The following is a 114665-nucleotide window of genomic DNA, read 5'->3' on the forward strand; positions in this document are numbered from 1 at the left end:
AAAATGGCTCGAAAATCTATCAATTGCTTCAAAAAAATTTACCAAGATGCAATTATAAACAGCCTATAAACAGCAAAGTAATGAAATTTGCTATTCGTTTTTGCGACAATAAAGACAAATTTGAACCGTATTTTAAGTGATCAAAATGGTTATTTTGAAGTATTTTATTACCTCTAAAAAACATAACAATTATTTGTTAAATTTACCGATAAAAATTGACAAAACAAACAAAACTCAAGTCACTGATTGTCTATTTTGTTCACATTGCTTTTATGTATTGGATTGCAAAAGTGTATAAAATGCTAACCTATTGAAATAGAATATTTTTATTTTCTCTCTCAACTTTTTTAAATGGGAGGGGGTAAATCAACAGACAAAACTAACAAAAGAGGCAAAACTCTTATTTCAATAGAATTGTGATCATTCGCTTTGCAGAGAGGTGAGCGAACAGAATGCCATTGAAAAGAATTTTGCAAAATTGTTTTGAAGATCTTTAAAAGCACGCGCTTTTTTATTGATGGGGATAGGGAGCATTAAAGATTGACACTCCGAACAGTTTTGGTTAAGAAGTACATGATAAAAGCGTGGGGGAGAGATTTTCACAAAATTAAAATCAGGCAAGGTTTTGGTGCCAATTGTATTGAGATGCTGATATCTCTGGATGCGAACGCATGTACTTTTTTGCTCAAAATTTTCAAATATTTATGAAGCGTTTTTAAAGAGCGCTTTACTGGATGACCAAAAGTGGGGGCGTCTTTCATTGTTTTTTGGATATTTACGTCAAACTTATCGCTTAAGGCTTTTTCTAATCGTTTTTATCTTCTTTTGCATGTTTTGTGGTGGAAGGGGAGTTTTGGCGCGCTCTTCGGCTGTTTTCCAGTCTCCAGCAGATGTTTTTTCACGTCAACAGGCTGAGCAGCAAAGATTAGAGAAGATAGAGAGTTTGCGGGCTTTAACGCCCAAAGGAATGACCTCTTCTTCTGAAAGAGAGCAAGGCGCGCTGTTGGGTGGGGGACCGTGTTTTGCCATTCATCATATTGCTGTTGAGGGTGTGCATCATCTCAAAAAGCGCAGCATCGCAACCGTGACGAATCCTTATGTTGGGCGATGTCTTGGGCTTTCTGATATTCAGGGATTGATGAAACAGCTCACCAAGCTTTATTTAGAGAAAGGCTATGTGACGGCGCGTTTTTATATTCCCGATCAGGATATCAAAAGCAGCAAAACTCTCAAATTTGTTGTTGATGAGGGGCAACTTTCAGAGATCTATTATAATGGTTTTCCGGCTTCTGCTTATAACAATATTGTGTGGAGTGCTTTTCCTGGCCTTAAAGGGCACATTCTCAATATGCGCGATATTGAACAGGGCCTTGATCAGATCAACAGGCTTCATTCAGCGCATGCTAAAAGTGAACTTTTACCTGGTCGTGAAGAGGGCAGCACCATTGTCAATATTAGCCATCATCCTGGTCACACTTTAAGTATGACTGTTAGCCATGACAATTTGGGACCAAGCCTCGACGGGCTATGCGCGTTATAGTGCGGGGATAAAGGTTGAAAATCTTTTGCAGATTAATGATGCGTGGGATTTTAACTATCAACGCAGTGCAACAGATTATTGGGGTGAGAGCAAACAAGAGGGGCATAGCAATAATTTTTCGGCAAGTGTGAGTGTCCCTTACGGTTATTGGACATTTTCTTTGCATGGTTCTGTTTATGATTACCTGAGCATTATTAAGGGCAATTTTACAGAGATTGAGACGACGGGCAATTCCAGTGAATTGCACGGCAATGTGAGCAGAGTGATTGATCGTGATGGTCTTTCGTTAACGACGTTAAATTGGGGTCTTTCTTATAAAAGAACCAACAATTATCTGCTTGGCAATAAGATTGAGGTTGGCAGCCGGCAATACAGTGTTGCCAATATTGGTGTTTCGCATTCGCGCCAGATGTTTGGTGGGACTTGGACATTTGATATCAATTATTTGCAAGGGCTTGGTTTGTTTCATTCTGTCAAGAAGCATCAAGCAGGTGCAGGGGATGGGGAGCCTCAATTTACAAAATTTACAGGCACACTGAGTACGATGACACCCTTTAAGGTGGGGGGATTGGACTTTATCCTCAACACTCTTTTGGTAGGGCAATATTCCCCGCATAATTTATTGGGTGCGGAGCAGATTTCCTTGGGGGGTGCTTCCAATGTGCGGGGTACGCGTGAGAGTTTGCTCTTTGGCAATAACGGTTTTTTCAGCCGCAATGAGTTGTCTTTGCGTGCAGTGCCTTGGAGCAATAATGCTTCTTTGCAAAAGATTTTTGGTGAACTTCGTCCTTATGTTGGTTTGGACTATGGGCGTATTTTTTCACAAGCGTGTTATGGCTTGAAGAGTGAACAGCTTGCTGGTTGGACAACAGGGGTCAAGCTTGTGGGGGGAATTGTCTCTCTTGATGCAAGCTATTCGAATATTTTGTGGAGCACCGTAAAACACAACAAGTCGGGCACGGTTTTTGTGACGATGACAGTGAGTCTTTAAACACAGCGATGGGGAGTTAAAAGATGACACACAATCAGAGAACAAAAAGAACCGCTTTCTTTGGAGTTTCAGTCACAAGGAGCATGCTGAAGAAAACTTTGCTCGCGGGGCTTGGTTCTACTTTTCTCTTACAGGCACCAATAATTCAGGCACAGATTACTGTTGATCCTCACGTAGGTAGCGTACATCGTCCTAATATTGTAGAAGCCCCCAATGGGGTTCCCTCGATTGATATTGTCACCCCCAATGGCATGGGTTTATCACACAATAAATATCACGATTTTAATATCGGTCATCCAGGTGTTATTTTCAACAATCATACCAGTGAAGTTGGACAATCGCAGTTGGGGGGCATTATGCCGGGCAATCCGCATTTACGCTCTTCTGGTTGGGCAAAGGTGATTTTAAATGAAGTGACCAGCGGTAACCGCAGTGCCCTTGAAGGTCCAGCGGAGGTTTTTGGGCATCAAGCCGATGTGATTATAGCCAATCCCAATGGGATCAGTTGTAATGGCTGCGGCTTTATTAATACGCCTCGTGCAACCTTAACCACCGGTGTTCCCGAAATTGACGTGAGCGGTTTTCTGAAAGGATTTGCGGTCAAGGGAGGGGATATTAACTTTGGAGAAAAGGGTGCGAATTTTTTCTCTGGCAAGGGTTTGGTTGATATTGTCGATATTGTTTCACGCACAGTGCATTTTGAAGGACCTGTTGCGGGTCGAGAGATAGGGGTGAGTGCTGGGACGGGTCACTTTGATTATGCTTCTCGGCAAATGAAAGATCTCATGGATATTACCGGTAAACCGGAATATGCGATAGATGGTTCTGCGTTGGGCGCCTTACAGGGGGATCGCATTAAACTTGTTGCCACGGAAAATGGTGTAGGGGTTCGCATGCGTCATGATATGGCGGCGAATGTGGGGCAGTTGCAGCTTTCTGCGGATGGGAAAATTTCCTTGAAGAATGTTTTTGGTCATGGCGGTGTTGTCCTGAAATCAAAGAGCAAGAGCATTTTGGCAAAAAGCATTGCCTCGAAAAAGGATGTTGAGATTGCCGCAGCCAAGGATGTTACGTTAGAAAAAGTTGGAGCGGATGGTCATTTGAAAGCCGATGCGCAAGGTGGGGTTTTAACCATTTCAGGAAAAGCAACCTCTGCGGGCAATATGCATTTGTCATCACGGGGTGCTCTGAAAGTTTCTCAAGTTGGCTCTGGAGCGGATTTGACCTTTGCCACAGGGGGTGATCTCACCATTGATGGGATTGTTTTAGCACAAGGGGCTCTTAAAGCACAAGCTGGTGGCAATCTTCAGGCAGGTCTTTTCGCTGGTGGTGTTGATATGGAGGCAACGGGTGCTGCGGGTATTGTTGTTCTTGGTAGCAAAGGGGATGTTGCTCTTGAAAGTGTTAGAGGAAGCATTCATGCCGCCAATATTTATGGGGCAGGAGATGTGCGATTGGTTTCGCATGATGGGCTTTTTGTTTCGCAAACGATTCTTTCGCATCACGATGTATCCATTCATGGGCAACCAAACAGCAATGCTCCTGTTCATTTTGGGCAGCTTTTAGCCTATGGCAAAGCCAACATTGAGGGTGGAGTGGTTGATTTTTCCTCTTTAATGACGGGCGATGATGCCCTTTTAACGGTTGGAAGTTTGGCTGCTGGAACCGTTATGACAGCTGTTGATTTCGCACAATCGACCGAGGATGGGAAGATTGTTTTGCATGATAAAGGCTCTTTTGCGGTGACAGCGCGCGAAGGGATAAAAGTTGGGCAGATTGTGAGTGGTGAGAATATTGACCTTTTTGCTGGCAGCGACATTTATTATGATCATGTCATGGGCTATGGCACAGCAACCCTGACATCCGTGTCTGGAGGGATCAGTGTTGAAAATGAGCTGTCTGTTATGGGGGATGTGCGATTGACAGCCAAGACCCTTGATTTAAGCAATAATCGTTCGCATATTTGCACGCCGCAAACGCTGTTTTTGCAGGGGGATCATATTAATGTTTCAGGCAGCACGTTGACTTATGGGGGATTAGATTTTAACAGCACCAATGCTCTTGATATTCATCATGCTCTTTTACGAGCCATAAGGGATGAAGTGGGGACAGGAGATATTCTCTTTGTTGCTCCAGGCGTTATGGTGGATGAGAGCACATCGGTTTTAGCGGCGCGCGATTTTGTGATCAAAGCGGGGCGATTAGACAATAGCGGTCAATTGGCAGCGGGACAGGATTTAGCCTTTATGGTGAAGGGTGATGTCACCAACAGCAAAACGGGTTTAATCTATGCAGGGGGGCGTGGTGCCCTCAAAGTTGATGGTGCTTTGTTGAATGCTTTTGGCGCCATTATAGCCGAGGGAGATTTGCTATTCAGCAATGCAGAGGGCACGGGCAAGAGCCTTTCGCTTGTCAACAAAGCAGGTTTTATTCAAGCTGGTGGAAACTTGAATATCCAAACCACTACACTTAAAAATGAAGCTGATAGCACGCCGGTCATCACGGAAACATCGGAATATGCAAACATTGCCTTCGAAAAACCAGAGGGTGCTGATCGGCTCAGTGATGGAATGTTATATCAAGATGGACCTAACCTTTGGGGAAAGGGGCATGAACATCAAAGTCATACTGGGCCTTTTAAAGGGCACGTAAAAATCTTTTTGGATGTTCCTCTTTGGACGAGCAAAGAAGAAACTTATGGTACAGTAACCTTGGAAGATGGAACAGTTTATAAGGCATTTACTTGGGAATTTAAACCTGTCTATGATCAAAAGTCCGTAAAACAGTATTCTTGGAATGGTTCTCGGCGGAAGGCAGGATGGTTATGGTCAATAAACGAAAACTGGTCGCATATGACAAAGCAAACTGTCACGCAAGGGCTTTCGCATAAACCAACCGTGCAGGGGATGATACAGTCGAGCGGTGATCTCACCATTAACGCTGATAATATTGACAATCATTATAGTCTTATGAGTGCGGGTGGAAATGCCGATATCCATGCCGATGTGCTGACCAATTTAGGGGCAACAGCCTATAAAAATACGTATATGCATTGTAATGCCAATACAGACAATTGTTATGGCTATAAAGCTGATGGAAGCCGCGATGTTTCTTTAGACATAGCCAATGGCAAGAATCGCCAAATTAGCTCAGAAGCTCTTGATACGGTTTCTGGTCTTGTCCAAGCAGCGGGCACGTTGAATTTGGTGGTTGGGACGCTTAATAACACAGCGGCACAAGGTTCCATTACGGGGGATGCGCATTTTGAAGCCAAAGCCGTTGGAGGAAATCCACTGGATGCCTTAAATGGCTTAACTGCAAATGGCTTAACTGCGGCGGATGCTTTATTTATACCAAAAATCGCCTTGAATGGGACAACGGGTGTTTCCGATGGCAGTTCTTTGCCTGTACCAAAACCGCAATCGGGTGGAGTGGGTGGCACTTTGCCAAAACAAAATTTCCTTTATGAAACGCGGGCAGAATTCCTTGATGTTGGCAAGTTTTATGGCTCAGCCTATTATTTACATAGAATTGGTTACAATCCTGATCGGGAGATTTTTTTCTTAGGGGATGCTTATTTTGAAAAGCAATTGATTGAAAAACAAATGCGTGATCTTGTTGGTCAAGGTTTGGGTAAGGGCGCGTTTATTCCAGGCAAGGATAGCATTGAACAAGTCAAAAACTTGCTGGATGTGGGGGCAGAATATGCAAAAACACACAATCTTCCCTTTGGTGAGGCTTTAACAGCAGAACAATTGGCTTCATTAGAAAGCCCGATGGTGATCTATGTACAGCAAAAGGTAAAGGGTATGGATGTTTACGTACCCGTGCTTTACATTCCAGAAAAGGACAGAGCCTCCTTTGTTTCTGCTGGTGCCTTGATCATGGGGGATGATGTCAATATCACCAGCGAGAATACCAGCAATTCAAGGATTACCAATTCAGGGCGGATTGCGGCATCGCACAATTTATCTGTCAATGTTGGGGATATTCTTGCTCAAGGGGGGCATTTTGCTGCGGGTAATGATGCTGTTATGGTTGCAGAACACAATATTGGTTTTGCAGCAGGGCGCACAACGGTTGACGGTGTGGAGACTGTTTTAAACACGAAGGCGCTTTCTGCGGGGGGCAATGCGAGGGTGATTGCCAAACAAGATCTCACCGCTTCAGGAGTGGGGATCACCACAGGGGGTGATCTTGCCATGACCACAGAGCAGGGCAATTTGACGATAGGCACAGCCAAAACCCATCACCACACGGGGCGCAGTGATGCCACCATGCATCATAAATCGGAAGTTCAGTCTGGGGGGGCAACAACGCTTCTTTCTGGCAAGAAACTTAATGTTTTAGGTTCTGATGTTCAAGCAAAGGATGCACTTCACTTACAAGGCAAAGAGACCGTTTCGATTGATGCCACGCGCAACACTATGAACAATCAGAACGGCAGTGAAACATCCCATGTTGCCTTACATAATGGTTCTCATTTGCGTTCTGGACAAGAGACCATAGTTCTCTCTGGTCAAGATATTCACATAGCTGCTTCTGATATCGATGCCAAGGGCAATGTTGCTCTTGGTGCTCAAGGGGAGATCAGTATAGGGGTGAGAGAAGATGAGATGGAGTATCATCTTCATACCAACAATGCGAAAGCGGATATGCAAGCCTCTATTTCTCAGGGTTCTTTGATAAAATCGGCAGGGGATGTTAGTGTTGTTGCAGGGCAGGATGGCAAACAGCATGATCTCACCATCACGGGTAGTGATGTTGCCGCTGAGGGCAAGGTGGGGCTGAAAGCGAGTAACGATATTGTCATCACCAATGCAGAAGACAGCCTCCATTATGAGATGGAGTACCACAAAAAGGGAGGAACATTTAGCAGCAGCAAATCAGCGCACAACAAGATTGATGCGACAACAGTGGTAGGCTCAAGTGTTACAGGGGGTGAAGGGGTTGCCCTTGACTCTGGCAGAGATACCACCATCATCGGATCAACGCTTGTAGCTGGTAAAGTAGCTGGTAAACAAGAGAAAGCAGCAGATCAGGCAAAAGCGGAGATTTCCATTCATTCGGGTGGCAATATTACCATCAAAGGTGCAAAACAACAATTTGACCAGCAACAACAATCCTCGTCCAGCAGCTTTTTTCACGAGGAATCCTCAGAGAAATCTGAAGCGCACACCACAACGGTTGCTTCTGTTCTTGGCGCGACAGGCAATATTGACCTAGAAGCCCAAGGGAAAGGCAAAATTACGGCGTCTCATCTGGTGTCAAATCAAGATATCAATATGCGTGCGCAAGATGTGACGATTGATGGCATGACAGAGCACCATAGCAGCCATTCAGAAGAGCATAAATCTGGTTTTGGTGTGGGATCAGGAAGTGGCTTTGTGTCGATATACGGGAGTGAGGGAAAAACACAAAATGGAGAGCGTTTTGAATATCAAGGCTCTTCTTTAAATGCGGACGGAAATGTCAACATCATTGCTAGGGAAAAAGATGTGAACGTGGTCGGCTCTGATTTTAATGCGCAAGAAAATATTCATGTTTCGGCAGCCCGCAATATCAATGTTTTACCTGGTCACAATAGTCATAGCGCAAGTTCAAAGGAAGAACGCACAGGTTTTGGCTTTCAGTTTACCAAGAAGACCAGTGGTGCCTCTCTTGGTATTGGGATTGCCAGCACGAAAGACACGGGCGATCAATGGGAAACAACAGCAGTTCAATCGCATCTGATGGCAAAGAATGATGTGCAGATCAGTGCCGGCAATGATGTGAATTTACAAGCGACAAATGTTTCGGCAAATCGTGATGTCAACATTGATGCTGGCAATAATATCACGCTTTCGCAAAGCTATGATACCTCTAACGCAAAAGAAAGCCATGAAAAGTCTTTTGCCGGTGTTACAGCCTCTGTTAATATTGGTATTCTTGGCACCATACAGGATGTAAAGAATGCAGCAAAACGTTTTGACCATGGGGATACCAAACATAAAATTGGCAATGCCATTCTTGGCGGTCTAAAAGGCTATGATTTCTATGATAAAAGCCAAGGTTTTTATCATGGGATAAAGAATGGCTCCCCAAAAGGGGCTCTTGCCAATATCGCTGATGTTTCAGCCAATGTCTCCGTGGGCTTTCAGACTGAGAAAGCAAGTGCCTCTTCTCAGACATCAACCGCAGAAACCACAACAATAGAAGCAGGGCGTTCTGTCACGATGCAAGCCCATCAAGGCAACATCCATGGTGTTGGAACGGATATTATTGCCGGTACCAATCCACTTTATGCAACGGGTAGCGATACACAGAGTGGAAATATCAACTTGGCAGCAGGGAAAGATATCATCCTTGAAAGTGCCAAAAACACCCAAGACACACAAAGTCGCATGCAAAGTGCTTCGGTCAATGTTGGATACAGCTATGGTACGGGTGGTACAGGTTGGATGGGCAATGCCTCTTTTGGTAAAGGCAAGGGCTCCAGTGAACAGGTTCAGCAGAAGAACAGCCATGTCATTGGCACCGGCACGGTTCACACTTCCAGTGGCGCCAACACTACATTGAAGGGTGCCGTGGTTTCTGGGAATCGTGTAGAAATGGCAATTGGTGGGGATTTGACCATTGCCAGCATCAGTGATACGGGACATGCTACCAACGAGCAGAAATCTGTTTCTGTTGGGTTTGATAGTGCGAAGAGTACGGATACAGCTTCAACCAATGTTTCCTTACAAAAGGATCAATCCTCCAGTGAGTATAGCAGCGTTATAGAGCAGTCGGGGATTAGAGCGGGGACGGGTGGTTTTGAAATCACTGTAAAGGATAAAACAACCCTGACAGGGGGTCTCATTGCCAGCAGTGCACCGGCAGAAAACAACCGTTTGACCACCGGAAGTATTATTGCCACGGATATTGATAACCATGCTGAGGCAAAAGCCAACAGCCGTGGGATTAGCATTGCTATGGGTGGTGCAATGCAAAAAGGGACATATGGTGTTGCGAAAAATGTTGCCAAAAATATTTTAGATCATGCCAAAGCGCAAGATACAAAGGAAGGCGCAACCAAATCCGCTATTAGCAATGGCACTATCGTTATTACCGATGCAACGGGGCAGCAGGCATTGACAGGGCAAGGGGTTGAACAAACCATCGCCTCCCTCAACCGCGACACTGCGACAGCCCATCAAGCTGTACAACCGCTTGATGTCGCCAAGCTAGAACAGATCGTGCATGAAAACCGTGAAATGGCAACCCAATTGCTAGAAGAAGGGTTTAAATACAGTGATGAAGCTTATAAAACCATGTTTATCAAAAAGCACCCCATCTCTGTGGTGGCCCGTGATAAAAATGGCAAAATCATCTATAAAAAAGATGAAAATGGGCAATATATAAGAGACGCTCGTGGTCAACAAATTCCCGAAACGCGTCCTTTAACGGATGAGGATAAGCAGCATTTACAGAAAGGCGCTGATGGCAAAGTGCATATCTCTCTCAATGGGATTTTTACATCGCCTGAAGAGGCTGCTGTTTATGCGGTTCAGCATGCCAATAATCAAAATGATCCGATTTATTTTGTCAACTTTCCGCAAGCAGATTCGGCCATCTCAGAGCTGCTGGTCGCAGGCTATCAAAAGTTTCTAGAAAATGACTTTTGGGGTTTGAGCAATTCAACACAAGAAGCAAAAGATTTGATGTATGGCTACGGTAACAGCGGGTTGGAACTTTATGGCCATAGCCGTGGTGGCATGACAATTTATAACACGTTGAGTTCTTTAAAACATCAAGGCGTGCATGATATAGCAGAAAACACCAATATCAATCTTTATGCGCCAGCGGCTAATGCCGCAGCTACAGCCGGTCTGTTAGCTTATGTGAGCAATGGCAAACAAACAACAGTTGGCTTTGATGGGCATAAAGATGATTTTGTGAGCAGATGGATCGGAGGTAATGGCTATACCTTTGAGACAAAGCCTGCTGGCAGTAGTACTTGGAACGAAATGTCGAAAATGTTCAAAAATCCCATAAGTGTCCATACTTGTCTTGGAGATGCAAGTCCAAAATGCCAAAAGCTGTATGGCACATCCCATTTAGAACAAGTTCCTTCAAGAAAATCGTGGAGTAAAAAATGAAACAAATTTTAAAATTATTAAGTACTATAATTCTGTTGAGTATAGTGGGATGCCAGTTTAATAAACCTCCTCTAGGAGAGATAGCTGCGTGGGAGAAACCAGGAGCAGATTTTACTGAAGTAGCAAAAGCTTTGTTAGAATGTGGCATGCCAACACCTTATGATGTCGATCCGGAAAATAGAAAGCTCAGCTACAATGCATGGGCAACTATTGATGCTTGTATGGTTCAATCAGGGTTTCGTGATAAAGTAGGGGGTGGGACTTGGTGTGAGAATCACAAATCCGAGGACCTCCCCATCTGTCGTCCAGGTGCTGTTATTCCGCAGCGCAGTGTCAAGAGGCGCTTAAACAGCCCTTTTTGTAAACAGCATCCAGAACAATATGAATGTTATCCCTAAGTCTTGCTGATGATAATGAACAATCCTGCTCTTTTGGCGGGATTGTTTCTCTGGAGGCATCCTTTAACGGATGAGGAGAAACAGCATTTACAGAAAGGTGCTGATGGTCGGGTTCAGATCTCTTTCAATGGGATTTTTACACCGTCTGAAGAGGCCGCTGTTTATGCTGTTCAACATGCTAAAAATAAAAATGATCCAATTTATCTTGTTGAGTTTCCGCAAGCAGACTCGGCCATATCAGAGCTGCTGGTCGCAGGGTATCAAAAGTTTATGGAAAATGACTTTTGGGGTTTGAGCAATTCAACACAAGAAGCAAAAGATTTGATGTATGGCTACGGTAATAGCGGGTTGGAACTTTATGGCCATAGCCGTGGTGGCATGACAATTTATAACACGTTGAATTCTTTCAAACAAGAAGGCGTGCATGGTATAGCCGACAATACGCATATCAATTTCTATGGACCAGCCTTTAATGTTTCTGTTGCAGCCGGTCTGTTAGGTTATGTGAGTGATGGCAAACAAACCACGATTGGCTTTGATGGGAATAGATATGACTTTGTAAGCAGGGTGATTGGTGGCAATGGCTATACCTATGGGACAATGCCTGCTGGCAGCAACGTTTGGATGGAATGGTGGAGAGTGGTCACAAACCCCATAAGCTCCCATACTTGTCTTGGAGATGCAGGCAAAATGTGTGAAAAGCGTTACGGCACATCTCATCTAGAACAAAAACCTTGAATGAGATCATGGAGTAAAAAATGAAACAAATTTTAAAGTTATTAAGTACTATAATTCTGTTGAGTATAGTGGGATGTCAGTTTAATAAAACTCCCACATCATCTTTGGCGGCATGGAAGAAGCCAGGAGCAGATTTTACTGAAGTTGGAAAAGCCTTGTTAGAATGTGGCATGCCAACCCCTTATGATGTTTTTCCAGAAAATCAAAAGTTAAGTAACAATGCACTAGCAACAATTCATGCTTGCATGGTTCAATCAGGATTCCGTTATGAAGAAAGGGGGGGAGGATGGTGTGTAAATCATAAAGCCGAAAACCTTCCCATCTGTCGTCCAGGTGCTGTTATTCCGCAGCGCAGTGTCAAGAGGCGTTTAAACAGCCCTTTTTGTAAACAGCATCCAGAACAATATGAATGTTATCCCTAAGTCTTGCTGATGATAATGAACAATCCTGCTCTTTTGGCGGGATTGTTTCTCTGGAGGCATCCTTTAACGGATGAGGAGAAACAGCATTTACAGAAAGGTGCTGATGGTCGGGTTCAGATCTCTTTCAATGGGATTTTTACACCGTCTGAAGAGGCCGCTGTTTATGCTGTTCAACATGCTAAAAATAAAAATGATCCAATTTATCTTGTTGAGTTTCCGCAAGCAGACTCGGCCATATCAGAGCTGCTGGTCGCAGGGTATCAAAAGTTTATGGAAAATGACTTTTGGGGTTTGAGCAATTCAACACAAGAAGCAAAAGATTTGATGTATGGCTACGGTAATAGCGGGTTGGAACTTTATGGCCATAGCCGTGGTGGCATGACAATTTATAACACGTTGAATTCTTTCAAACAAGAAGGCGTGCATGGTATAGCCGACAATACGCATATCAATTTCTATGGACCAGCCTTTAATGTTTCTGTTGCAGCCGGTCTGTTAGGTTATGTGAGTGATGGCAAACAAACCACGATTGGCTTTGATGGGAATAGATATGACTTTGTAAGCAGGGTGATTGGTGGCAATGGCTATACCTATGGGACAATGCCTGCTGGCAGCAACGTTTGGATGGAATGGTGGAGAGTGGTCACAAACCCCATAAGCTCCCATACTTGTCTTGGAGATGCAGGCAAAATGTGTGAAAAGCGTTACGGCACATCTCATCTAGAACAAAAACCTTGAATGAGATCATGGAGTAAAAGATGAAACAACTTTTAAAATTATTAGGTGCGATAATTCTATTGAGTATAGTTGGGTGTCAGTTTAACAAACCTCCTACATCATCTTTGGCGATGTGGGAGAAACCAGGAGCAGATTTTACTGAAGTTGGAAAAGCATTGTTAGAATGTGGCATGCCAACCCCTTATGATGTTTTTCCAGAAAATCAAAAGTTAAGCTTAAATAAAAAGGCGCTCATTGATTCTTGCATGGTTCAATCAGGATTTCGCTATAAAGATGAAGTAGGAACGTGGTGTGAGAATGTTCAGGGGAAGGATCTTCCGGCTTGTCGTCCAGGTGCTGTTATTCCGCAGCGCAGTGTCAAGAGGCGCTTAAACAGCCCTTTTTGTAAAAAAAGTCCAGTACAACCTGAATGCAAGCCTTAATTTTTACTGGTGATAATGAACAATCCTGCTCTTATAGCGGGATTGTTTTCTTATTTCACCATCGCAATACACAAATATCAACAGGCTTACGAGCCATCTCACCGTAAAATAGATCCCTTAAAGGAGGGACAAAATGAAGAAAACTTTAAAACTATTGAGCTGCATAGCTCTCTTAAGTACGGCTGGATGTGTTAATTCAATTCCCTCACTTTCTCCAGAATTATGGAGAAAGAAAATACTTTTAGAATGTGGAGTACCGGATTTTGATAAGGTTGTGGCGCTAGATTTGAATCAATACGCCAGTATTGAAATGTGTATGGCGCAATCAGGTTTCCGCCCTAGCTTTCCAATACAAGGTTTTTGTGAGAATCACAAAGCCGAAAATCTTCCCATTTGTCGTCCAGGTGCTGTCATGCCTCAACGAAGTGTTGAGAGACGCTTAAAGAGCCCTTACTGTAAAAAGCATTCAGAACAATATGAATGCCAACCTTAACAGCATGCAAAGCGCTTCGGTCAATGTTGGATACAGCTACGGCACCGGTGGTGCGGGGGGAACAGGCAATGCTTCCTTTAGCCAAGGGGAAAGCTCCAGTAAAGAGCTTCAGCAGAAGAACAGCCATGTCATTGGCACCGGTACTGTTCACACTTCCAGTGGCGCCAACACCACATTGGCAGGCGCTGTAGTTTCTGGAAATCAGGTCAAAGTGGATGTGGGGGAAAGTTTGACCATTACCAGCCGCAGTGATAGTGGACAAACTTCCAACAAGCAGAAGACTGCTTCTGTTGGTTTTGGTGGGAGCAAAAGTTTTGATTCTGGCTCAACAAGCCTCTCCTCACAAAAGGATCAATCCTCCAGTGATTATAGCAGTGTTATAGAGCAATCGGGGATTAGAGCGGGTGATGGCGGTTTTGATATCAACGTTAAAGATAACACAACCCTGACAGGGGGTCTCATTTCCAGTACTGCACCAGCAGAAAACAACCGTTTGACCACTGGAAGCATCACGACCACGGACATTACCAACAGTGCCCATGCAAAAGCGAGCAGCCATGGGGTTAGTGTTTCTGGTGGTGGTGTTTTACAACAGGGGACATCTGGTATCCTAAAGAATCTTGCCAAAAATGCTTTAGGGCATGACAAAGTCAAGGACGCAGCGGAAGGGGAAACCAAATCGGCTATCAGTGAGGGCATCATTATCCTGACAGATGCAACCAACCAAAGAGCGATGGGGCAAGATGCAGGACAAATCATTGATGCCCTCAACCGCAACACCGCGGCAGCCCATCAAACCGTGGCACCGATAGATGTCTCCTCGCTTGAGGGGGCAGTGCATAATCGCTTAGATATGATCAATGATTTATTGGATGAAGGGTTTGGTTATTTTGGCAAAGTGCACGAAATTGCAAATGTCAAAAAGCATCCTGTGGGTGAGGTTTTGCATGATGAAAATGGCGACGTAGTCTATGCAACCAATGAAAATGGAGAACCTATAAAAGACAGCGATGGAGAATATATTGCTCTGTATCATTATTTAACACCTGAAGAAGAGCAGAACTTAAAAGCCGGTTCTGATGGCATCAGGCGTATGTTCTACAATGGCCTTTTTAACACACCAGATGACGCAGCGTATAATGCTGTCCACTTATCTGATAATGCGCATGAGCCGCTTTATTTTACATACCACCCACAAGCTGAAGACATGATCGTAGAGGTAGGATTAGCAATTTATGAGTATTTTGGGGGATGGAGTAATTCAAGCAAGAAGTTCCAAAATTTTGTGAAGCAATATGGCAATACGAAGACACGTGTGAGTGCGCATAGCCGTGGCGCTTTGACAGTGGGCAATGGATTGCGTGACTTTGAACGGCGTGGCATCCATGGTATCGCACAAGAAACAGATATCTATCTTTATGGACCAGCTGATAACGCTCAAGAGATGGTAAATGCACTATATTATGTAAGTGATGGCAAAAAAGATCATATTTATTTACAAAACCATATATTCGATCCCATTGGTATAGTGTTTGGTCATAATCCACCTACAACTTATAAGATACCTTTAAATCTAGATGCTTCACTTTTGAAGAAAGCTACAAAAAATCCTTTATATATGACGCAGTTTGTAGCAAACAGTTTATTGACTATAGCAACCTCTCCACTGAGAGAGCAAGGGAAAGCATTAGCGGGTTTCAAACCTAGCACCCATAGGTGTTATGGTAATGCGGATAAGGCGTGTGTAAGAGGTTATGGAACTCCTCATGATACAATAATTTATGCACCACATGCAATTTTAGATAATTCAGGTTTAGGTTATTTATGGAGGAAAAAATGAAATGGACTTTAAAATTGTTACTTGGGTTAGCGTTTTTAACTATCGCTGGATGTGACATTGAAAACATCGACAAACCTCCTCCAGGGTATGTGAATATGTGGGAGAAGGCAGGTGCGGATTCTACTGAAGTAGGAAAAGCCTTATTAGAATGTGGAATGCCGAGTCTTATCGATCCTGATTCAGAAAATAGAAAGCTGAGTAATAATGAGGATGCAACAATAGATGCTTGCATGGTTCAAGCAGGTTTCCATTATAAAGGGAGCGGTGACTGGTGTTATACTTTTAGAGAGGAAAACCTTCCCATTTGTCGTCCAGGTGCTGTCATCCCAAAACGAAGTGTCGAAAAGCGCTTAAACAGCCCTTTTTGTAAAAGGTATAAAAATGCACCTGAATGCAAACCCTAAGTCTTGCTGGTGATAATGAACAATCCTGCTCTTTTTGCTTTCGCTTTAAAGAGCGGGATTGTTTCTCTGAATGCATCCTTTAACAGATGCGGAGAAACAGCATTTACAGAAAGGCGCTGATGGTCGGGTTCATATCTCTCTCAATGGAATTTTTACATCACCTGAAGAGGCTGCTGTTTATGCGGTTCAACATGCCGACAATAAAAATGATCCGATTTATTTTGTCGAGTTTCCTGAAGCCAATTCTGCTATTTCAGAGTTGATGGTTGCGGGTTATCAGAAGTTTATGGAAAATAACTTTTGGGGTTTGACCAATTCAACACAAGAAGCAAAAGATTTGATATATGGCTATGGCAACAAGGGGTTGGAACTTTATGGACATAGTCGTGCTGGCATGACATTGTATAATACGCTGAATTCTTTAAAACAACAAGGTGTACAGGATAGAGCAGAGAACACAGAGATTAATCTTTATGGACCAGCTGCTAACGCCGAAGCTACGAGAGGTCTGTTAACTTATCTGAGAGGTGGCAAACAAACCACTATTGGCTTTGATGGGCATAGATATGACTTTGTAAGCAGAGTGATCGGTGGTAATGGCTATACTTACGAGACAATACCTGCTGGTAGTAATGCCTGGAAAGAATGGTGGAATATGTTCTCAAATCCCTATAACGTCCATACGTGCCTTGGAGATGCAGGTCCAAAATGTCGAAATACATATGGACTTTCCCATCGAGTACAAGTCCCTTTAAGGAATAAAAAATGAAACAAATCTTTAAATTATTGAGTTGCATAGCTTTATTAGTTATAACTGGGTGCCAGTTTAATAAACCTCCTGCAGGATACTTCACTGTGTGGGAAAAATCAGGAGCAGATCGGCTTGAGGTAAAAAAAGCACTTTTAGAATGTGGAATGCCAGCTCCTTATGATGTATTTCCGGAAAACAGAAATTTAAGCAACAATGGATGGGCAACCATAGAAGCTTGTATGATTCAAGCTGGTTTCCATGATAAATATGATAGGGGGGGGGGATGGTGTGGAAATCATAAAGCCGAAAACCTCCCGATTTGTCGTCCAGGTGCTGTTATTCCGCAGCGAAGTGTCAAGAGGCGCTTAAACAGCCCGTTTTGTAAACAGCATCCAGAACAATATGAATGTTATCCCTAAGTCTTACTGATGATGAGGAACAATCCTGCTCTTATGGCGGGATTGTTTCTCTGAACGCATCCTCTAACAGATGAGGATAAACAGCATTTACAGAAAGGCGCTGATGGCAAAGTGCATATCTCTCTCAATGGGATTTTTACATCGCCTGAAGAGGCTGCTGTTTATGCGGTTCAACATGCCAACAATCAAAATGATCCGATTTATGTTGTTGAGTTTCCGCAAGCAGATTCGGCCATATCAGAGTTGCTAGTTGCAGGGTATCAAAAGTTTTTGGAAAATAATTTTTGGGGTTTGAGCAATTCAACACAAGAAGCAAAAGATTTGATGTATGGCTACGGTAACAGCGGGTTGCGACCCTATGGCCATAGTCGTGGCGCTATGACATTGGGGAATATGCTTTATTCTTTCAAACAAGAAGGCGTGCATGGTATAGCCGACAATACGCATATCGATTTCTATGGACCAGCCTTTAATGTTTCTGTTGCAGCCGATCTGTTAGGTTATGTGAGTGATGGCAAACAAACCACGATTGGCTTTGATGGGAATAGATATGATTTTGTAAGCAGGGTGATTGGTGGCAATGGCTATACCTATGGGACAATGCCTGCTGGCAGCAACGTTTGGTTAGAATGGTGGAGAGTGGTCACAAACCCCATAAGCTCCCATACTTGTCTTGGAGATGCAGGTGATATGTGTGAAAAGCGTTACGGCACATCTCATCTAGAACAAAGACCTTGAATGAGATCATGGAGTAAAAGATGAAACAACTTTTAAAATTATTAAGTACCATAACTTTGTTGAGTATAGCAGGGTGCCAGTTTAACAAACCTCCTTCAGGATATTTAACTGCATGGGAAAAACCAGGAGCAGATTTTACTGAAGTTGGAAAAGCCTTGTTAGAATGTGGCATGCTAACCCCTTATGATAAGGATCCAGAAAATCAAAAATTAAGCGATAATGCATGGGCAACCATTGATGCTTGTATGGTTCAAGCAGGGTTTCGCTATAAAGATACAGAGGTGGGAACGTGGTGTGATGTTTTTAAAGAGAAAAACCTTCCCATTTGTCGTCCAGGTGCTGTTATTCCGCAGCGCAGTGTCAAGAGGCGCTTAAACAGCCCTTTTTGTAAACAGTATAAAAATAGTCGTAAATGCCAACCCTAAGTCTTACTGGTGATAAGGAACAATCCTGCTCTTTTTGCTTTTGCTTTAAAGAGCGGGATTGTTTCTCCAAACGCGTCCTATAACGGATGCGGAGAAACAGCATTTACAAGCCTTCTGATGGGGAAGTTCATATGTTCTACAATGGCATTTTTAACACACCAGATGAGGCAGCGCGTAATGCGGTCCAGTTAGCTGATAATGAGCATGAGCCACTTTATTTTACATACCACCCACAAGCTGAAGACATGATCGTAGAGGTAGGAGTAGCGATTTATGAGTATTTTGGGGGATGGAGTAATTCAAGCAAGAAGTTCCAAAATTTTGTGAAGCAATATGGCAATACGAAGACACGTGTGAGTGCGCATAGCCGTGGCGCTTTGACAGTGGGCAATGGATTGCGTGACTTTGAACGGCGTGGCATCCATGGTATCGCACAAGAAACAGATATCTATCTTTATGGACCAGCAGATAACTCTCTATCGATAGCAAATGCACAATATTATGTAAGTGATGGCAAAAAAGATCATATTTATTTACAAAACCATATATTCGATCCCATTGGTATAGTGTTTGGTCATAATCCACCTACAACTTATAAGATACCTTTAAATCTAGATGCTTCACTTTTGAAGAAAGCTATAAAAAATCCTTTATATATGACGCAGTTTGTAGCAAACAGTTTATTGACTATAGCAACCTCTCCACTGAGAGAGCAAGGGAAAGCATTAGCGGGTTTCAAACCTAGCACCCATAGGTGTTATGGTAATGCGAGTGATGCGTGTCAAAATAATTATGGGATACTTCATTCTATACCAATTTATGCACCACATGCAATTTTAGATAATTTAGGTTTAGGTTATTTATGGAGGAAAAAATGAAACGAACTTTAAAATTATTACTTGGGTTAGCGTTTTTAACTATCGCTGGATGTGACATTGAAAACATCGACAAACCTCCTCCAGGGTATGTGAATATGTGGGAGAAGGCAGGTGCGGATTCTACTGAAGTAGGAAAAGCCTTATTAGAATGTGGAATGCCGAGTCTTATTGATCCTGATTCAGAAAATAGAAAGAATAGTATTAATGCTAAAGCAACAACTTATGCTTGTATGGTTCAAGCAGGTTTCCATTATAAAGGAAGCGGTGACTGGTGTTATACTTTTAGAGAGGAAAACCTTCCCATTTGTCGTCCAGGTGCTGTCATCCCAAAACGAAGTGTCGAAAAGCGCTTAAACAGCCCTTTTTGTAAACAGTATAAAAACGCAGATGAATGCCAACCTTAATTTTTTCTGGTGATAATGAACAATCCTGCTCTTTTTGCTTTTGCTTGAAAGAGCGGGATTGTTGTTTCAACTGCTAATTTCCTACACTATCTATCAAGCAATATGATTGTAGGGAGTTCTTTTGAGTATAAGTTCATATTCTCATCCTATGATATTGCATTACAGGACAGATTTTGCACCCTTAAATTTGCGATAATTTGAGAAAGTCTTGTCCGTCCTTACGTGACAGTTTTTTATGCCACATCACTGAGATGTTGACGTTGCGTTTTGGCTTTTTCAATCACATTCAGCAGATCGGATTGTAACCAGCGCGATAAAGAACCAAATTTTAAGGATTTTGGTAAAGATCCATTGGTTACATGCCGACGGAATGTTGAAACGCTATGCAATAATTTTGCACTTTCACGGTCTGTAAGAAGAACATCATTTTCAGTCATAACTGATCCTTTCAATCTAAAAAATAGTAACAAGTCATAAGCGTTTGTTAACCATATTTTCTTAAATTGGAAAGTAAGTTTAATCATAAAAAACAGCACTTTATGATGTATTTTCTCATTTGATAATTTATGAGTCTTATTGAAACGGAATGAGAGAACGAAGAGAGAAAGTTATCCACAGATAATGAAATAAAAATGGGGTACAAGACTCCATCTTTTAAGATTTGCTCGTGACATAAGCCGCCCATTTATCCATATAAACACGGCGCTGCTCTAAATAGTCAGTACGACGGTAGGCACGCTCTACTTTACCCCCAACCGTATGACCTAGAATGGTTTCTGCGACCTCAAAAGGAGCATCAGTTGTTTCTGCGAGCCAATCTCGTAGACTAGAACGAAAACCATGCGGACAGGCATCAAGTTCAGTTTTTTTCATATATTGTGACATACAAGTTTCACCAAGGGGACCACGACCAGTTGCAGAGAAAAAGAAATCATTGCGAAAAAGCAAGTGTGCTTGTTTTAAAATTTCCAATGCTTCATTTGATAAAGGCATGCGAAACTCTGTTGTAGCATCACGCCTTCCTTTCATATTTTTAGCAGGGATGGTCCATATATTCCCATCAATTTGATCTTTATGGATATGACACAAGGGATTTGTACGAACCCCTGTCAGGATAAGCAGATGCAAAGCCAGTTGTGTTAGGGTTGTTGTTTTGCAGAGTGTTTTATAAAAAGCTGGTATCTCTTTCCAATCCATTGCTGGTCTATTTTTAACTTTATGGCGTTGTTTGCCTAACAAAGCTTTTGCTTTTTCTGTTGCTTGTAAATCAACATCCAAACCCAATGCAACCGCATGTTTGAGATAGAGATTAAGGCGGTTTAGTGCTTTATAGGCAGTCCCAGCTTTTGTATGCCAAATCGGTGCGAGTGTATTGCGTATCTTTGTTTGTGTAATCTCTGAAACCGGTAAGCAACCTCATTTGGGGAGAATATGAAGTTGTAAAGATGAAAACCAATCTCCATTTTTACCATCATTTTTGAGTTCAGCTTTACGGCTTTCAAAAGCATCGAGAGCGATATCTTTTAAGTAATGCAGATTACGCATCGCTTCACGCTTTTGTTTCTCACGTTCTTTAATGGGGTTACAAGCCTCACGTAAAACAGAACGCCACCCAGTTGCCAATTCACGGGCTTGTTTTAAAGAGACATCTCTTAAAGCACCCAAGCCCATTTCACGCCGCCGCCCGTGAATGGTATAGCGATAAAGCCATTGAGCATCCCCCATCTTTACACTTATGAAGGTGCAAGCTGGCACCATCATACTATTTACCGGCCCCCAATGTTGCGACAGCCCTTGGTATTGAGACGATTCATAAGAGGCATTTTTGTTCCTTTCTAAACGGTTTTCACCCCACACACCAACCCCACTTGTGACGTGCAAAGGGATGGTTTTGATTGATTCAAGATAAGGGGATTTGAGATGAGAGAATCTTACAATATTCGGGTCTCTCATTCAATATGAATAACGCTAAATTGTCTTTATAAATCAATACGTTGAATTGGATACCCTTTGTGCACGTCAGTTCCAGAATTCGCTCGCAGAGAGCTCTTTGGAGGAAATCAAACGAGCCATTGAAGGTCATGATTTCTTAAAGGACTATTACAAGGTTGGGGAGTCTTCAATTAAGTCTCGTGATGATCGTATCGCCTTTCAGCTTTCAGGTCTTGACCGCAGTATAGCAAGCATTAAGTCGATGGGGCGTATTTTGCTTTGTTGGGTTGATGAGGCAGAACCAAGAGGCGGCTGCCCGTTTAAGGACAGAATCGGATGTTTGTCGCGATAGTTTCACTATTACATCTTCTGATCCATTGTGTCGTGAAACTGTTGGCATGTTTATTAGACTTTTAAAGGTTTTTTCACAACAGGATTTAGAATCATTCAAAGGAGTATTAGAAGTGATTAGAGAAAAGAAAAGTAAAAAAAATGTTCGTGTTGCGGAGAAATGTTAGAAAATCCTATTCCTCTGCTTTTATTTGCAAGTTCACCACTTTCAAAATATAACTTAGATCAATATGTTATTGGTAATAAAAAAGTATATGAAGCCTTCTTTTAGTATATTTGTTTCAGAGAGATTCTCATCCATTTAGTTTGGAGCAGAAGAAAAACTTCTTTCTGATCATTTTCTCAAATTTGTATTGAAGAGGATATTCGTATTTGTTTTTTTATGCAGATAGTTTTAGCGTCATAACTTTTTTGTGTGTAAAATTGTTGGATATTTTTAGAGGCATAATATTTTATCGTTCTTAAAGCGTGAGGGATAAGAGTGTATAGCTATTATTCATAATAATGATAATAGAGATCGATTAACAATTTTTTATTTTTTACTTATCATAAATACCTTTTAATGACTCCTTGTATTAAAATTTTACTAAGTTGTAACAATTAATGGTATACTTTCTTTGAAGATACATTTACAACATATTCAAATTCAAATTTTGAATGCTTTAAAGACGTAAAAATTGTGTTATATAAGATGAAAAAAAATTATTGGACTGTTTTTTTTACCTGTTTTCTAGCACCATTTGTTATTGTGGGGTGTGCTACAAATCATTTTGGTGTTGGTAAAGTAAATGAAAATAAGAAGACGAAAACAGTAATGTATCCATTGACAGAGCGTCAATGCCTTATGCGTGCAATGTATTTTGAATCAAATCGTACAAGCTTTGAAGGGATGATTGCTGTTGGAACGGTTGTTATGAATCGTGTTAATTCAAGTGCTTATCCAAAAACAATTTGTGGTGTTGTTGGTCAATACAAACAATTTGCTCCTGGTGTTTTAACGCGTCCTATGACAGAACCTGCATCTGTTGCTCTTGCTAAAAAAGCAGCTGATGCTGTTTTGCGCGGTGAACGCGATAAGAAACTTAAAAATGCTAAGTTTTTTCATACAGCAGGTTTATCTTTTCCCTATAAAAATATGCGCTATGTTCGGGTTGCGGGAGGTAATGCTTTTTATGAAAAGCGTTCACGTAACGGATTGCTACAGGTTCCTTCTAACGATCGTCCTTATGATGTTGCTTATGCTTTTGTCCAAGAACGTTCTGGTAATGTAGCGAATATAATGCATGCAAGTTTGGCAAGTAAAGAAATAAAAACAGAAGAAAAGCATAATATATCTTCTTCGATAGAAGTCGCTCAGGTAAATAAAGTGCGTGAGACGTCTTTTGTTACAGTGCAACTTAATAAAGTTCCTATTCCTACATATGCGCCGCATCGTGTAGATCAAGAAGGGGAAAACAACACAATTGTAGCTTATGCTGTACCCTCATCAGATCAGTTAAATGCAATTGTTGCAATGTTAGAAAAACGATACATAAATAGATAGTTTTTCACAGCCAAAGTAAGGATATTGGTAATGAACTTTGATATTCACGAGGCGATTTCGCCTGAAAAACTTAATCGTCTTGCAGAAGTTACAGTAAAAGTTGGGTTAAATTTACAAGAGGGGCAGGATCTTATTTTGACGGCTCCAGTTTCAGCATTACCACTTGTTCGGCGTATTGCATATCATGCTTATAAGGTTGGTGCTGGTGTGATTACACCACTTTTTAGTGATGATATATTATCACTTACACGTTTTGAAAATGCACATATTGCTAGTTTTGATTGTGCACCTTCTTGGCTGTATGAGGGAATGGCAAAAGCTTTTGAAAATGGAGCTGCGCGTTTGGCTATTGTTGGTGATAATCCTTTGCTCCTTTCTAATCAAGATTTTGATAAGGTCGCCCGTTTAAACAAGGCTACGTCAATGGCTTATCAGCCTGCTCTTAAAAAAATATCGAATTTTGCCATGAACTGGTCAATTGTTGCTTATCCAACAGCAGGATGGGCTGAGGCAGTGTTTCCTTCTTTACCACTTAATGAGGCGGTTAAGAAATTAGCGGATGCAATTTTTGCTGCTTCACGTGTTACAGAAGAGAATTCTATGCAGGCGTGGGTTTCACATAATGCAACTTTGAAGAAACGCTCATCTTGGCTCAATGAGCAGCGCTTTTCTGCTTTACATTTTATAGGGCCAGGAACTGATTTAATAGTTGGTTTAGCAGATGATCATGAATGGCATGGTGGTGCATCGGCGGCTCAAAATGGTGTTGTTTGCAATCCTAATATTCCGACAGAAGAAGTTTTTACTACTCCTCATGCGCATAAGGTTGAAGGTTTTGTTCGTTCAACGAAGCCCCTTTCTTATCAAGGAGCACTCATTGATAATATTGAGGTACGGTTTGAGGCGGGGCGCATTATTGATGCACGTGCTTCAGCGGGGCAAGAGGTTTTGCAAAATGTTTTGCAAAGTGATGAGGGTGCAAGCCGATTAGGAGAAGTTGCTCTTGTTCCACATTCTTCACCAATTTCTAAGAGTAACCTTCTTTTTTATAATACATTATTTGATGAAAATGCCGCATGTCATATTGCCTTAGGGCAGTGTTATTCCAAATGCTTTTTAGATGGAGCATCATTGACGGTGGAGGAAATTGCTGCACGTGGTGGTAATAAAAGTATGATTCATATTGACTGGATGATTGGCTCAGATGAAATCGATATAGATGGCATTGCGCAGGATGGTACAAAAGTTCCTGTATTTCGTAAAGGTGAGTGGGCTTAATATTATTTTTCAATGGTACTTTGTTAGAAAGTACATAATTTTTAGAAAGAGTGATGCCCGAGCTTCCTGAAGTAGAAACCGTTCGTCGTGGGTTGGAGCCAGTTGTAACTGGTGCAAAGATTATCTCTGTCACGCTTCAGCGAAAGGATTTACGGTTTCCTTTCCCTGAGGGATTTTCTAAACGGCTTGTGGGAAGGACAATTCTAGAACTTGGTCGGCGTGCAAAATATTTATTGTTTCATCTTTCGCAGAATGAAACGATTTTAAGCCATTTAGGAATGTCAGGATCATGGCGCCTAGAGGATGATCTTTTGGAAAAAACATCTTCTGTTGCAGGAAAATTTGTTAAGCATGACCACTTTGTCATGGATATTCAGGTAAAGGATGGCAAAGTTTATCACCTTATTTATAATGATCCACGTCGTTTTGGGTTTGTGCTTTTAGTAGAGACATGCAGGCTTTATGAGCATCCACTTTTAAAGAAGTTAGGGCTCGAGCCGATGAGCAATGCGTTTTCTGGTCGTTATTTACAAAAGGCTTTTTTTAATAAAAAAATATCCCTTAAGGGAATTTTACTTGACCAGTCTATTATTGCGGGTCTTGGAAATATTTATGTTTGCGAAGCGCTATGGCGTAGCCGTTTGTCACCGCAGCGTGGTGCATTTACATTAGCATTAAAAACTGTATGTGCACGTGAATTGGCAGATTCTTTAGCACAGAATATACGCGATGTGATTTCAGAAGCCATTTTGTCTGGTGGCTCTTCTTTACGTGATTATGTACAGGTAGATGGTTCTCTTGGTTATTTTCAACATGCTTTTTCAGTTTATGGACGCGAAGGAAAAGAATGTTTGCAATGTGGAACGCCTATTATACGCATTTTGCAGTTAGGGCGTTCAAGTTTTTATTGTTCACAGTGTCAAAAATGAAAGAGGTCTCTTGCAAAATTCTACGAGAGGCTTAAAGTCACATTGATAATAATGAAGGTTTGAGAGGTTTTTTTATGCTTAATAAAGTACTAACACATCTTGATGATAATATAGAAAAGAGCCTTGAACGCCTTTTTTCTCTTTTACGTTTTCAATCGATTTCAACAGATTCGGCTTATAAGGATGAGTGTCGTAAAGCAGCAGATTGGTTAGTAGACGATTTAAAAAGTATAGGTTTTGATGCTTCACGTCGTGATACTCCGGGGCACCCTGTAGTTGTTGGGCATCATCCGGGGCCTTCCGATGATTGTCTGCATGTTTTGTTTTACGGGCATTATGATGTTCAACCTGTTGATCCACTGAGCTTATGGGAAGACAACCCATTTACACCTTCTTTAAAAGAAAGGGATGGTGAGAAAGTTATTTGTGCTCGTGGAGCTTCAGATGACAAAGGTCAAGTTATGACATTTATTGAAGCGTGTCGTGCCTATAAGAAAGAAACAGGACAGCTTCCTGTTAAAGTTACTGTTTTATTTGAAGGTGAAGAAGAAAGTGGCTCTCCTTCTCTTGTTCCTTTTTTAAAAGCAAATAAAGATGAACTGAAAGCTGATTGTGCATTGGTTTGTGATACAACAATGTGGGATGCAGATACGCCTTCTGTTTGTATTGGTTTGCGGGGTATTTTAGGAGAAGAGGTTACGATTACGGCAGCTAATCGTGATTTGCATTCTGGTGCTTTTGGAGGAGCGGCAGCCAATCCCATTCGTATTTTAACTAAGATTCTAGCAGGACTTCATGACGAAAATGGTAGGGTAACACTTCCAGGTTTTTATGATGGCGTAGAAGAAACACCTCCACATATTTTGCAATCATGGAATGCGCTTGATTGCACTGCTGAAAACTTTCTTGGTCCTATAGGACTTTCCATTCCTTTTGGGGAAAAAGGGCGAAGCATTTTGGAACTGGTATGGGCGCGTCCTACAGCAGAGATGAATGGGATTAGTGGTGGTTATGAGGGAGAAGGGATGAAAACGGTTATTGCTTCTCAAGCGAATGCGAAAGTGTCTTTTCGTTTAGTGCATAAGCAAGATCCAGAGAAGATACGCCAGGCTTTTCGTAATTATGTATCCAGTTTTATACCTGCTGACTGTACAGCTGAGTTTAAAGAGCATGGTGGTTCTCCAGCGATTCAGATTCCCTATGATTCACCTTTTATCAAGGTAGTAAAGGATGCTTTATCGCAAGAATGGAGTAATCCTGCTGTGCTTGATGCTATGGGGGGCTCGATTCCGGTTGTAGGAGACTTTCAGTCAATTCTTAATATGGAAGTGGTTCTCGTTGGATTTGCCTTATATAATGACCGTATTCATTCACCTAATGAAAAATATAATCTAAAATCGTTTCATAAAGGGCAGCGGTCTTGGGCACGTATTCTTGCGGCTTTAGAAAATAGGAGGGTAAATGACTGAGATCCGTGTTCATCAAGGTGATTTACCAAACTTAGATAATTATCAAATTAATGCTGTTGCAATTGATACCGAAACTCTAGGATTACAGCCATACCGTGATCGTCTATGTGTTGTGCAGCTTTCTTCTGGAGATGGTACTGCTGATGTTATACAGATTGCGAAAGGGCAGAAGTTTGCTCCCAATTTGGTTAAATTACTTGAAGATAAGGCCATCACCAAGATATTTCATTTTGGGCGTTTCGATCTTGCTATTTTAGCACATACATTTGGCATTATGCCTGAGGTGGTTTTTTGCACCAAAATTGCTTCGAAACTCACACGTACTTACACGGATCGTCATGGATTGAAGGAAATTTGTAGCGAGTTGCTCAATATAAATATTTCTAAACAGCAGCAATCTTCAGATTGGGCAGCAGAAACTTTATCACGCGCGCAAATTGAATATGCTGCATCAGATGTTTTATATTTGCATCGTTTGAAAGAGATATTTGAAGAACGTTTAAAGCGTGAAGAGCGCGAGCATGTTGCAAAGGCATGTTTTGAATTTTTGCCAATGAGGGCGAAACTTGATCTTTTGGGATGGTCAGAGGTTGATATCTTTGCGCATGGTTCAGTTTAGAAATGTGCTTTTAAACGGAATAAAAAAGTTACTGATATGACAGAACAAAATGCTCATATACTATGGGCATTTTGTTCTGTTGTGTTTTTTATGACATAATTTTAATAGAGAGAGCTATTTTCTTTGAAGATTATGCAATAAAATACCATTTATGAATTCAATTTTTCTGCTTTTGTTTTGCGGTTTACAAAAATCTATGGGGGAAACGAGAGTAAAAAAATAGGGATAATAAGTATTATAGGCAATTTGCTATACAAATGCTATCGAGTTTGTATCGTGACATACACTTATCAGCAAGGGGACCACAACCGGATGCAGAAAAAGAAACCGATTGCACGATAGAGGGCGTGCTTGTTTAATCACTTTTAATGTTTTCGATGATAAAGGTGCACGAAACTCTGCTGTAGCATTACGCTTTCCTTTCAATTCTCAGCAGGGATGGTCCATATATCATCTTCAATCTGATCCTTATGGATATAACGCAAGGGATATGTACGAAAGCTTGTTAGAATAAGAAGGCGTAAAGCTAAATGTGTCGTAGTTTGTGTTTTGCAAAGTGTTTGATAAAAAGCCGATACCTTTCTCCAATCTATTGCTGGTCTATTTTGTGTTTTATGCCTTTGTTTCCCTAAGAGGGCGCGTGTTTTCGCTGTTGCTTGCAAATTAACATCTAATCCCAGTGCAAAAGCATGTTTGAAACAAATATTGAGGTGGTTAAGAGCTCCATAAGCAACATAAGCTTTTATATGCCAAATCGTTGTAAGTGTATTGAATAATCAGTTTCTGTAATTTCTGAAATGGGTAGAAAGCCTAATTTGGGGAGAATATAAGACATAAAGGTGAAAACCAATTCCCAGCTCTTCTCATCTCCTTTTAATTCAGCTTTACGACTTTTAAAAGCGTCTAGAGCAATATCTTTTAAATAATAGAGATTACGTATTGCCTCACGTTTTTGTTTTTCACATTCTTCTTGAATAAGGTCGCGCCCCTCATGCACAACAGAACACCATTGTATTGCCAATGCACGGTTTTTTTTTAAGAAACATTTTTTAAAGCTCCCAAGCCCATTTCACGACGGCGCCTGTGGATGCTATAGCGATAAAGCCATTGAGCACCACCATCTTTACGCTTATGAAGATGCAAGCCGGCCCCATCATCTATTTATCTGTCCCAATGTTGCGACAGTCCTTGGTATTTAGACGATTCATAATAGGCATTTTTACTCCTTTCTTTAGAGTTTTTTTTACCCACACGCCATCCCCGCTTGTGATGTGCAAATAAATGATTATGATTGATTCAAAATGAGAGGATTTGAGATGAGAGAATCTTACAATATTCGAGGGTCTCATTCAACATGCAAAACAATAAATTATATTTATAAACAATATGTTGTCTGAATTGTGCATACGAAATAAAATATACCTCTTTACTAGAGTCATGCTTCAATAAATATCCATTATCTATCTGTGTGGGTAGTTTAAACTAGCAATTTCTATGTTACCATAGCTTAAAAAATTCATTTTTTAAATAAAACTGTTCTAAAATACCGATATTTAGATTTTGTACTTTCTCTCTATTAGCCATATCATTTTTTTATGGAATTTTGAAACGATAGCACTAGATAGAATTCATTATGGATATTTGCTAAGGAGTTAGATTGATGAATCTGAAATATTTTATTACAGCTTTCGCTACTTTTTTTTCAATTTCTGTGGCTCAGGGGGGGCTTATGACTGTTCAAAAGCAACTACAGGAAATATCATCTGCTGTTTTTTCAAATGAACAAAGTAGCAATACCTTGTCTGAAGTTTTTCAAGCAAAGTTTTCTTGTCTTGATAATGATCAGCAGCAACGGGCTGTTGAGTTGGTACCGGTATCCTCATCAGTAAAAAAAAGAAGGAGCCCAGGATCTGGCAAAAAAAGAGGTCGGCCAAGTTTGTTTACGAGAGGGCCGATGAGTTTTTAATAAGCAAAGAAACAAAGTTAAGAGGCGCCGACCCTTTATTTTGGGTAAACGGGGGGGATTGAGGGGAAAATAGTTTAAAGAGAGGCAAGTGTTTCTTTACGCTTTTGGGTGTGATGCCATTTTGTGGTTGGAGAATATATTATTTATACAATTTGAAAAAGAAAGAGAGGTATGATTGAAAAAGAAAGAGAGGTATGATTGAAAAAGAAAGAGAGGTATGAGAGCAATAAAGAGTTGCGGAACTCGTGGTTTTTCTATTTTGAGGCTTTTTATCGTAAGGAGAAAGGGAAAAGCTTTTTTTTCAGTTGGGAGAAAAGACTAAGGCGTTAAGTGGTTACATATAGAATTTCGGTAATTACAATCGAAGACGTTTTTTATGTAATTTTTAAGAGAATATTTCATTTTGCAATCAGCGTTAGCAGATCATTTTCATAAAGAATGCTGTTCAGGCTTTAGAGAGAATGCGTAAAGAACAGTATTGAATTTGATTGAGAGGATTATTTTGACAGTGGTAAGTTTACAAGTTCGCATTCATTATAGAACAAGTGGCTAAGGGGGAGGGGAGTTAAATTTTTTGTTTTTTATATGAGTGTATCATTTTTACTACAGATATCTGTAAAGGGGGCTCTATATGGAATTGAGTGTTCAAATATTCAGCTATGGAGAGAAATTATGAATATGAAATGGTTAATAACAGCTTCAGCTTTCGCTTTTGTTTCAGCTTCAGCAGCGAAGGCAGCAGATGTTATTGTTCCCCCTAACCCTACACCTGTTGCACCGGTTGTTGTTGCGCCCACTTTTTCTTGGACAGGTGTTTATCTTGGTGGACAGATTGGTGGTTTTTCAAGTAAAACAAAGATGGATATTCTCAGTAATGGAAAAGCTATTCCTGTGGATAATGATTTTTTACCTAAACTATCAGGTTTTATGGGGGGGCTTTATGCGGGTTCCAATATTGATCTCGGCAACGGTCTTATTTTAGGTGTTGATACAGATATCATGTGGTCTGACAAAAGTGATACTAAAATGGGAAAAGAGTATCTGATTGCTCAAAATCACATAGGGTATATTAATAAGATCCTGAACAAGGCTGGAATTAAGATTGGTGACAAGGCTCTCGAACATGGTGATAAACGCTCTCACAGTTTTACTTTAAAAGAAAAGTGGTCTGGTGCTACGCGGGTACGGATTGGTTTTGCTGCTGAGCGTATTATGCCTTATATCGCTGGTGGTATTGCCTATACACAGCTCCAGGATATCGCGTCGATATCAATAACAGGAAAGGATACAAGTAAAGTAAAAGTTTCTGGTAACCTCTCTGATGAAACAAAAACGTTTGTTGGTTATACCCTTGGTGCTGGTGTTGATTTAGCGATGACCAATAATGTTATTGTTCGTGCGGAATATCGTTATTCAGATTTTGGTAAAAAGAAATATTCAAACAATAAATATGAAACTTCTTACAAAACCAATGATTTTCGTGTTGGTGTCGCTTACAAATTTTAATATATTTGTAAGCTAAATTGTGCAGAGGTTCTATCTTTTATAGAACTTCTGTTATTTTCTGTAACTGTATTGTTACATTCCTCATAGCGCATGCAAAATATCATTATGCATTGTTTTGGATAAACCTTTTATAATGACAAAAGTGAAATTTCTTACAACATCAATAAAGGCCGCATATGTAATGGATAGATTGTAATACACAACGAATTTATTAAGCTGTTTTACCTTGGGTAGAACTCTATTTTGTACGAGAGTATCATTTTTATTATAGATTTTTTGCATGGTTGTTCAATATTGATTATTTAGGAATTTAGGAGAAAAATTTATGAATACAAAATGCTTAGTGATGACCTCTGTTATTGCTTTAATTTCAGCGTCTACGGCACAGGCTGCTGATATTATCGTGTCCCATGAGGGAATGTCTCAACGTGTTCCATCCATTGTAGCTCCTTCTACATTTTCTTGGACAGGTTTTTATGTTGGTGCTCAAGTTGGGAATTTTTCAAGTAAGGTTGAGATAACGGATACAGACACAAAAAATAAACTTTTCAGTAAAGATAATGCCCCTAAACCTTCAGGTTTTATGGGGGGCATTTATGTTGGCTCTAATATGGATCTTGGAAATGGTTTTATTCTAGGGGTTGAAACCGATGCAGTTTGGGCTGATCGAGGAGATACAAAAACACTCTCTACAAAAGAGCTTGAGGAGGGAGATCTTGAGGATTTTAATGCGACATTTGCAGAGGCTGGTATTAAGTTGAGTAATGATGAAAAATTTGCAGCAGGCGATACCGGATCATATATTTTTACTTATAAAGAAAAATGGTCTGGTGCGACACGGGTCCGTGTGGGTTTTGCGGCTACTGAACGCATTATGCCTTATTTTGCTGGTGGGATTGCTTATGCGCAGATGCAAGGTATTGCCATGGTTTCGGGAACAAAGAAACCCGTAGAGAATAAACCAAGCAAAACAATTTCTGGAACGGTGGGCGACAAAACAAAAACAATGGTTGGTTTTACCCTTGGTGGTGGTATCGATTTTGCCGTGACAGACCATGTTTTATTGCGTGCGGAATATCGTTACTCAGATTTTGGTAAAAAGAAATTCAAAGATGATGAGGCTGAATTTAACTATAAGACAAATGATTTCCGTGTTGGTGTCGCTTACAAATTTTAACGTATTTTAAGCTTAAATGACGAAGAGACTCTGTATTTTTACGGAGTTTCTATTTTTTTCTGTGACTATATTACCACATAACACATATTATTGCATATGTTTAAAATCGTTAAGTCTTCATTTTAGTAAAAAGGAATGGATAGACGACACATACTGATTCATATTTACTCTCAATGAGTTATAAATTTTTTGGCATAAAATCTTTCCTGTAGATAAACTTTCTAAGGGGCCTCGTTTATGAACAGGGCCTTTATTTCTATAAAAGTGACATTTTTGTTACAGATTTTTTTTGCCTAGTCCTATAAGATACGCTTCATAAATAAATTAGGAGCAAAATTTATGAATGTAAAATCTTTAATAACGACTTCCGTTATCGCTTTGGTTTCAGCTTCTGCCGCACAGGCTGCTGATGTTGTTATCCCTCATGAATCCGCACCAGTTGTTGTAGCCGCCCCTACATTTTCTTGGACAGGCTTTTATATTGGTGCTCAGATCGGTGGCTTTTCGAGTAAGGTTGAAATAACGGATCCGAAGACAAACAAGAAAATTTTCGATAAAAAAGACACACCGAAGCCTTCTGGTTTCATGGGTGGTATTTATGCAGGTTCCAACTTTGATCTTGGAAATAACGTCATTTTAGGTGTGGAAACCGATGCTGTTTGGGCTGACCAAGGAGACACAAAATCATATCTTTTTGATGATGATGATGCTCCTGCGACCCCTAACACAGGCAATAATGAAACTGGTACGAACCCTAACAATAGACCTGAAGAAGGTACTGGTGACAATGCTGCTGTTCAGAGATCTCTCAGAATGAACAGAGTAGCAGCTAACACGGACAAGGACAATTTTACTTTTAAAGAAAAATGGTCTGGTGCTACGCGGGTACGTCTTGGTTTTGCAGCTGCTGACCGTATTATGCCTTATTTTGCTGGTGGTATTGCTTATACACAGGTGCAAGGTATTTCTACATCTTCAACAACAGATGCAGCCGGTAAAAAAACTTCCACTAAAGATTTTGATAAAACGATGACAATGGTTGGTTATACCCTTGGTGGTGGTGTTGATTTCGCTATGACTGACAATGTTTTGTTACGTGCGGAATACCGTTATTCAGATTTCGGCAAAAAGGCCTTCGAGAAGGGTGATGCGAAGTTTAGCTATAAAACCAATGATTTCCGTGTTGGTGTTGCTTACAAGTTCTAATTGAGCACAAAGCTCAACTACTCTTACAAAATTAATTGCCTAAAGACCCTGTCAAAGACCGGGTCTTTATTTTTTTGTGAATGTGATATTTTTGCTACAGATATTTCAAAATAGATACACTATATACAACCCGTTTTGGATATTTGGAGATATTTTATGAATACGAAACGTTTAATAACGGCATCTGTTTTTGCTTTAATTTCAGCTTCTACAACACAGGCAGCTGATGTAATGATTCCTCATCAGACAACGCCGGTTTTTTCGCCAGCTTTTGTAGCTCCTACTTTTACATGGTCCGGATTTTATTTGGGTGGACAAGTTGGTGGTTTTTCTAGTAAAACGGATATGAATATTATTGGTAAGCATAAAAGCACACCGTTAAGTAAAGATTTGTCCCCTAAGCTTTCAGGTTTTGAAGGGGGGCTTTACGCAGGTTCTAATATTGACCTTGGCGACAATTTCGTTTTTGGTATCGATACGGATTTAATCTGGTCTGGTCAGAAGCACACAAAGTCTATCACTCTAGGTGCGTCTAATAATGCTGAAATGGATAATTTAGTAGGAAGATCTCGCCGATCTGTACGGTCAGCGCCTACACAAACACCAGCAGCACCAGTACCAGTAAAACCTGCAGCAACAAAACCTGTAACAACAAAACCTGTAGCAACAAAAACTGTAGCAACAAAACCTGCAGCAACAAAACCTGCAGCACCCGCAAAACCGGCAGCGGCCGCAAAACCGGCAGCGGCCGCAGTACAAAGAGCATCGGTTGCACGATCATTACCATTACCATTACCAGTACCAGGGGATGGTACGCAGCAGGTGTCAGCTAAGCCAGAGACATCCACACCAGCGGAAGCTCCACTATTATTGGCAAGATCAGCATCAGGAGAATCAGCACAACCAACCGTTTCTGCAAATCAAGTTTCAAAAGCAGGTGCCGACGTCAATGGTAGTTACAGCCATTCTCATGGTGGGCAGAATAGTGGTGGACATGGTTATCATGGTGTGGGCAATGGTTCACATGCGCACAGTGGCGCGCCTCACGGCATTGGCACTCATTCACACGGAGCTCATCCACATAGTTCTTCTAATCCCCATGGTGGACAGAGGGAGAGTGGTCTTGGTGCACAAAATGCAAAAGCTGCGGATGAAAACAGTAGCAGTATATATGGTATAGAGCACATTAAGAAAGAAATTTCGGCACTTGGTTTGGAGCAAAAGGGTAAAGAGTTGACTTTAAGTCATACTTTAAAACAGGATTGGGCTGGTGCAACACGAGTACGTATCGGTTTTGTTGCTGATCGCTTTATGCCTTATCTTGCTGGCGGTATTGCTTATGCACGGCTTCGAGACACGGTATCAATATCATTGAAGAAAGAGGATGGAAGCGTCATTTCTTCTAAAAACTTAACCGATGAAGCGAAGACGATGGTTGGTTATACTCTTGGTGGTGGAGTTGATTTTGCAATTCTGGACAATGTTATTGTGCGGGCAGAGTATCGTTACTCAGATTTTGGTAAAAAGAAATTTGTGAAGGAAAAACTCGAAATAAATTACAAAACCAATGATTTCCGTGTGGGTGTCGCTTATAAATTCTAATTTTTTATAAGGATGAATTTTCAAGAGGCTCCACTAATAGTGGAGCCTTTATTTTTTCAGAAGATTATTTTTGGGTTTTCTTTCTTGATCGTTTCATGATAAAGCCCATAGAATATAATGATGTATCTTCTTGATCACTGCTTAATATGAAAGATTAGCTCGGCTTTCCCTATAGATTAAAAAAACCAGAGTTGCAGGGTTCAGGGAAGTTATGCAAAAATGAATTCGTAAAAGTGGACAGGAATATTTCACAATGACTGTGAAAAATGAAACAATAGATTATTCGAAAACTCTTTATTTACCGCAAACAAATTTTCCTATGCGTGCTGGATTACCGCAAAAAGAGCTTGAATTAATAGAGCAGTGGGAAGATATGGGGCTTTATACGCAATTGCGTCAACAGGCGAAAGACCGCCCACTTTACATTCTTCATGATGGTCCGCCTTATGCAAATGGACATATTCATATTGGTCATGCTTTGAATAAAGTTCTAAAGGATGTGATTGTTCGTTCATTTCAAATGCGCGGTTTTAATGCAAATTATGTCCCTGGTTGGGATTGTCATGGACTGCCGATTGAATGGAAGATTGAAGAAAAATACCGTGCACAAGGGAAAAATAAGGATGAAGTGCCCCTTAATGAATTTCGTCAAGAATGCCGTGAATTTGCACAACATTGGATAACTGTTCAAAGTGAAGAATTTAAACGCCTTGGTGTTATTGGAGATTTTAAGACCCCCTATACCACAATGGCTTTTCATGCAGAAGCACGCATTGCCAGTGAGTTGATGAAATTTGCTTTGTCAGATCAGATTTATCGTGGTTCAAAGCCTGTGATGTGGTCTGTCGTGGAGCGTACGGCTTTGGCAGAGGCAGAGATTGAATATCATGATCATGAATCAGAGATTATTTGGGTTAAGTTTCCTGTTTTTAAAACAGATTCTGGAGATTTATATGGCTCTTATGTTGTGATTTGGACGACGACTCCGTGGACCATTCCTGGTAACCGTGCGGTGAGTTATTCGTCGCAGATTTCTTATGGTGTTTATGAAGTTGAAAGTGCGGAAAATGATTTTGGTCCTCAGTCTGGAGAAAAACTTCTTTTTGCTGATGCGTTGGCACTGAACTGTGCAGAAAAAGCAAAACTTGTTTTGAAGCGTTTACGCAGTGTTTCTGCGGATGAACTTAAAACGCTTGTTCTTTCTCATCCACTCAAAGGTTTGGCTGGAGGATATCATTATCAGATTCCACTGCTTGATGGTTCGCATGTAACAGAGAGCGCTGGTACAGGTTTTGTTCATACAGCGCCAAGCCATGGGCGTGAAGATTTTGAAATTTGGAATGCTTATAAGCCTTTATTGGAGCAAGCCGGTATTGATTCGTCTATACCCTTTCCTGTTGATGCTGCTGGTTTCTATACGAAGGATGTTCCTGGTTTGGGCCCGGATCGTGAAGGGAGACCCGCACGTGTTATTGATGATAATGGAAAAATGGGTGATGCCAATAGAGAGGTTATTAATGCTTTAATGAAAGCAGATCGGTTGTTTGCACGTGGTCGTTTAAAGCATTCTTACCCTCATAGTTGGCGTTCAAAAAAACCAGTTATTTTTCGTAATACGCCACAATGGTTTATTTCAATGGATAAAGATCTTGGAGATGGATCAACTTTACGTAGCCGTGCTTTAGAAGCTGTTTCGATGACGCGTTTTGTTCCTTCTTCTGGTCAAAACCGTTTAGCTTCTATGATAGCGGATCGTCCGGATTGGGTTCTTTCTCGTCAGCGTTCTTGGGGTGTTCCTATTTGTATTTTTGCCAATGAAGAGGGTGTCGTTCTGAAAGATGAGTGCGTAAATGAACGTATTTTACAGGCTTTTGAAGCGGAAGGTGCAGATGCATGGTTTTCTGAGGGAGCGCGTGAGCGTTTTTTAGGGGACCGTGTCCATGAGCCTTGGGTTCAGGTTTATGATATTCTTGATGTTTGGTTTGATTCTGGAGCAAGTCATAGTTTTGTGTTAGAAGATCGGGATAATTTGAAATGGCCTGCCGATGTTTATTTTGAAGGATCTGATCAACATCGTGGATGGTTTCAATCTTCTCTTTTGGAAAGCTGTGGTACGCGTATCTGCTCTCCGTATAAAACGGTGATTACACACGGTTTTACTTTGGATGAGAATGGCAAGAAAATGTCTAAATCCTTAGGAAATACAGTTGTTCCACAAGAGATCATTAAAACATCTGGTGCGGATATTTTTCGTCTTTGGGTTATGACAACGGATTATTGGGAAGACCAACGTTTAGGCAAAACAATTCTGCAAACGAATGTAGATTCATATCGTAAATTACGCAATGCAATTCGTTGGATGCTTGGGACATTAGCGCATGATGAACGAGAAGAAATACCTTATTGCCAATTACCGGACCTTGAAAAACTTATATTGCATCAGCTTTTTGAACTCGATCAATTGATTAATCGCGCTTATGATGAATTTGATTTCAAAAAGATTATGCGTGCATTGTTAGATTTTTCAATTACTGAATTATCAGCATTTTATTTTGATATCCGTAAAGATTCTCTTTATTGTGATGCGCCTTCATCACAAAAACGTAAAGCTGCTTTGCAGGTTGTTCGTGAAGTTTTTAAGCGCATGGTAACATGGCTTGCTCCTATGTTGCCTTTTACGATGGAAGAAGCTTGGCTAGAGTATTATCCAGAAAGTCAATCAGTGCATTTAGAACAATTTTATTCTGTACAAGAGGAATGGCAGAACGAATCTTTGGCTGAACGTTGGAAAAAAATTCGACAGGTTCGTAAAGTTGTGACGGGTGCTTTAGAGCTTGAACGCGCCAACAAGCGCATTGGCTCATCTTTAGAAGCCGCTCCTGTTGTTTTTATTTCTAATCCAGCTTTACTGGAGGCGTTAGAGAATTTAGATATGGCGGAAATTTGTATCACAAGTGCTTTAACAATTAGACAGGATGTACCACCTGTGAATGCTTTTACTCTGAGTGATGTTGAAGGTGTTGGTGTGTATCCAGAGAAGGCATTGGGTAAAAAATGTGCTAGATCTTGGCGTTATACACAAGATGTTGGAAGTGATCCAGCTTATCCTGACGTATCTGCTCGCGATGCTGCAGCGTTGCGGGAATTACAAATACTTGGCAAGATTTAAGATCAAGAGATAGAAAAACAGATTTGTAAAGAGCATTATTATGGTTTGAATTCTATCATTGATGCATAGAGTCTTTTATGGTAGGGGTGAAATCCATTATTTTTTTGTGAGGGGGGTGTATGTGTAGATCAGATCTCCAGTAAATCGCGAGAAGACTAATGAGTCATATACTTAGGAAAATGGGATAAGCAGTGAAAAAACGTGAAGTAAGAATATTGCCAATAAGTATTTTGGGCATGTGCTTTGTTTTAACAGGATGCGGTCTGTCTGCTCCTACCTATGGTACAGATAAGCCGGTTTCATTACAATTTTTTGAAGATGTTGCTAACCTTGCCTCGCTGACACCGAAAAATGACAACAGTCAGCTCATTATGAAGTCTCATCCAAAACTTGTGATTCCTGAACCCAGTTCGCGCAGATTTTTACCATTGCCACAGCAGGATAATTCTTCTGAGAAAACAGAAAAATCGAAGCAGCGCTTTAGTGGGAGTCAAGGTTCTATTTCCGCTAAACATATTGATTCTGTTGGTACTGAAAGTATTTCACGATTGAATGCTAAACAACGGCAGGAATATCACCGTCGTCAAAGAGCACAAGTTGGAAGCCCCAAATACCGTCGGTATCTCACTGAACCACCTTTAAGTTATCGTCAACCGGCAAAGATTGCGCCTGTTAATCGCTCAGAGGGAAAGGTGAAGCATTAAAAAGGCTTAAAAAGGGGTACTCAAGAGGACAGGCTCTGATGAAGAGAACAGTTATCACCAGAGATTTTTGATATTTTTAGAGATAATTTGTTGTTGAGATGATGCGTTGTTTTTAACTTCGCTTTTGTGCAAAAAAATCTTTAAGCAGTTGAGCAGCTTCTTTTTCCTTGAAACCAGAATAGATCTCAGGTTTGTGGTGACAGGTTGGTTGCTTATAAAAGCGAGGACCGTGTTCAATTGCGCCTCCTTTAGGGTCGCTTGTGGCGTAATAGAGACGTCGTATCCGTGCAAATGAAATGGCTGCGGCACACATAGCACAAGGTTCGAGTGTTACATATAAGTCGCAATCAGGAAGCCTTTCGCTTTGGAGTCTTTCACAAGCTATACGGATTACACGCATTTCTGCGTGTCCTGTAGGATCATATGGAGTTTTTATGGAGTTACCAGCGCATGCAATGATTGTTGTTCCACGTGTGATAATAGCGCCTACAGGGACTTCGCCTTTTTTTTTTCGCCTCTTGCGCTTCTAAAAGAGCTCTTTCCATCGGTGTCAAAGTCATCGTATTCTTTCTGCTGGAATATAGGGAATCAAGAAGATTTTTCCATGAAGAAGAGTCCTATAAAATAAAAACCTTCTGATCCTTTTTAATAAAGGGGTGTTGTTTTTTTTAATATTTAAAAGCAGCTTAAAAGTAAACAGGTGCATTATTGCTGCTAAAGGATAGAAAATAACAAATGATTGTGTTACTTCCCCTTTTCAGAATAAGAGCGCTATAGTCCAGGAAGGTGATTTGCTAAACGGACGAGAAGAGATTGGTGTGCAGAGCAAATGAATGAAAATGAAAGTGAACGGATTGCCAAAAGGTTAGCACGTGCAGGGGTTGCTTCACGTCGTGATGCAGAAATGATGATTTCTGCAGGCCGTATTGTTGTTAATGGTAAAGTTGTGACAACACCCGCTTTTAATGTTAGCCGCTCTGATGTTATTAAAGTTGATGGCAAACCTTTATCTCCTATAGAAAGAACACGATTATGGCTTTACCATAAGCCAGCGGGTCTTGTTACCACGCACCGTGATCCTGAAGGAAGACCAACAGTCTTTAGTCATTTGCCGAAAGGAATGCCTCGTGTTCTTTCTGTAGGGAGGCTTGATATTAATACGGAAGGGCTTTTGTTGTTAACCAATGATGGTGGTTTAGCACGTATATTAGAGCTTCCTGTAACGGGGTGGGTGCGTAAATATCGAGTTCGTGCGCATGGAAGAGTAAAACAGAGTGCACTTGATAATCTTAAAAATGGCATCGCGATTGATGGTATTTTCTATGGTTCGATTGAGGCATCGATTGAACGTGAACAAGGGACAAATCTATGGATTTCTGTAGCTTTGCGTGAAGGAAAGAATCGTGAAATAAAAAATGTTCTTGGTGCATTAGGATTATCAGTTAATCGTTTAATTCGTATCTCTTATGGTCCATTTCAGCTCTCTGACTTGGGAGAGGGGGCCGTTCGTGAAATAAAAGGGAGGATGTTGCGTGAGCAATTGGGTGAGCGTTTAATTATGCAAGCCAATGCAGATTTTGACTCTCCTATTCTTAAGCCATTTTCAAATTCTGCGATTGTTGCAGAAAAACAAAGTGATAAAAACTTTGCTATCAACAATGATAGCTGGGTTTTCTCAAGTGGAAGAGATGTGCAACGCAGACAACGAGGCGGTTCTGCTAAGCATGGTCAATCACGATTGGGTATAAAAACTGATGAGAAAATTATCCGTAAGGATAAGGGTGAAGAAAAAAAAGCAGAACGTATTTATCCTCGTTCGCGCCGTTCTAATGTTTGGATGGCTCCTGGTGCACGTCTACATAGTGCGCATAAGAAGTCTTCCTATAGTGAGGATAGTTTTCATGATCATAAGAGCAATTTGATTGGTAAGAGATCTTTTCATAGAAGAAAGGAAAAGCCATCAGAAGTTCAATTTCGGGAAGAACGAGACACGCATTTTGAGAAAAAACAGGGTAAAAAATCTTTTGGTAAGACGCGTTTTATTGACAAGAAGGAGCGTTTTTTAAAAAAAGAAGAAAAGGTTATGAAGGGTAATAATGATGCGCCTTCTTTTGAAAGAAAACGAAGGGCAAAATCATTTGAGAGTGCCATGAAAAAATCTAAAGAATATAGCAGTGATGCGAAGACACCAAAAAAATTTGGAGGATTACGTGCGGGTCGTCGGCGGTAAATTTGCTGGGCGTATTTTATTTTCTCCTGTAGGACAGTTGATTCGTCCAACCAGTGATCGTACGCGCGAAAGCCTTTTCAATATTCTTGCTAACCGGGAAGAACATTTTTGGACCAATAAACGCGTTCTTGACCTTTTTGCGGGGACTGGTGCTTTAGGCATAGAGGCTTTGTCACGTGGTGCAAAAACCGCAGTTTTTGTTGAAAATTCAGTTGAAGGGCGTGGATTGCTTCAAAAGAATATTGAAGCTTTTGAATTGCAGTCTATAGGGCGTATTTTGCGTCGTGATGCAACAAAATTGGGCAATATTGGGACAATGCTTCCATTTGATGTTATTTGTGCAGATCCTCCCTATGGTCATTGTTTAGGTGAGCGTGCTTTTGTTGAGGCTCTGAGGGGAGGATGGGCAAAAGCTGATACACTCTTTGTGCTTGAAGAAAAGAAAGATGCAATTATTCATTTACCTGATACATTTTATCTTGATGATGAGCGTTTTTATGGGGAGACGGCAATACGGTTTTATAAACTATGCTCATAATTTCAGCCTTGAGAAAGTTCTTGTTTTTATTCGATAGGATGAGAAAGAGTATTTTATAGACCGTTTTCAGGGTATTTTTTATGCAGAGATTACTGCATTCATAAAGAGTCGTTTCTAAAATCAATCAAAGATAGAAAAATTGTATACATCTATTTTTCATCACCAACGTATAATTTCTTATTTTAAACGTGATACATTTCAATGTATATGGTGGTTTGAGTGCTTTTCTCATGGTTATTACAATGCGTTCATTTTAGGTAGGCAATATAAGCAGTATATAAAAAGTGTCATTGCTATTGCAATGTTGTTGTACGCTTATAAAATTCTTGCGAACATTATATAAAATGCCCCTCTTAAAATCGATTTTTCAGTATCTTTTTATTATGCTTTTGTAAAAATATTGATGAAATACATAAAAAATATTTTTAAAATAAATTGGCTATTTTTACATCCTTGATATACTCTCTGTACAATTTTTATCAGATATAGCATTTTTTATCATGGAAATTATTCTATCCGTTAAAAATAAAAGATAAGTAACGTATAAAATTATGGTTTGAGAGTATTTCTTTAAAAAATCTTCTAAAGGTGGGGAAGTATGGCTTATGCGACCAACAAAGCGGATATTTGCGATGCAATTTACGCTCTGCGTTTGCGTCTTAAAATATTGAATCTCATTAGAAAAGCAAAATCCGGACATATAGCTGATAGCCTTTCTTGTATTGATTTCATTTATATTTTATACAGATATATTCTGCAAATAAATCCTACACGTATCCACGATCCCAATCGTGATCGATATGTTCAAAGTAAGGGACATGCGGTTGAGGCGTTGTATATTGTTTTATCAGAAATGGGATATTTTTATCCTCAACAGCTCGATACTTATCTGAAATTTGATTCTCATTTTATTGGTCATGTAAGCAAAAAAGTTCTTGGTATCGAGCAAAGTACAGGGTCTCTTGGCCATGGCTTATCTCTTGGAGCAGGCATGGCTCTTGCTGGGCAGTTTAATTCTCAATCCTATCGTGTTTTTGTGCTTCTTGGTGATGGCGAAATGGCAGAGGGATCCGTTTGGGAGGCTGTACTCTTTGCAGCACACTATAAACTCAGCAATCTTATCGCCGTTATTGATAGAAATAGGCTACAAATTACTGATACAACTGATGTTTTAATGAAAACAGAGCCCTTAGCAGATAAATTTATAAGTTTTGGGTGGCATGTTATGGAAATGGATGGTCACGATATAACACAATTGAAGGAGTCGTTAGGAACACTTTCATTACATAAGGAAAAACCAACAGCAATACTGATGAACACCATAAAGGGGAATGGAATTTCCATTATGGAAAACGACATACGCTGGCACCATAAAAGTTCCAACAGATGAGGAATACAATATTGTGGTTAATGAAATTCAGAGCAAAATTCAATTAATGGGAGAATAAACGTGGGTATTCCTCATCAAGAAACGCAGACTGCTGTGAAATTTTCAAACCTCGAGATTGTGAATAAAACGCTTATAAATATAGCGCGATTTGATAAAGACATTGTTGTTTTAACTGCTGATTCACGCATATCTGGCAAGATTGATTAATTTGCAAAGCTTTATCCGGAACGTATTGTAGAAGTTGGTATTGCTGAACAAAATTTGGTCGGTGTCGCTGCGGGACTTGCCTCATGCGGAAAAAAGCCATTTGTTGTTTCACAAGCTTGTTTTTTGACGACGCGTGCACTTGAACAAATAAAGATAGATGTTGCTTATTGCGAAAATTCTGTTCGATTGATTGGGATTAGTGCTGGGATTAGCTATGGATCCCTCGGAGCAACACATCACGCTATTTCCGATTTTGCTTCGCTTCGCGCTATTCCTAACATACGCATTATTGCTTCTGCTGATAATAAAGAAACAAAAGCTGCCATACTCTCTACTCTAAACGATCCCATGCTTGTTTATATACGTTTAGGAAAGTGTGCAGTAGAAAATATTCATAGCGATGCTTCAAAAATCGATATTCGTAAAGTTTCTGTTATAAAAAAAGGCAAAGATATTCTTTTTCTTGCTACTGGAGAGACCGTTAAGATTTGTCTCGATGCTGCTGAAGAACTCCAAAAATATCAAATTATACCAACAGTTGTCAGTATACCGACAATTCGGCCTTTAGATGATATCTCTGTACGAGAATTATGCAAACTTTACAGATCTGTTCTCGTCTGTGAAGAGCATAGTATAAATAGGGGGCTTGGAGATGCAATTGCGAGATTACTTATGGAACAGGGTATTACCTGTAAATTTGTATCGTTAGGAATACCGGATCAACCGATCTGTAATGGAAGCCAATTGGATGTTTTAGCACATTATGGGATCAGCCAAGATAATATAACGAAAACGATATTAACTCTGCAACAATAGACAAAAATCTTAAATTATATCTCACTATACGTGTTTGTTAAAAAAGAATGTCAATCACCGAGAATATGAAAAAAATAAAACAGACGGGCGTAAGAAACCATACTTTCCTACTTTTAATAAAAAAAACACTCTTTTGTTAAAGAGAGTATAAGGCAGTTTTCTCATTGTTCAAAAGTATCTATATTTACTAAGCTTTCACTGGTAATGTTTTTAATTGTTTGTGCACCAGTCAATGTCATCGCTACGCGCATTTCATTTGCAAAAAGATCAAGCAGATGCGCAACACCTTTCTCACCTGCTGTTGCAAGTGCATAAACAAAAGCACGACCAATCATAACAGCATCCGCACCTTGCGCTATCATACGTACAACATCAAGGCCAGAACGAACACCAGAATCCACTAAAATAGTCAAATCACTTTTTACCGCTTCTGCAATTGCTGGCAATGCACGTGCAGTTGATAAGACACCATCAAGTTGGCGTCCTCCATGATTGGAAACAACAATACCATCAGCACCAAATTGTACGGCTTCTCGTGCATCTTCTGGATCAAGAATACCTTTCAAAATCATTTTTCCCTTCCAAAAATCTCGAATCCATTGCAGATCACGCCAACCAATTGATGGATCAAAATTTGCACCAAGCCAACCAACATAATCGTCTAATGCAATCTTCTTTCGCAAATAGGTAGAAACATTTCCAAGATCATGTGGATGTCCCATAATACCAACATTCCAAGTCCAATGAGGATGGGTAAAAGCTTGAAAAATACGGCGCAATCCAGCATGGGGTCCAGACATTCCCGAATGCGCATCACGATAACGTGCACCAGGAACCGGCATATCGACTGTAAACACCAAGGTTTGTACACCAGCTGCCCAAGCCCGCTCTAAGACATCACGCATAAATCCACGATCTTTGAGAACATAAAGTTGAAACCAAAATGCACTTCCAACGGCCTTCTGAACTTCGGCAATGGGGCAAACTGAAACTGTGGATAGGGTAAAGGGAATACCTTTTGCAACGGCTGCACGTGCAGCTTGTACCTCACCACGGTGTGCATACATGCCTGTTAATCCAACAGGTGCAAGTATAATCGGTAAATGAAGTGTTTGATCAAGAAGCTTAGTTGAAAGATCAACGTCACCAATCTGCTTTAGAATTCTTTGACGGAGTGCAAGTTCTTGAAGATCAGTACAGTTACGTCGTAGCGTTTCCTCAGCATAAGCGCCGCCATCAATATAGTGAAAAAGGAAAGGAGGGAGTCGACGTTTTGCTGCTTTGCGATAATCAAATGTTGAAGAAATAATCATAATAGTGCCATTGGTTTTTGAATAAAAAGCGACAATACTCTAAAACGAATGAAGATTCATCCACGCACTTCTTATTTAGAGGGTATCTCAAATCATGTCATTGAGTAGAGGCAGGCTATAAAGATAGCAACTTAAAAAAATACATGGATAAAACAACATTTCTTTTATCAAGCTTTATGAAAGCTTCACAGTGTTTATCATTGAGAAATATTTGTACATTCATACCTTGTGAATAATTGAGAATAGAGCTCTTTGAAAATTGAGAGGCTCTCCCTTATAATTAAGGTTCCTTTAAGAGATATTTTTTCAGTCATTTTTTGTAATTTATAAAACATGTTCAAAAATATTCCTTATATTTTAGTCCATAATTAATAAAGTCAATTATATTTTATCAGCACATAGAATTAAAAAAGTCTTTGTTAAAATTGAAAGCCAAGCTTTTGAATACACCCAATAATCTTCTCATATTATAATACCCAAAACGAAGTTAGGTTTCATTTTCATTGAAATTTATAAAAATATTTTTCATGATTTACCTGGAGATTTTTCAGAAATTTTGAATATTAATACATATTGACAAAAAAATTTTGTGTTCATAGTTATAGATGGAGGAAAATTACTTACATAAAATCATCAAAACATTGTCTCAATGAGAAATGAGGTGTTAAAGAAAGCTAACAACAGTGCCAAAGGAAAAAACTATTACTGTATTGTATAAGAAACAGTTTATTCCATAATAATAGTAAAATGCATTGAAGATTTTTATTTAAATTTTTAAAACTAAAACCTGTGGGCACAACCGGTTCTATCTGATGATTTTGTAAAATATATCAACAAAGAGTGCTCCACATCCTCCACATCTATGAAAAATCGAAAATGTTCTCTCAATCGGATACTCTTTCTGCATAGAGTTTACCAGAGCCTATATTTTTTTAATCATTTAAAATGTTTAGATAATTTTAATCCCTGTGCTTGGTAATGTGATCCAGTATCCTGCCCATAAAGTGCTAATGGTCGATGAAGCATATGTTCATAGACTAAGCGACCAATAATTTGACCATGTTCTAAGATAAAGGGAACCTCATGGCTACGTACTTCTAAAACCGCTTTTGCTCCTTTTCCACCTACTTCCATATGCCCAAATCCTGGGTCAAAAAAACCTGCATAATGCACCCTAAACTCACCAACTAAGGGGTCAAAAGGGGTCATTTCCGCGGCATAAAGTGGAGGAACATGGACAGCTTCTCGTGAAACCAAAATATAAAATTCATCAGGATCAAGAATCAGTTCCCTTTGACCACGATCAAAGAGTGGTTCCCAAAAATCGAGAATATCAGCAGCAGCGCGTTTATCGATATCAATAACACTTGTGTGGCGCTTACCACGATAGCCTATAAGTCCATTTTCGTTGCCCTTCAAATTAATGGAAAGCCCAAGACCACCAGCACTAATATTAGGCAAATCATCTGATATCAGAGTTTCATCTCTATGCAAAGCATGGAGTTCAATTTCATTTAAAGAGCTGTACCCTTTGCGGAACCGAAGTTGAGATAAACGTGATCCGGTACGTACCAAAATAGGAAATGTCCGTGGACTCATTTCAAGATAAAGTGGACCATGATAACCATCACGAATTTTATCAAACTCTTGTGCATTATCTGTAATCACACGGGTAAAAATGTCTAATCGCCCAGTAGAACTTTTAGGATTGGCAACGGCTGATAAAGTTTCTGGTAAAGCCAAGCTTTCTAAAAGAGGAACAATATAAACACAACCTGTTTCTAACACGGCTCCGTCTTGCAAAGCAAATTCGTGCAACTTTAACTGTTCGAGTTTATCTAAAACTTTTACGTTGGCTCCTGGCATAAAGGAAGCACGTATACGATAGGCTTTGTTCCCTAATCGAAGATCAAGACTTGCGGGTTGTATTTGAGTTTTGTCAAATGGACACAGAGCTTTGAGAATTTCATTATCAATCAAGGCTTTTATATCATTGTCTGCCAAAATACCGCTTACACGCGTCATATGTTACGCCTTCCATTTTTACTTTATTTCTTTTTGGCTCAGATAATTGATTGACACAAGCTTTTTTAAGGCGATAGAATCATTCCCCTCTGATTTTGCCAATCAATTTTTTGCTACAATTCATACAAGAATGTTACAAGCAATAAAACAATATTTGATACAATATTTCTTGAAAGTAAACTAAGAGTTGTTTTGTGCATAATATCTCTCACAGACTCTCATTCTTGAATGTTGTACAAATAATGCTATCATAGCTCAGAGTTTCTATTTTAGAATCCACGAGAATCCTTTTAGAATTTATTATGATCATACGTCATCTTAGCGAAAATATTATTAATCAAATTGCTGCCGGTGAGGTGATTGAACGGCCAGCAAATGTTGTCAAAGAACTTGTTGAAAATGCTATTGATGCCGGAGCTACGCGAATCGAAATTGTCACGGCAAATGGAGGAAAAAATTTTATAAAGGTAAGCGATAATGGTTGTGGTATTCCAGCAGATCAGCTAACGCTAGCAGTTTCTCGCCATTGTACTTCAAAAATTACGGATGATGTACACAATATCTGTTTCCTTGGGTTTCGAGGAGAAGCTTTACCCTCAATTGGTTCTGTTGCGAAACTGAAATTAACCTCACGAACGCAAGATGCTGATAGTGCTTCTGAAATTATTGTTACAGCAGGAAAAATCATTGGACCAAAGCCCTCTTCTGGCAATCTTGGAACGATTGTTGAAGTTCGTGACCTTTTCTTTGTAACACCAGCACGACTAAAATTCATGAAAACTGATCGTGCTGAAGCGAATGCCATTAGTGATATGATTAAACGAATTGCGATCGCATTTCCACATATTCGTTTTTCTCTTTCAGGTCCAGACAGAACGTCTATAGAACTCCCTGCTACAGAAAATAACACGCAAGGGCAGTTACAGCGTATTACGCAGATTATGGGTAAAGAATTTGCTCAAAACAGTATTGCTCTTAATGCTGAGCGTGAAACAGTGCGTTTAACAGGGTTTGCTTGTTTGCCATCTTTTAACCGTAGTAATAGCCTTCATCAATTTGCTTATGTTAATGGGCGCCCAGTACGAGACAAGTTTCTTTTTGGTGCAATTCGAGGAGCCTATGCTGATGTCATGACACGGGATCGTTATCCTGTATCGATTCTTTTTATTGATTTACCACCAGCTGATGTAGATGTTAACGTTCATCCAGCCAAAGCAGATGTGCGCTTCCGCGATTCAGGATTCATTCGCGGTTTAATTGTTGGAGCAATTCGTGAAGCGTTGCATCAAATTGGTGTTCGTCCTACTTCAACGCGTTCTGAAGCAATGTTAACAGCCTTTCAGACACAACATTTCTTGAAGCCTTTTAAAAGAAACCATCAATCTTCTTCGTACACCCCACAGCATCATCATTTTGCATCCGCATCAATGTTTCATAAACCATTAGATATTACCAGTTCTTCTGGTTTCAAAGAAGAGACGACTCCTCTTATGGAGGGTTTAGATACGCCAAGTGGTGATGCCTATATTACTAGTATGGTACCATCATCAGAAGAACTATCTTATCCATTAGGAGCAGCGAGAGCCCAAATTCATAAAAACTATATTATTGCTCAAACCCAAGATAGTTTGATCATTGTCGACCAACATGCTGCTCATGAACGATTGATTTATGAAGCACTCAAGAATGCACTTTATTCTGAACCACTTCCCTCACAAATATTACTTATTCCTGAAATTGTAGAACTCTCTGAAGAAGATCTAACATGCCTTTTAACGCACAAAGAGACTTTGCAGAAGTTTGGTTTGGGAATAGAGCCATTTGGGCCTGGTGCAATCGTTGTGCGCGAAACACCTTCTATGTTAGGAGAGATCAACATACAAGCACTCATTAGAGATCTTGCAGATGAGGCGGCAGAATATGACACGACAGACAATTTAAAAGCAAAACTTGATTATATTGCCGCAACGATGGCTTGTCATGGTTCAATACGGTCTGGGAGGATTTTACGCCCTGAAGAAATGAATGCATTGTTACGACAAATAGAAGCAACCCCTCATACAGGAACGTGTAATCACGGACGACCTACTTACATTGAACTCAAATTAGCTGATATAGAAAGGCTTTTTGGTAGAAAATAAGTTTTTGTTTACTCTTGTAGAAGAAAATATTTTTTAAATCATTCTCGACTCTAGAAGGCATTTTATGGCACTGTATTTTTATAACTTCTCATAAAACAGGAAGGAATTATGAAGAATGTTTTCCAGTGATGAACGTGAAGCAAAGATTCATTATACCAATAATGGCTATAAAATTGTAGAATATGGAACTTATACTCGCTGCGCTGTTAGCGGAGAAAAAATCCCAATAGATGATTTAAAATATTGGAATCATCACCGGCAAGAAGCATATGCGAGTTGTGAAATTTCCTATCATCGTGAGCTTGAATGCAATCCTTATCTCAGTCAATTGTTAGAAGCACAGAAAAAGTAACCAGTTGAAAATTATAAATTCAGTCTTTTTCTTCAAGAGGGCAAATTAAAGGGGGGGCTTTTTGCGCTTTCTAAAACGGGTTATGACTTCTTCAAGCAGAAGATGGCAAAAATCTTTTTGAGAAAAATGAACGTTAACATCAAAGATAATAAGATTTTTCAAGTCTTTTTGTGCACTGTTTGTTTGTATACGGACATAATCCTTAGCTGTTGTAGCGAGCCATAAGTTTTCCATTTTAGCATTTTGTGCAAGATTTTTTAAATCTGTATCGGTAAAAAAATAGTGGTCAGGGTAAGAGTAAGTTTGCACAACATGGCCAGACAGTTCTTTAATGGATTTAAAAAATTTATCTGGATTGCCAATACCGGCAAATGCCAAAAACGATTTTCCTGCAACCTTATCAGATGCTAAAGATTTAAGGGAAGCATAATGCAAAGATTTTCCAGCACGCGTGACAAGAAAAGCGATCTTATCATGTTCATCCGAATGACCAATCAATAAAACACTGTCTGTTAAAGAAAGCTGTGTTTTTAATGGTACACGCAAAGGTCCTGCTGGAAAAACAGCACCATTACCAAAACCACGCATTGCATCTACAACGAGCAATGCATAATCCATGTAAAGACGGCGGCTTTGAAACCCATCATCCATTAAAATAAGATGACATCCTTTTTGCTTGAGCCGTTGTGCTGCTGCATAACGATCGACTGATAGAGCAACAAAAGCATGTTGAACAAGTAAAAGTGCCTCATCCCCAACATCGCGCGCATCATCATATTCTTTATTTACAAGATGCACTCCTTTAAATGCTCCGCCATAACCACGCGATACAATACCGGGCACGAAACCAAGCTCTTTTGCGGCTTTTGCAAAAGCAATGACAACAGGCGTCTTACCAGTACCACCACATGTAAAATTGCCAATACATAAAACTGGAAGATCGATAATAGGAGGCTTTTTTTCTATACGGCAGCGTGAAAAATAGCCATAAACCCAAGAAACCGGAGTGAATAAAAGACGTAAGAAGCTTTTATCTTTCCACCAAAAATTAGGTGTCTTAATGTGCATGCTTTCTCTGATGTTGATTTAAACCTGTTTGTATCACAAGAGGTTGCAAAAACGGCTCAAGAAGCTTTAATGTGCGCTCGAGTGCACCCGCCATGCTGGTTGCTACTTCATAGGCTTTATCGACCATTTCTTGTCGTAAGACCTCATTTGTTAAAAGCCTATAGACCTGAATAGCGAGCTGTTTTGCATCTTGAATCATATATGCTGCATCACGTGCTAGAAATTTCTCAAACATTTCTTGAAAATTTGTAACATGAGGTCCAGTTAGAATAGCCGAACCAAGCAAAGCTAATTCTAATGGATTGTGTCCTCCATCTCCACATAATGACTTTCCAATGAAAGAAACTTTCGATAAGCGAAGAAACAGTCCCATTTCTCCAATCGTATCTCCCCAAAAAATGTCTGTATTTGCATCTGGTACAGCATTGTTACTTCTACGGATAAAACGCAAGCTCTTATTATGACAATTTTGCATAAGATTTTCTAAACGTTCAGGATGACGAGGCACAATGATTGTCAATAAATCTGGCAAATAATTTTTAAGAATCTTATGAACCTCAAAAGCAATTTCTTCTTCCCCTTCATGGGTTGAAATAGCTGCCCAAACTGGGCGATTGCCAATAGCACTACGATAATGCGCAAGCAAATCTTGATTTTCAAGTGGTAAAACATCAGCCTTAAGATTACCAGAAAATGCCACAGATTTTACCCCAAGCGCTTGATAACAAGCGACATCTCTTTCGTTTTGACCAATAGCCAAGTCGATATGCTGAAAAATATGTTTGGAAAGAACAGGTCGTTTTTGCCAAGCTTTAAAAGAACGTTCAGACATATGAGCATTCACTAAAATTTGTGGAATGTGCATTTTGGCAAGTTCTTTAATCCGGAGCGGCCAAATCTCCGATTCACAAACCAAAGCTAAATCAGGCTTCCAATGATCAATAAAGCGGCGCACAGCCAAATCTAAATCCAACGGAGCATATTGATGAATGAGCCGATTACCAAACAGCTTTTTCGCAAGAGAAGAAGATGTTACAGTACCTGTTGTTAATAATATATTGATTTTCAATGATAAAATATAATTAATGAGCGAGAAAAGTGCGAGAGTTTCTCCAACACTAGCCGCATGCAACCAAATTAATGGACTTTGAGGACGTATTTTATAGTTTTTACCCAAACGTTCTTTTTGGCGACTCCACTCTTCTTTTCCACGTACAGCACGAAGAAACAAATAGAAAGGCACAACGGGACGCAAGCAAAAACCAATCATCCGATAGATTGAAAGAGCCGTACGTGCCTTTAGTTCCATCACTAAAACTACCTCATTCACTTATTTTGAGACGTTTATAAGCTTTTTCCATTAAACAATTCATCATCTCTGTTAATTGCATTAATTTTTTCTCAGCGAGTAGCTAAATATAAATATCCTTTATATTTTAAGTAACAAAAACGCTTTCTTCATAAGAATGTTTTGAAAAGCAGAATTGCAATTCTACTCTGTTTTTTCAAAAATCTCCTCCTGCAAAAATGCAGGTATACAAAGTATGATAGGACAGTAAAGAATTTTGCGAATAAAATAATCTTTTTTCTAGTTTCAAGGACTTTATATCCACAATTATGGTATTTTTCATTAGATTTAAGAGCATTGTAAGCATGAACACTCTTATCGTTCTCTTTATAAAATAAGGTATTTCACTTTATATCTTTAAATTATGAATAAATTTAATTTTTCACTTAAAGAGTACATTTATTTCCGAATTTACCACAGAAAATTGCACAAATCATGCTTATAGGAGTAAAATTACGGCTTCATGCACCAAAAGTATCTTAAAAGATGCAACTTCTTTTTCTAATTTTTTTATTCATCCTAAATATTAAATCTAAAAAATTTAATCTTTCCGGACGTGTATAACGAGGAAAATAAAAATCAAGAAGGCAATTTTTTACGCATCACTCATCTCACTATCAAGAAAGCGATGCAAATCTACAATGTAATAACGTTGTAATGCATTATCGACACTGCTTTGTGCTTTTGCTTGCCATGCTTCTTGAGCTGATTGATAATCTGGAAAAATACCAACCACATCTAAATCATCAGGATTTTTGAATTGATTACTATTAAGGTTTTTCAATTCCCCACCAAATACAAGATGCAAATATTGTTTTTTTTCAATGCTTTCAGTCATATGTGCCTCCATATCATTAAGAAATTTTAGCGCTTTTTCATCCGTGATTAAACTAACTTTGCTTTATGAACAACATCTATCATATCTTGACAGCAATTATTTTTTCCAGCAATTAAAAGCCCATATTGATAGGATTCAATTCCGTAAGATATGAAAGATGTATCAAGCGATAGAAAACATCCTCCACATTCTTGTAAAATGAGATCTGCTGCGGCAATATCCCACGCATGACAATTCGGACGAACTAACACAAGATCAATTTCATTTTGAGCAACAAGAGCAATACGATATGCGAGAGAAGGGATATGACGATAAAGAGTGATTCTCTTGAGAAAATCATCTGGCAATTTTTGAGCGAGCGATTTATCAAGCGAGACTTTATATTTGCGATTAATTTGCGATTCTAAAAGAGGAAGCGCTCTGCTATTTAATGTAGCCCCTCCGCCAATAACAGCGGCATAAACATCGCCTTGTGCTGCACATTGCAGGACTCCCACGATAGGACGTCCATTCTCAATAATAGCTATCGATACACACCAATAGGTGCTACCAGAAAGAAAACCACGCGTTCCATCAATAGGATCAACCACAAAGTAACGTTCGTAAGCTTTTTGCTCTCGATCATCTTTTGTTTCTTCTGAAATCCATCCATAATTTGGGCGTGCTCCAAGAAGTTTTTTTTTTCAAAAAGCGATCAACTGCAAAATCTGCTTCACTGACTGGTGAATGACCATCTTTTATCCAAACATCTAACGCACATCCAAAATACCTCATTGCTAAATCCCCTGCTTCTCGACTCGCATCAAGCAAGAGCTGTAAATCAGAAGTATGATGCGTGTTATTTTCCTGCAAGTGTCATCCCTTCAATTAATAATGTTGGAGCTGCTATACCATAGCGCCGATCAATATCATTCGCAGGCGTTAAATGCGCTAACATATGGAGCAAATCAGAACCTAGAGTTACCTCACTTACTGGATAAGTGATTTCACCATTTTCAATCCAAAAACCAGAAGCACCCCGACTATATTGACCTGTAACAAAATCAATGCCATGTCCGAATAATTCTGTAACATAAAAACCACGTCGCAAATTTTTTATCATATCGTGAGGCGATATTAAACTTGGTTCAATAGCAAAATTGGTACTTGCTGGTTGAACCAATGATGCTGAACGTATGCCATGACCATTGGTTTTAAGCCCCAATTCACGTGCTGTAGATGATGAAAGAAGCCAGTTTTTTAAAACACCATTTTCAATAATATTCAATGTTTGCCCTTCTACTCCCTCTCCATCAAAAGGACAAGAAGCATTTCCACGCAATCGTAAAGGTTGGTCTGTTACGTGAACATCCGGTTTCATCACTGCTTTTCCCAAAAAGTTTTGTAAAAGACTCGTTTTGCGAACTACAGATGCTCCATTCACCATAGATGCGATATATCCAGCAATTCCGCGAGCTGTACGCGGATCAAAAATAACATCTACTCCCCCTGTAAAAGCACGAACTGCTCCTAAACGTCGAACTGCTCTCGTTCCTGCATTTTTTCCCACAGTTTCTGCTGATTCTAAATCAGAAAAGTGTAAGGCAGTTGTATAATCATAATCGCGCTCCATTGCTGTACCATCACCGGCCACAGCACCACAGGAGCGTGAAAAATAACTGGATTGATAGGTCCCACAAAAACCATCGCTCGTTACAAGAACAAATCCACTGCGTCCATAAGCTGTTGCGGCCCCACCAGAATTGCTTACTCCTTTAACATCAAGCGCTGCTGCTTCCGTTTTTAAAGCATCTTCTGTTAAAAAATTACTATGTGGAACAAAATCATCAAAAAGATCAAGATCTTTAGGATGTCTAACCAAAGAATCTTTATCTGCCAACCCTTCAAATAAACTGTCAGGAGAAGCCTTCGCCATTGCAACAGCACGTTCTGCAAGTTCTTGCGGATAAACCGTTAAATTAGCAGAAACACTTGCTACTTTTTTACCAACAAAAACTCTTAATGTGAAATCATTGCTTTCTGAAGCTTCTGTTGATTCAACTTTTCCAAAACGGACTGAGACACTGGTAGAATGTGCATGAACAACAACCGCATCAGCAGCATCTGCTCCAGAAAGCTTTGCCGCTTTAACCAACAAAGCAGCTTTATCAATCTGGTTTTTGTCAGTCATCATAATCTCCCTTTAATATAGTATTATATGGATAAGCAATCGGACAAATTTATATAAAAATGCAATTTTTATATGTCATCAATAAAATTGTGTACCATTCATGCATTGTTTTTCTTTTAACGAATCGACAAATTTCTGTCAGCTTCTCTTGAAAAATGCAACAAGTCATAAAATCTCTTTTGTTTCAATTCTTTTCATTCTCTTCTGTCATCCAAAATTTAAATCGATATTTATAATCAAACCAATAGAAAAGGGTAAAATAACGCTTAATTTTAAAATCAAAAACGACAAACGGGCTAGATTACATACATATCCACCATTAAAAATTAAATCAGTTTTTATGTTATTTTTTCTATAATACTCTTCCATTTGCAATTAAGCATAAAGAAATACTTCGCTGGTAAGTGTTTTAAAAAATATTAACAGTTCAAGGCTTTAACTTTATATGGGCTATAAATTACAAATTGCCTTCTTTAAAAACTATTAATTGTCTTTGTGAATGAATATAGCTATGAAAAATCTTTATTTCCAATGAGAGTATGCCGGCTCATTTCAATTATAGAACTGCGAAGATGCAATTTAATTTTTGATTCAATAATGGCTCCAAATAAGGGAGCAAGTAAGCCAGACATCGTTACAGTATGATAAATTTTATTGTTTGAAGAACAAGACTTTGTTGAACAAATATACTCATGGTCGAAAGTCATGCCTGTAAAAGGAAGTTTAGCATAATCAGAAAAGCAAACGTTTTTAATAACTTTATCAAGTGTAAAAGTTACTTTCGGTCCTTTTTTAGGCTTCATTTTTCCTACAGCTCCTGCTTTAAAAGCACCAGAAAGCTCTACCCACACAAGCTCGTGATCCCAACAAGGCCATGTTGCCACGTTTTCCCACATAGCCCAAATTTGCTCAGCACTCGGTTCTGTATTAATCTCTTCACTATGTGTTCATTTAAACATTTGAGTTCTCTTTATTTTACAATAAATTTCCATATTAATAGATTAAATATTCAATCTAAAATAAACTTTTAAATTTAAGTTATTCCTTCTTCTAGTGCAGCTCTAAACAGTATTATCATAACGAAGAGTGAATGAATAACAATCTATTTATTGCAAATTATGCCTTAGTGAGATAAAGCTATTCAATTTCTCAAAGAAATCTCCTTCAGATATTTTATCAAAAACAACCAAAATAATTGAATAATTATCCGTCATAAATCCCCATTGCTTCACGAATTTTATTTGCATCATAAGTTGTAATTTCAAAAAAACCTCGGCGAGCTAATATTTCCCAATGAGGGTTTTTCAGAAATTCAAGCCCTTTAATCTCTTTTAAAACAATATGTTGTGATTGTTTATTAAAAATGACATCTTTTCGAAATGGTACAAAATGAGGAGCTTGCTCTACTTGATAAATATGATTATCTTTAAACACGCACTGAAACTCTATTGTTTGAAGAATTTGTCCTGTACCTATTTCATTGCGTGGGCAGTAAATGAAAATTTCATCTCCCTTAGATGTGTTTCGAAGGGGACTGGCTTTTCCGTGATAGACTTGAAGAAAGCCAAATTCAACTGCCAAACGTGCATGAATTAGAGAAATTACAGCGATCCAATGTTTTATATTGCCTCTTTCAATGATTCACTCTTTCACAAAGTGAAAGTAAGCAATTTTTTCTACACGAAATGAAATCTCTTTTTTTAAGTTATTTAGTAACAAAGCTGGGCTTTCCGTGTTGATGAAGACATAAATCTACACTAAATATATGAAATCTATAAATTGCCGATATGCTGTGAATAATAATTATATAGACAAAAAGAAGATAGAATTTTTGTTGTAAGCTATGAACTCTCAATGAGAAAATCATCTAAACGATTATTGAATGAGAATTAAAAATGTATAAAGGAAAAGGAACAATTTTATTTAGCGCTAGAGCCGTTTGATGAGAGATAAGTTTCTATGTTTTTCTGCTCATAAAAATACAGCTTACATATATTAGTAATACTTCTATTCAATGCGTGTTTTGCCAAAATAGATTTTTACACCTGAAAACTGCAAAAAGAGTGAAAAATGACAAAAATCAAAATTTTGCTATAAGAAAGTGAAAAGGTTTTGAAAAAGAGGTCATTTTTACAAAATTTACGGGTATCTGCGCCCATATTTTATAGATTCTGTTTGCCCAATAATATGATTTCTATAAAAAATTGATCATCATAAATTGCTATAAAAACTGGTATCGAATTGTGCAAAATCAGGTAGCAACATACAATGAGCTTTTTAAGAAAAAGATTATATATTTCAATATACTATGATAATAATATGGTGCTGCATGCCGGCAGAGCAGGCTTTATTAGCAAGAATCAAATAGTATAAAGATGTGCAAGAGTGTATTGATGTATATAATTTTTTATGTTCCAATAAAAAAATAAGTATTAAAGAAAAAATCTCAAATCAGAAATTAAAGGTGGTCTAAAAGGTGGACCAAAAAAGGTGGACGGGCAATGCCTGAAAAGGTGGACGGAAGGGGGTGTTAAGTGAGGGCGATTCACCGGTTATCGGCATCATTCGTAAAGACGTCTCCACAGGGTAAATATTGTGATGGGGCAGGGCTATGGTTAAATGTTCGAAAAGACAATACGCGTTCTTGGTTTTTTCGCTATACGCACCACAATAAGCGCCGTGAAATGGGGCTTGGTCCTGTTACAAAGCTTTCTTTAAAAGAAGCGCGCGAGCTTGCTAGGCATTATAGTGATATTCTTAAAGAAGGTAATGATCCTATTGTTTTTAGAGAACAGACTATTTTAAAACAGCAAAGCAATATCTTTCAAGAAGTTGCGCAAGCAGCTTTTGAAAGCAAAAAAGCAGAGTTGAAAAATGAAGGGAAAAATGGTCGTTGGTTTTCTCCATTAGAGTTGCACGTTATTCCACACATAGGCAAATTATCTATAGAAAAACTGACAGCCAATATCATTCGCAATGTTCTTGCTCCACTTTGGCATGAAAAAGCAGATACAGCGCGAAAAGCACTGAATCGTATCAATATTTGCTTGAAATATGCTGCTGCTCTTGGCTTAGATGTTGACCTACAGGCTTGTATGAAAGCACGAGCTCTTTTAGGAAAATCACGTGCGACATCGACGAATATTCCTGCTATGCCTTGGCAAGAACTTCCAGATTTTTATCAAAACTTAGAGGATAATATCCTTTCAAATTTAGCACTAAAATTACTGATTTTGACAGGTGCTCGATCATATCCATTGCGCTATTTGCGTCTTGAGCAGATTGATAAAAATATATGGACCATACCAAAAGAAAATATGAAAGGTATTGTAGGAAAAGTTTCAGATTTTCGTGTGCCACTGAGTAGTGAAGCTATGAAAGTCATTGAAAAAACTCTGCCTTTTGAAAAAAAGGGCTTTCTATTTGCGGGGCTTAAAGGCAAACCCATTTCTGATACAACGCTTTCTAAATTCATGAAAGACAAAGGCTTTGATTATAGACCTCATGGTTTTAGATCGAGTCTTCGTGGCTGGATAGCGGAGACAACATCAACACCATTTGAAATTGCAGAATCTGTTCTTGCGCATTCAGTTGGTAATTCATTGACAAAAGCTTACATGCGAACAGATTTCTTAGAGCAACGCCGTATCCTCTTAGAACAATGGGCGTCTTTTATATCAGGAACATCTTTACCAAACATTTCAGACCGTTAAGCCTAAAATATAATTGCTGTTACTCTATTGTAATGGCATCCCTAGAACTTCAAAGAAGCGTTGCTGTCTTTTTTCGGCATAAGCAATGAGTTTGTCAAATGAAACAACCTCTATATAGGACTTGTATTCGTTGTGATATCCAAAATATCCCATATGATCACCTGTCTTTGTTAAATTCCAACGTTTACAACATTTTTTTACTTTTTCAGTTAGATCACAGATGACATAACAGTAACCAGGAACTTCTCCATCCAAATTTATTGGGCGCCCCTCTGGGGTCTGTACTTGACCTTCGCGAATTTTTTCTAAATAAGTAAAGACCTGATCAATAGGATCTGTTTTGGTATCAGCTTTTGCATCGTCTCTCATTGGACGCTTGATTTCCACTATGGTAAGAGATGCCAAAGTAGAAGGTATTGAATCCCCTTTTTTTTCTGATACTAAGAGAGGCTTATCATATACTTCCAAACTGCATACATCAGGTCTGTCCTTATCTTTAGAACCTGTAAAAGGGACACTATTTAATGGAAGATCAGAAGCTAAATAATCATGAAATGCTAATTTTTCATCAATCAACCATAAATTACAATTATTCATAGCAACAGAGCCAGAATCGCATTTCATGGGTACTATGAGTTCATGAATAACCTCTTCTGTAACATATCTTTTTTTGTCACCTATAGAAATACAATTTAAAGATTCTTTCAAAAGTTCTATGATAGTTTTTCTATGGAATAAGTAATTTGCCAAATCGGATTTTTTAAGATCACCTACAGCATTTACATATTTATTAATTCTTGCTTTATAATTGTTTGAATCTTCTCCTTGTTGAACTGCTAAAACATTATGACCTTCTTCTAAAATTTCATTTTCTATTCTAGCAAAACATTCATGCAAATACAGTTCCACGCCTTTATTGTCTTTTGTAGAAGAAATCATATAATCATTGTCAGTTAAATATTTTAGGAGTGGGCGATAGCGTGGTACTTTATGTGTGAACTTCTCAACTCTCTCTTTACTGTCTCGAATGTTGTTCTCTAATTCTTTAGCTAAGTATTTTTGAATTCTATCAACTATAGCGTTCCGTATCATATTAAATGATATCTCTATTTCCTCAAAGAACCCTTCAGTATTTTCTTCAATATCAAAGCTTGTTCTTTCAGAACGTACTCTCTCATCTAAAAAAAGAGAGCTTACATAGCAGGAATAGATAAATTCACCTATATCATCCTGTAGTTTTGAAGGCATACCAGGAATCTTCTTGGATATTGCTTCTTCTTTGATAACTCTATTGGCTGCACAAAAAGATAAAGTTTGTTTAGCTACAGATAAGTTTCTAAATTTAATATGCATAATAGAAAAATTGTGATCTTCTATTTCTATTTCTTCATTAAAAATCGCTTCAAGCTTGCACTCCTCATATAGTTTATTCAACGATATTTTTTCAGAGCCATCTTCAATAGTTATAGAAGGGCAACTACCAGTTCTTGCAAAATACCAGAGAAAATGTTCCAAGAGTGCCTTTGATATAGATTTTAGAGTTTTAGGAATATGATTTTTATAGTTTTTTTTCAGACCTTTTAATTCAACAACAGTCTCTCTCTTTGCACAATCATCTTGAAAATTGCGTAATGCTTTTATACCTTTATCAGCATCGAATGAAAATTCACGCCCTTTGAGCCGTTTATCTATTTCATAAACACTCTTGATTTTTATATCATCAAAAGCTTTAAGCCATAGAAGTCGTCCTACACCACGGCAGCCTTTTTCTCTTTTATTATCTGAATCTAAAGTTTCAAATGATTGTAAATTATGATCATCAAAGCCTATACCATTATCTGTTATTTTAAAACCTACAATTTCTTTTGGTTTTTCTGTATCTTTTTCAAGTGGTAGTAAAGCTTGGTCCGATCTTATGATTGAAACTGTAATGCGACTTGAGGAAAAATCATTACCTATATCTTCAATGGAATGAATGGAGTTCACAACTGCTTCAAAAAGAGGCATTAAAGCATGCGTTGATGGTAAAGACGTATTTCTTACGCGGCCACTGAAATTTGTTCTCATGATTCCCCCCGATCTACATAAGACAAGCAATTATGTCGTTTTATAAAAACCAATTCCCTTATCGTCCTTAAAAGACGAAAATCCTGAAGTTGGTCATATCAAGTATATATTATTATAATCTTTAAATCCATGAAACAACTAATTCTTTGAAAACCACTGTTTTAAATGGGCAAAGACATTATCTATCGCATCCATAATCCGAGCAAAATCAAGGATCAGCAAAAAGAGAAAGAAGGCTATCCACTTCATCAAGCGAGACATCATTTTTACATTTTGATAAGTGATGATCATTTCTTGAAGCATTTCTTTTTCTGCTTCTGTAAGCGCGGTGGTTTTTTTAGTGTTTTTGCTAACCATGTTTCCACCCACACAAATATTCACCCTGTTTGTTATGCTTTAATATCTCTCTTGCTAAGTTTGAACTGATGCTGTTCAAATCTTGGCTTTCCAAATATATCGGCAACCACCCCACACAAGAAGAAGCAACTTTATTTGTCGCGCAACCAGTGAGAGAGATCAGCACGCACATCAGTATCACTTTTTTGATTAATTTCATTTTCTACCTCAAGCCGTGTTGTTGCAGTCTTTAAAATCTTCTCTGTTTGCTTTTGCTGTTCAGTTTTTTTACCAAGAACAAAAGCTTTTGCTAAAATCATAAAAAAAGCGGCTAAAGCCGCACCTGTTAGCATCAGATTTTTTTTCATCCATAAAATCATAATTTGTGTTCCTGAAAGCGTTTGGCGACACAGAAAAGACCGGCACAGGCGGCTAAAACCATAATGGTTGCCAATGCCCATTGGATAGGGCCATTGCCCGCTAACAAGCCTCCAAGTCCTGAGAAAGATCCAATGATGGGGGCAAGGGCTTCTGCTTTGAAAATCCCCATTGGCTGTGTGGTTTCTACTGGTTGATAATTGGAGGAAACATAAGCGCCTTTTGCCCATAAGCCTGCTTCTGCTGTACGCCGGTGTACGAGACCTTGAAGGCGCTTTCCATCCGCTTTGGTCCATTTCTGTAATTCAGAGGGCACTGCTTCATATTCACCTTGATTGAGTTTTTTTAACAGTGTCGAATTGCAAAAGGCTGCTGTTCCTACATTATAACAAAAGGAGACGAGTGCTGCGAATTGTTCGTCTGTTAAGGAAACTTGAACGGCTTGTTCAACAGTGTTCTCAAATTGTTGCAAATCACGGCAAAGAAACTCTTCGGCTTGTTCTTCAGTGATTGTCATGTCTTTATGAACAAAGGGTTTTCCAGCAGCGTTTGTATGTCCATAACCAATGGTCCATACACCAATAGCATCTTTATAGGCGTTGAGACGCAAGCCTTCCCATTGTTTAATCAGTGCTAATCCTTCTGATGATATTTTTCTCATAGGTTTCTCCATAAAAAAAGTCCACCTCTATGGATGGACACTTAAAGTTTCTTGATTGAGTAACAACCAGAAAATTCAATAGCTGTTATTTGTTTTATTAATGATAAAATTCTTTCTCAATATCTTAATAATTAGTAAATTATACAGAATAACTCATCAAACATTTCTTGATTTTATCTTGATATGGCAACAAAGAAGGGACTGGAGCAGGTCGGGACATCCAGTGATACTAAGGTTCGTGCAATTATGTTGACGTAAATGACCAGTCAAGTCCTTTGCTCATAACGGATCATATTTTTTCGATATCTGTATGGATAAAATCGTTTCCTTTAAATAACAGTGGTAATTCATAATTTTTGCTACAAGCATAAGCAAAACAATCACCCATATTAAGTCGTGCTTTGCTGCCTGTTCCCTTACCAAAATTCATATAAGCATGAACAGCAGTTTGATATTCGCGATCCTCAATAGTGACAAATTGAATATTGTAAAATTCTAGAAAATCATCAACTAAAGCTTTTGCTTCTAAAACTGTTGAGCGTGCAACAGGTTTTCCTTCTTGTGTTTTCTCAAAGCAAAGTCCAGCGACAGCTTCCCACACAGCCATTGCTGACGTATGATTTTTCTGAGTTTTTTCCATCTTTTCGATAAAAATAGGTGCCTCTTCCTCACCTAACAAAATAGCAAGAATAGCCGAAGCGTCGAGAAACATTTAAAAGCCTCCGCTTAAATCATCAAAAAACGCCTTGCGCTGTTCTTCCGTATAAGAATTATATTCTTTACCTAAAAATTTTTTGGTTCGTTGCTGAAGCTCTATAGCCTTTTCCTGATAAGAAACTTCTTTTTTCTTAGCTTCTTTTAACATCAAAAGTGCTGCTTCAATTGTCTGAGTATAAGTATTATAACCATAAAGGTTTTTGACTTCATCAGCTAATCTTTTAACATTTTTATTCGGAACAAAAAGTGTATCAGACATTTTCTAACCTCCAAAACTAATATTAATTTCTTACAATTATAATATCATATAATTAATATTAGTTCCAGTGTTGTTAAAAATCTCAAACAACTCTCTGTCCTTTAAGCTGAGAGAAACATTACAATTTCTTTAAATATCCTCCTCATCCATATGGATGACGCCTTCACCTTCATCATATGCATTTTGTGGAGCGTTTGGATCAAGAGTATCATCCTTATCTGGCGTTGTGTTTGCAACATTTCCAGCGGCGTCTTCTTGTCCTTCATCAAAAAGTTCGCACTCTATTTTTGTGGTGTAACCACCCGTTTTATCAAGCTTGTGCTTGACGCTTTTGATGCGCCATTCTGCTGGTATATAAGGACGGAAAGGGGGATCTTGAACAAGTTTTGCCTCTGCTTGCACAAAGGGATCACCACCAATATCACAGGAGAAAGAAGATTTCCCCCGTGACGATTTGTTACGATAAGCGGCAATAGCTGCAACAGCCTCTGATTGATTATGGTAGGTATATTTGAGTTCATGAAACGGTGGATTACCGGACTTGACTTCTTTCTTTTCACCACTGCGCAGATCATAATAGGTTGCGATAACGCCGCCTTTTTTCTCTTGTTGTTGCTTCTCCGCTTCTTTTTCTGTTTTTTCTCCTCTCTCTGGTTCAGATGGCTCTGGTAGATCATGTTCATCCATATGGATGGTGTTTTCATCCTCCTCTATCTCTTCTGGTGCACGTGCATCCGCTGCGGCTTTTTGGTCCTCACCATCATCCGTTTCTAAACCATTGGCTGCACCTGCTTCATCCCGTGCACTGTATTTAAAATCCCAAGAGGTGCACTGTTTCTCATGAAGTATCACTATGGGCAGTGTTTCGCCGGTGATGGCTTTGCCTTCTCCCCGTTTGGCAAGGACTAGCTTGCCATCAACGGGCTTTGCTACCGCATCATATTCCTCTGCAAGGCGGGCGGCAAAAGCCATATCACTTTCAGCGGTTTGATCAATATGACGCACAACAATTTTTGCAAGAGAAGGGTCAACTTTTGCGGTGTAACCATTACGCTGTGCGATTTCTTGAACAATATGGCCAAGTGTTTGCTGGTGATAAGATTGGCTTTTGGGTGTTCTATAAGACGTGTTCATTGCTGCGGCGCGCCCTGTAACAGTTAAGCTTTGCGGTGGACTGCTTACAGAGATTTCATCTATCAGATATGCTCCCATATCGCGTATTTTGCCGCTTTCATAGCCAAGTGTTACGGAAAGAACTGTTCCAATGAGGGGTATATCAAGAAAGCCATTATCACTATTGCGTGCACGGTCATCAAGCTCTATGGTGATACGGTCGCTTTTGTCTTCTGCCTCATCGGTTATTTCAATTGATAAAACATAATTCATGAGAGTTTTGGTGATGTCTTGTCCATTTGCCATAACCATGCAAAAAGGTTTCATGATTTGCTGCCCCAAATTCTCATCACCGGTGTGGCCTTGGGATAGGGGAGGGAGGGCAAAATGATTGTGATGCCTGCTGTCAAAATGGGTCCATGGTCTGCAAGCCCAAAATTTGCTGCATAGACCCGTTCGACAGCAAGCGCTTGTTGACCTTTGGCATAATATTTCCAACAAATGGCATCAACCATATCGCCTTGTTTTGTTCTATAAAGATCACTCATAGGTCTTCACCATACTCTCTCAGTTTTACTGTAAATTCTTGTTTTTTGGGGGCACCGTTATGATGAAAAACGCTTTGCTTTTCCTCCACGGAAAGGATAACAAATTTGCCTAAAATTTTGCCTTGCCCTGTTACAAGAATGTGAGGTCCCTGATGGGCGATTTGCCGCAAATATTCGAGTTGTCCATGCCCACCTTTGAAGTCTGGATAAATCACACCCGTTAAGAAAAATTCCGCATTTGCAACAGCAGGCAATTGAAGAGCCGCTTTTCGTCCCAATCGTCCTTGCTCGACCCATGGCACGCCATAAGACAGATCAAGAGTTTGATAGGCTGCTGTTTCAATTGAAAAAATAAAACCACCCAAAGCAAGCATCATGGTCTTTAATCCGAAAGGCTAGAGGCTATCGCCAAACGTTGCTGTTTGGCATAGCGTTCAAGGGCTTGATTGACAGCGTCTCTGATTTCATCTTTGAGACCATTTGGCACTGAAATATTGAGATTTGTAATGGTTACACGGGCGTCTACTTCAACAGCTTTATGACCCGCAATTGGTTTGGGAGCTTTGAAGGCATCTGCTTTTGCATTGGGAGTTTCTATATGCTTTGTTGCAATTGCCCCTTTATTAAAACCACTGTTGCTTTGTCCAAAGGGGGACTTGGTGACAACAGCGGTATCCATTATTCTTTTTGCACGTGCATTGGTTTCATCGGTAAAGGTTTTAATCGTTTCTGTTGAAGTTTTGTTGATTGAAACATTGAAACCAAGTTTTTCTTTCATCCAATCAGGCATCCAACTGGTTAATTTGCTTATCATGCCGCTAAACCAATTGCATAGAGCGGTCCATTGGCTTTTGATGCCGTCCCACAAGCTGCCAATCAGATGAGCCCCTGCGTCCATTAAATTGACGCCGAACAACCAATCAATCAATGCGTTGACCTTTTTTGCTATCCAGAAGAGGGGTGAAAACTCTTTAAAGAGCGTAAAGAGTTTACTGAAAGTGTTACTGAACAAACTGGCAAAAGAATCCCATAACTTGCTTATGAAATTTACGACTGTATTCCAGTTTTTATAGAGCAGATATCCAGCTGTGACAAGCGCCGCAATGTCCCCGATTATCCAGCCTACGGGAGTGGTCATGATTGCGACCCCAAGCGATATAAAAGCAGAACCAACGGCAGTTATTGCTGGAATAAGTGAAGTGACAAGAGTTACAGCAAGACCAGCAACTGTGGAGGCAGCTGGTGCCATTGCCGCAATGAATGCTCCGGTAAGAACTGCTCCAACTGCGGCTAAAGAAGCAGCAACCCAACCATTGATTTTATCCCAATATTTATAGAGTGCAACAAGTGCCGCAATACCACCAATGAGCCAACCAATAGGAGTTGTCATGATTGTATAGTCAAGCGTGACAAAAGATGCGCCCACGGCAGCTAATGCGGCAATGAGTGGACCAAAAATAAAGCAACCAAGTGCTATAAGTCCTACTTTTAACAGGGTTATTTCACCAACAAGCGGTTTCATCCAGAAAAACCAGCCTTTAATCCTCTCGGTAAGATCACTGATGCCTTTTCTCAAATCAGAGGTAGGATCAAGCAAATCATGAAAGACTTTTTTTAAGGTTTTAGCCCATCCAGCAACGGTTGTTTGTATGAGATCACGGTTTTCATCAATCAGTTTTGAAAAACTGTCAATCATATCGTTGAGAATAGGCATAAAGCGTGTGCCAATAAAGCGCGCGATACCGCCTATTTTTTTCTTAAAAGCACCAAGCTTATCACTGAGATCTGCGGCATAGCGTGCGACATCGGCACCAATCAACCATTTTCCTTTCCGTGCTTTTGCAAACAGCTCTTTGATGGGTGCCATCCCTTGCGCAAGCATGGCTGCCATTTCCTTGCCATCACCACCAAACAGCAGAGCAGCAATATGCTGTCTTTGCGCTTGATTTTTCATTTTACTCATCTTGTCGGTGATTTCTTCTAACAAGGTAGAGTTTGATTTGAGTTTTCCAGAAGCATCTTTGACAGAAATGCCAAGTGCCTCAAACCCCATAATGCCTCTTTTTTGTCCGGCATATGCTTGTGCCGAACGCCTATTTAAAGTTGCTAAGGATTGTTGAAAAAGTTCAGCAGAATATCCTGAATTGTCTGCCGCATCCCCCCATAACTGAAGCGCTGTGACACTCATGCCTAAATGCCGTGATGCGTGATGAAGACTATCCCCAAGATGCATGGTTTTCATGGTGACGGCGGTGACACTTGCGATAAGACCTCCACCGGCAAGCCCTAAAGCACCGGTAAAGAGTGAAGCACGGCTTGCCGCTGTGCCAAGGGCACTTTGAACGCCTTGCAAACGTGATGTCATATTTTTGACTGCAGCAGAAAAGCGAGGGATACTCAATCTATGGGAGAGTGTTTTTGACAATGTATCAAATCTTTTTTGAAGATGTTTAAGAGGCGCGGTAAGTTTGTCTTCAAGAGACAATTTTACCTTTGCATCAGCAACTTTTTCACTCATTTTGATTTATACCTTTCTGCTGCTTGTTTTCGCCAGAAGATTAATTCTTGCGGATCCATTTCCATCATGTCTGCAAGGGACCAATGAAAAACAATGGCAATGTCCGCTATCAGTTGAGCGGCGGTTTCCCAGTCGAGGTATCCCGCCGCTTGATAAAAGACTCTAAAATTTCTCCAATGCTCGATAAGTCACTCATATCGAGTTCCCCAACAGCTTCATGGGGCCATCCAGAAAGGCGTGCAACCATAGCAATTGTTTGTTCAACACCTTCCTTTTTGTCGATTGCTTGCACATCTTTTGTTTTGGGGCGCTGTAAGGTAATTGTGGTATGCTCTTTTCCTTCAAAGGTCACAGGGATAAGCAATTGATGCGTGATGCTTGTTTGTATGGTCATTTTTATATTCCTAAAAAGTTTTTATGTTCTGCTAATTGATTAACACCATTGAATTTTCTGATTAAGTTGAGGACATCTATCTCAACAATTTCAACATCCTTTTGGACATATTTGAAATACTGCAATGTAAATGTAGCAGTGGATGTTGCTTTGCTTCCCGGTTGCCATTCTGCCATTTCAAAGCCTTTGCAAAGCCCCCTCATAGTGATGACAACACCTTCTGCTGGTGTGCCTTGTGCTTGCATTGAACTTCGCAATGAAATGTTCACATCAGAGCGCCCTAACAGTGCCATCAGTTCTGGAGAACAATCAGAAATGGTCATAGTGAGGATGAGTGTTTCAAGGCCAAGATCAATCTCAAGAGAGCTATCCATGCCACCACCGCGATACTCTTCAACAACCAAACTTAAATTTGGCAGCGTCACGCTTTCGCATTTTGCTTGATAGGGAATGCCATCAACAAAAATGTTAAAATATTTTAGAACTCTCGGTAAAACGGGTACAGTCATTAAAAGATCTCCTCTAGGTAATCATTGATGATGCGTGAACGGAAGGTGATATGTTCTGCTGGTGTTGTTGGTGTAAATTCAACATTGAAATAGACTCTGCCGCTCTCAATGGCGCTTGCTGTATTCAACTCTGGATCAGGCGTGCACTGCCCACCAAGAATGGCACCTTGTGCTTTCAAATCACGCAAATAGGCATTGACGCTTTCACTCACATCACTCATGTAGGTTTTTTTGATATTGCGGTCGACCGCCCACATGTGCCCACGCAAGATGGCGTCATTGATCATATCCGCGGTTCTCACAACGGATAAGAAAGCGAATTTTGTATCGCTTGAAAGGGTGCGATTGCCCCAAAGACGATAACCATTCTCACGAATAATTGTTGTGATGTTTTGTTCATTGAGAAGGTTGGCACGGCTTGATCTGTCACCAATGGAAAAATCAATCGGGCGGGTAATTCCTACAATGCCATTGATCACTTTGTTTGAAGGGGAATGCCAAAAACCATGTGTGAAATCTGTTTTGGCAATGACACCAGCAACCGCCGCACTTGCGGGCTGTTCTATGATTTCTCCATCACGATTCACCTTTACAAAAGGATCAACAATAACAGCGCGTTTTGAATCAAAATCCTTTGCAGCATCAAGAGCTGCTTCATCGGTTGTGTTTGGTGCGTCAATGACCACAATAGCGCGCAGACGTTCGGCAATGCCAATCAACTCTGCTGCTACAGGATTAGAGGTTGCACTGATTTCGGCTTTTGCTGTTGCGCCAGTGCCATCACCTTCAATCACTACATTGGGGGCGGTTTGATAATCAAAGCCATTGTCCTTGAGAACAATCGAGGTTACTTGTCCATTGGCAAGGATTGCTTCTGCTTTTGCACCGCCGGCAATTTTAACAGTTGCTTGGGTATAACCGCTGCCTTTGTTGGTGACATCAATCTTGCTAAGGCTAACGGGGCGTTTATGGGTAAAGCCTGGAGCAATCAGAATGCGTGGTGTTTGTCCAAGCAGGGATTGTGCTCCAATCAAAGCATGCACACCTTCATAAGCACCATTGGTGTTCACACCGCCTAAAACATTGGTCAATGTTGCATTTTCGTTATCACCTTCTTGCACACGCACGACAACAACAATGGCACCCACTTGCTTAAAAATAAGATCAAGAGCATTGGGTAGGGTGCCTTGACGTTTTCCTGTTTTATCCAGTTTTGCTGCTTGTGAAAGTGAACCGGTAACCAACACCGGTGTATTGAGGGGAAAAGCCTGTTCATCGGCATCGGGTGCTGTGCCGACAATGCCGATAACTGCCGATTGAACCGCACGAAGGGGACGCGTTCCATCGTCCACCTCGACAACTTCAACACCGTGTAAAAAACCTGTTGTCATTATGATGCTCCTTTGCATGATTGGTGAATGAAAATGAATGGGAAAAAATGAGAGACAAAAAACCGTTCTTGAGAACGACTTGACAAAAACTTTAAAACCGTTAGATTCATAAAAAGGTGCTTAACAAACACCTGAAAACAACAAGCGGATTGGTTACCGAAATAATCAGTCTTCTGTACATTAAAGACTTTGACTCGTTATATGTTACACGCATATAATAGCTTTGTCGGGTGTGGTTATGCTATACAATACCCTTTCGGGGGAAAGGCATAACGACGGGCTTGTTGCCGTGTTTGTTAGCACCCGGCACTCTTTTTGAGTGTCATTAACAAACATTTATCAACAAGGAGTTCATGATGAACACTCTTATTAAAATTACAGAACAAACCATTGATCAAGAAACTGTTCAAACCGTCAATGCACGCGAATTACATATATTTTTGGAAATAGGAAAACGCTTTGCTACTTGGATTACAGATCGTATTCGTCAATATGAATTTGAAGAGGGAAAAGATTTTATAAAAACACAAGATTTGCGGTTCCCAAAATTGGGAAGCACAAAATCTAGGGCTGTTACAGCAATTAACTATCTTATCACTCTAGATATGGCGAAAGAACTTTCTATGGTTGAGAGAAATGAGAAAGGTAAGCAAGCTCGTCGTTACTTTATTGAGTGTGAAAAGAAACTAAGAAACCAAGCTGTTGATTATGATAATGATACACGTTTTTCTTTTCCAAAAGATTGGGAAAAAATGTCCCCTACTAAAAAGGCTGTTTACATTTATGGACCTCTCCATATGCATCTTGTTAAAGCCTTCACATTAGCAGAAGAGAGTAAACATTATAAAACGCTTATTGAAGAAGCCAAACGTGTTTTAGCAAACCCTGTTGCAAAAGGTGCTTAGATTAAAACATAATATCATCTCCTCGTCTTGAAGGGCGGGGAGAAAATTAACCTTGTAAAACATCTTTACATAATACATATTATACGTACAATACGTATTATTTAATTGAGGATAGGATGTGCCTATGAAGAAATATAGTTTTACCGATGTAAACCGTGGAGCTGGCGATATTTTAGACGAAGCGATGTCTACACCTGTCGCTTTAACAAAGCGAGGACGTGAAAAAATTGTTATGCTTCCTATCAATTTATATAATGAATTAATCAAATCCCATTCCAGTGTACAAGCTTTTTCTTACATGGATGCACCAAAGAGTATATTAGATGATTTAGATCGTGGTTTAGATGATATTTTAAATGGCGATGAACATGTTTAAAGCAGGTGATGTCGTTAGATATTATTATTTGTGGCATGAACAAGCGCAAAAAGGTGAACATTCAGGGCGAAAAGCACGTCCTGCCTGTGTGATGGTTAAAACTGAAATTCATCTTTTCTTGTTTCCGATTACTTCTCAAGAACCTCTTAATTTGCAATTTAGCTTAAAAATACCTGAGATAGAATGTAAGCGCGTGGGCTTACAAAAGCAGTCTTGGGTGCGTGTTGATGAATTTAATGTTGTTCCTTGCAAAGCTTTTTTTGACTTTGAAGATTTAAAACCACAAGGGCGTTTTAGCCCTGCTTTCATGCGTAAAATTGCACTTAAAATTAAAGAAGTTAAAGCAATAAAACCACTCGGAAAAGTCTCTAGAGACTGAATCACAAAGTTAAACAGCGTGGAGTATTGGAACTTTCCCACCAATATAAGCAGCAGCTGGTGTGACTGGATCAACAGATTTTAATGTTTCCTTGTAAAGTGTATCCATAATTTTTTAACACTCTTCCCTCTATATTAGCCATCTTCTCATTGCTTCAAGTGATAAGAAGTGGCTGCGATGTTAAGAGCTTTTACATCGGACGGGTTGTCGCAAAACTTGTCCCGTTGGCTGGACTACCAGCCCAGCCTCTATTTTTGTGCTTTGTTTTCCTTTGTTTTGTGTTTCTAGGATAATTTCTGCGGTATATCGGCTTGATTTTTTACAGTGATGGGTAATTAGAGCTGCTTGTCTATAAGCTGTTCATCTCTGCACGAAATCTTTGGAGTAAAAATGGGGTGACTCGCTATGATTTCGAGACACCGCTCTAAAGACAAAGAATGACTTTGCTTGCTATAGATTAGATTTGTTCATCTTTCTCTTGTGGTTCTTTCATAGATTCTACTGCTGTGTCTGTCTCAGCCTTTTCAGAAGACAAAGAATTGTTTTCTTTATCAATGATGGGAGGAGAGAACACCCCATCTTTATAAGTCCAGCCGATTTGCGCTTCGCTTGAGGGGATTGCCTCACCATCAAAGGCATGAACATAATTTTCTGAGGCAATAATAATGTTTGTTACCACACCCTTTTCAACAACTGCATATTCCATAAAAAACTCCTATATAAAAAATCTCAACAACACTGCTCCGTTGCCACCATTGCCACCTTCGTCACCAGACTTTCCTGGAAAATAGCCTCCACCTCCACCAGCTTTATTGCCACCACTATTTCCACCATTTCCTCCTTTCCCACTGTAGCCTCCTTGGCTCTTTTGTGCACCACAACCACCTCCAGCACCACCATAAATAGAGCTTCCACCATGACCAATAGATGTAGAGTAGCGGGCATTAAAAGTGCCACCACTGACTTTATAGTGTGCATAGCAGCCACCACCACCGCCTCCGAAAGTAGAACTACTACCATTGACACTGGTATTGGTAGAGTAGGAGCCGCCACCGCTACCGCCGCGACCATTGCCATTTATTTCTCCATCGCCACCACTGCCACCATAACTACTCAAATTTCCAGTACCACCGCCGCCACCACCTGCACGGATAATGTCTTTAATAATTGTACTTCCACCTCCGCTGCCACCACCATAGGAAGCATCACCACCTTTTCCACCACATCCAATTTGAACGCTTCTTGAGAATTTCAACTGAGATCCTTTAATTTGAACACGCGCGCGTCCTCCACCGCCACCTCCACCACTGCTATTTCCATATCCACCACCTCCTCCGCCACCCCACGCCCATATTTCGATATCGGTGTTATCGCTAACACCTTCAGGCCATGGAATGGGACCACTTTCTGTTACAAGAACTTCTAGGGGAGAGGTCGCTTTCCTCAGTTTTGTGATTTCATCACGTATTTCTTGAAGAGCAATAACAGCTTCGTCTTTGCTATAAACTTCCGCACCATCAACCTTGAGCGGTCCTTTAAGCTTGCTGCCCGTGATGCTGAGACTTGTGACGATTTCCCCATTATGCATGAGATTCAATGACGAATTGCTTATGAGTTCCAAATCACCAGCAATGGTGACTTTACTGGTAAACTTGTTATAATTCTGCCATTCATTGGCTTGTGCTAGGCGCCCATAGCTTGTCAGATCTTCATTAATCTTGGCTCTAAATCTATCAAGACCAACAATATCTTCAATTTTATGTTGGTGCGCTCCAAGAAGGGAGACAGCACTGCCAAAGGTAAAATGATTGTTGCTTGCTTTGTAGAGAACATAATTGTTCGCAGCATCCTTAGCGCCCTCAATATCGCCCAAATCAGCAAAGGAAAAGGTTTTATTTGCTGGCATCTTGCTTTTGAGGGCTGCCTCAAGATTTGTAACATCCCCTATGCTATGCGTGTGTTTTGCAGGAGCTTTTTCGTCTAGCTTTTCCTCAACTTCCATTATGGCTTGATCAAGTTTTGTCAAGTTCTCACGCAAAATAGGAAATTCAGAACTGATAAAACGCCCTTCTTTGGGCAATTCCATTGCAAGCTTTTTGGTTTTTGTCATTTCTTATTCTCCAAGTCTCTAAAGCAGCCCCAAATCCCATTTTTCAAAGCGAGGGGGTATCACAAAATACCCGCACCAAAATCACGCAGCATTGACCGTGCGCAAGGTCCACCGGTCAGTGTCAGTTTCAAGCGCGCTTGCTTTGCTGTTTGGTCGTGACTGACAAATTTTCGCTCCACCCAAAGGGGTTCAGTAAGCTGTTCTGTTTCCTCTAAGGTGAGAGGGGTAAAAGCACCATCATCCCGTTGCATCTCGAGGGTGAATGTGGAGCCGCCTGGTAAAAAGGTCTTGATATAGCTGGTCAATCTTGCTTTCTCACCAAAGGCAAAAGCACGGGTAACATAGGTTGCTGTGTTATGGATCTTGCCGGCAATCAACTGAACAGGAGCAAACAGAATGGGGGAGAGTTTCTCCGTGCCTTTGAGAATGGCACGTAATCGAACCTTTTCACTGATATATTCGGTGAGGCTTAACAATTGAAAGGGTAAGAGTTGATAAATCGTGCCGTTGTTTCTTTCAATTTCAAAGATCACCGAACAATCACTAGAAGGCAATTCAACCGCGGCACGGATTTGCAAATCAGAACAGTTAACAAGATTAAAGGTACCAAGATCAATGGTCTTTGTTGTTTGTCTGTAGCGTGCTGCCAAGACACGAAAAGCCAAAGCCTCATCTTGATGGGCACTCCAACTTTGCGCATTGACAGAGGAAAAACGAGGACCGGTCACATAGGGGTGGCTTGAGACAAATCTTTGCTGTTCTTCATCAAACCCTCCAAGCTTTGCGAGTGAGAGGGAATGATCACTATCATCGGTCTTAATGACAAAAGCCGTTAACCGATCATTGGGGACGAGGAGTGGGACATCATAGCGTGCCTGTGCCCATCCGGTTTTTGCCCCCTTCATGGAATAAAAGCTTTGGGCTTGGATATTGGCGGTGGGATAACCGTTTTCGGTTGTGACCAAATCAATCACCAGATCATGATTGGGATTGCCGATTTTGCAAAGATGAAAGTCAAGACCGGTGATTTGCCGTGTTTCTTCTGGTGTAAAGACTTGCGCTTGCGGGTCCACTTGCGTCCAGATCTTGACTGTTGTGGTGTGCCGAATCACTTTCACATCAATAACACCTTGCCCGGTAAAGAGACCCGTCGCAAGGGTTCCCCCTTTGCCTCGTGCTACAACATTCTGGGTGCCGGCAGGAATATTTTCAGGGATTTTGAAAATGCTTTCCAAAATGCCATTGTCATTGGCAACAAGGCGGCTTTTTGGCAAGACATTCACACCATCAAAGGTGAGACTGTCTAAAATTTCCCCCTTGCCAAAACCTTCAATTTTAAAGCCAAGGGTAATTTGTCTTAAGAAATCGATTTGTTCTTGATGCGTATTGATGAGATCATCATGCACTTCTGTGTTACGGATAGTTCTCCCACGGTTCCATCCCATGTTCAGTTGATTGGTCACGCTTGAGAGCCAATCGGTGCGCTGGACATGCCAAAAGTCTGTTGCGGGATTGAGTGTGATCGTACCAGGCAGAGGGGCAAAATTTTGATAGGGGTTGATTTTTTCGCAAGCGGTTGTCAATTCTTGGGCAATGATCACTTCATTGGTCCAGTCAAGGGTGACAGGAGCCTTTAAGGGGGCGGTATAAAAGGTTGGATCAATAGCCAGCTGTAAAATGCCATTGCCAACAGCTCCTGTTTGCGTGAACCCTTCATCGCGATAACTGTCATCAAGAAACGGGTCAGCAAACATGCCTTTTTTGGCAACGGGCTCTTTAGAGTCAACATTGCTTTTAATGCGCTCTAATTGCATCAAGCGATCAAGGGACAGCACCCTTTGAAAATAACGCCACATCTCATCATAGGGGGCAACACGCGTGCCATCATTGACCACAAGCGGAAGATCTAACCAACTATTGGTGATGGTGGCAAGGGAGAGGACATCTTCAGGAACGCTGGGCGCCATCGGTTGATCTGCCGAAATCCCCTTGATATAAACCACACGGCCCTCTGTATTGAGACCTATACGGTCAATACGGGGCAATTTGTAAGTGTAACGAACAATGATATCCCCCCCTTGTGCCCCCCCTGAGAGCGTGATTTCCTGTGCCGTGACCTTATCGGCGGTTACTTGTGCACGATAGCGATAGGTTACCGTGTAACTGCTGCCAGGACGCGGTTCATCCCCCATCGGTGCCCAGTCAATGGTATCACCGGTCTTCTTAAAATCTGTTCCTTCTTTAAATTCCTTGTTGCCTTGCATGACTTTGAGAAAAGAGGTGATGCTTTTATCGGGAACACCATCTCGCCCAGCAACGACCGCACCGCGGGTGAGGGTAACGGTTTTTTCTTTTGTCAACAAAAGAGAGTGGATATCGGCAATGGAAGCATAATAGCTTTTAAAGGTAAAGCTTGTTTTGCCTTTTTGCGGGGCAAAAATATGCGTTTCACTAGGCACAAGCCCTTGCGAAAACTCTTCCCTCTCTTCATGGCGCAAAGCAGCAAGGCGTTTGCGCTTAAAGCCATTGATATTGGCTTCTCCTTCTTGAATGCTAAACACTTGGCATCCATTCTTTCGTCCCAGAGCCGTCACCCGGCATCCATTGACGATATAATGACCATGGGCACGGTCATAAGTCGCAATGGCTTGCATGGCGGGTTCAAGCAGTGAGGGGGACTTTTGGTCAATCAAAATGCCGTCTTGTAAGATATAAACAGGAAAGAACGTGCCTTGCTGCCCATCCTCTTTTAAGGCCCAAACAAGCTTTGCTGTTTCGCGCGCCGCACCGGGCTCTCCTTGTGCCAAGGTGCCGGGAACCTGCCCCAACAGTTCTGGATCATCCTCATGGGTAATCCATGTTTTTTGCAACTTCACACCGATTTCAAGACGCCCAACCATCGAAACAGCATTCAGAACCGCTTGTGAGACCGGAAAGATATCCCCTGCGATATAGATTTTGCCTTCTGTTAAAGTAACGGTCTTTGCGTTTTTATTGACAAAGGCATCGGCTCGTTCAACACGGTCTCCCTCTTTGGCGACCAAGCGCCCCAAACGGTCATGGCGCCCCCTGATGATGGTTTGCATCTCATTGAGTTCACCACTTTGGATAAAGGGACGTTGCCCGTAGAAAACAACGCTTTGTTGGTCGTCTTTGCCGCAAGATCTGTCAATTGCAAAGGGTAAACCGCTTTCATGCTTCATGTTAAAACCTCAATAAAATCTTGAATTGCTCGCGAACATCACCACGCAAAGGAATATTGATGGGCGTTTTGATGATCTCCACCCCGCCAATCAGTTCATTGCACGCACACCAAAGTTTACCCAAAGGGATATGTTGTTTAGGGGTCGCATGCACGAGAACAGCAATAGAGGCGGCTTTTCTGCCGTCAACATTTTGAAAATCCGTGCGTGCTGCAATAAGAAGGGCTGTGCCCATCGAGGAGGGTTGATAACGATCGCCCAAATGGTGATAAACACCCGCCAAATTCTGTTCTACTGGTTGGACAATGTTGCATCTGCGAGTGCCAATGACATCATCCTCACAGTCTCTTAACACGAGATAAAGGGTGCGGTTATAAAACCACTCTGCCATCAGTATATCGCGTTGATGTTTTTTAACAGAACACCAGGGAAAATTTGCCATATCCCATGGATAATCAATTTGGTCGAAGCTTAATTCCCCATCCCCGTCATCCATCCAATTGCCAATCAGTGTGCCTTCTGGTTTGGTAAGCCTGTGCATAATTTCTGTTGTGCGCCCAAAGGAAAACAGTGTGTCCCCCGCTGTTAAGCGTACACCGCTCTCATAGTCCAGCAGACTGTCATCAAGGCGTGACATATTGCCTTCCAGTGCTTGCACGTCATAACCATTGACACCACGGCGAAAATCAGAGCGTAAGCTTTTGGAAAGCTCTGTGATGGCTTCAATGGCTTCAAGAGCACTTTGTTCAGGCAATTGATCAAAGTAAAGTTGGAAGGAATTCCACCATAAACGCCCCGACCATGCTGGTGTAAAGCGTGCTGAAATCTGAAGCCATGCAAGCCCTCTCTCAATAGCCGCTAAAGAACCGCGAATATTTTGCCATTGGAGCCCTTGGTCAATCAAATCATAGAGGTTTGGAACATAAGGTGTAAGCTCTCCAAGCCCATATTCTTCAATCAACCATGGCAAGAAGCGAGGAGGGCGGGTGATAAGCTTAGAGCGTGAAATCCCCAAAACAGCGCCATCAACATCTTGATGAAAGTCGCAAACATCGGCAAGGCGCCTTTCAAATTCTGTTGCATTGTTTGGGAGGAGGGCGCCAATCATTAGCGTGCCCGTCCTTTGAAGTTTAAGGTGACCTTGCCAATCGCTAAAACTTCTTCATCACCGACGGTTCTGTCTTGTGTTGGTGTAATGGCAATCACTTTCTGGACACCCGCAATCATCAGTTTAGAAACCCACCATGAGAGGCTTAATTCACGACCAATGGCTTGTTCTTTTCGCCATGCTGCTCTTAAATTTGCTTCCATTGTCATGAGAATTTTCAAGGATGTTTCGGGTAACAGCCAAACATCGGCTTGCAAATCCACCACTTTTTTGACAGCAGCGTGCACAATGATTGTATCATTGGTCATGATGATATTTTTTCTGTGAAGGGCTTGTGAGACTGTTTGTAGGAGATCTTCAGATGCCGTTCCTTCTTCATTATTGCCAAAAAGCGCAACATAGATGGTTGGATCTTTGCCTTTACGGTAAATAATGGCATCTTTAACACGGCTATCAGTTTGTAATAGGGTTCTGTTCCGCTTCCCTTGCCACCACGGGCATGAAGCCTTATGCGTTCGCGATATCTCTCGTCACTTTCACCCTCCATGCGGGCAATTCCATGCCAGTTTCCCAAAGCGTCAAGAGATTCACCGGTTGCAAAATCAAGAATATTGTTGCGCGCGGCTTCGTTAATACGTTGCCTTAAAAGCAGTTCTCGATAGCTAAAGGCTTCAATAACTTTTACGGCTGGATCACTTTCAAGAACACTATATCCGGGCAATAGTTCTTTTAAGTGGTCGAGAGCTGCTGCGCGTATTTCTTCAAAGGAAATTTCTGTAATGATTTCTGGTTTTGCAAGTGCTCCATTCATTTTATCAGCAATCCTTCCATGGTGATGGGCTTGCCTGAAGGCAAATAAAGACCTTCAAAGGACAAGGAAACTTGCCCATTCTCATTCCATTTACAATCAATCTTGTTTAGTTTAAAACGTGGTTCCCACTTGTCTAAAGCCTCGGCAATAGCGGCATAAAGGCGAACAGCAAAGGCGTCATTGACCGGTGCATCAATAATATCCGCAACGTGTGAACCATAATCACGACGCATTACACGCGTGCCAATGCGTGTTGATAAAATATCAAGGATGGATTGGCGCAAATGTTCAATGCCGGTCAAGGATTTTCCTGTGCTACGGTCCATTCCTATGTTCAATTGGGACCTCCTGTCATGGAGCCACCGGGAACAACACCACCGTGAACATGGGTTGCTCCTACATTGGTGCCGTTATGGATCAAACCACTTGAGTTCATGGCAACATTGTGAGCAGAATGAAGAGAGAGACTCTCATCCGAATGAAGTGAAACACCACCACCAGCCTGTAAAGAAATATTGCCCTTTGCATTGAAAGTGATATCGCTTTGTGAAACAATTTTTATGCCTTCTGGTGCGGTAAGCTCTAGCTTGCCACCATCACCTTTAAGAGACGCGCCATCCGTAATTGTAAGAATGAACTTTCCACCTGATTTGATCTGAATGCTATAGCTGTTTTGTTCATCATCATATTCAAGGATGGTGCCATCGGGATAAATTGTTCTATGAATATTGCCTTTATCGGCTGCTTGATGAGCATCGGTATGGATGGAACCAACAATCACCCCTTGCGCTAAATCCCCTGATGATGCAACCACCACCACTTGTTCTCCAACATCCCGCCCTTCATAAGAGCATGTTTTACCGGCGCGGGCTTGGGTATCTGGAATCCAGTCACTGATAAGATTGCCGCTTTTTACCCGATAGCGTGCGTTTTTATGGTCGATATGGCTAATTGTGCCCACCATAACCATATTTGCGAGGCGTCTTTTTAAATCGGTGATGTCTTTATCGCGCCGCTCTAACATGGGGGACCTCAATTTTATGATATTTGTCTTCATTGCCCACGCCTATTTGTGGTGTAATCCTCAAGAAAGGTTCAACAGGTTTTGCGTTTGCACCATCTTCTTGTGTCTCAGGGGAGGGGATATTGGTCACATAAGTAACCTCAAAGGTTAAAATTGCCCCATGGAGTGCTAGAGCACCATTATCGCCAAAGGCAAAAGCAATATTTTGCAGGGAGCATGTTTCCACGGTGTTATTGAGATTGGGATTGGCGTAGAAGATCTCTTCAACTTCCCATGCTAATTGGTCGACAAAACGCGCACCATCTTCTTGTGTCGCATAACATTCAACATCTACGGTTAAGACACGGCGCCTTACTGCATTCTCATAGCCATCTTCAATTGTTTCGCTTTGTGTTGAGATATTAATTGCCGGTGTGTTCTCAGCGGAAAAGTTGAAATCACGCATATTAAACACATTGTCACCAGCCGTTGTCTTTGCTGCTTTGATCAACGCAACAAAGCTTTCTCTTATCGTCTCTCTCGGATGCATAAAAGCTCCTGTTTAATTGATGCCATTTTTACTCTAAAAATGGTTGACTAGGATTAATAATGATACTATTATTGGTTATGAACAATAAAGTTGAAAAAATAATCAGCTTGATGAAAGCCTCACCAAAGAACATCAAGTTTTCAGATTTGTTAGCTGTGTGTGTGCATTTTTTTGGAGAACCGCGGAACAACGGTACAAGCCATTTTGTTTTTAAAACACCGTGGCTTGGTGATCCCCGTGTGAATATTCAAAAAGATACTGGTAACAAAGCAAAAGCTTATCAGGTCAAGCAAGTCTTACAAGCGATAGAAAGGATAAAACATGAACAATAATCATTATACATATCGTGTTTTGTGGTCGCAAGAAGATAAGGAATATGTCGGTTTGTGTGCAGAATTCCCATCCCTTTCATGGTTAGACGTTCAAGCAGAGAAAGCTTTAAAAGGTATTATGGATCTCGTTTCAGAAGTTGTTGAGGACATGCAGCACAATGGAGAAGAAGTTCCTGTGCCTTTGTCACATGGTAAATACAGTGGTAAGTTCCAATTAAGAATACCACCAGAACTCCATAGGAAGCTTGCAATTCAAGCTGCTGAAAATGGTGTGAGTTTAATCAGATATATTTCTTCTAAACTTTGAAAAATTTATACGTACTAAAAGAAAAATAATTTTTATGAAAACCTCTCAATTAAAACAAATGCCTGTTTTTAAAACAGATGAAGAAGCAGAAAACTTTGTTGATACTGCTGATCTCACGGATTATGACTTAACTGATTTTAAGCCCGTTCATTTTGAATTTTTACCTAAAGAAGCCTCTTAACCACCTCCCCATTTTTGAGAACGGGGAGGGGATATGTTTTACTTAAGCAACCTTTTTAATAGGGTTTTCCCAATTCGGCTGGTAAGCTTTTAAAAAAGGATCTATCGCTGCGGGAAACTCTGAAGCTCCAAAATCTGTAAGAACTGCTAAAATCTTTGTAATATTTGGCACGTCATCTTGAAGTTTTAAAATCAAAGCTTTCTCTACCATGTCCATAACCTCAACTAAATTATTACAATCTTTATCTCCAAGTCCTGGATAGTTAGAAAATTGAGACAACGCCATCCACAAATCGCATAAAAAATCGATACTGGTATTCATTGTACACCTCCATGGATTTGTTCTCTCAAGCAAGCCAATCCTCTGGATGTTATTTTTGTTGAAGGCAGGACCTTTTCTGTACCATCCGGTCTTTGAATAGTAATAGCAGGGCAATCCATCAAACCTTTCTTGATCTTATCCTGATAAGGTAACAAAGGAGCACCCGGAGCCCGTCTATAGACCCAATCATGTTTACGCAAATAATCGGTTAGATCTTTTGGTCGTATTTCTAACATTTTTGCAGATTCAATCAAACCAAACAGACCATCAGAGCGTTTTAAACCATCAAGTGCCTTTGCCTTAGGTTCTAACTCAGCAATCACGTGATCTTTCTGCTCGATTTGGTTTTGTAGATGATTTAAGACACCAAGTAAGGCTTGAGGACTCGAGTAATCTATTTGTGGTGTGGCTACTTGCTTTGCAAGTTTTTCACATTCAATGAAGTACAAACGAGCTTCTCTACCTTTCTTATTGTTCTCAAGCATAGAAAGTTCTTTGGCTACATTTAGTATGAGGTAATATTCTTTCAATACCACATTTTGACGTTCGCCAATTTTGGCGAGCGTTAAAATATAATCTCTTCCCTCTTTTAAATCGTATTTGTTTATGCGATCTTTAATCCAATTAGAAAAATCTCGTTTTACTTCTAAAAATGCATGCAGCTCACGTGCGTTAACAGTTTTGACGGTTTCATGGTCAATAATTTTTTCTGATATTGTTATAAGAGTATTCATATGAACTCCTTGGTAAAAAGATGTTTTTCATTGACACTTTTTAAAAGTGCCGGGTGCTGAAAAACACGGTACCAAGTCCGTCGTTGTGCTTTTCCCCTAAGGGTATTGTATAGCGCAACTACACCCGACAATGCATTATACGCATGCAGCATATAATGAGTCAAAGTCTTTAATATGCGGAGAAGAGATTATTTCGGCAATCCATCCGCTTGGTATTTAAAGTGTTTTTCAAGCACCTGATTCGATTATTCATATTCCAATAACATTGTCAAGAAGTAATATAAGATTTTCTAAAAATGATAGACACATATTTACTTTATCTGTCGACTTACTTTGAATTTATTAGCCTTAATTTATAGCGGAGGGGAGAATAATGCTCGATATACTTGATACAATTACGATAGTTGTTGTTTAAAAGTAGAAAAGTTTTTTTAAATTAAACCTTAAAAGGCCATCTTTGAGCACTGTGAAGCACACGCAGAATGGTTATAATTTCATTTTCAACTGAATAAATCGTAACATAATTCTTAGCAGTTAGCATTTCACGAGTATTATCGACAATTCCTTCACGATAGCGAAATGGATATTCTAACAAGCCATCAAATTTTTCAATTATTTCTACTTTTAATCGCTTAGCTGCAATAGAGTTATGGATATTAATGTACTCAATGATTTTTTCTAAATCTCGCACAGCATCCTCAGCAATGACGATACGATATTTATTACCCATTATTGCTGATTTTTTCTAATTTTTTTTTAAACTCCTCATAAGATAGACGAGGCTTTTTATCATTAAATGCTGCTGTCACATTTTCATAAACATATTCAATATATCCTTCAGGATAATTATTTGTTTCTCATGATTTCATCTCGCTAACCTTTAAAGTCCTAACAACAGAAACATCGCTATGCAAATGACAATGGTCCATTTTATTGTTCAGTGTCCCTGAAATCGAAAACTTTTGTACCATAAACCTCACTCCAGGACATAACGAAATCTTTTCCTAATGGATGCATACTAATACAAATTTCTATAAAAAACACTCATATTTTTGTTTAAATACTTAAAAAAACACATATTTATTTTTTTTTATGTTTGCTTAGCTACCATGAACCTCCCTTAAAATAAGCTTATACATACCGGATTCTGAGGCTTGGACATCTGTGACAACGAAGCGCTCTTGGGTTGTCTCTTCAATATTTTCAGGGGCGAGCACTACGACACTATCTTCAGCTTTTGGTGGCAATCCGCCAATATCATTGATAAAAAGATCAAGTTCTTTTCTTGGGATTGTTGTTGGTATTCTGCCACCAGCATCCGATTCCGAATGTTTGATGCCGTAAATTGCTGTAATCCGAAAAGATTGCTGGTTATCTTTTCGCGTATAGATGACGGGCTGCCCAAAGGTGTTGCGTACCTCTTTTACCATTTTGTTAAGCAGCCCGTGCCATAGCATGTTATTTCCCTCCAATGACGGCTTTGAACAGCATTTCAGGACGTGTGCAAATGTAAAGCGGATAGCTGTAGACTTCAGGCTTTACCCATGCATTACGGTCGTGATCGACGATTAGCATCGTGTAGAGAGGTTTTCCAACCGTATTGGCAAAATCTAAGCTTTCACCAGGTGCAAAGGTTTTCTGGAATACACCAGGCGCATTAACAGGAAAGAATTGACATTCATCAGGCTTAATTCCTATCGCACGCTTTGTCCCAGCCTTTGCACTCACATTATAGTTATGAATACTGCGATAATTGATAAAGGTCACACCGGCAAAGTCAAAACTGCCAAAGCTCCCCGTACCAAGAGCACTTGGTGTTGCAACACCTCCTGCGCTATTGAGTGTTTGCGCTAAGGTTGTGTTTAAATAGGTTTCACGAATGGTTTTATGGTTTTTTAGTTTGGAAAAGAATTCATTCCCACAAAGTCCAATAATCCGTGAACGGTCAGAGAACGCTCCTTTTGAAGCTTCAATCATTCTCATAATGACCTGATCAACATTATCAGCAACATTGGTTGTTTCACTCTCCAGTTTAAAGTCAATTGGCTTTGGTGGTGTAATTTCCCATTCCTTGTACCAATCGACAATCACCGAACCATCAGCATCAAGGACAACACCTTGAACAGCACCAAGCTGCATATTTTCCCATGTCAATTCGATTTCAGAAATCAGTTTCTTTTGTTTTCTGGCAATATATTTCATTGCCGTCTCTAACTGATCTTCTGTGCCAAATTCACGCCGGTCTTGGATTTCTTCTGATTTCACAGTATCACTTTTGGCAATACGGGTTGTTTTAAAAAACCGAAGATTACGACTGTCTCTGTCACCTTCTGCTAAAGGGGCTCCGCGTTCACTGGTTTGAATAAGCGAAAATGTATTGTCACGCCGTTCAATACCAACCACTGTGGTGCTGGTTTCAACGTCTTCAAAAAGATTGAGAGAGCTTACAAGACCCGGTTGAAACTCATAGTTTTCAATCGCTTTCATCATTGTTATCGTTGAGAAAGCATCATGTTTAAAAAAATTCATATCCATGTGCGCATTCTCCTATCGCAACAGAATTTTATTGTTGTCTTCTAAAGACTGAATAGCTGCCATTTTTTCTTGCTCGAGTATTGCATCGGGCCAGATCAGTTCCGAAGCTTTTACAGTACTCAAACGCGCTGTAATGACGGCATGTTGTTCTTCACCTGTTGCATCAACAGTAGCATAAGAAATCCCTGCGGGCACCGCACTGCCATCTGCTGCTGCCGGATTAAGAGGGACATATTTTTCCGTTTTTGTTATCTTTCCCATGACAGTCCCCGCCTCAATGAAGGCTCCTGATGCAAATACCACTTGTTCATTTGACATGTCAGGGTCGTAGCGCCCAAGATAAGCGCCATTGCGAACATCTTCATAAATAATATGACTCATTTTATTACCTTCCAAATTGATTGCCATTTTGTATGAATTTTTGCCTTGCTCTCTCCATCAGCATGAGGAACATAAGGCGATAGTTTTAAAGAGGCGCTTTGAGAGCTAGCCTCTGTCAAGACGCACTGGCGTGCTTTCTCGATACTCATACCGTTTTGAATAGCCTTTGCGGCATCGAAAGAAACGCTGAGGCGCTTTGCTTGCCTTTCAAGGGTTGTCAGGGCTTGAGCGCGCTTTCTTTCTTGTTCAAGGATGGCTTTTATGTTTTCGCGCTTGTCCTCATTGTCTTCATCCTCCTCTTCGTCTTCGTTGTCGTCAAAGATTTCGGCGTTTTTATCGATGTCGTGATCATTTTCATCCTCTTCTTCATCGAGGATGTCGACACTCCTTTCATCATCTTCTTGTTGGGCGCGATATTGTGTGCGTGCCATGTGTTTTGTCCTTCTTTTGCTGTTACTGTTGGGTTTGGTGAGATGAAATCCGTTAAGGATTCCAAAGCTTGCGCAAGAGTGCCTTGCGCATCTGCTAATCCAAGCGCGATAGCTTGGGTGCCTATAAAAGTTTCTGCCTTTGTGTCACGAATAGCATCAGTATTCAGGGGTCTATTTTGTGCTACCCAATCGACAAACATTTCGTAGAGCAGGGCGCAATCTGCTTGCATTTTTTTAAGCGCGGTATCAGCCAATGGTTCGTGAGGATTACCATGAACCTTGTGATCACCTTCAAAGACAAAGGTCCATTTAAGCCCTTGTTTTTCATCGGCGCTTGATTGGTCAAGATGTGCACAAACCACCCCAATTGAGCCGACAACGCCTGTGCGAGCAACCCATATTTGCGAAGCAGAACAGGCAATGGCATAAGCAGCAGAACAGGCAAATTCATTGGCATGCGCCCAAATTGGTTTCTGATGGTGTTGTGAGAGTGCTTGGAATTCTTCAACCAAATCAAACACCCCGCCGGCTTCTCCACCACCACTGTCAATATCGAGCAAAACAGCTCGGACATCAGGTTGTTTAATGGCTTCACGAAAGGAGGCGCTTAAGCCTTCATAAGAGGTTAACCCTGAAAGGGCACCAAGCCATGCACCGCGGCGCACCAGTGTGCCATGAACAGGTAGGATGGCAACATTATTGCGCACCACGTAACTCTCAGGTGGTTTGAAAGATGCGCTATCCCCTTGCGAAAAAGCCTGAGGGGTAAACTTTTCTCCAGCAAAAAGACGCGGTGCAAGAGCATTAAGAATGACATCAAGCTTTGTCGAGGCAAGCATATGTGGAACACCAAAAAGCCGTGATACTAAAAACGGCATGTCAAGATTATTGGTCATTTTTGTGCGCCTCACTGCCTTGGTTGCTTTCATAAGTCTCAGAAGGATCTGAATCTGTGAAATTCGTCGTTTGATTTTCACCAGAGGGTGCCGCCATATCGGTATCAAAAGATAAACCACGGGCGCGAGCATCGGTGTGCTCTTCTTCAAGTTCGGCATGAATGCTGTCGATATCAAAACCCCGTTCGGCAAGTGCCATTCGTCGTGTTTTTAAACCGGCGCGAATTTCTTCTTTTTCTGCCGAGATATCTTTGTTTGGATCAATCATTTCAAGCGGGGGCGCAAAGCTTTCACATTGAAGCCATGGCAAGGGATTTTCTTCCCATCCCGGTAATTTTACGCATCCAGCAAGGACAGCCATTTCCACAAAGCGCTCCCAGACAATACGGTTGAATTGAAAGGCAATGATATGTTCGCGCCATTGTTTGACGTGACGTCTAAACTGAATAATGGAGGTGCGCACATTGGAAAAATTACCCCGCGTAACGTCTCCAGTGACAACGGCATAGGGCATATTGAGAGCCGAGCAAATTTTTAAAATATTGCGAAATTGAAAGGCTTCATAAGAACCACCAACTTCAACAGGATTTGAAAATTTTATCTCTCTATTCTCTCCTAAATAAAATGATCCACCTGGTTCAATGACAGGTAATTCGGATTCTTCTTCAACGTCTTTTTCGTTACGATTATCAAGTAATTTGGCGTCGTTTGGGGGATTTCTTGAGATAAATGCCGCGAAAAGAGCTGCTGTTCTTTTTCGATCAAGCTCTGCATCATCATAGGATTCCAGTTGAAAGATCTTTGTCATACTGCGTGTTATTTTAGGAGAACCGCGCAATTGTCCGGCAATACGGCGCTCTTTGATATGAAGGACCATTCTTGCGGGGATACGCACGCGCTCTTGGCTCTTAAATGCACTGTTTGCAGGGCAATCATCATAGGGGTGGTATTCCCAGAAATGATAAGCAACACGCTTGCCACTGGCATCAAATTCAATACCCATACGAATGTAATTGCCTTTAATTTCCGCAGGTCCATTGTAAGTGAGGTCCAGCATTTCGGTTGGATAGATTTGTAATTGAAGAGGCACCCCAGAGCGTCCATAAAGGTCAACATAATGCAGTCTTACAAAACATTCGCCGGTTAAAAAGACTTCTCGTGCAATTGTTGCTTGCAGACCATAAAAGCTCGCATCCTCATCATAATCCGCCTCATCAACCCATTGCCACCATAAGTCTAAAAGCTTTTTCTTTTCTTCTTGAAACCCTTCAATGCGAGGATAAGGTTTAATCCCATCACTCACAGCTGCGGAAACCCATTCTTCTGTTGCCGAGCCATAAAGAGATTCATTGTCATAAAGCCATCTTGAACGAGCAGTAATGGTATCACCGCATTCTTCAATTGCTTTATTGATGTGTTTTTTTGCGGGGTCAAACCCACCCATGCGACGGCTTTTGCTTGCAGCCTCAAAAGGCGGATTGTGTTGACGAGAAATTTTAAAAAAGTCCGTGAGTTTATTGATAAAGCCAGCCATTAATAGCCTCGTGATATATTAAAATAGAAAACACGTGAACGCTTGCGTCCTTCAAGGTTGGCTATTTGTGTATTCAGCATCTCAAGTGCTCTGCGCAATTCTTCAACAGAACGGTTGCTTACTTGCTTATCGCCATGACGCACTGATTGTGCTCCCGAATAGAGAGCCTCTTCAATTTGTTCGCGCCGCCTTTTTAAACTTTCCAGTCTGTCAGTTTTGCTGTTTATTTGCTTCAATTCTTCATCCACAAATTACCTCCAATCCCCGTGCATATAAGGGCTGATCACCATTCTGATTTTTTTCTTTTGAGGCTGTGCTGCCTGTGTTCTTTTGGGAGAAGTGGATGAAGAAATCCCTGATGTTGGCTGCTCTAAAGAAGCGTCAACTTTAAGTTTTTCCAAACGCTCTTCTAAGATATCAACTTCTCGATTAAGATTTATTCCTGCCGAAATTAGCCCCTGTAAAGCGGCATAAGCATAGACCCTACAATCCAAAGCCTCGTTTCTTGCTTTCTCACTTTTTTGCCATTCTATGCGCTTGAAGCCTTTAAAATATTTGATGACTTTTCTTTCAGCCGTGAGCTGGTCAAAATATTCCCGATCAAGGCTTTTATGAAAGTGTGTTGCACCAGCCCCCGATGCTTCAGGACCGGATTTTTTTAATCGTGCCGTGATAATATCTTTTGCTGCATCAACACCAACAATATAGAGATTAATCTGTCCTTTATTGTTTCTGCTTGGACGGCGTGGCCATACCGCACGCCATCCCGCCTGTCCTTTAAGTCCCCAGATGCGTCGTCCTTCACGGGGGCGTACATAATTGTAAACGGCTTGTGTATGTCCACCACCGGTATCAATACAAGCCGCTGTTATTCTGATGCCATCTTTGTAACCAGGGTGTGACCAGCGTCTTGTCAGATATTCATCCAGTTGGTCCCATACTTCAAAAGAAGATGGATCACCGGGAATGACTTGATAATCAATGTGCCAGCTTTCTTCACCACGCCCCCATCCAACCACTTCAAGCTCTAAGCGGTCGTTTTGCACATCGATGCCGGCGGTCAATAACACGGCTTGCGGCGGTGCAATGGGATAATCTTCGCGTTTTGCATAGAGGCTATCAGGATCAACAACTTCACCTGTTCTGTCCTCCCATGGCTCTCCAAGCACTGTGTTAACAAAAGGTTGCAAAAGCGCTGGATCATCTTTCGCTTCTAAAAACTCTCTTGCGCATTCTCCCCACGTTAGCCAAGGTGAATAGAGTGCCGAAATATGATAAGAGCGTAAATTCGGTCTCGTTGATTCACTTGTAGGAACCCAGCACGCACCTCTTTCCTCACTCATGAGATCAGTTTTTCTGTGCTCGGCATGTTCATGACCACAATGGGCACAAACAAAAACAGCTTTTTCGGGGGCACCTTTCGGCCACTTGATTTGCGACCAAACAATGGGCTGTAGAACCCCACACTTATCACAAGGGACGTTGTAATATCTTTGATCACCAAGCACGAAATCTTTGGCAATACGGCTTGTGTCACGGTGTGTTGGCGTGGACAATTTAAAAATCTTTCTCTGCACAAAGGTTGAGGTACGCTTTTCGGCAATCATCACGGGATCACCTTCGTTATCCACACTGAGAGGATAGGCATCAACTTCATCCAAAATCAGATAACGAATAGGCATGGAACGCAAACCAGCAGCACTGTTTGCTCCGGTAAGCATCAATGCTCCCCCATCAAATTCTTTCGAAAACATTGTATTTCCGCTGTCGCGTGCACGGGCAGGGGCAATGCGTTCACTTAAAACAGGGCTTGCCATAATCATTGGATCAAGACGCGTTTTTGACAGTTTCTTCGCGGTCTCGACAGTAGGCATCACATAAAGAGCGGGTCCCGGACTATAATGAATAGCATAACCGCAGAAGTTCAATCCTGCTTCAGACATTCCAATTTGCGCTCCTTTCATGACAATTGTTGTTTCAATTGGCATGTAAGAGGAAAGGTTATCCATGATTTCGCGCAAATAAGGGGTACGCTTTGTTCTCCACAATCCAGGCTCTGCACTTGCTACGGTGCTAAGGTATCTATTCTTATCCGCCCATTGCGAAACCGTGTACGGTGGATCTGGTTGTCGTGCGTCATTGGCATAGGCGAAAAATTCTTTGATTGCATTTTCATCCATTATTCGTTTCTTGCAAGATTTCTAACTCCGGAGAAGGAGGATCATGAAAAGGCACTGGAATGTTAACTGCCTCAAGCAAAGCTGTTCTCATGTAATAATCAATGGCACCAATAAGGCTCGCCGCATCACATCCCACTTGTGCTGCAATGCTTGCACCGAAACGGTGAGGAAATTTTAACATGGCATCACGGTGTGCTCTTCCAAATTCACGCGCTGCTTTTTTCATTTCTTCACGGTCAACAGTTGTTTCGCGTAACTTTTCCAGAGCAATCTTCTCTCTTTCAAGTGCAACTTGCATTCTCTCCAGTTTGATCTTGTATTCGTTGGCTCCATCTGTTGAAGCTTTTTTGATCTTTGTCCGCCGTTGTCCATCAGGTGCTAAAAGTGAAGCAGTGCGCTTTGTAGGATTCTCATTCCATATCGCTGTTGCAAGGGTTTCATCAATTGAACCATCTTCAAAAAGAGCAGCATCAAATTTGCCTGTTTTAATCCGAGAAACCACCGCATTATGCGACACACCCATCTTCTTGGCAAAAGCGCGAACCGAGAGACCTTCACGATGCTTCTTGTTCATTAGGTAGTCTCTTTATTCTAAAAAGTGATACTTAATGGCGTATCAGGAAAGCAAAATATTTTGCGGTTGAAATCAAACTTCAATTGTATTACATTGCAATACAGTTAAGAGAGGAGAAATCATCATGGCTACCAGTCGCATGGTGCAAGCGCGTGTACCAGAAGAGATCCAAAATGTCGCTAATCAAGTTATTCAAGCCTCTGGCTTATCGGTGAGTGATGTTGTGAGAGTGTTGATGACGCGTATTGCCCAAGATAAAGCTATTCCGTCCTTCTTATTTCAACCCAATGCAGCGACCATAGCGGCTTTTACTGAATTAGATGAAGGCAACTTAAAAAAGTTTAATTCTGTAGACGAATTATTTGATGATTTATATGCGGACGATTGAACGTACCACTGTCTTTAAACGTGATTTTAAGCGTGAAATGAGAGGGCGATATCGGCATCTTTTAGAGACTGATTTGCGCCAAATCATTGCAGCGTTAGCAAATGATCAACCTTTAGAACTTCGACATCATGATCATGCATTAACTGGAAATTGGAAAGATTATCGAGATTGCCATATTCGACCTGATTTGGTTTTGATTTATCGATTAATTGGTCAAGATAGGCTTATTTTGGTGCGTCTTGGTTCTCATTCACAGCTTAATCTGTAGTTTTAATTAACATCCTCCCCACTTTTGAGAACGGGGAGGGATATGTTTTTGTTTAAGCAGCTTTCACAACAGGGTTTTCAATATTGGGAGCATAAGCTTGCAATAATGGATTCATGATATGCGGTAATTCTGAAGTTCCAAAACCTGTAAGGACTGCTAAAATCTTTGTAATATTTGGTGCATCATCTTGAAGTTTTAAAATCAAAGCTTTTTCTACAATGCCCATGACTTCAACCAGTGCGCTACAGTCTTTATCTTTAATATCTTCACAATTGACAAGCTGAAACAAAGCCATCCACAAATCGCATAAAAAATTGGTATCTACCTTCATTGCACACCTCCATGGATTTGTTCTCTCAAGCAAGCCAATCCTCTAGATTTGATTTTTGTTGAAGGGAGCACCTTTTCTGTACCATCTGGTCTTTGAATAGTGATAGCAGGGCAATCCATGAGACCTTTTTTGATCTTATCCTGATAGGGTAACAAAGGAGCACCTGGAGCCCTTCGATAGACCCAATCATGTTTACGCAAATAATCGGTTAAATCTTTTGGTCGTACTTCTAACATTTTTGCGGATTCAATCAAACCAAACAAACCATCGCTTCGTTTTAAACCATCAAGTGCTTTTGCTTTAGGTTCTAACTCGGCAATCACATGATCTTTCTGCTCGATTTGGCTTTGTAAGTGATTCAAGAAACCAATCATTGCTTGAGGACTTGAGTAGTCTATTTGTGATGTTGCTACCTGTGTTTCGACTGCCTGCCAACGATCTATGATCTTTGCTCGTAACGCTGTGCTGTAACCTGAGACAAGAATTAAACATTCGCGTTTAGGCAAGTGGTAACAATTTTTGGCTTTACCTTGTTTGTCTAAATAGGTGGCTTCAAATTTGAATTCACCTCTTTTCTCTCCTAATTCAGTTAACATATTTCTTATATCCCGCATAACATTGCTATGTTGTTTTCCACATAACTCAGCAATCTCACGACTAGACATAGTTTGAGTGTTCGCACTATTAACAGTGCTTTCTTTAATTTCTATAAGAGTGTTCATGTGAACTCCTATTGGTTAGACGTTTTTCATTGACACTCAACAAAAGAGTGCCGGGCGCTGAAAAACACGGCCAATAGTCCGTCGTTACACTTTTCCCATAAGGGTATTTTATGGCGTAACCACACCCGACAATATCATTATATGCGTGTAACATACAACGAGTCAAAACTTTTAATCGGCGGAGAAGAGACTGTTTCGGCAATCCATCCGCTAGTTGCTTAAAGTGTTTTTGAAGCACCTGATTCGAAAATATATATTACAGAAATAATGTCAAGTCTCTTTCGATAATTTTTGTCTTTAAATAATCATATATTGTACAGTACACATATTGAAATCGTTATTTATCAATGTGTTATGTGTACAATGTACAGCCAATTTAAAAAATTCTAACGCTAGCGATAGTTCGCGCTGTCCTGCCCCGCAACACTCCCAACCCGCTGGGAAGTGCCTTTTGCATTGATTTTATTGCATTTTTTATGGAATAGAAGAGACATAATTGACAATTTTCTTTTAATTAGCATCCTCCCCACTCTAAAAGTGGAGAAGATGAGATTATATTTTATCTAAGCAGCTTTTGTCATAGATCTTGCTAACACCTGTTTAGCTTCTTTGATTAAAGTTTTATAGTGCTTGCTTTCTTCTGCTAATGTAAAAGCTTTGACAAGATGCATATGAAGAGGTCCATAAATGTAAACAGCCTTTTTAGTAGGGGACATTTTTTCCCAATCTTTTGGAAAAGAAAAACGTGTATCATTATCATAATCAACAGATTGGCTTCTTAGTTTCTTTTCACACTCAATAAAGTAACGACGAGCTTGCCTACCTTTCTCATTTCTTTCAACCATTGAGAGCTCTTTCGCCATATCTAGAGTGATATAATATTCTGTACTTGGACGACCACTTTTAGATTTCGGTAAATTTTTACCGAAACTCACCAAGTCTTGTTTTTCTTGAGAGGTGTTAGGTTTTACTAAATTTTTAGTAAAACTCATAAAGTCTTTGTTTTCTAAGAAACCATACTCTTTAATACGGTTTTTTATCCAGTCTCTAAAATTAGAATTGACTTCCAAAAACGTATATAGTTCGCGTGCATTGACAGCTTGAACAGTTTCTTGATCAATAATTGGTTCTGTAATTTTAATAAGAGTGTTCATCATGAACTCCTTGTTGTTAAGGTTTTCTATTGACATCCAAAGAAGATGTCGGGCGCTAGAAAACACGGCAACAAGCCCGTCGTTATGCCTTTCCCCCGAAAGGGTATTGTATAGCATAACCACACCCGACAAAGCTATTATATGCGTGTAGCATATAACGAGTCAAAGTCTTTAATGTACAGAAGACTGATTATTTCGGTAACCAATCCGCTTGTTGTTTTGAGGTGTTTTCTAGGCACCTGACTTAACGATATATCCTTTCCGTGAATCTTGTCAAGAAAGAAAATATATTTTACTGAAATCAGACAAATCATAACAAAAATATTAGGAAAGAAATTTTGCTTTCTGTCCTTTTTTCGTTAGTAAATTGATAGCTTGTTTATCGAATGAGAAAAAAGTTTTACCACCTAACCAATTGCCTTCATAAGCCATAATGCCGTCCGCAAAATCACCACCAGCTTCAAGAATAGAAAGCCCTGCCTCAACAGCAGGTCGATTCATTACTACATTACTAGCCGTAAGAAGGTCACGAAGTGTTATCGCTATATCTTCTTTTGAAAGTTTAGCACCTCGACGAAGTATCCAAACAAGCTCGCATAGACAAGGGAGAGAAACAGCGATGAGTGAAGCATGCTTTAAGAGCTTACTCGCTAATCTACTCTGTTTTTCATCATCTTGCAAAACAGCACGAGCTAAAATATTTGTATCAACAGAAATTTTCATTCTTCACCCGCCCAACCAGAAGCAACGATTTCGTTCATTTCCTCAATGGTTAGCGGCTTTTTTACCTTTCCAGCATGTCGTCCTATAAAATTATCAATTGTGCCGACAGCTTGTGTTGCTTTTACCCGAAGTTCACCACCTGGTAGCTTGTCAAAATTGATCTGCTCACCTGGTTTGACACCGAGATGTTGCAATAAATCTCGCTTTAATGTAATTTGCCCCTTTGTCGTAACAGTTAGTGAAACCATGAAAAATCCTTTTCTATTTGAGTATTTATAAACATAAATATATAGAATGTGAATTTCAATTACTATAAAAGAGTTTAAAATACGGTTTAATGTTTCTTATTAGCAACATATTTTTGACGATCAAGTTGTCTCTGGATATTTTTGATTAATCTCTCATTGGCATATTGTGTAATAGTATTTGCAATTTCTGGCTTGGACATTACCCCAGCAATTGAGGGGCCTTCTTGTTTGGCAATAGGGAATTGATCACCATCGGCTCTTTGAAAAACATTGTTGCCCATTTTTAATTCAACACGCTTAGGAAAACTTCCACCTCGAATAAAAGCATGGGGTAAGATTTCTTTCTTACCAAACATTGTGTAGGTCACACCATGTTTTGTTTCTCTTGCTTTAAAAAATTTAAGAGGTATCGGTGTTCCAGAGCCAATGATATCTGTCTCGAGAAGCTGTGCTGTAGCCTTGCCTTTAATATAAACACCTTTCTTGATACGCTTTGATTTGGCTGATGTAAGTTCAGAAACTTTCTTTTCGGCAAAGCGCTCCACTTGTTTTGCTGCGGTATTTACAGCGTTACGCAAAGCCCAATTCAGGCGTGGTGCTTGAAGATTTGTAAAGGTATCTTTCATTTGTTGAAGATACCATTTTTGGTGGATAATTAATTTCAACGTCTAAGCCTTTTTTGGAGTAGATGTTGCTGGCTTAAAAACTTTAGATGTTTTGGTTTGTTTGGGTGTGATTTCCTCTACCACTTCTTCAGTTGATATTTGACCATTTTTATTTTCTTCTTTTTCAACCTTTTTACTTGTCGTATCAGGCTTTGCATTTGTTTTGCTTTCAACAAAAGGTTTTGCAGCATTGGCACGCTTGAGACGAGCATAGACCTGATTTGAAACCTCAACAAAAGGGGTATTTTGTGTAGAAGGTTCAAAACGAACGGTGCTTTTATTGTCGCCAACGACACAGATTGGTTTAGTGATGATAGCTTTCATTATTGCTCCTTTTGAGGAATGATTTAATGACATCATGCGTCAAATATTACTTGTTACGATTTGAAAGAATGGACAAGCCAGAATTACCAAGAAAACCAGGCTCTTTAGCCCTGTTTCAAGTCTACATCTTACTAAATTTTTGGGGAACATTTTTGAATTTTAGACACAATACAACTAGTGCCGTGCCGTCATAAAATACGATTTTTTACACGATGTCAACAGAAAAAATCATAATCTAGTATTTTTTTTATTTTTTTAATCAAAATCTGGTGTTTTTAGAAAGTGTTATTTATTTTCTTTTAATACAACATTTGTGTTTTGTTAAAACATTTTAGATGTTATATTATTATAATGAACAGTCAAGAATTGAAAAGATATCTTACAAAGCATGGTTGTAGTTTTACTGCAGGGAAGGGTGGACATTTGCTTGTAAAGCGCGGTTCTAAAAAGTCTGTTTTACCTATGCATGGTACACGTAAAGAATTAGGAACAGGATTAGTTCAGAAGATTCTTAAAGATCTTGGTCTAAAATAAGCTTGAATATGGAGGTGCAAATGAAATATGCAATCAAATTTATCAAAGATGATAATGATACTCTTCTTGTCATCTCTAAAGATTTTCAGGAATTTATTACCTACGGTAACGACGAAAAAGAAGCTTTAGAACAGGCTAAAAATGCCCTTTTAACAGTTATTATGGGGCGTTTCCAAGATCGTGAAGTTGTTCCTTTGGGAGCGTATGATGCTATCTATCCTTTTGTTGAAGTTTCTTCATTAGTGACTTTAAAAATTGCAATACATAACGCTATGATTGAAAAAAACTTACGTAAAGCTGATCTTGTACGTCTTTTAGAACTTCACCCAATACAAATTGATCGATTGTTGGATTTAAATCACGCAACAAAGTTAGACGCTTTAGAATCCACTCTCCTTACTCTTGGAAAAGAGGTTACCATTCATGTTCAAGATGCCGCTTGACAACTATCGGTTTTGCGCAAAATGTTTGTGAAGCGCATCAAGTACAATACAGAGTGAATTAACAAGATGTGGTAGCATTTGATCTTCTATAACAAGATATTGTAATGCGGCATAAAAATTGTGTTGGCGATATAGATATTGTGCTTCTTTGATAATCTCTTTCATTTTTTCATAACAATCAGTTGCTCTTTCAATCCACCGTTTTTGTGCTTCTCCATTTGATGAAGGAGTAAAATTATCATAAACAGCACTAGGTAATACTTTTGCACAGAGGTAATTGTTTCTGATTTGGAGATACTTTTGTGCAGCCTCATATTGATCTTGAGTAAGTTGACCTTGCAAATAAAGCCGCCCGATATAGGTACCGGAAAGCGGATTTTTGGCATCTTCTATGGATAAACCAAAGCGTTTAGCACGCATTTCTATAGCCAATTGATCAACAGGTTCACGCGGTGTTTTTGCTCTTGAGATGCGTCCATTTGGTTCTCTTACACATCCCTTAATTCGTGGACGTCCACGTTTTGCTCGTTTCTTTTTCACTTATGTTCTCAGATATCTGTTGAATATTTTGCCAAATCTTATCTGACATTGATCGTGTTTTTTGATCCAAAAGGAACAGCCATATTATTAAACCGAAACCTATGATAAAAAGTGGAATAATCTTTTCTTCTACTCCACCACGTAACTAAGCCAAAATGGTAAAAGATAGCACCGCAATTATAACACCTGCCATGCTGCTAAAATTCTTTTGCAATCTATAATTATACTTTAATGCCTCTATCTGTTGCTCTGTTATAAGATAAATATTTATGCCTTGCACTTGTAACAGCTTTATTCATTAATGCCTCCAATCAAAAAGGAACTTCGTCATTTAAAGTGTTTGTAGGCATATCAAGAGGTCGCTTGTAGCTTTTGTCATAAGGCGATGATGCGTGTTCTTGATTGTCATCATTTTTGCTATCTAAAAGTTTCAACTCGCCTTTGAACTGTGGCAAGACAATCTCTATTGCAAGATGTTCACTACCATTTCTATCTTTCCATTTGCGCGTTTGTAATTTGCCTTCTACATAGACCTTTGAACCTTTATTGAGATACTGAAGAGCAATTTTTGCCAGATGTGGATTAAAAATGACGATAGAATGCCATTCGGTTTTGTTGACTCTTTGATTGGTTGCTTTATCAGTATAGCTCTCAGAAGTAGCCATACGAAAATGGACCACCTCAGTACCATTATTCATGGTTTTGCTTTCGGGATTAGCCCCCAAATGCCCAATTAGCATCACTTTGTTCAGCATGTTTTTTTACCTTAAATTTGTGCTTTAATACGTGCTAAATCTTAGCATAATTTTTAATATTATTCAATATTCTCAATTATTAATAACACTTTTTTAAAGTATTATATTATGTTTTATATGCAAAAAAAAACATCAATAGTTCAGTATTTATTTAAAACCCTTGATATACATACAAAAATGTATTAACATAAGATATGAAAATAAGATTTGAGTGGGATAAGACTAAAGCAAAAAGTAATCTTAGAAAGCACCATGTGAGTTTTGAAATAGCCGCGCGTGTTTTTGCAGACCCATTCGCTATGGTTAGACAAGACCGTATTGAAAACGGAGAATATCGTTGGCAAACTTTAGGACTTGTGGATGGTTTTTTACTGCTGCTCGTAGCGCATACTGTCCATGACGATAAAGAGGGCATAGAGGTAATCCGCATTATTTCAGCGCGGCGAGCCAATTCGAAAGAAAGGAAACGTTATGAAGAAGAAAGTTCATTATGAAATTGATGTAGGTAACTTATCACCTTTGACAGATGAACAGAGAGTTGAAATTGATAAACTGGCTGCAATGCCGGACAGCACGATTGATCATAGTGATATTCCGACTCTTGATGATGCATTCTGGAAAAACGCCGTTCGCAATCCATTTTATAAACCAACGAAAACTGTTACAACAGTGCGTGTGGATTCAGACGTGTTAGCATGGCTTAAAAGTCAAGGAAAAGGCTACCAAACGCGGATCAATGCTATCTTACGTGATGCTATGATGCGTTCAATGCGTTAATATCCACTCCATCTTTTAAGGCGAGGTGAAAGTCAGCAGTCCACTCAACTAAGCAGTTTTTGCTATGGGATTTGTTAAACCCCACTTAGCTTCTCCAGCTTTTAAGCTTTTCAAAAGACAAAACTTCTATATAGGTTTTGTAATTCTTATTGTAACCAAAATATCGCATACCATCGTTTGTTTTAGTTAAATCCAAAAACCTGCAAGATCTTCTCATACTTTCAGTTAAATCGCAGACAATATAGCAAAATACAGGAACATTTTGAGATGGTGGTATTGGACATCCATCCACTGTGAAAGCCTCACCTTTACGAACTTTTTCTAAATAATCAAAAACATGCGTAACTGGGCTTTTATCCATTGGATCTCTTTCATTTTCTGTTGGTTGTTCGATATTTACGATTATAATGGATTCAAGTGGAAAAGACTTGGTTTCAGAAACTAAAAAAGGACCGTCGTATATATACTTAAAGTCATAAAAATCAGTTTTTATAAAACCATTATTTTTTTTCAGATGGACATCAAGCATATCAAGGAGAACCTTAGTCTTTCCATCAAATTGAGGTGTTAATCTGTTCACTGAAGTCTCCTGTATAGATAACGAAAACTCTATCAAAATCGGAAATTTTACTATGGCTTTTTAATGGAGCACTGTAGTGTGTAAATAGATATATTTATCAAACTGCGTGTACGTAAAATAAGAAATAATACACAGACTAAGAAAGAATACCAAAGTACAATATTTAAATACCAAAGAGCAATATCTAAGTACCAAAGTACACTATCCAATGAAAAAGAAAGCTTGTGCTCTACGTACTGAGAAATGACGGGCAAAGAAACCGTTTCTTTATAACTATTTGGAAAAATTAAAACGACAAGCGCTAAAGTTATGAGCTTTAAGAGCCTATGCATATATTGTTGTAAATCACGTGTTAATCTCTGCCAACCTGTTGTATTGCCGCATTGATATTTTAGATTATTTTGCAATTCATAAGGAATATGAGAATTGCATAAAATTGCAAAAACAATTGTTACTATTACCAAAGAAACAGACGCGAATGTCAAAATAGTCTGAATAAAGTCAATATTTTTTTATTCCTAAAAAACATAAAAATATAAAACTTATAACGCCTAACAAGGCTCTTAGCTGCTTATGTGTAAACATATCTATTTCCCCTAGAAAAATTATGATCTCAATTTCTTAAATTATTTTTTTATATAAAGTTACAAACCACCTTGTCTTCTCTTGCATCTACTTGAAATCCTTATATGGGAATGAACTGAAATCTTACACAATATAAAAGTATTAATACATTACGGGTTGTAATCACAAATAAAATCATTATAACATATTGAATCTACAATATGAATCCCATTTTTTACTTTTCAATTGTTTATTTTTTTTTAATTAAAGCCGCGTCGTTATATGACACGGCTTTTTTGTAATAAAAAGGCACCCCCCGTGCCATTATTTATACTACGTGTTCTAAAGTTTTTTCACGACTATTGATTATAACATCACCACTCACTTCATTACGAACATACGCATTGCCAAATATTTTTGCATTTTCAGAAATGACGGCATTCATTGCAACTATAGCATCATCATAAACCCAGCAATTGCCATCATGAGAGAGGTTTTCTTCTTTTTCAATAAAACCACCAAGATCACCAGCCTTAACATTTCCAAAATCTCTTAAGGCACGAATGCGATAAAGTGTGACACTTTCAATTTTTCTGGTTTTATCTGTAAATTCATATTTTTTAGATACATTTATAGTGGTCATAGGTAAGTTCCTAATCTAATAGTTGATAAAATTTTAATAAGAATTTGAAAAGAGGCGCCCCCGCCGCGCCTAGGCGTCTGTTTACGCTGCCTTGACGACACCTTCGTTAAAACGCGCTTAGCTTCTTTTGTGACGGATTTGTAATGATCAAGCTCTTTTTCAATTTCATCTATTTTTAAAAGACGACCAAAAATTATACCCATGATTTTAGGATAATTTGTCAAAACATATTGGCGAAGATAGTTAAAATCATCAAAGCGTGTATCATTATCATAATCGGTTTGTGTTTGTCTCTCAAGTTCTATCCAGCGATCAATGATCTTAGCACGTAACACTGTACTATACCCCGAATAAAATAAGGCATTCACGTTTAGGAAGGTTGTAGCAGACTAATTTACGTTCTGTAGAATCCTTATAAGTTCCTTGAAATGCACTCACCTCAATTTTGAGGTCAGTACATATTTGCAGAATATCTCTTACAATATTGTCATGCCTTTTATCGCACAACTTTGCAATTTCACGGCTAGACATTGTTAACGTAGTTTGAGTATGTACTAAAGTATTCATAATATTGGTTCCTTTGTTTTAAAAGTTTAAGTATCCAGGGCTAAAACAACCGAACCAATTCAGTCCTTCACGTCTTTAGGTTACCCTTGGACATCCACGTGAAGACCCTGGACTAATTAAATGAAGAGCAACAGATCTTTCGGGATACTGTTGAACCGATTGGTTACAGGTGTTTTAAGCCTACCTTGTAACCTAATAGCTTTAAAAAATTTGTCAAGCTGTTCATGAAATCATCTAGCATTTTATCGTGTCCTTTTGGGTTGCAAGGGCTTTAATTTCCTTGTTGATTTCATCTATGAGGGGCTCGTAATTCAGGACGCTTTTAGGCACTCTACCACCATATAGCCATGCTTTCACTTGCGCTTTGGTACTGTAATCTGCATTTTTTGGTATAGTGTAATACTGCCCACCATCAAATTTTTCACACTCTCTTGCGCCATCTTCGTATTCGTAGAGATTGTAAAAATATTCAGCTGCTCCATCCCCCCATGGTACATATCCGACAGCTGTTGCAACAAATTTTTTTTGCGGTTGCTTACGTTTTGTTAAAAACAAATCTTTGAAAATTCTCATGTTTTTAGTCCATAATTTTACCACTTGGTCTATTTGCCTCAAAATTGACTGTACAGAGCGTTTTTAGATTTTTATGTTTGGGCATCAAAAAATCTTTAGATTGCTTTGTATGGTCTCTTTTTGTCGATTTAAACACATATCCAATCACAAAATGATCAGCACTTTTCACTATTTTGCTATCTCGTCTTCAAGACCCTTTAAAACTTCACTCAGCTCTGCTTCAAACTTTTCTGCACCCTCTGGTGTTAAAGGCATCTCTTTCCCTTTGTCCTGTATCTCAGGTTTTTGAAGGCTTCTAACGAGGTAATCGATATTCATGTGTATGTTGCTTTCAAGCTGTTCACAATAGCGATAAAAATCGGCTGTTGATGGCATAAAAGTTGCATTTAAACCTTCTGCTTTGCCTCTCAAAGCGTTCTTTGTTGCCGTTTGCAATGCCCAGCTGCTTATACCGTCCAGCGTGTAAAAATACGCAAGCGCTGTTGATTTTTCATCATATTCTGATGGGCTTTTGAGACCATTTGACAACACTAGATACGTGGTTTGGATTTCCTCTTCAGTTGCTTTGTTTTCAAGTTTTTTCAACGCATCATTGGCTAATGAGGTAATTCTCTCCGCTTCTGCAATCGAGGGTTTTTGTCCCGGTAACCAAAGGAATGGTGGTTCTTTCATCGTCCTCGAATAAAAACTTGTACGCACTGTCTGAATTTTTGATATCGGACATGTATTGTGCAACTCGATAAGATTTACCGCGCTGTTCTCTCGTGTTTTCAATGATCGGTTTTCCATACCGTTTTTCCCTTTCTAATTTTTCTTTTTTCTTGGCTAATAGTCCATAATCCGGATGTGTAATCCAACTGTACCACGCCTTTTGCCAATCGCTTTTGGTCGTATCCTTTCCTGATTTCGCCTGCCAAAAATTTCTGAAGCGTTCTACTTCTAACAGCGCCTCATCATGCGTTAAGCCTTTATCGATTGCGTATTGCAAATTAGGTTCAAAATCGTCCGGTAATCGACAACCACGATTGGTTTGAGAACGCTTGGCTTTTTTGGGAACGTTTTCTTGCTCGTGAATGAGAGGTTGATCCTCTGCCACCGTTTCGATTGCATCTGCTCGCTTTTCGCAATCATGATCTTCTGAAGGCTCGTCAACCTGTTCGTTTGTTTCTAAATCTTCAAAATCAATTTCTTTTTTTGCTAACACGATAGTGTTAGTTTTTTTATTATAACTGTTAATGTTATTGTTAATGTGTTGTCGTGATGAGGTCATGATGACATCATCATGATCTTGTGATGATGTCATGATAGACGCATCATATTCTTTTGATGCATTATCTTTCTGCTTATTTTTCCTAGTGTTTGCAGCTTTGATAGCTTTTTCCGAAAGCCTGTTTAAATTTTCATTACAATTTTTTAATTCTTCTTCGACTTGTGTACTCCACAAATTGCCATCTTCTAATTGAAGAATTAATTTTTTTCGAATGAGTTTTTCTAATGATTTTTTAAACGTTTGCACTGAACAACCAACAATGCGTGCTAAAGCAGAAGTGTCATCATAAATCGGTTCACAGGCTCGATACATGAGAGCAGTGAGTGTACTATAAGTAGCTTTCTCTGCTGCATCAGTACCAGCAAAGTCCATAATCCACTCTTGATAAAAATTACGGACCCAAGGTAATTGATTAGCCATTCTCTTGTTCTTTCTTGTGCTTATGCCATATGGCTTCTGATTATTGCGTGTTATTTTTTAGCTCTTCTTCAACATCTACACTCCAGATATGTTCGTCATCCAAAAGAAAGATGTGTCCAGTTTCAGATAAGAGATCAAATGCATCATTAAGCTCGTCAATTGAACAGCGTGCTAATGAAGCCAATGCTCGTAAATTGTTCGTAAGAGGTTTGCCAGTATGTAGCATTCTTAATCGCAACCTCATGTAAATATTGCCTTCAGTAGGGGGCAAAGCAGCGAGGTCAAGAAGCCATTTTTCTACATTAATTTTTATCCAAGATGTTTTTTCAGACATTACTTATTCCCCTTCTTTCATTAAATCTAAAATTGCTAAAGCATCCGCTTCATTATCATCCTTAGGCTTGTGTTCCTTTGCACACATCGCCTGTATTATCTCTTCTTTTGAGGTATTTCCTTTTCCTGTCGTTGCCTTCTTAATTATGCCAACAGGGATGCCTTCATAAGGTATCTCATGATGTTCACACCAAGCTGTTAAATGACCTAGAAAACCACCGTAAACATGCGCCGCATCAGTACCAACATGCCGGCGCACTTCTTCAAAATACACGGCATCAATACTACCGGCTGTTGATTTCATTTCTGTAAGCCATTGTTTAAAGCGCAGATAACGCATACCCCCGCCTGCAAAACGGCGTGATTGAAAATTAACCGTGCCACTGAATATGTGACCATCTGCACCGCATATTGCCCAGCCCGTTTTGGTACCTAGATCAAGGCAAAGAATTGTATGAGACATCTAAATTACCAGTACCTACTTCTCATTAATCTTGTGTTTTAAACTCTCAATCTCAGCATCTAATTCCTTAAGAATTTTCTTCTTTTTTATGACGGGTTGCGCAGAAGTATACACTATGTAAATCGGTGCAACTAAAAATATAAAAACCATCATTGCAGTAAAAAACACTACATTTATTGATATGAATAAGTAGAGTATTAATTCACCTAGATTCATGTTCCCACCCCATTCTTAAAGATATGCATTTTCAAATCGTGTAAAATTTTCTGTTTTTTCGAAATGATCTCACGGAGTTTATCATTCTTTTTGTTTAATATTTCCGCGACAACAACGGAGATTATAATTAAATCAGAGATCACAAATACAATACCTAAAGCTATCTCTGTCTCACTCATCTTTTTTTCCTCACTTTCTTTTCTTCTTATGGGATGGCGTTTTAACCACTTCACTACGCATCTTTAGATCTTGTTTCAGTTTTTCAATTTCCTCATCGCGTGCTTTAAGCATCTCACCATACCACTCAAGATCTTGTCTCAATGCTGTAATAGTCTCATCTCGCTCTTTTACCGCAATATTCCGATCACTAACTGTCTTTGCCACGTTTTTTGAAGCTTTACTCATTGCCCATGTGTATTGTTTATCAACAGCTTTCATACTGTTTTTTAAAGTTATGAGCTGCTCTTTAAGCGCTTTAACTTGGTCACGATAATGCAATGCAAAACGAAACATCACCCCGCTAAAAAGCAACACTATAAACATCAAGAATGCTGCCGCTAATAAAATCTCACTAGCATTTAAACGCATAGTCATCTCTGTCCATTGCTCTTAACGCGGTCATCATGACCTATCTGTTTTGCTTCGCATTCCATTAAGAAAAGAAGGCAACAAGCCGCATGTGCCAAATGTGATAAACCACTCTCGACATCTTTATCCTCTCCACCAAACCATGTTAATAAATGACGTGAAGCAGCTCCATACAAACGGCTCCAGTTCATGCCATGACGCCAATTGTTAGCACTGTATTTGTTTGCTCCAAACTCTAAAACACGACCAATATCAAGCAACGTTAGTGGTGGAATAAGATCAACACGCGGTTTACCAATATCATTCTTATGTGCTTTTAAAACCATGATTATCCCCCTACAGTGCGTGTTATATGTGTGCACCATGATGGCGCACAATTAATTTGATCTCTTTTAAGAGTGTGAATTGTGCTGTTGCGACATGCTACGTTGTTTGGGTGATTTTACACGAACAGACAAATCATCAACAAATGCGGGTGCTTGTAATGTTGCTTTTTTTTGCATTACAGTAGCAAAATTTTCTTGATACCAATCATTAGGACTTACATAATTATCCGTAATCTTCGCTATTTTTTTATTATTCTAGGCTGAGGAAATCTCTTGTTATTTATGTAACGTGCTATTGATGTCTGTGTAACACCTACAGAAATTGCAAACTCAGCGTAAGTAATATTATTCTTCAATAAATATGATTTTAGCTTAAACATTCGCTAATAATACCATAACGGTAATCTCAATGTAAGAAGATTTTTACCACATTGGTATTTGAAAGATATTTTTTTTTAATAGGATAAGAATCATGAATAATTTAAAATTTTTCAGAGAAAAAATGGGGTTAAGCTCCAAAAAATTAGCCGAATTAGCCGGCACAAGTCAGCCACAGATTTTTCGCTTAGAGAATGGACAGCGAAAATTAACAAAAGAATGGGCTATACGTTTAGCACCTCACTTAGCTGTTACACCTAAACAACTAATGTTTTCAGAGCAACAAACAAATAGCTTAGATGAACAAATAGAAGATATGCTTGAACACCTAAGCTATGATAATAAAGTTAAGCTTCTTGATCTTCTTTCTTCATTTTATCAAGAAAAAAAGTAATGAATTTCTTTTTTTCTTCCTCTGTTAATTTTTCCCAAAACGCTAGTATTTGTGCATTAATCAGTAGATTTTTATCTATCATTTGTCCCTCTTTCAAATATAAAAATACAAAAAATAACCATTTTGGTATTGACTAAATATTACCATTACGGTATAAACATATCCATAAACCAAACACAAGAGATCGCCAAGAGGCATCAGGGAGGGGAAATTATGGATAAGCCAATTCTTATTAATTCCGATGAAATTTTATTAGTTGTCTGTGATGATGAACACATTGGGCATTCGGGCCCACTTGATGAAAGCCAAGTTTTAGAAATGATTGACGAGGCAGATGATGCCATAAAAATCTTTCGCATAAATCCTTCTGAAAACAGTTGCGAAGATATTTCTGAAGAAATCGCAGAAGTATACATAAAAGAAAACAGAGAATTTCTCGATGAGGACAGTAAGGTTCATTATTATGTAGGTGAAAGCGCTGCCTACGATAGTCTTTTAGAAGAAATTGCAGACGAAAAATATAATGATGAAGTCTACGGTACTTATGAAGAGCAGCACCGCCTGACTTTTTGGGATGTTCTTCCAAATTATCCAAACTATTAAGGGCGTTTTTAAAAACGCCTCCTTTCCTTTCTTTCAAATATCATCACAAATGGAGCACAGGCATGCATAATCTTGTCACAACAGCAGAAAGTCCTTTTAAGAACGAAGCTATTCAAACCATATCGAGTGTTGAAATTGCCGATTTGTGTAGTAAACGGCATGACCATGTTATGCGTGATATCAAGAAAATGCTTGAAGAATTATACTATGAAGGGGGTCTCCCCAAATTTGGGGGGACCTATTTAGACACGCAAGGTAGACCTCAAAATTGTTATAATCTTCCAAAACACGAATGTTTAATCCTCGTCTCAGGTTACAGCACAGCATTACGAGCAAAGATCATAGATCGGTGGCAACAATTAGAACAGCAAGTAGTGGCACCGCAAATCGATTACTCTAGTCCACAAGTCATGTTAGGGGTTTTAAATTATCTCAAAAATGAGAATGAACAAAAAGACAATATGATTGCAGAATTAAAACCAAAGGCAATGGCTCTTGAAAGTTTACAACGCCATGATGGGCTCTTTGGTCTTACCGAGACTGCTAAAATACTCGAAATGCAACCAAAACAGTTCATTCTCTTCTTACAGCAAAAGGGTTGGGTCTATCGACGCATGGCAAATGGGCATCTGTTACCTTATCAAGACAAAATCCAAAAAGGTCTGATGGATTGTCCTACCATCACTATTCAAACTTCTGGTGGAATGAATAAAGTCATTCCTTCTGCAAAAATCACAACAAAAGGCATTGGTGTGCTTTCTCAAGAAATCAAAAGACAAAGCGTGCATTAAGGGGTGACCATCATGGAAAAGAAATACGAATTCACTGATGCAATCGATATAGTTTATAGGCGTAAGGTTCGCCGTATCCGTGCATTGAAAAACTTTGGTGATGTAAAAAAAGGTGATTTAGGCGGTTTTATAGAGCATGAAGGCAATTTAAGCCATGAGGGGGATTGTTGGGTTGGGGATGATGCTTGTGTTTCTCATAATGCTAAAGTTTGCGGTAATGCAAGAGTATTTGAAAAAGCACGCATTGCAGACAGAGCATATATTAGTGACAATGCAAATGTTTTTGGAAATGCTTGTATTGAATCTGAAGCGTGTATTTTAAATAAAGCAAAAGTTTACGGAAAAGCAGAAGTCCTTGATAATGCTATGGTTTGTGATAATGCACAAGTTTTCGGTAATGCGGTAGTTTGTGGCAAGTCTCGTGTTTATGGAAATGCACAAGTTTACAACAAAGCACGTGTCTATAATAATGCAGAAGTTTATGAAAATGCAAAAGTTAAGGGTATGGCAGAGGTTTACGCTCTTGGAAAGATTTATGGAGATGCATGTATCTGTTGGAACGCATGTATTGGCGGCAATCAGTCCATCTCAACTGGAGAAAAAACCATATGAAAAAATACGAATTTACAGGTGAAACAATAGAGGTTTCTAGTAGAACTCTTCGCCGTATCCTTGCATTGCAAGACTTTGGTGATGTCAAAAAAGGTGATTTAGGCGGTTGGATAGAAAGGGAAAAGAACCTCAGTCACGAAGGTAATTGTTGGGTTGGAGGCGATGCTAAGGTTTACAGTGATGCCTGTGTTTTGGGAGATGCTAAGGTTTATGGTGATGCCGATGTTAGCGGCGATGCCTATGTTTATGACAATGCCAAAGTTTATTGCAATGCTAAAGTTTATGGTAGTGTGCGCATTTATCAAAATGCACAAGTTTATGATAGTGCTTATATCCGTGATGAAGTCAAGATTTTTAGAAATGCTAAGGTTTGTGGATTGGCTAATATTCGCGGCAACACGAGAATTCCTGAAGACATAAAAATTTAACAACAAACATAGAGGTTCATGGAAACAGTATTATTACAACGGGTGAGAGACAATAAATCATGTATAAATATGAAATTAAACCTACTTTGTGTTCGCAGCTGGTTGTGAGAAGCACTCACAATTCAGGTGAACTTTGTATTGCTATTTCTGGAGATAAGGGCGAGCCCTATGTAGATACCATAATTTCGAAAGAGAAAGTAGATGCTTTTTTAAATGAAGATAATGTCGTGCAAATGGAACTTAAAAAATCGCAATGCTTTGCATTCTCATACGAATTCAGACCATTTGCGTGTACTGGATTTGAAATGATACCACCAATCTCAGATGAAAGTTTTATATTGACGCTATATTCTGATCATTGTTCATATCTAAAATGCATTCCAATTGATCGGATTGTGCAACCCGTAAAGACAAAACTCTAGCAACAAACAACGACCCTTTTAACACAAGCGTGATTCACGCAACGGGTGAATTGCGCACAATGGAGGAAAACATAATGAATGAACAAAACACGAACCTAACAGAAGTTAAAGAAAATCCAAATTTAGCAGTTAAACAAACAGCTATGGATCTCATTTTAACAAGAGCCCTAGAAAATGATGTTGATATGGATCGTCTCGAACGCCTTATCTCCTTGAGAGAAAAAGAAATCAATAGACAGCTTTATAAAAGTTTTGTTTCTGATCTTTCAGATATGCAATCCAAATATAAGGAAATCACAGCAAAATCCACAAACGCCTATACCCTAAGCAAATACGCTACTCTCGACTGTTATATCGAGAGTATCAAGGAGGCACTAAAAGAACATCATTTTGCTTTGTTTTCCTGTATTAAAAATCAAACTCATGCACAGGTTACTATAGAGATGACTTTGGTTCATCCATCAGGAAATAAAATCTCTACAGAAGGAACATTCCCTCTTGATGGGAAAGGCAACAAAACAGATATTCAATCCATAGGATCAACCATCACTTATGCGCGCCGCTATTTGTTAGGCATGCTTCTCAATGTCGCAAGCAAAGAAGATGATACAGATGGTAACAAAACAAAACTCTCAGGACCAGCTTCGCCTCAACAAATGGCAGACATTAAACGATTAGTCCAAAAAACAAATGCAAACGAAACAAAAATGTTGGCTTCTGTAAATGTAAATAGCATTTCCGAAATGACTTTTGAACAAGCGCAAACCGTCCTGAATAATTTGTATAAAAAACAAAACCGTCAAGCTTCTGAAGCAAAACAAAGATTAGGTGCGTGAGATGGAACAAAGAACAGCAGAATGGTTTCAAGCAAGATTAGGGAAAATTACCGCGTCTAATGTTTACAATGTCCTCAGTAGAACAGCCAAAGGATTGCCGACAAGCAAATATGAAGACTACAAAATGAAACTCATGACAGAACGCTTAACAGGGGAAATAAGCCAATCTTATATAACACCATCTATGCAATGGGGGATTGAACATGAAGAGGACGCCCTGAAAGAATATGAATTCATTTATGATGCCGATGTCATAAAATGCGGTTTTATACCTCATCCTACCATCAAAATGGCGGGGGCTAGTCCGGATGGTTTGATTGGTGAAGACGGTTTAGTTGAAGTCAAATGTCCACAATCAACGACACATCTTCGTTTTTTTATGTATGACGAGATTAAGCCTGAATACAGAGTGCAGATGCAATTCCAAATGGCTTGTACAGGGCGCAAATGGTGTCATTTCATCAGTTATAATCAACAATTTGTAGAGAGGTCATCTCACTTGCGTATAAAATACAACGCATCCACCGTGATGATGAACAAATTGAACAGATTACTAAAGCAGTCGAGGTCTTTTTAGCAGAAATAGAGCAAGACATGAAGCAGATCTTGACAAAAGCTGCATAACCCTATGGGGGTGCTCTCCTCCTCTCAGCACCCACACCCATTATGTAAGGAAGTAAAACGTGTGTAATATCAAACAGAGTATCCTACACCCAGCTAAAGATGAGAAAGCTTGTTTTTTTACAATTGGCTATGAAGGAAAGTCCCTTGAGAATTATCTTGATTGTCTCATAGAAAACAATATCAAAACTTTATGTGATGTTCGTAGAAATCCAATAAGTAGAAAACATGGGTTTTCGAAAAGACAATTGGAGAAAGCTGTAAACAACATTAATATTGAATATATGCATATGCCTGAACTTGGCATTGCCTCTGAAAAACGACAAAATTTGAAAACACAAAAAGATTACGAACGTCTTTTTGAAGAATATCAAAAGACAACACTCAAAAATCATTTGTGTGCAATAAACACATGATATCAAGTCTTTTTAAACAAAAAGCGCGTTGCAATTACTTGTTTTGAAGCCAATGTATGCATGTGCCATAGAGGGCAAATAGCCTTGGCTCTTACACAATTACAGGATTGGAAATATGAAATTAAGCATATCTAAAAAATAAGCATACAAATTTTTAAAAATGTGAAAGCTCCATATGTTTCCTAGTATGGCCGCCCATTATGTAACGTAAAAGAGTGAAAGGTCATGAGATGATATTTGATGATGGTGATAGATATGTGACAACACGCGAATGTGCAGAGCTTTTTAGCGTATCAACCACAACGATTCGCAATTGGGTGTTTCAAGGGGTGTTTCCTGAGCCTTATAAGCTAGGGAGAGCGGTAAGATGGAGAAAAAAAGAAATCTTGGCCTTTACCCCGAAGAAAAATAAGCAGCAAATAACAACAAATGAGGTAAAGTTGTATAAACTGTAGAAGGTGGTCTAAAAGGTGCTCTGAAATTGGCTTTTTTAAGAAAAAAATTATATATTTCAATATGTTGAGGATGATAAATGGTGCCCAGACGCGGAATCGAACCACGGACACGCGGATTTTCAGTCCGCTGCTCTACCAACTGAGCTATCTGGGCACACTTTACAAACCATGTGCGGTTATAACATTAAAATTTTCTCTGTCTAGTCATCAAAAAAAATAATTGCTTTTTTATAAGTTTATTTCCGTATTCTGGCAATTATAATGGCTCTTTTCGTAAAATCAACTTGATAGGTATATTGTGATACGTTAGTGTGTTTTCGTCAGAATGTTATCTTATCGTGATGAAAGCGCAAGGAGATCTTTCTAGAGAAAAACTTTAAAAGGTAATTGAGAGGGGTATTTTTCACAAGATTTCCTTGTGTTGTAAGCTTATGCAATAAAGAGGAAATGTTTTTGATTTTTTAAGGGGACTTATTGGCACAGTCTTTATAATAATTAGCTTTTCTTTAAAGAAAGGCAAGCCATTTGATAAGGGGAGAAATAATGATAATGTTTCAAAAACCAAATTGTCGTCCAAATAATCCTAATTTTTCTTCAGGTCCTTGTAGTAAACGACCTGGTTGGACTGTTGAAGTTCTTAAAAATGCATTAGTTGGGCGTTCGCATCGATCTAGAGAAGCAGAATTAAAACTTGCTGAAATTGTTGATTTAACGCGTGAGATTCTTGAAGTCCCTTCTGATTATCGTATAGGAATTGTGCCTGCTTCAGATACTGGTGCTGTTGAGATGTCCTTATGGTCTCTCTTAGGTGAGCGTGGCGTTGATATGGCAGCGTGGGAAAGTTTTGGATCGGGGTGGATTGCAGATGTTGTTGAGCAATTAAAGCTTTCTGATGTGCGTCTTTTTGAAGCTCCTTATGGTGAACTACCAGACTTAACACAAATTGACTTTGATCGTGATGTTGTTTTTACATGGAACGGAACGACTTCAGGTGTACGTATTCCTAATGCCGATTTCATTCCAGAAAAGAGAGCAGGGCTAACAATTTGTGATGCAACATCAGCAGCTTTTGCGCAAAATCTTGATTTTTCAAAATTAGATGTTGTTACTTTTTCATGGCAAAAAGTTCTCGGAGGAGAGGCTGCTCATGGTATGTTGATTTTAAGTCCTCGTGCTGTTGAACGACTTGAGAGTTATGTGCCATCTTGGCCAATCCCGCAAATTTTCTGTATGACAAAAGATGGAAAGTTAACTGAAAATATTTTTAAAGGAGTAACCATCAATACGCCCTCTCTGCTTTGTGTTGAGGATTTTCTTGATGGATTGAGGTGGGCAAAGGCGCAGGGTGGTTTGCGGGCATTAATGGCACGCGTTGAGAAAAATTTTTCTGTACTCGATGATTTTGTTCGCAAAACACCGTGGTTAGACTATTTGGCAAAAGATCCTCAAGTACGTTCTAATACATCTGTTTGTTTAAATATTGTTGACCCAGTGATTACTTCTTTGAATATTGAAGAGCGGGTATCTTTTATAAAAGCAGTAGTGAATCGTCTTGATGAGGAAGGGGCAGCTTATGATATTGGCTCTTATCGAGACGCGCCTCCAGGAATTCGAATTTGGACAGGTATAACAATTGAGGTTTCTGATCTAGAAGTTTTAACACAATGGCTTGAATGGGCCTTTCAGGTCGAAAAAGCGCGTCTTTAATTAACGATTAGCAATTTTTATAACATATTTTTTTCCAAAAGAAGAATACGAGAGATGATGATGATCTTTCGTATTCTTGTATGCGGTAATAACCTGTAAATGGCACATAGATTATCAAAGATTAAGAGAGGAATATGAATAATTTATCAGGTGTTGGCTAAGGGAACAATTAAAAGTTCCAAATTTTTCTACTTTTACGGAAAAATGGTAAATTTAAAATAGAGATATATTTTATATTTTTTTCCTTTATTATTATCATGAATATGAAAATTTAATAACCAAGATTGGAAAAGGCTAAAATGAAGAGTCGCGCTTGCTCTAAGGTTTCGTTATAAGAGGCATTTGTTTTTGAATGCTGATTTTATTTGACAAAACACGACGGAGAAAATTATGACCAATGTAGTAGTTGTTGGTACACAATGGGGTGATGAAGGTAAAGGAAAAATTGTAGATTGGTTATCTGAGCGTGCAGATGTTGTGGTAAGATATCAGGGAGGGCATAATGCAGGCCATACATTGGTTGTGGATAGAGTTAGTTATAAATTATCGCTTTTACCATCTGGTTTAGTTCGTGGAAAGTTATCCATTATTGGTAATGGGGTTGTTGTTGATCCTCATCATTTTGTGGCAGAATTAAAAAAACTACGTGAGCAGGGTGTGAAAATTACACCGGATATTTTGCGTATTGCTGAAAATGCTCCCTTAATTCTTTCTTTGCATCGTGATTTGGATGCTATTCGTGAAAGCGGTTTATCGGGTTTAAAAATTGGTACAACAAGACGTGGTATTGGTCCGGCTTATGAAGATAAGGTGGGACGTCGTGCTATCCGTGTGATGGATTTGGCAGAATCTGATACGCTTATGGCCAAAATCGAACGACTTTTGCGACATCATAATGCTTTGCGTCGTGGGATGAGGGTTACAGAGATTAATTCTCAAGCACTTTATGATGAGTTGATGCAAGTAGCAGATGAAATTTTACCCTTTATGGATTGTACATGGCACCTCTTAGATGAAAGTTATCGGATGGGAAAACATGTTCTTTTTGAAGGTGCACAAGGTGCTTTATTAGATAATGATTTTGGAACTTATCCTTATGTGACATCATCCAATACAGTTGCTGGGCAGGCGTGTACCGGTTCAGGTATGGGACCTAACGTGATTCATTATGTTTTGGGTATTGCAAAAGCTTATACAACACGTGTTGGAGAAGGACCATTTCCGACAGAGCAAATAAATGATATTGGCGAATTTCTGGGAATGCGTGGGCATGAATTTGGCGTTGTAACGGGGCGAAAACGTCGATGTGGCTGGTTTGATGCAGTCTTAGTACGACAAATGGTAACGATTTGTGGTGTTCAAGGGATCGCCCTGACAAAACTTGATGTTTTAGATGGTTTAGAAGAAATTAAAATCTGTGTTGGTTATGAGCTTGATGGTAAAAGAATTGATTATTTACCCTCTTCTATGGGGGCGCAAGCGCGTGTGAAGCCCATTTATGAAAAATTAGAAGGTTGGAAGGAC

120 protein-coding genes, 1 tRNA gene and 11 pseudogenes (1 of these 132 cut by a window edge) are annotated in these 114665 nt (G+C 39.6%); 62 read left to right on the plus strand and 70 right to left on the minus strand.

Going from position 1 to position 114665, the window contains the following annotated elements:
- The first annotated feature begins 730 nt into the window (after positions 1-730).
- The 16 genes and pseudogenes from NMK50_RS00980 to NMK50_RS01055 all read left to right on the plus strand — a co-directional run bounded on the left by NMK50_RS00980 (position 731) and on the right by NMK50_RS01055 (position 19721).
- Positions 731-2531 (plus strand): annotated as a pseudogene (locus NMK50_RS00980) (ShlB/FhaC/HecB family hemolysin secretion/activation protein).
- 23 nt (positions 2532-2554) lie between these two features.
- Complete coding sequence (locus NMK50_RS00985) at positions 2555-10651, plus strand: hemagglutinin repeat-containing protein (RefSeq protein WP_254770535.1); 8097 nt, start codon at positions 2555-2557, stop codon at positions 10649-10651.
- Positions 10648-11049 (plus strand): hypothetical protein, encoded by a 402-nt coding sequence (locus tag NMK50_RS00990; RefSeq protein WP_254770536.1) that lies wholly within the window; start codon positions 10648-10650, stop codon positions 11047-11049. The genes NMK50_RS00985 and NMK50_RS00990 overlap by 4 nt, the downstream gene beginning before the upstream one ends.
- Positions 11050-11064: 15 nt before the next feature.
- Positions 11065-11787 carry a filamentous hemagglutinin gene (locus NMK50_RS00995; protein WP_254770537.1) on the plus strand — a complete coding sequence of 241 codons (723 nt, stop codon included), beginning with the start codon at positions 11065-11067 and terminating at the stop codon, positions 11785-11787.
- 20 nt (positions 11788-11807) lie between these two features.
- Entirely contained in the window at positions 11808-12209 is a 402-nt protein-coding gene (locus tag NMK50_RS01000; protein ID WP_254770538.1) for a hypothetical protein, read from the plus strand.
- Positions 12210-12224: 15 nt separating this feature from the next.
- The gene (locus tag NMK50_RS01005; RefSeq protein ID WP_254770537.1) at positions 12225-12947 is read left to right on the plus strand and encodes a filamentous hemagglutinin; all 723 of its coding nucleotides are present in this window, start codon (positions 12225-12227) and stop codon (positions 12945-12947) included.
- A 20-nt stretch (positions 12948-12967) separates the two neighbouring features.
- On the plus strand, positions 12968-13369 hold the full coding sequence (locus NMK50_RS01010) for a hypothetical protein (RefSeq protein ID WP_254770539.1): 402 nt from the start codon (positions 12968-12970) through the stop codon (positions 13367-13369).
- A 133-nt stretch (positions 13370-13502) separates the two neighbouring features.
- Positions 13503-13862, plus strand: coding sequence for a hypothetical protein (locus tag NMK50_RS01015; protein ID WP_254770540.1), 360 nt, complete (start codon positions 13503-13505; stop codon positions 13860-13862).
- Positions 13846-15702, plus strand: a complete 1857-nt coding sequence (locus NMK50_RS01020) for a hemagglutinin repeat-containing protein (RefSeq protein WP_254770541.1) — start codon at positions 13846-13848, stop codon at positions 15700-15702. The genes NMK50_RS01015 and NMK50_RS01020 overlap by 17 nt, the downstream gene beginning before the upstream one ends.
- The gene (locus NMK50_RS01025; RefSeq protein WP_254770542.1) at positions 15699-16106 is read left to right on the plus strand and encodes a hypothetical protein; all 408 of its coding nucleotides are present in this window, start codon (positions 15699-15701) and stop codon (positions 16104-16106) included. Before NMK50_RS01020 ends, NMK50_RS01025 begins: the two co-directional genes overlap by 4 nt.
- Before the next feature lie 70 nt (positions 16107-16176).
- Positions 16177-16875 carry a filamentous hemagglutinin gene (locus tag NMK50_RS01030; RefSeq protein ID WP_254770543.1) on the plus strand — a complete coding sequence of 233 codons (699 nt, stop codon included), beginning with the start codon at positions 16177-16179 and terminating at the stop codon, positions 16873-16875.
- Entirely contained in the window at positions 16872-17276 is a 405-nt protein-coding gene (locus NMK50_RS01035; protein ID WP_254770544.1) for a hypothetical protein, read from the plus strand. Before NMK50_RS01030 ends, NMK50_RS01035 begins: the two co-directional genes overlap by 4 nt.
- Positions 17277-17387: 111 nt before the next feature.
- Positions 17388-18014 (plus strand): filamentous hemagglutinin, encoded by a 627-nt coding sequence (locus tag NMK50_RS01040; protein WP_254770545.1) that lies wholly within the window; start codon positions 17388-17390, stop codon positions 18012-18014.
- 20 nt (positions 18015-18034) lie between these two features.
- Positions 18035-18439: a hypothetical protein gene (locus tag NMK50_RS01045; RefSeq protein WP_254770546.1), complete on the plus strand. Its 405-nt coding sequence runs from the start codon at positions 18035-18037 to the stop codon at positions 18437-18439.
- 131 nt (positions 18440-18570) lie between these two features.
- On the plus strand, positions 18571-19317 hold the full coding sequence (locus NMK50_RS01050) for a hypothetical protein (RefSeq protein ID WP_254770547.1): 747 nt from the start codon (positions 18571-18573) through the stop codon (positions 19315-19317).
- Positions 19314-19721, plus strand: coding sequence for a hypothetical protein (locus NMK50_RS01055; protein ID WP_254770548.1), 408 nt, complete (start codon positions 19314-19316; stop codon positions 19719-19721). The genes NMK50_RS01050 and NMK50_RS01055 overlap by 4 nt, the downstream gene beginning before the upstream one ends.
- 233 nt (positions 19722-19954) lie before the next feature.
- Here the strand turns inward: NMK50_RS01055 and NMK50_RS01060 are convergent, their stop codons facing one another.
- Complete coding sequence (locus NMK50_RS01060) at positions 19955-20158, minus strand: helix-turn-helix transcriptional regulator (RefSeq protein ID WP_254770524.1); 204 nt, start codon at positions 20156-20158, stop codon at positions 19955-19957.
- 217 nt (positions 20159-20375) lie between these two features.
- Positions 20376-21544, minus strand: a pseudogene (locus tag NMK50_RS01065) (tyrosine-type recombinase/integrase).
- A 185-nt stretch (positions 21545-21729) separates the two neighbouring features.
- Between NMK50_RS01065 and NMK50_RS01070 the strand changes: the two are divergent.
- The 7 genes and pseudogenes from NMK50_RS01070 to NMK50_RS01100 all read left to right on the plus strand — a co-directional run.
- Positions 21730-21957: pseudogene (locus tag NMK50_RS01070) on the plus strand (phage terminase large subunit); the annotation flags it as partial.
- Positions 21944-22171, plus strand: coding sequence for a hypothetical protein (locus tag NMK50_RS01075; RefSeq protein ID WP_254770549.1), 228 nt, complete (start codon positions 21944-21946; stop codon positions 22169-22171). The pseudogene NMK50_RS01070 and the gene NMK50_RS01075, both read left to right, overlap by 14 nt.
- A 524-nt stretch (positions 22172-22695) precedes the next feature.
- A complete protein-coding gene (locus NMK50_RS01080) occupies positions 22696-23547 on the plus strand; it encodes a cell wall hydrolase (RefSeq protein ID WP_254770550.1) in 852 nt (283 codons plus the stop codon).
- Positions 23548-23577: 30 nt separating this feature from the next.
- On the plus strand, positions 23578-24825 hold the full coding sequence (locus NMK50_RS01085; protein WP_254770551.1) for an aminopeptidase: 1248 nt from the start codon (positions 23578-23580) through the stop codon (positions 24823-24825).
- Between the two features lie 53 nt (positions 24826-24878).
- Positions 24879-25754 carry a bifunctional DNA-formamidopyrimidine glycosylase/DNA-(apurinic or apyrimidinic site) lyase gene (gene mutM / locus NMK50_RS01090; RefSeq protein ID WP_254770552.1) on the plus strand — a complete coding sequence of 292 codons (876 nt, stop codon included), beginning with the start codon at positions 24879-24881 and terminating at the stop codon, positions 25752-25754.
- A 74-nt stretch (positions 25755-25828) separates the two neighbouring features.
- Complete coding sequence (locus NMK50_RS01095; protein ID WP_254770553.1) at positions 25829-27223, plus strand: dipeptidase; 1395 nt, start codon at positions 25829-25831, stop codon at positions 27221-27223.
- Positions 27216-27842 (plus strand): ribonuclease D, encoded by a 627-nt coding sequence (locus NMK50_RS01100; protein WP_254770554.1) that lies wholly within the window; start codon positions 27216-27218, stop codon positions 27840-27842. The genes NMK50_RS01095 and NMK50_RS01100 overlap by 8 nt, the downstream gene beginning before the upstream one ends.
- 271 nt (positions 27843-28113) lie before the next feature.
- Here the strand turns inward: NMK50_RS01100 and NMK50_RS01105 are convergent.
- Positions 28114-29059 (minus strand): annotated as a pseudogene (locus tag NMK50_RS01105) (tyrosine-type recombinase/integrase); the annotation flags it as partial.
- Between the two features lie 443 nt (positions 29060-29502).
- On the opposite strand from NMK50_RS01105, the gene NMK50_RS01110 reads away from it, so the two are divergent.
- The 7 genes from NMK50_RS01110 to NMK50_RS01140 all read left to right on the plus strand — a co-directional run bounded on the left by NMK50_RS01110 (position 29503) and on the right by NMK50_RS01140 (position 39172).
- Positions 29503-29808 carry a hypothetical protein gene (locus NMK50_RS01110; protein ID WP_254771143.1) on the plus strand — a complete coding sequence of 102 codons (306 nt, stop codon included), beginning with the start codon at positions 29503-29505 and terminating at the stop codon, positions 29806-29808.
- Positions 29809-30480: 672 nt separating this feature from the next.
- Positions 30481-31314, plus strand: a complete 834-nt coding sequence (locus NMK50_RS01115) for an outer membrane protein (RefSeq protein ID WP_254770555.1) — start codon at positions 30481-30483, stop codon at positions 31312-31314.
- Between the two features lie 325 nt (positions 31315-31639).
- The gene (locus tag NMK50_RS01120) at positions 31640-32491 is read left to right on the plus strand and encodes an outer membrane protein (protein ID WP_254770556.1); all 852 of its coding nucleotides are present in this window, start codon (positions 31640-31642) and stop codon (positions 32489-32491) included.
- Between the two features lie 339 nt (positions 32492-32830).
- Entirely contained in the window at positions 32831-33697 is an 867-nt protein-coding gene (locus NMK50_RS01125; RefSeq protein WP_254770557.1) for a porin, read from the plus strand.
- Positions 33698-33853: 156 nt separating this feature from the next.
- The gene (locus tag NMK50_RS01130; protein ID WP_254770558.1) at positions 33854-35299 is read left to right on the plus strand and encodes a porin; all 1446 of its coding nucleotides are present in this window, start codon (positions 33854-33856) and stop codon (positions 35297-35299) included.
- 253 nt (positions 35300-35552) lie between these two features.
- Positions 35553-38468: an isoleucine--tRNA ligase gene (gene ileS / locus NMK50_RS01135; protein ID WP_254770559.1), complete on the plus strand. Its 2916-nt coding sequence runs from the start codon at positions 35553-35555 to the stop codon at positions 38466-38468.
- Between the two features lie 191 nt (positions 38469-38659).
- Positions 38660-39172 carry a hypothetical protein gene (locus NMK50_RS01140; protein WP_254770560.1) on the plus strand — a complete coding sequence of 171 codons (513 nt, stop codon included), beginning with the start codon at positions 38660-38662 and terminating at the stop codon, positions 39170-39172.
- Positions 39173-39284: 112 nt separating this feature from the next.
- On the opposite strand, the pseudogene NMK50_RS01145 reads toward NMK50_RS01140, so the two are convergent.
- Positions 39285-39732: pseudogene (locus NMK50_RS01145) on the minus strand (nucleoside deaminase).
- Positions 39733-40001: 269 nt separating this feature from the next.
- Here NMK50_RS01145 and NMK50_RS01150 point away from each other — a divergent pair.
- From NMK50_RS01150 to NMK50_RS10495, 6 genes and pseudogenes are all read left to right on the plus strand, one after another.
- Positions 40002-41402: a pseudouridine synthase gene (locus NMK50_RS01150; protein WP_254770561.1), complete on the plus strand. Its 1401-nt coding sequence runs from the start codon at positions 40002-40004 to the stop codon at positions 41400-41402.
- Positions 41383-41940, plus strand: a complete 558-nt coding sequence (gene rsmD / locus NMK50_RS01155) for a 16S rRNA (guanine(966)-N(2))-methyltransferase RsmD (RefSeq protein ID WP_254770562.1) — start codon at positions 41383-41385, stop codon at positions 41938-41940. Before NMK50_RS01150 ends, rsmD begins: the two co-directional genes overlap by 20 nt.
- 598 nt (positions 41941-42538) lie before the next feature.
- Entirely contained in the window at positions 42539-43330 is a 792-nt protein-coding gene (locus NMK50_RS01160) for a transketolase (protein ID WP_254770563.1), read from the plus strand.
- 60 nt (positions 43331-43390) lie between these two features.
- Positions 43391-43537, plus strand: coding sequence for a hypothetical protein (locus NMK50_RS01165; protein WP_254770564.1), 147 nt, complete (start codon positions 43391-43393; stop codon positions 43535-43537).
- A gap of 15 nt (positions 43538-43552) precedes the next feature.
- Positions 43553-43900, plus strand: a pseudogene (locus tag NMK50_RS10490) (transketolase family protein); the annotation flags it as partial.
- Positions 43886-44353, plus strand: a complete 468-nt coding sequence (locus NMK50_RS10495) for a transketolase C-terminal domain-containing protein (protein WP_309486023.1) — start codon at positions 43886-43888, stop codon at positions 44351-44353. The pseudogene NMK50_RS10490 and the gene NMK50_RS10495, both read left to right, overlap by 15 nt.
- Positions 44354-44514: 161 nt before the next feature.
- On the opposite strand, the gene lldD is transcribed toward NMK50_RS10495, so the two are convergent.
- Complete coding sequence (lldD, locus tag NMK50_RS01175) at positions 44515-45666, minus strand: FMN-dependent L-lactate dehydrogenase LldD (RefSeq protein ID WP_254770566.1); 1152 nt, start codon at positions 45664-45666, stop codon at positions 44515-44517.
- Between the two features lie 936 nt (positions 45667-46602).
- On the minus strand, positions 46603-47691 hold the full coding sequence (locus NMK50_RS01180; RefSeq protein ID WP_254770567.1) for a 2'-deoxycytidine 5'-triphosphate deaminase: 1089 nt from the start codon (positions 47689-47691) through the stop codon (positions 46603-46605).
- 302 nt (positions 47692-47993) lie between these two features.
- Between NMK50_RS01180 and mutL the strand changes: the two genes are divergently transcribed.
- Entirely contained in the window at positions 47994-49832 is a 1839-nt protein-coding gene (mutL, locus tag NMK50_RS01185) for a DNA mismatch repair endonuclease MutL (protein ID WP_254770568.1), read from the plus strand.
- 115 nt (positions 49833-49947) lie between these two features.
- Positions 49948-50184 (plus strand): DUF2093 domain-containing protein, encoded by a 237-nt coding sequence (locus tag NMK50_RS01190; protein WP_254770569.1) that lies wholly within the window; start codon positions 49948-49950, stop codon positions 50182-50184.
- A gap of 45 nt (positions 50185-50229) precedes the next feature.
- Here the strand turns inward: NMK50_RS01190 and lpxK are convergent, their stop codons facing one another.
- The 7 genes and pseudogenes from lpxK to NMK50_RS01225 all read right to left on the minus strand — a co-directional run bounded on the left by lpxK (position 50230) and on the right by NMK50_RS01225 (position 57189).
- Entirely contained in the window at positions 50230-51252 is a 1023-nt protein-coding gene (lpxK, locus tag NMK50_RS01195; protein WP_254770570.1) for a tetraacyldisaccharide 4'-kinase, read from the minus strand.
- The gene (gene waaA / locus NMK50_RS01200; protein ID WP_254770571.1) at positions 51242-52564 is read right to left on the minus strand and encodes a lipid IV(A) 3-deoxy-D-manno-octulosonic acid transferase; all 1323 of its coding nucleotides are present in this window, start codon (positions 52562-52564) and stop codon (positions 51242-51244) included. Before waaA ends, lpxK begins: the two co-directional genes overlap by 11 nt.
- A 631-nt stretch (positions 52565-53195) precedes the next feature.
- Complete coding sequence (locus NMK50_RS01205) at positions 53196-53438, minus strand: DUF4170 domain-containing protein (protein ID WP_254770572.1); 243 nt, start codon at positions 53436-53438, stop codon at positions 53196-53198.
- Positions 53439-53485: 47 nt separating this feature from the next.
- A pseudogene (locus NMK50_RS01210) lies at positions 53486-54290 on the minus strand (3'(2'),5'-bisphosphate nucleotidase CysQ).
- Positions 54277-55608, minus strand: coding sequence for a TldD/PmbA family protein (locus NMK50_RS01215; protein ID WP_254771144.1), 1332 nt, complete (start codon positions 55606-55608; stop codon positions 54277-54279). Before NMK50_RS01215 ends, NMK50_RS01210 begins: the two are co-directional and overlap by 14 nt.
- 509 nt (positions 55609-56117) lie before the next feature.
- On the minus strand, positions 56118-56504 hold the full coding sequence (locus NMK50_RS01220) for an SRPBCC family protein (RefSeq protein ID WP_254770573.1): 387 nt from the start codon (positions 56502-56504) through the stop codon (positions 56118-56120).
- 307 nt (positions 56505-56811) lie between these two features.
- Positions 56812-57189 carry an EVE domain-containing protein gene (locus NMK50_RS01225; RefSeq protein ID WP_254770574.1) on the minus strand — a complete coding sequence of 126 codons (378 nt, stop codon included), beginning with the start codon at positions 57187-57189 and terminating at the stop codon, positions 56812-56814.
- 953 nt (positions 57190-58142) lie between these two features.
- Between NMK50_RS01225 and NMK50_RS01230 the strand changes: the two genes are divergently transcribed.
- Entirely contained in the window at positions 58143-59321 is a 1179-nt protein-coding gene (locus NMK50_RS01230; protein ID WP_254770575.1) for a tyrosine-type recombinase/integrase, read from the plus strand.
- Between the two features lie 24 nt (positions 59322-59345).
- On the opposite strand, the gene NMK50_RS01235 is transcribed toward NMK50_RS01230, so the two are convergent.
- From NMK50_RS01235 to NMK50_RS01305, 15 genes are all read right to left on the minus strand, one after another.
- A complete protein-coding gene (locus NMK50_RS01235) occupies positions 59346-61388 on the minus strand; it encodes an ATP-binding protein (RefSeq protein ID WP_254770576.1) in 2043 nt (680 codons plus the stop codon).
- Between the two features lie 138 nt (positions 61389-61526).
- Positions 61527-61745, minus strand: a complete 219-nt coding sequence (locus tag NMK50_RS01240) for a hypothetical protein (protein WP_254770110.1) — start codon at positions 61743-61745, stop codon at positions 61527-61529.
- Positions 61738-61944, minus strand: coding sequence for a hypothetical protein (locus NMK50_RS01245; RefSeq protein ID WP_254770577.1), 207 nt, complete (start codon positions 61942-61944; stop codon positions 61738-61740). Before NMK50_RS01245 ends, NMK50_RS01240 begins: the two co-directional genes overlap by 8 nt.
- Positions 61877-62104: a hypothetical protein gene (locus tag NMK50_RS01250; protein WP_254770578.1), complete on the minus strand. Its 228-nt coding sequence runs from the start codon at positions 62102-62104 to the stop codon at positions 61877-61879. The genes NMK50_RS01245 and NMK50_RS01250 overlap by 68 nt, the downstream gene beginning before the upstream one ends.
- Positions 62101-62763: a gene transfer agent endolysin BgtA gene (bgtA, locus tag NMK50_RS01255; protein ID WP_254770579.1), complete on the minus strand. Its 663-nt coding sequence runs from the start codon at positions 62761-62763 to the stop codon at positions 62101-62103. The genes NMK50_RS01250 and bgtA overlap by 4 nt, the downstream gene beginning before the upstream one ends.
- Before the next feature lie 289 nt (positions 62764-63052).
- Positions 63053-63475 carry a type II toxin-antitoxin system VapC family toxin gene (locus tag NMK50_RS01260; protein WP_254770580.1) on the minus strand — a complete coding sequence of 141 codons (423 nt, stop codon included), beginning with the start codon at positions 63473-63475 and terminating at the stop codon, positions 63053-63055.
- The gene (locus NMK50_RS01265) at positions 63476-63739 is read right to left on the minus strand and encodes a hypothetical protein (protein WP_241438586.1); all 264 of its coding nucleotides are present in this window, start codon (positions 63737-63739) and stop codon (positions 63476-63478) included.
- Positions 63740-63868: 129 nt separating this feature from the next.
- Positions 63869-65179 carry a phage late control D family protein gene (locus NMK50_RS01270; protein WP_254770581.1) on the minus strand — a complete coding sequence of 437 codons (1311 nt, stop codon included), beginning with the start codon at positions 65177-65179 and terminating at the stop codon, positions 63869-63871.
- Complete coding sequence (locus NMK50_RS01275; RefSeq protein WP_254769780.1) at positions 65176-65400, minus strand: tail protein X; 225 nt, start codon at positions 65398-65400, stop codon at positions 65176-65178. The genes NMK50_RS01270 and NMK50_RS01275 overlap by 4 nt, the downstream gene beginning before the upstream one ends.
- A complete protein-coding gene (locus NMK50_RS01280; RefSeq protein WP_254769779.1) occupies positions 65397-65777 on the minus strand; it encodes a phage tail protein in 381 nt (126 codons plus the stop codon). The genes NMK50_RS01275 and NMK50_RS01280 overlap by 4 nt, the downstream gene beginning before the upstream one ends.
- Before the next feature lie 5 nt (positions 65778-65782).
- A complete protein-coding gene (locus tag NMK50_RS01285; protein ID WP_254769778.1) occupies positions 65783-67918 on the minus strand; it encodes a phage tail tape measure protein in 2136 nt (711 codons plus the stop codon).
- A complete protein-coding gene (locus NMK50_RS10570) occupies positions 67915-68103 on the minus strand; it encodes a GpE family phage tail protein (RefSeq protein WP_374112203.1) in 189 nt (62 codons plus the stop codon). The genes NMK50_RS01285 and NMK50_RS10570 overlap by 4 nt, the downstream gene beginning before the upstream one ends.
- Entirely contained in the window at positions 68028-68312 is a 285-nt protein-coding gene (locus NMK50_RS01295; RefSeq protein WP_254769777.1) for a phage tail assembly protein, read from the minus strand. The genes NMK50_RS10570 and NMK50_RS01295 overlap by 76 nt, the downstream gene beginning before the upstream one ends.
- A 2-nt stretch (positions 68313-68314) precedes the next feature.
- Positions 68315-68821 (minus strand): phage major tail tube protein, encoded by a 507-nt coding sequence (locus NMK50_RS01300; RefSeq protein ID WP_254769776.1) that lies wholly within the window; start codon positions 68819-68821, stop codon positions 68315-68317.
- Complete coding sequence (locus NMK50_RS01305) at positions 68821-70212, minus strand: phage tail sheath subtilisin-like domain-containing protein (protein WP_254769775.1); 1392 nt, start codon at positions 70210-70212, stop codon at positions 68821-68823. Before NMK50_RS01305 ends, NMK50_RS01300 begins: the two co-directional genes overlap by 1 nt.
- A gap of 356 nt (positions 70213-70568) precedes the next feature.
- Here NMK50_RS01305 and NMK50_RS01310 point away from each other — a divergent pair, with 356 nt between their 5' ends.
- From NMK50_RS01310 to NMK50_RS01320, 3 genes are all read left to right on the plus strand, one after another.
- On the plus strand, positions 70569-71117 hold the full coding sequence (locus NMK50_RS01310; RefSeq protein WP_254771146.1) for an antA/AntB antirepressor family protein: 549 nt from the start codon (positions 70569-70571) through the stop codon (positions 71115-71117).
- Positions 71118-71241: 124 nt separating this feature from the next.
- A complete protein-coding gene (locus NMK50_RS01315; RefSeq protein WP_254770582.1) occupies positions 71242-71493 on the plus strand; it encodes a type II toxin-antitoxin system Phd/YefM family antitoxin in 252 nt (83 codons plus the stop codon).
- Positions 71486-71872 (plus strand): type II toxin-antitoxin system PemK/MazF family toxin, encoded by a 387-nt coding sequence (locus NMK50_RS01320; protein WP_254770583.1) that lies wholly within the window; start codon positions 71486-71488, stop codon positions 71870-71872. The genes NMK50_RS01315 and NMK50_RS01320 overlap by 8 nt, the downstream gene beginning before the upstream one ends.
- A gap of 457 nt (positions 71873-72329) precedes the next feature.
- On the opposite strand, the gene NMK50_RS01325 is transcribed toward NMK50_RS01320, so the two are convergent.
- The 8 genes and pseudogenes from NMK50_RS01325 to NMK50_RS01360 form a co-directional block, all read right to left on the minus strand.
- A complete protein-coding gene (locus tag NMK50_RS01325; RefSeq protein ID WP_254770584.1) occupies positions 72330-72578 on the minus strand; it encodes a hypothetical protein in 249 nt (82 codons plus the stop codon).
- 9 nt (positions 72579-72587) lie between these two features.
- Positions 72588-73982, minus strand: coding sequence for a Bgr_08870 family protein (locus NMK50_RS01330; protein ID WP_254770585.1), 1395 nt, complete (start codon positions 73980-73982; stop codon positions 72588-72590).
- Between the two features lie 59 nt (positions 73983-74041).
- Entirely contained in the window at positions 74042-77185 is a 3144-nt protein-coding gene (locus NMK50_RS01335; protein WP_254770586.1) for a DUF4815 domain-containing protein, read from the minus strand.
- A 1-nt stretch (position 77186) separates the two neighbouring features.
- Positions 77187-78293, minus strand: a complete 1107-nt coding sequence (locus NMK50_RS01340) for a phage tail protein (RefSeq protein WP_254770587.1) — start codon at positions 78291-78293, stop codon at positions 77187-77189.
- Positions 78293-79104, minus strand: a pseudogene (locus tag NMK50_RS01345) (baseplate J/gp47 family protein). The gene NMK50_RS01340 and the pseudogene NMK50_RS01345 overlap by 1 nt, the downstream one beginning before the upstream one ends.
- A complete protein-coding gene (locus tag NMK50_RS01350) occupies positions 79101-79442 on the minus strand; it encodes a GPW/gp25 family protein (protein ID WP_254770588.1) in 342 nt (113 codons plus the stop codon). The pseudogene NMK50_RS01345 and the gene NMK50_RS01350 overlap by 4 nt, the downstream one beginning before the upstream one ends.
- A complete protein-coding gene (locus tag NMK50_RS01355; RefSeq protein ID WP_254771147.1) occupies positions 79439-80128 on the minus strand; it encodes a phage baseplate assembly protein V in 690 nt (229 codons plus the stop codon). The genes NMK50_RS01350 and NMK50_RS01355 overlap by 4 nt, the downstream gene beginning before the upstream one ends.
- Complete coding sequence (locus NMK50_RS01360) at positions 80109-80657, minus strand: hypothetical protein (RefSeq protein ID WP_254770589.1); 549 nt, start codon at positions 80655-80657, stop codon at positions 80109-80111. Before NMK50_RS01360 ends, NMK50_RS01355 begins: the two co-directional genes overlap by 20 nt.
- A 59-nt stretch (positions 80658-80716) precedes the next feature.
- Between NMK50_RS01360 and NMK50_RS01365 the strand changes: the two genes are divergently transcribed.
- Genes NMK50_RS01365 through NMK50_RS01375 form a run of 3 tightly spaced genes read left to right on the plus strand, consistent with a single transcriptional unit; the run spans position 80717 to position 81477 of the window.
- Positions 80717-80989: a toxin HicA gene (locus NMK50_RS01365; protein ID WP_254769765.1), complete on the plus strand. Its 273-nt coding sequence runs from the start codon at positions 80717-80719 to the stop codon at positions 80987-80989.
- Entirely contained in the window at positions 80979-81296 is a 318-nt protein-coding gene (locus tag NMK50_RS01370; protein ID WP_254770590.1) for a type II toxin-antitoxin system HicB family antitoxin, read from the plus strand. Before NMK50_RS01365 ends, NMK50_RS01370 begins: the two co-directional genes overlap by 11 nt.
- Positions 81297-81330: 34 nt before the next feature.
- Positions 81331-81477 carry a CopG family antitoxin gene (locus NMK50_RS01375; RefSeq protein ID WP_254770591.1) on the plus strand — a complete coding sequence of 49 codons (147 nt, stop codon included), beginning with the start codon at positions 81331-81333 and terminating at the stop codon, positions 81475-81477.
- Positions 81478-81519: 42 nt separating this feature from the next.
- Here NMK50_RS01375 and NMK50_RS01380 read toward each other — a convergent pair whose 3' ends face one another.
- The 12 genes from NMK50_RS01380 to NMK50_RS01435 all read right to left on the minus strand — a co-directional run bounded on the left by NMK50_RS01380 (position 81520) and on the right by NMK50_RS01435 (position 91063).
- The gene (locus NMK50_RS01380; RefSeq protein WP_254770592.1) at positions 81520-81798 is read right to left on the minus strand and encodes a hypothetical protein; all 279 of its coding nucleotides are present in this window, start codon (positions 81796-81798) and stop codon (positions 81520-81522) included.
- A complete protein-coding gene (locus NMK50_RS01385; protein WP_254770593.1) occupies positions 81795-82532 on the minus strand; it encodes an antA/AntB antirepressor family protein in 738 nt (245 codons plus the stop codon). Before NMK50_RS01385 ends, NMK50_RS01380 begins: the two co-directional genes overlap by 4 nt.
- A gap of 436 nt (positions 82533-82968) precedes the next feature.
- Positions 82969-83262: a type II toxin-antitoxin system RelE/ParE family toxin gene (locus NMK50_RS01390; protein ID WP_254770594.1), complete on the minus strand. Its 294-nt coding sequence runs from the start codon at positions 83260-83262 to the stop codon at positions 82969-82971.
- Between the two features lie 370 nt (positions 83263-83632).
- Positions 83633-83989 (minus strand): head-tail joining protein, encoded by a 357-nt coding sequence (locus NMK50_RS01395; RefSeq protein WP_254770595.1) that lies wholly within the window; start codon positions 83987-83989, stop codon positions 83633-83635.
- A gap of 1 nt (position 83990) precedes the next feature.
- A complete protein-coding gene (locus tag NMK50_RS01400; protein ID WP_254769758.1) occupies positions 83991-85067 on the minus strand; it encodes a major capsid protein in 1077 nt (358 codons plus the stop codon).
- A gap of 12 nt (positions 85068-85079) precedes the next feature.
- A complete protein-coding gene (locus tag NMK50_RS01405) occupies positions 85080-85448 on the minus strand; it encodes a head decoration protein (protein WP_254770596.1) in 369 nt (122 codons plus the stop codon).
- On the minus strand, positions 85445-85825 hold the full coding sequence (locus NMK50_RS01410) for a hypothetical protein (RefSeq protein WP_254771148.1): 381 nt from the start codon (positions 85823-85825) through the stop codon (positions 85445-85447). Before NMK50_RS01410 ends, NMK50_RS01405 begins: the two co-directional genes overlap by 4 nt.
- Positions 85708-86775, minus strand: a complete 1068-nt coding sequence (locus NMK50_RS01415) for a S49 family peptidase (protein ID WP_254770597.1) — start codon at positions 86773-86775, stop codon at positions 85708-85710. The genes NMK50_RS01410 and NMK50_RS01415 overlap by 118 nt, the downstream gene beginning before the upstream one ends.
- Entirely contained in the window at positions 86765-88309 is a 1545-nt protein-coding gene (locus NMK50_RS01420; RefSeq protein ID WP_254770598.1) for a phage portal protein, read from the minus strand. The genes NMK50_RS01415 and NMK50_RS01420 overlap by 11 nt, the downstream gene beginning before the upstream one ends.
- Positions 88309-88557, minus strand: a complete 249-nt coding sequence (locus NMK50_RS01425) for a phage head-tail joining protein (protein ID WP_254769754.1) — start codon at positions 88555-88557, stop codon at positions 88309-88311. The genes NMK50_RS01420 and NMK50_RS01425 overlap by 1 nt, the downstream gene beginning before the upstream one ends.
- A 3-nt stretch (positions 88558-88560) precedes the next feature.
- The gene (locus tag NMK50_RS01430; protein WP_254770599.1) at positions 88561-90489 is read right to left on the minus strand and encodes a phage terminase large subunit family protein; all 1929 of its coding nucleotides are present in this window, start codon (positions 90487-90489) and stop codon (positions 88561-88563) included.
- Positions 90482-91063, minus strand: coding sequence for a hypothetical protein (locus NMK50_RS01435; RefSeq protein WP_254770600.1), 582 nt, complete (start codon positions 91061-91063; stop codon positions 90482-90484). Before NMK50_RS01435 ends, NMK50_RS01430 begins: the two co-directional genes overlap by 8 nt.
- A gap of 124 nt (positions 91064-91187) precedes the next feature.
- On the opposite strand from NMK50_RS01435, the gene NMK50_RS01440 reads away from it, so the two are divergent.
- Entirely contained in the window at positions 91188-91451 is a 264-nt protein-coding gene (locus NMK50_RS01440; protein ID WP_254770601.1) for a type II toxin-antitoxin system RelB/DinJ family antitoxin, read from the plus strand.
- Positions 91438-91719: a type II toxin-antitoxin system YafQ family toxin gene (locus tag NMK50_RS01445; RefSeq protein WP_254771149.1), complete on the plus strand. Its 282-nt coding sequence runs from the start codon at positions 91438-91440 to the stop codon at positions 91717-91719. The genes NMK50_RS01440 and NMK50_RS01445 overlap by 14 nt, the downstream gene beginning before the upstream one ends.
- A gap of 52 nt (positions 91720-91771) precedes the next feature.
- On the opposite strand, the gene NMK50_RS01450 is transcribed toward NMK50_RS01445, so the two are convergent.
- From NMK50_RS01450 to NMK50_RS01480, 7 genes are all read right to left on the minus strand, one after another.
- Positions 91772-92050 (minus strand): hypothetical protein, encoded by a 279-nt coding sequence (locus tag NMK50_RS01450; protein WP_254770602.1) that lies wholly within the window; start codon positions 92048-92050, stop codon positions 91772-91774.
- The gene (locus NMK50_RS01455; RefSeq protein ID WP_254770603.1) at positions 92047-92772 is read right to left on the minus strand and encodes a Rha family transcriptional regulator; all 726 of its coding nucleotides are present in this window, start codon (positions 92770-92772) and stop codon (positions 92047-92049) included. The genes NMK50_RS01450 and NMK50_RS01455 overlap by 4 nt, the downstream gene beginning before the upstream one ends.
- Positions 92773-93335: 563 nt before the next feature.
- On the minus strand, positions 93336-93926 hold the full coding sequence (locus tag NMK50_RS01460; RefSeq protein WP_254771150.1) for an antA/AntB antirepressor family protein: 591 nt from the start codon (positions 93924-93926) through the stop codon (positions 93336-93338).
- Between the two features lie 324 nt (positions 93927-94250).
- Positions 94251-94649 (minus strand): type II toxin-antitoxin system VapC family toxin, encoded by a 399-nt coding sequence (locus tag NMK50_RS01465; protein ID WP_254769748.1) that lies wholly within the window; start codon positions 94647-94649, stop codon positions 94251-94253.
- Entirely contained in the window at positions 94646-94897 is a 252-nt protein-coding gene (locus tag NMK50_RS01470; protein WP_254769747.1) for an AbrB/MazE/SpoVT family DNA-binding domain-containing protein, read from the minus strand. Before NMK50_RS01470 ends, NMK50_RS01465 begins: the two co-directional genes overlap by 4 nt.
- Before the next feature lie 86 nt (positions 94898-94983).
- A complete protein-coding gene (locus tag NMK50_RS01475; RefSeq protein WP_254769746.1) occupies positions 94984-95523 on the minus strand; it encodes a hypothetical protein in 540 nt (179 codons plus the stop codon).
- Between the two features lie 42 nt (positions 95524-95565).
- The gene (locus tag NMK50_RS01480; RefSeq protein WP_254769745.1) at positions 95566-95886 is read right to left on the minus strand and encodes a hypothetical protein; all 321 of its coding nucleotides are present in this window, start codon (positions 95884-95886) and stop codon (positions 95566-95568) included.
- A 351-nt stretch (positions 95887-96237) separates the two neighbouring features.
- Here NMK50_RS01480 and NMK50_RS01485 point away from each other — a divergent pair, with 351 nt between their 5' ends.
- Together NMK50_RS01485 and NMK50_RS01490 are read left to right on the plus strand one after the other, a co-directional pair.
- A complete protein-coding gene (locus NMK50_RS01485; RefSeq protein ID WP_241438030.1) occupies positions 96238-96420 on the plus strand; it encodes a type II toxin-antitoxin system HicA family toxin in 183 nt (60 codons plus the stop codon).
- Between the two features lie 20 nt (positions 96421-96440).
- Positions 96441-96863 (plus strand): type II toxin-antitoxin system HicB family antitoxin, encoded by a 423-nt coding sequence (locus NMK50_RS01490; protein WP_254770604.1) that lies wholly within the window; start codon positions 96441-96443, stop codon positions 96861-96863.
- A gap of 3 nt (positions 96864-96866) precedes the next feature.
- On the opposite strand, the gene NMK50_RS01495 is transcribed toward NMK50_RS01490, so the two are convergent.
- Together NMK50_RS01495 and ssb are read right to left on the minus strand one after the other, a co-directional pair.
- Complete coding sequence (locus NMK50_RS01495) at positions 96867-97403, minus strand: hypothetical protein (protein WP_254770605.1); 537 nt, start codon at positions 97401-97403, stop codon at positions 96867-96869.
- A 311-nt stretch (positions 97404-97714) separates the two neighbouring features.
- On the minus strand, positions 97715-98158 hold the full coding sequence (ssb, locus tag NMK50_RS01500) for a single-stranded DNA-binding protein (RefSeq protein WP_254770606.1): 444 nt from the start codon (positions 98156-98158) through the stop codon (positions 97715-97717).
- A 194-nt stretch (positions 98159-98352) separates the two neighbouring features.
- On the opposite strand from ssb, the gene NMK50_RS01505 reads away from it, so the two are divergent.
- The gene (locus NMK50_RS01505; protein ID WP_254770607.1) at positions 98353-98652 is read left to right on the plus strand and encodes a BrnT family toxin; all 300 of its coding nucleotides are present in this window, start codon (positions 98353-98355) and stop codon (positions 98650-98652) included.
- Positions 98630-98935, plus strand: coding sequence for a BrnA antitoxin family protein (locus NMK50_RS01510; protein WP_254770608.1), 306 nt, complete (start codon positions 98630-98632; stop codon positions 98933-98935). The genes NMK50_RS01505 and NMK50_RS01510 overlap by 23 nt, the downstream gene beginning before the upstream one ends.
- An 85-nt stretch (positions 98936-99020) precedes the next feature.
- Here the strand turns inward: NMK50_RS01510 and NMK50_RS01515 are convergent, their stop codons facing one another.
- The 12 genes and pseudogenes from NMK50_RS01515 to NMK50_RS01570 all read right to left on the minus strand — a co-directional run bounded on the left by NMK50_RS01515 (position 99021) and on the right by NMK50_RS01570 (position 105858).
- Positions 99021-99515: a hypothetical protein gene (locus NMK50_RS01515; protein WP_254770609.1), complete on the minus strand. Its 495-nt coding sequence runs from the start codon at positions 99513-99515 to the stop codon at positions 99021-99023.
- A 50-nt stretch (positions 99516-99565) separates the two neighbouring features.
- Positions 99566-100100, minus strand: a pseudogene (locus NMK50_RS01520) (hypothetical protein).
- A 307-nt stretch (positions 100101-100407) separates the two neighbouring features.
- A complete protein-coding gene (locus NMK50_RS01525) occupies positions 100408-100722 on the minus strand; it encodes a hypothetical protein (protein ID WP_309486012.1) in 315 nt (104 codons plus the stop codon).
- Positions 100723-100994: 272 nt separating this feature from the next.
- Positions 100995-101289 (minus strand): annotated as a pseudogene (locus NMK50_RS01530) (Rha family transcriptional regulator); the annotation flags it as partial.
- 234 nt (positions 101290-101523) lie between these two features.
- Positions 101524-101862: a hypothetical protein gene (locus NMK50_RS01535; protein WP_254769737.1), complete on the minus strand. Its 339-nt coding sequence runs from the start codon at positions 101860-101862 to the stop codon at positions 101524-101526.
- Between the two features lie 168 nt (positions 101863-102030).
- The gene (locus NMK50_RS01540; RefSeq protein ID WP_254769736.1) at positions 102031-102534 is read right to left on the minus strand and encodes a hypothetical protein; all 504 of its coding nucleotides are present in this window, start codon (positions 102532-102534) and stop codon (positions 102031-102033) included.
- Positions 102452-103552 carry a DUF1376 domain-containing protein gene (locus NMK50_RS01545; RefSeq protein WP_254769735.1) on the minus strand — a complete coding sequence of 367 codons (1101 nt, stop codon included), beginning with the start codon at positions 103550-103552 and terminating at the stop codon, positions 102452-102454. Before NMK50_RS01545 ends, NMK50_RS01540 begins: the two co-directional genes overlap by 83 nt.
- Positions 103553-103592: 40 nt before the next feature.
- Positions 103593-103886: a DUF1376 domain-containing protein gene (locus NMK50_RS01550; RefSeq protein ID WP_241438038.1), complete on the minus strand. Its 294-nt coding sequence runs from the start codon at positions 103884-103886 to the stop codon at positions 103593-103595.
- Between the two features lie 3 nt (positions 103887-103889).
- Positions 103890-104348: a crossover junction endodeoxyribonuclease RuvC gene (locus NMK50_RS01555; protein WP_254769734.1), complete on the minus strand. Its 459-nt coding sequence runs from the start codon at positions 104346-104348 to the stop codon at positions 103890-103892.
- 405 nt (positions 104349-104753) lie between these two features.
- Positions 104754-105158 carry a hypothetical protein gene (locus NMK50_RS01560; protein ID WP_254769733.1) on the minus strand — a complete coding sequence of 135 codons (405 nt, stop codon included), beginning with the start codon at positions 105156-105158 and terminating at the stop codon, positions 104754-104756.
- Positions 105155-105478 (minus strand): dATP/dGTP diphosphohydrolase domain-containing protein, encoded by a 324-nt coding sequence (locus NMK50_RS01565; RefSeq protein WP_254769732.1) that lies wholly within the window; start codon positions 105476-105478, stop codon positions 105155-105157. Before NMK50_RS01565 ends, NMK50_RS01560 begins: the two co-directional genes overlap by 4 nt.
- A gap of 239 nt (positions 105479-105717) precedes the next feature.
- Complete coding sequence (locus NMK50_RS01570; protein ID WP_254770610.1) at positions 105718-105858, minus strand: helix-turn-helix domain-containing protein; 141 nt, start codon at positions 105856-105858, stop codon at positions 105718-105720.
- A gap of 92 nt (positions 105859-105950) precedes the next feature.
- Between NMK50_RS01570 and NMK50_RS01575 the strand changes: the two genes are divergently transcribed.
- From NMK50_RS01575 to NMK50_RS01615, 9 genes and pseudogenes are all read left to right on the plus strand, one after another.
- The gene (locus NMK50_RS01575; protein ID WP_254769731.1) at positions 105951-106250 is read left to right on the plus strand and encodes a helix-turn-helix domain-containing protein; all 300 of its coding nucleotides are present in this window, start codon (positions 105951-105953) and stop codon (positions 106248-106250) included.
- A gap of 213 nt (positions 106251-106463) precedes the next feature.
- Positions 106464-106853, plus strand: coding sequence for a hypothetical protein (locus tag NMK50_RS01580; protein ID WP_254769730.1), 390 nt, complete (start codon positions 106464-106466; stop codon positions 106851-106853).
- Positions 106854-106915: 62 nt separating this feature from the next.
- Positions 106916-107644, plus strand: a complete 729-nt coding sequence (locus NMK50_RS01585) for a Rha family transcriptional regulator (RefSeq protein WP_254769729.1) — start codon at positions 106916-106918, stop codon at positions 107642-107644.
- A 12-nt stretch (positions 107645-107656) separates the two neighbouring features.
- A complete protein-coding gene (locus NMK50_RS01590) occupies positions 107657-108256 on the plus strand; it encodes an LbetaH domain-containing protein (protein ID WP_254769728.1) in 600 nt (199 codons plus the stop codon).
- Positions 108253-108684 carry a hypothetical protein gene (locus NMK50_RS01595; protein WP_254769727.1) on the plus strand — a complete coding sequence of 144 codons (432 nt, stop codon included), beginning with the start codon at positions 108253-108255 and terminating at the stop codon, positions 108682-108684. Before NMK50_RS01590 ends, NMK50_RS01595 begins: the two co-directional genes overlap by 4 nt.
- A 496-nt stretch (positions 108685-109180) precedes the next feature.
- Entirely contained in the window at positions 109181-109942 is a 762-nt protein-coding gene (locus tag NMK50_RS01600) for an ERF family protein (RefSeq protein WP_254769726.1), read from the plus strand.
- A 1-nt stretch (position 109943) separates the two neighbouring features.
- A pseudogene (locus NMK50_RS01605) lies at positions 109944-110566 on the plus strand (lambda exonuclease family protein).
- A gap of 59 nt (positions 110567-110625) precedes the next feature.
- Positions 110626-110979: a DUF488 domain-containing protein gene (locus NMK50_RS01610; RefSeq protein ID WP_254769725.1), complete on the plus strand. Its 354-nt coding sequence runs from the start codon at positions 110626-110628 to the stop codon at positions 110977-110979.
- A gap of 230 nt (positions 110980-111209) precedes the next feature.
- Positions 111210-111434: a helix-turn-helix transcriptional regulator gene (locus NMK50_RS01615; protein ID WP_254769724.1), complete on the plus strand. Its 225-nt coding sequence runs from the start codon at positions 111210-111212 to the stop codon at positions 111432-111434.
- 78 nt (positions 111435-111512) lie between these two features.
- Here the strand turns inward: NMK50_RS01615 and NMK50_RS01620 are convergent.
- Positions 111513-111588, minus strand: a tRNA-Phe gene (locus NMK50_RS01620).
- Positions 111589-111977: 389 nt separating this feature from the next.
- Between NMK50_RS01620 and NMK50_RS01625 the strand changes: the two genes are divergently transcribed.
- Positions 111978-113141, plus strand: a complete 1164-nt coding sequence (locus NMK50_RS01625) for a phosphoserine transaminase (protein ID WP_254770611.1) — start codon at positions 111978-111980, stop codon at positions 113139-113141.
- Between the two features lie 390 nt (positions 113142-113531).
- Positions 113532-114665: the 5' portion of an adenylosuccinate synthase gene (locus NMK50_RS01630; protein ID WP_254770612.1), read on the plus strand. It continues 156 nt past the right edge of the window; only the first 1134 of its 1290 coding nucleotides appear in the window; the start codon lies at positions 113532-113534; its stop codon lies beyond the right edge, outside the window.

Source organism: Bartonella harrusi (assembly GCF_024297065.1).
Taxonomy (GTDB): domain Bacteria; phylum Pseudomonadota; class Alphaproteobacteria; order Rhizobiales; family Rhizobiaceae; genus Bartonella; species Bartonella harrusi.

Excerpts from the sequence above, each read along its gene's own strand:
- NMK50_RS01305 (WP_254769775.1), bottom strand. The coding sequence starts at position 70,212 with ATGACAACAGGTTTTTTACACGGTGTTGAAGTTGTCGAGGTGGACGAT.
- NMK50_RS01580 (WP_254769730.1), top strand. The coding sequence starts at position 106,464 with ATGGATAAGCCAATTCTTATTAATTCCGATGAAATTTTATTAGTTGTC.
- NMK50_RS01480 (WP_254769745.1), bottom strand. The coding sequence starts at position 95,886 with ATGAAAGCTATCATCACTAAACCAATCTGTGTCGTTGGCGACAATAAA.
- NMK50_RS01475 (WP_254769746.1), bottom strand. The coding sequence starts at position 95,523 with ATGAAAGATACCTTTACAAATCTTCAAGCACCACGCCTGAATTGGGCT.
- bgtA (WP_254770579.1), bottom strand. The coding sequence starts at position 62,763 with ATGAGAAAAATATCATCAGAAGGATTAGCACTGATTAAACAATGGGAA.
- NMK50_RS01450 (WP_254770602.1), bottom strand. The coding sequence starts at position 92,050 with ATGAAGGTAGATACCAATTTTTTATGCGATTTGTGGATGGCTTTGTTT.
- NMK50_RS01505 (WP_254770607.1), top strand. The coding sequence starts at position 98,353 with ATGAAAATAAGATTTGAGTGGGATAAGACTAAAGCAAAAAGTAATCTT.
- NMK50_RS01420 (WP_254770598.1), bottom strand. The coding sequence starts at position 88,309 with ATGGCTGGCTTTATCAATAAACTCACGGACTTTTTTAAAATTTCTCGT.
- NMK50_RS01585 (WP_254769729.1), top strand. The coding sequence starts at position 106,916 with ATGCATAATCTTGTCACAACAGCAGAAAGTCCTTTTAAGAACGAAGCT.
- NMK50_RS01565 (WP_254769732.1), bottom strand. The coding sequence starts at position 105,478 with ATGGTTTTAAAAGCACATAAGAATGATATTGGTAAACCGCGTGTTGAT.
- NMK50_RS01320 (WP_254770583.1), top strand. The coding sequence starts at position 71,486 with ATGTTTAAAGCAGGTGATGTCGTTAGATATTATTATTTGTGGCATGAA.
- NMK50_RS01250 (WP_254770578.1), bottom strand. The coding sequence starts at position 62,104 with ATGATTTTATGGATGAAAAAAAATCTGATGCTAACAGGTGCGGCTTTA.
- NMK50_RS01390 (WP_254770594.1), bottom strand. The coding sequence starts at position 83,262 with ATGGGTAATAAATATCGTATCGTCATTGCTGAGGATGCTGTGCGAGAT.
- NMK50_RS01180 (WP_254770567.1), bottom strand. The coding sequence starts at position 47,691 with ATGACGCGTGTAAGCGGTATTTTGGCAGACAATGATATAAAAGCCTTG.
- NMK50_RS01235 (WP_254770576.1), bottom strand. The coding sequence starts at position 61,388 with ATGAGAACAAATTTCAGTGGCCGCGTAAGAAATACGTCTTTACCATCA.
- NMK50_RS01590 (WP_254769728.1), top strand. The coding sequence starts at position 107,657 with ATGGAAAAGAAATACGAATTCACTGATGCAATCGATATAGTTTATAGG.
- NMK50_RS01045 (WP_254770546.1), top strand. The coding sequence starts at position 18,035 with ATGAAACAACTTTTAAAATTATTAAGTACCATAACTTTGTTGAGTATA.
- NMK50_RS01540 (WP_254769736.1), bottom strand. The coding sequence starts at position 102,534 with ATGAAAGAACCACCATTCCTTTGGTTACCGGGACAAAAACCCTCGATT.
- NMK50_RS01315 (WP_254770582.1), top strand. The coding sequence starts at position 71,242 with ATGAAGAAATATAGTTTTACCGATGTAAACCGTGGAGCTGGCGATATT.
- NMK50_RS01615 (WP_254769724.1), top strand. The coding sequence starts at position 111,210 with ATGATATTTGATGATGGTGATAGATATGTGACAACACGCGAATGTGCA.
- NMK50_RS01535 (WP_254769737.1), bottom strand. The coding sequence starts at position 101,862 with ATGAGAATTTTCAAAGATTTGTTTTTAACAAAACGTAAGCAACCGCAA.
- NMK50_RS01395 (WP_254770595.1), bottom strand. The coding sequence starts at position 83,989 with ATGCTATGGCACGGGCTGCTTAACAAAATGGTAAAAGAGGTACGCAAC.
- NMK50_RS00990 (WP_254770536.1), top strand. The coding sequence starts at position 10,648 with ATGAAACAAATTTTAAAATTATTAAGTACTATAATTCTGTTGAGTATA.
- NMK50_RS01115 (WP_254770555.1), top strand. The coding sequence starts at position 30,481 with ATGAATATGAAATGGTTAATAACAGCTTCAGCTTTCGCTTTTGTTTCA.
- NMK50_RS01435 (WP_254770600.1), bottom strand. The coding sequence starts at position 91,063 with ATGAACAAGAAGCATCGTGAAGGTCTCTCGGTTCGCGCTTTTGCCAAG.
- NMK50_RS01215 (WP_254771144.1), bottom strand. The coding sequence starts at position 55,608 with ATGACTGACAAAAACCAGATTGATAAAGCTGCTTTGTTGGTTAAAGCG.
- NMK50_RS01190 (WP_254770569.1), top strand. The coding sequence starts at position 49,948 with ATGTTTTCCAGTGATGAACGTGAAGCAAAGATTCATTATACCAATAAT.
- NMK50_RS01365 (WP_254769765.1), top strand. The coding sequence starts at position 80,717 with ATGATACTATTATTGGTTATGAACAATAAAGTTGAAAAAATAATCAGC.
- NMK50_RS01330 (WP_254770585.1), bottom strand. The coding sequence starts at position 73,982 with ATGACAAAAACCAAAAAGCTTGCAATGGAATTGCCCAAAGAAGGGCGT.
- NMK50_RS01270 (WP_254770581.1), bottom strand. The coding sequence starts at position 65,179 with ATGAAACCTTTTTGCATGGTTATGGCAAATGGACAAGACATCACCAAA.
- NMK50_RS01555 (WP_254769734.1), bottom strand. The coding sequence starts at position 104,348 with ATGTCTCATACAATTCTTTGCCTTGATCTAGGTACCAAAACGGGCTGG.
- NMK50_RS01050 (WP_254770547.1), top strand. The coding sequence starts at position 18,571 with ATGTTCTACAATGGCATTTTTAACACACCAGATGAGGCAGCGCGTAAT.
- NMK50_RS01430 (WP_254770599.1), bottom strand. The coding sequence starts at position 90,489 with ATGGATGAAAATGCAATCAAAGAATTTTTCGCCTATGCCAATGACGCA.
- ileS (WP_254770559.1), top strand. The coding sequence starts at position 35,553 with ATGACTGTGAAAAATGAAACAATAGATTATTCGAAAACTCTTTATTTA.
- NMK50_RS01020 (WP_254770541.1), top strand. The coding sequence starts at position 13,846 with ATGAATGCCAACCTTAACAGCATGCAAAGCGCTTCGGTCAATGTTGGA.
- NMK50_RS01625 (WP_254770611.1), top strand. The coding sequence starts at position 111,978 with ATGATAATGTTTCAAAAACCAAATTGTCGTCCAAATAATCCTAATTTT.
- NMK50_RS01310 (WP_254771146.1), top strand. The coding sequence starts at position 70,569 with ATGAACACTCTTATTAAAATTACAGAACAAACCATTGATCAAGAAACT.
- NMK50_RS01150 (WP_254770561.1), top strand. The coding sequence starts at position 40,002 with ATGAATGAAAATGAAAGTGAACGGATTGCCAAAAGGTTAGCACGTGCA.
- mutL (WP_254770568.1), top strand. The coding sequence starts at position 47,994 with ATGATCATACGTCATCTTAGCGAAAATATTATTAATCAAATTGCTGCC.
- NMK50_RS01445 (WP_254771149.1), top strand. The coding sequence starts at position 91,438 with ATGCGGACGATTGAACGTACCACTGTCTTTAAACGTGATTTTAAGCGT.
- NMK50_RS01510 (WP_254770608.1), top strand. The coding sequence starts at position 98,630 with ATGAAGAAGAAAGTTCATTATGAAATTGATGTAGGTAACTTATCACCT.
- NMK50_RS01110 (WP_254771143.1), top strand. The coding sequence starts at position 29,503 with ATGAATCTGAAATATTTTATTACAGCTTTCGCTACTTTTTTTTCAATT.
- NMK50_RS01375 (WP_254770591.1), top strand. The coding sequence starts at position 81,331 with ATGAAAACCTCTCAATTAAAACAAATGCCTGTTTTTAAAACAGATGAA.
- NMK50_RS01325 (WP_254770584.1), bottom strand. The coding sequence starts at position 72,578 with ATGGAATATGCAGTTGTTGAAAAGGGTGTGGTAACAAACATTATTATT.
- NMK50_RS01085 (WP_254770551.1), top strand. The coding sequence starts at position 23,578 with ATGAACTTTGATATTCACGAGGCGATTTCGCCTGAAAAACTTAATCGT.
- NMK50_RS01100 (WP_254770554.1), top strand. The coding sequence starts at position 27,216 with ATGACTGAGATCCGTGTTCATCAAGGTGATTTACCAAACTTAGATAAT.
- NMK50_RS01595 (WP_254769727.1), top strand. The coding sequence starts at position 108,253 with ATGAAAAAATACGAATTTACAGGTGAAACAATAGAGGTTTCTAGTAGA.
- NMK50_RS01240 (WP_254770110.1), bottom strand. The coding sequence starts at position 61,745 with ATGGTTAGCAAAAACACTAAAAAAACCACCGCGCTTACAGAAGCAGAA.
- NMK50_RS01465 (WP_254769748.1), bottom strand. The coding sequence starts at position 94,649 with ATGAAAATTTCTGTTGATACAAATATTTTAGCTCGTGCTGTTTTGCAA.
- mutM (WP_254770552.1), top strand. The coding sequence starts at position 24,879 with ATGCCCGAGCTTCCTGAAGTAGAAACCGTTCGTCGTGGGTTGGAGCCA.
- NMK50_RS00995 (WP_254770537.1), top strand. The coding sequence starts at position 11,065 with ATGAACAATCCTGCTCTTTTGGCGGGATTGTTTCTCTGGAGGCATCCT.
- NMK50_RS01560 (WP_254769733.1), bottom strand. The coding sequence starts at position 105,158 with ATGACTATGCGTTTAAATGCTAGTGAGATTTTATTAGCGGCAGCATTC.
- NMK50_RS01400 (WP_254769758.1), bottom strand. The coding sequence starts at position 85,067 with ATGGATATGAATTTTTTTAAACATGATGCTTTCTCAACGATAACAATG.
- lpxK (WP_254770570.1), bottom strand. The coding sequence starts at position 51,252 with ATGCACATTAAGACACCTAATTTTTGGTGGAAAGATAAAAGCTTCTTA.
- NMK50_RS01385 (WP_254770593.1), bottom strand. The coding sequence starts at position 82,532 with ATGAATACTCTTATAACAATATCAGAAAAAATTATTGACCATGAAACC.
- NMK50_RS01415 (WP_254770597.1), bottom strand. The coding sequence starts at position 86,775 with ATGACCAATAATCTTGACATGCCGTTTTTAGTATCACGGCTTTTTGGT.
- NMK50_RS01470 (WP_254769747.1), bottom strand. The coding sequence starts at position 94,897 with ATGGTTTCACTAACTGTTACGACAAAGGGGCAAATTACATTAAAGCGA.
- NMK50_RS01095 (WP_254770553.1), top strand. The coding sequence starts at position 25,829 with ATGCTTAATAAAGTACTAACACATCTTGATGATAATATAGAAAAGAGC.
- NMK50_RS01245 (WP_254770577.1), bottom strand. The coding sequence starts at position 61,944 with ATGAAATTAATCAAAAAAGTGATACTGATGTGCGTGCTGATCTCTCTC.
- NMK50_RS01015 (WP_254770540.1), top strand. The coding sequence starts at position 13,503 with ATGAAGAAAACTTTAAAACTATTGAGCTGCATAGCTCTCTTAAGTACG.
- NMK50_RS01160 (WP_254770563.1), top strand. The coding sequence starts at position 42,539 with ATGGCTTATGCGACCAACAAAGCGGATATTTGCGATGCAATTTACGCT.
- NMK50_RS01205 (WP_254770572.1), bottom strand. The coding sequence starts at position 53,438 with ATGACTGAAAGCATTGAAAAAAAACAATATTTGCATCTTGTATTTGGT.
- NMK50_RS01600 (WP_254769726.1), top strand. The coding sequence starts at position 109,181 with ATGAATGAACAAAACACGAACCTAACAGAAGTTAAAGAAAATCCAAAT.
- NMK50_RS01525 (WP_309486012.1), bottom strand. The coding sequence starts at position 100,722 with ATGACCACTATAAATGTATCTAAAAAATATGAATTTACAGATAAAACC.
- NMK50_RS01010 (WP_254770539.1), top strand. The coding sequence starts at position 12,968 with ATGAAACAACTTTTAAAATTATTAGGTGCGATAATTCTATTGAGTATA.
- NMK50_RS01355 (WP_254771147.1), bottom strand. The coding sequence starts at position 80,128 with ATGTTAGAGCGGCGCGATAAAGACATCACCGATTTAAAAAGACGCCTC.
- NMK50_RS01030 (WP_254770543.1), top strand. The coding sequence starts at position 16,177 with ATGCATCCTTTAACAGATGCGGAGAAACAGCATTTACAGAAAGGCGCT.
- NMK50_RS01300 (WP_254769776.1), bottom strand. The coding sequence starts at position 68,821 with ATGACTGTACCCGTTTTACCGAGAGTTCTAAAATATTTTAACATTTTT.
- NMK50_RS01380 (WP_254770592.1), bottom strand. The coding sequence starts at position 81,798 with ATGAATACCAGTATCGATTTTTTATGCGATTTGTGGATGGCGTTGTCT.
- NMK50_RS01130 (WP_254770558.1), top strand. The coding sequence starts at position 33,854 with ATGAATACGAAACGTTTAATAACGGCATCTGTTTTTGCTTTAATTTCA.
- NMK50_RS01340 (WP_254770587.1), bottom strand. The coding sequence starts at position 78,293 with ATGATTGGCGCCCTCCTCCCAAACAATGCAACAGAATTTGAAAGGCGC.
- NMK50_RS01275 (WP_254769780.1), bottom strand. The coding sequence starts at position 65,400 with ATGAGTGATCTTTATAGAACAAAACAAGGCGATATGGTTGATGCCATT.
- NMK50_RS01440 (WP_254770601.1), top strand. The coding sequence starts at position 91,188 with ATGGCTACCAGTCGCATGGTGCAAGCGCGTGTACCAGAAGAGATCCAA.
- NMK50_RS01060 (WP_254770524.1), bottom strand. The coding sequence starts at position 20,158 with ATGACTGAAAATGATGTTCTTCTTACAGACCGTGAAAGTGCAAAATTA.
- NMK50_RS01285 (WP_254769778.1), bottom strand. The coding sequence starts at position 67,918 with ATGAGTGAAAAAGTTGCTGATGCAAAGGTAAAATTGTCTCTTGAAGAC.
- NMK50_RS01295 (WP_254769777.1), bottom strand. The coding sequence starts at position 68,312 with ATGACCATACAAACAAGCATCACGCATCAATTGCTTATCCCTGTGACC.
- NMK50_RS01485 (WP_241438030.1), top strand. The coding sequence starts at position 96,238 with ATGAACAGTCAAGAATTGAAAAGATATCTTACAAAGCATGGTTGTAGT.
- ssb (WP_254770606.1), bottom strand. The coding sequence starts at position 98,158 with ATGCTGAACAAAGTGATGCTAATTGGGCATTTGGGGGCTAATCCCGAA.
- NMK50_RS01055 (WP_254770548.1), top strand. The coding sequence starts at position 19,314 with ATGAAACGAACTTTAAAATTATTACTTGGGTTAGCGTTTTTAACTATC.
- NMK50_RS01005 (WP_254770537.1), top strand. The coding sequence starts at position 12,225 with ATGAACAATCCTGCTCTTTTGGCGGGATTGTTTCTCTGGAGGCATCCT.
- NMK50_RS01265 (WP_241438586.1), bottom strand. The coding sequence starts at position 63,739 with ATGTCTGATACACTTTTTGTTCCGAATAAAAATGTTAAAAGATTAGCT.
- NMK50_RS01575 (WP_254769731.1), top strand. The coding sequence starts at position 105,951 with ATGAATAATTTAAAATTTTTCAGAGAAAAAATGGGGTTAAGCTCCAAA.
- NMK50_RS01035 (WP_254770544.1), top strand. The coding sequence starts at position 16,872 with ATGAAACAAATCTTTAAATTATTGAGTTGCATAGCTTTATTAGTTATA.
- lldD (WP_254770566.1), bottom strand. The coding sequence starts at position 45,666 with ATGATTATTTCTTCAACATTTGATTATCGCAAAGCAGCAAAACGTCGA.
- NMK50_RS01455 (WP_254770603.1), bottom strand. The coding sequence starts at position 92,772 with ATGAACACTCTTATAGAAATTAAAGAAAGCACTGTTAATAGTGCGAAC.
- NMK50_RS01545 (WP_254769735.1), bottom strand. The coding sequence starts at position 103,552 with ATGGCTAATCAATTACCTTGGGTCCGTAATTTTTATCAAGAGTGGATT.
- NMK50_RS01075 (WP_254770549.1), top strand. The coding sequence starts at position 21,944 with ATGAGGCAGAACCAAGAGGCGGCTGCCCGTTTAAGGACAGAATCGGAT.
- NMK50_RS01460 (WP_254771150.1), bottom strand. The coding sequence starts at position 93,926 with ATGAACACTCTTATTAAAATTACAGAACCAATTATTGATCAAGAAACT.
- NMK50_RS01570 (WP_254770610.1), bottom strand. The coding sequence starts at position 105,858 with ATGTTTAAGCTAAAATCATATTTATTGAAGAATAATATTACTTACGCT.
- NMK50_RS00985 (WP_254770535.1), top strand. The coding sequence starts at position 2,555 with ATGACACACAATCAGAGAACAAAAAGAACCGCTTTCTTTGGAGTTTCA.
- NMK50_RS01360 (WP_254770589.1), bottom strand. The coding sequence starts at position 80,657 with ATGCATCCGAGAGAGACGATAAGAGAAAGCTTTGTTGCGTTGATCAAA.
- NMK50_RS01125 (WP_254770557.1), top strand. The coding sequence starts at position 32,831 with ATGAATGTAAAATCTTTAATAACGACTTCCGTTATCGCTTTGGTTTCA.
- NMK50_RS01370 (WP_254770590.1), top strand. The coding sequence starts at position 80,979 with ATGAACAATAATCATTATACATATCGTGTTTTGTGGTCGCAAGAAGAT.
- NMK50_RS01120 (WP_254770556.1), top strand. The coding sequence starts at position 31,640 with ATGAATACAAAATGCTTAGTGATGACCTCTGTTATTGCTTTAATTTCA.
- NMK50_RS01000 (WP_254770538.1), top strand. The coding sequence starts at position 11,808 with ATGAAACAAATTTTAAAGTTATTAAGTACTATAATTCTGTTGAGTATA.
- NMK50_RS01080 (WP_254770550.1), top strand. The coding sequence starts at position 22,696 with ATGAAAAAAAATTATTGGACTGTTTTTTTTACCTGTTTTCTAGCACCA.
- NMK50_RS01220 (WP_254770573.1), bottom strand. The coding sequence starts at position 56,504 with ATGTGGGAAAACGTGGCAACATGGCCTTGTTGGGATCACGAGCTTGTG.
- NMK50_RS01490 (WP_254770604.1), top strand. The coding sequence starts at position 96,441 with ATGAAATATGCAATCAAATTTATCAAAGATGATAATGATACTCTTCTT.
- NMK50_RS01335 (WP_254770586.1), bottom strand. The coding sequence starts at position 77,185 with ATGAAGCATGAAAGCGGTTTACCCTTTGCAATTGACAGATCTTGCGGC.
- NMK50_RS01550 (WP_241438038.1), bottom strand. The coding sequence starts at position 103,886 with ATGTCTGAAAAAACATCTTGGATAAAAATTAATGTAGAAAAATGGCTT.
- NMK50_RS10495 (WP_309486023.1), top strand. The coding sequence starts at position 43,886 with ATGCTTGTTTATATACGTTTAGGAAAGTGTGCAGTAGAAAATATTCAT.
- NMK50_RS01025 (WP_254770542.1), top strand. The coding sequence starts at position 15,699 with ATGAAATGGACTTTAAAATTGTTACTTGGGTTAGCGTTTTTAACTATC.
- NMK50_RS01260 (WP_254770580.1), bottom strand. The coding sequence starts at position 63,475 with ATGTTTCTCGACGCTTCGGCTATTCTTGCTATTTTGTTAGGTGAGGAA.
- NMK50_RS01405 (WP_254770596.1), bottom strand. The coding sequence starts at position 85,448 with ATGAGTCATATTATTTATGAAGATGTTCGCAATGGCGCTTATCTTGGG.
- NMK50_RS01280 (WP_254769779.1), bottom strand. The coding sequence starts at position 65,777 with ATGATGCTTGCTTTGGGTGGTTTTATTTTTTCAATTGAAACAGCAGCC.